Origin of the sequence: Halostella limicola (genome assembly GCF_003675875.1) — an archaeon.
Taxonomy (GTDB): Archaea; Halobacteriota; Halobacteria; order Halobacteriales; family Natronoarchaeaceae; genus Halostella; species Halostella limicola.
This window is the reverse complement of the sequence record NZ_RCDI01000002.1, coordinates 1-108,125: the sequence shown is the minus strand read 5'-3', so window position 1 is coordinate 108,125 and position 108,125 is coordinate 1. Positions and strand designations below refer to the sequence as shown.

Annotated in this window: 120 protein-coding genes, 2 tRNA genes and 1 other RNA gene; 46 read left to right on the top strand and 77 right to left on the bottom strand. The window is 69.4% G+C overall.

Annotated features, from left to right (window positions below; all coding sequences use genetic code 11):
* Window positions 1-13: 13 nt before the first annotated feature.
* From D8670_RS08640 to D8670_RS08605, 8 genes are all read right to left on the bottom strand, one after another.
* Window positions 14-3,070 carry a DUF7286 family protein gene (locus tag D8670_RS08640; protein WP_121817717.1) on the bottom strand — a complete coding sequence of 1,019 codons (3,057 nt, stop codon included), beginning with the start codon at window positions 3,068-3,070 and terminating at the stop codon, window positions 14-16.
* On the bottom strand, window positions 3,067-3,906 hold the full coding sequence (locus D8670_RS08635; RefSeq protein ID WP_162994240.1) for a DUF7284 family protein: 840 nt from the start codon (window positions 3,904-3,906) through the stop codon (window positions 3,067-3,069). Before D8670_RS08635 ends, D8670_RS08640 begins: the two co-directional genes overlap by 4 nt.
* Window positions 3,903-4,292, bottom strand: coding sequence for a DUF7285 family protein (locus tag D8670_RS08630; protein ID WP_121817715.1), 390 nt, complete (start codon window positions 4,290-4,292; stop codon window positions 3,903-3,905). The genes D8670_RS08635 and D8670_RS08630 overlap by 4 nt, the downstream gene beginning before the upstream one ends.
* Window positions 4,270-4,740, bottom strand: a complete 471-nt coding sequence (locus D8670_RS08625) for a DUF7283 family protein (protein ID WP_121817714.1) — start codon at window positions 4,738-4,740, stop codon at window positions 4,270-4,272. The genes D8670_RS08630 and D8670_RS08625 overlap by 23 nt, the downstream gene beginning before the upstream one ends.
* A 26-nt stretch (window positions 4,741-4,766) precedes the next feature.
* Window positions 4,767-6,470 carry a type II secretion system protein gene (locus D8670_RS08620; RefSeq protein WP_121817713.1) on the bottom strand — a complete coding sequence of 568 codons (1,704 nt, stop codon included), beginning with the start codon at window positions 6,468-6,470 and terminating at the stop codon, window positions 4,767-4,769.
* 3 nt (window positions 6,471-6,473) lie between these two features.
* Entirely contained in the window at window positions 6,474-8,363 is a 1,890-nt protein-coding gene (locus tag D8670_RS08615; protein WP_193569341.1) for an ATPase, T2SS/T4P/T4SS family, read from the bottom strand.
* A 67-nt stretch (window positions 8,364-8,430) separates the two neighbouring features.
* On the bottom strand, window positions 8,431-8,889 hold the full coding sequence (locus D8670_RS08610; RefSeq protein ID WP_121817712.1) for a DUF7311 family protein: 459 nt from the start codon (window positions 8,887-8,889) through the stop codon (window positions 8,431-8,433).
* On the bottom strand, window positions 8,886-9,398 hold the full coding sequence (locus D8670_RS08605) for a DUF7310 family coiled-coil domain-containing protein (protein ID WP_121817711.1): 513 nt from the start codon (window positions 9,396-9,398) through the stop codon (window positions 8,886-8,888). The genes D8670_RS08610 and D8670_RS08605 overlap by 4 nt, the downstream gene beginning before the upstream one ends.
* Before the next feature lie 85 nt (window positions 9,399-9,483).
* On the opposite strand from D8670_RS08605, the gene D8670_RS08600 reads away from it, so the two are divergent.
* Both D8670_RS08600 and D8670_RS08595 read left to right on the top strand, forming a co-directional pair.
* A complete protein-coding gene (locus D8670_RS08600; protein WP_121817710.1) occupies window positions 9,484-10,563 on the top strand; it encodes a tubulin/FtsZ family protein in 1,080 nt (359 codons plus the stop codon).
* A 111-nt stretch (window positions 10,564-10,674) separates the two neighbouring features.
* The gene (locus D8670_RS08595; protein ID WP_121817709.1) at window positions 10,675-12,081 is read left to right on the top strand and encodes an HD domain-containing protein; all 1,407 of its coding nucleotides are present in this window, start codon (window positions 10,675-10,677) and stop codon (window positions 12,079-12,081) included.
* Here D8670_RS08595 and D8670_RS08590 read toward each other — a convergent pair.
* Window positions 12,078-13,421 (bottom strand): alkaline phosphatase family protein, encoded by a 1,344-nt coding sequence (locus D8670_RS08590; RefSeq protein ID WP_121817708.1) that lies wholly within the window; start codon window positions 13,419-13,421, stop codon window positions 12,078-12,080. The two genes, D8670_RS08595 and D8670_RS08590, sit on opposite strands and share 4 nt — an antisense overlap.
* A gap of 178 nt (window positions 13,422-13,599) precedes the next feature.
* Between D8670_RS08590 and D8670_RS08585 the strand changes: the two genes are divergently transcribed.
* Window positions 13,600-15,336: a histidine kinase N-terminal 7TM domain-containing protein gene (locus D8670_RS08585; protein ID WP_162994239.1), complete on the top strand. Its 1,737-nt coding sequence runs from the start codon at window positions 13,600-13,602 to the stop codon at window positions 15,334-15,336.
* Between the two features lie 16 nt (window positions 15,337-15,352).
* Here the strand turns inward: D8670_RS08585 and D8670_RS20850 are convergent, their stop codons facing one another.
* Window positions 15,353-15,493 carry a hypothetical protein gene (locus D8670_RS20850; protein WP_162994238.1) on the bottom strand — a complete coding sequence of 47 codons (141 nt, stop codon included), beginning with the start codon at window positions 15,491-15,493 and terminating at the stop codon, window positions 15,353-15,355.
* Window positions 15,494-15,607: 114 nt separating this feature from the next.
* Between D8670_RS20850 and D8670_RS08580 the strand changes: the two genes are divergently transcribed.
* Complete coding sequence (locus D8670_RS08580) at window positions 15,608-15,820, top strand: YgaP family membrane protein (RefSeq protein ID WP_121817706.1); 213 nt, start codon at window positions 15,608-15,610, stop codon at window positions 15,818-15,820.
* 15 nt (window positions 15,821-15,835) lie between these two features.
* Here D8670_RS08580 and D8670_RS08575 read toward each other — a convergent pair whose 3' ends face one another.
* Window positions 15,836-16,369: an inorganic diphosphatase gene (locus tag D8670_RS08575; RefSeq protein ID WP_121817705.1), complete on the bottom strand. Its 534-nt coding sequence runs from the start codon at window positions 16,367-16,369 to the stop codon at window positions 15,836-15,838.
* A 242-nt stretch (window positions 16,370-16,611) separates the two neighbouring features.
* On the opposite strand from D8670_RS08575, the gene D8670_RS08570 reads away from it, so the two are divergent.
* A complete protein-coding gene (locus D8670_RS08570) occupies window positions 16,612-16,968 on the top strand; it encodes a PadR family transcriptional regulator (protein ID WP_121817704.1) in 357 nt (118 codons plus the stop codon).
* Between the two features lies 1 nt (window position 16,969).
* Here the strand turns inward: D8670_RS08570 and D8670_RS08565 are convergent, their stop codons facing one another.
* Complete coding sequence (locus D8670_RS08565) at window positions 16,970-17,524, bottom strand: DUF7108 family protein (protein WP_121817703.1); 555 nt, start codon at window positions 17,522-17,524, stop codon at window positions 16,970-16,972.
* Window positions 17,517-18,110 carry a ribonuclease HI gene (gene rnhA / locus D8670_RS08560; protein ID WP_121817702.1) on the bottom strand — a complete coding sequence of 198 codons (594 nt, stop codon included), beginning with the start codon at window positions 18,108-18,110 and terminating at the stop codon, window positions 17,517-17,519. The genes D8670_RS08565 and rnhA overlap by 8 nt, the downstream gene beginning before the upstream one ends.
* Window positions 18,111-18,283: 173 nt before the next feature.
* Here rnhA and D8670_RS08555 point away from each other — a divergent pair, with 173 nt between their 5' ends.
* From D8670_RS08555 to D8670_RS08545, 3 genes are all read left to right on the top strand, one after another.
* On the top strand, window positions 18,284-19,246 hold the full coding sequence (locus tag D8670_RS08555; RefSeq protein ID WP_121817701.1) for a transcription initiation factor IIB: 963 nt from the start codon (window positions 18,284-18,286) through the stop codon (window positions 19,244-19,246).
* Window positions 19,247-19,549: 303 nt separating this feature from the next.
* Window positions 19,550-20,806, top strand: a complete 1,257-nt coding sequence (gene nreA / locus D8670_RS08550; protein ID WP_121817700.1) for a DNA repair protein NreA — start codon at window positions 19,550-19,552, stop codon at window positions 20,804-20,806.
* A 67-nt stretch (window positions 20,807-20,873) separates the two neighbouring features.
* The gene (locus D8670_RS08545; RefSeq protein WP_121817699.1) at window positions 20,874-22,418 is read left to right on the top strand and encodes an FAD-dependent oxidoreductase; all 1,545 of its coding nucleotides are present in this window, start codon (window positions 20,874-20,876) and stop codon (window positions 22,416-22,418) included.
* Between the two features lie 66 nt (window positions 22,419-22,484).
* Here the strand turns inward: D8670_RS08545 and D8670_RS08540 are convergent, their stop codons facing one another.
* The 3 genes from D8670_RS08540 to D8670_RS08530 all read right to left on the bottom strand — a co-directional run bounded on the left by D8670_RS08540 (window position 22,485) and on the right by D8670_RS08530 (window position 23,972).
* The gene (locus D8670_RS08540) at window positions 22,485-22,934 is read right to left on the bottom strand and encodes a DUF302 domain-containing protein (RefSeq protein ID WP_121817698.1); all 450 of its coding nucleotides are present in this window, start codon (window positions 22,932-22,934) and stop codon (window positions 22,485-22,487) included.
* A gap of 68 nt (window positions 22,935-23,002) precedes the next feature.
* On the bottom strand, window positions 23,003-23,590 hold the full coding sequence (locus D8670_RS08535) for a CPBP family intramembrane glutamic endopeptidase (RefSeq protein WP_121818565.1): 588 nt from the start codon (window positions 23,588-23,590) through the stop codon (window positions 23,003-23,005).
* 91 nt (window positions 23,591-23,681) lie between these two features.
* Window positions 23,682-23,972: a DUF5789 family protein gene (locus D8670_RS08530; RefSeq protein ID WP_121817697.1), complete on the bottom strand. Its 291-nt coding sequence runs from the start codon at window positions 23,970-23,972 to the stop codon at window positions 23,682-23,684.
* 121 nt (window positions 23,973-24,093) lie between these two features.
* Here D8670_RS08530 and D8670_RS08525 point away from each other — a divergent pair, with 121 nt between their 5' ends.
* Window positions 24,094-25,077 (top strand): cell division protein CdpA domain-containing protein, encoded by a 984-nt coding sequence (locus D8670_RS08525; protein ID WP_121817696.1) that lies wholly within the window; start codon window positions 24,094-24,096, stop codon window positions 25,075-25,077.
* Between the two features lie 7 nt (window positions 25,078-25,084).
* Here D8670_RS08525 and D8670_RS08520 read toward each other — a convergent pair whose 3' ends face one another.
* From D8670_RS08520 to D8670_RS08510, 3 genes are read right to left on the bottom strand one after another with little or no spacing between them, the layout of a single operon-like run.
* Window positions 25,085-25,522 (bottom strand): Mut7-C RNAse domain-containing protein, encoded by a 438-nt coding sequence (locus tag D8670_RS08520; RefSeq protein WP_121817695.1) that lies wholly within the window; start codon window positions 25,520-25,522, stop codon window positions 25,085-25,087.
* Window positions 25,522-27,303 carry a DNA polymerase/3'-5' exonuclease PolX gene (gene polX / locus D8670_RS08515; protein ID WP_121817694.1) on the bottom strand — a complete coding sequence of 594 codons (1,782 nt, stop codon included), beginning with the start codon at window positions 27,301-27,303 and terminating at the stop codon, window positions 25,522-25,524. The genes D8670_RS08520 and polX overlap by 1 nt, the downstream gene beginning before the upstream one ends.
* The gene (locus D8670_RS08510; protein WP_121817693.1) at window positions 27,300-27,746 is read right to left on the bottom strand and encodes a DUF5788 family protein; all 447 of its coding nucleotides are present in this window, start codon (window positions 27,744-27,746) and stop codon (window positions 27,300-27,302) included. Before D8670_RS08510 ends, polX begins: the two co-directional genes overlap by 4 nt.
* Window positions 27,747-27,833: 87 nt before the next feature.
* Here D8670_RS08510 and D8670_RS08505 point away from each other — a divergent pair, with 87 nt between their 5' ends.
* The 3 genes from D8670_RS08505 to D8670_RS08495 all read left to right on the top strand — a co-directional run bounded on the left by D8670_RS08505 (window position 27,834) and on the right by D8670_RS08495 (window position 30,570).
* Window positions 27,834-28,802 (top strand): rhomboid family intramembrane serine protease, encoded by a 969-nt coding sequence (locus D8670_RS08505; protein WP_121817692.1) that lies wholly within the window; start codon window positions 27,834-27,836, stop codon window positions 28,800-28,802.
* Between the two features lie 6 nt (window positions 28,803-28,808).
* Complete coding sequence (locus D8670_RS08500) at window positions 28,809-29,576, top strand: endonuclease V (RefSeq protein ID WP_121817691.1); 768 nt, start codon at window positions 28,809-28,811, stop codon at window positions 29,574-29,576.
* An 85-nt stretch (window positions 29,577-29,661) separates the two neighbouring features.
* A complete protein-coding gene (locus D8670_RS08495) occupies window positions 29,662-30,570 on the top strand; it encodes an SDR family oxidoreductase (protein WP_121817690.1) in 909 nt (302 codons plus the stop codon).
* Between the two features lie 33 nt (window positions 30,571-30,603).
* Here D8670_RS08495 and D8670_RS08490 read toward each other — a convergent pair whose 3' ends face one another.
* The 4 genes from D8670_RS08490 to D8670_RS08475 form a co-directional block, all read right to left on the bottom strand.
* Window positions 30,604-31,656 carry a phosphotransferase family protein gene (locus tag D8670_RS08490; protein WP_121817689.1) on the bottom strand — a complete coding sequence of 351 codons (1,053 nt, stop codon included), beginning with the start codon at window positions 31,654-31,656 and terminating at the stop codon, window positions 30,604-30,606.
* A gap of 65 nt (window positions 31,657-31,721) precedes the next feature.
* On the bottom strand, window positions 31,722-32,795 hold the full coding sequence (locus D8670_RS08485; protein ID WP_121817688.1) for an ArsA family ATPase: 1,074 nt from the start codon (window positions 32,793-32,795) through the stop codon (window positions 31,722-31,724).
* A gap of 38 nt (window positions 32,796-32,833) precedes the next feature.
* Window positions 32,834-34,600, bottom strand: coding sequence for a hypothetical protein (locus D8670_RS08480; protein ID WP_121817687.1), 1,767 nt, complete (start codon window positions 34,598-34,600; stop codon window positions 32,834-32,836).
* Window positions 34,601-34,702: 102 nt separating this feature from the next.
* A complete protein-coding gene (locus D8670_RS08475; RefSeq protein ID WP_121817686.1) occupies window positions 34,703-35,845 on the bottom strand; it encodes a pyridoxal phosphate-dependent aminotransferase in 1,143 nt (380 codons plus the stop codon).
* 155 nt (window positions 35,846-36,000) lie between these two features.
* Here D8670_RS08475 and D8670_RS08470 point away from each other — a divergent pair, with 155 nt between their 5' ends.
* From D8670_RS08470 to D8670_RS08455, 4 genes are all read left to right on the top strand, one after another.
* Window positions 36,001-37,059 (top strand): Leu/Phe/Val dehydrogenase, encoded by a 1,059-nt coding sequence (locus D8670_RS08470; RefSeq protein ID WP_121817685.1) that lies wholly within the window; start codon window positions 36,001-36,003, stop codon window positions 37,057-37,059.
* 59 nt (window positions 37,060-37,118) lie between these two features.
* Complete coding sequence (locus D8670_RS08465) at window positions 37,119-37,475, top strand: nuclear transport factor 2 family protein (RefSeq protein WP_121817684.1); 357 nt, start codon at window positions 37,119-37,121, stop codon at window positions 37,473-37,475.
* A gap of 25 nt (window positions 37,476-37,500) precedes the next feature.
* Entirely contained in the window at window positions 37,501-38,001 is a 501-nt protein-coding gene (locus tag D8670_RS08460; protein ID WP_121817683.1) for a CinA family protein, read from the top strand.
* 76 nt (window positions 38,002-38,077) lie between these two features.
* Entirely contained in the window at window positions 38,078-38,560 is a 483-nt protein-coding gene (locus D8670_RS08455) for a metal-dependent hydrolase (RefSeq protein ID WP_121817682.1), read from the top strand.
* Window positions 38,561-38,591: 31 nt separating this feature from the next.
* Here the strand turns inward: D8670_RS08455 and D8670_RS08450 are convergent, their stop codons facing one another.
* The 5 genes from D8670_RS08450 to D8670_RS08430 all read right to left on the bottom strand — a co-directional run bounded on the left by D8670_RS08450 (window position 38,592) and on the right by D8670_RS08430 (window position 40,922).
* On the bottom strand, window positions 38,592-39,353 hold the full coding sequence (locus D8670_RS08450) for a proteasome assembly chaperone family protein (RefSeq protein ID WP_121817681.1): 762 nt from the start codon (window positions 39,351-39,353) through the stop codon (window positions 38,592-38,594).
* Between the two features lie 5 nt (window positions 39,354-39,358).
* The gene (locus tag D8670_RS08445) at window positions 39,359-39,541 is read right to left on the bottom strand and encodes an RNA-protein complex protein Nop10 (protein WP_121817680.1); all 183 of its coding nucleotides are present in this window, start codon (window positions 39,539-39,541) and stop codon (window positions 39,359-39,361) included.
* Between the two features lie 81 nt (window positions 39,542-39,622).
* Window positions 39,623-40,423, bottom strand: coding sequence for a translation initiation factor IF-2 subunit alpha (locus tag D8670_RS08440; RefSeq protein ID WP_121817679.1), 801 nt, complete (start codon window positions 40,421-40,423; stop codon window positions 39,623-39,625).
* Window positions 40,420-40,638 (bottom strand): 30S ribosomal protein S27e, encoded by a 219-nt coding sequence (locus D8670_RS08435; RefSeq protein WP_121817678.1) that lies wholly within the window; start codon window positions 40,636-40,638, stop codon window positions 40,420-40,422. The genes D8670_RS08440 and D8670_RS08435 overlap by 4 nt, the downstream gene beginning before the upstream one ends.
* A 2-nt stretch (window positions 40,639-40,640) precedes the next feature.
* Entirely contained in the window at window positions 40,641-40,922 is a 282-nt protein-coding gene (locus tag D8670_RS08430) for a 50S ribosomal protein L44e (RefSeq protein WP_121817677.1), read from the bottom strand.
* Between the two features lie 170 nt (window positions 40,923-41,092).
* Between D8670_RS08430 and D8670_RS08425 the strand changes: the two genes are divergently transcribed.
* The gene (locus tag D8670_RS08425; RefSeq protein WP_121817676.1) at window positions 41,093-41,359 is read left to right on the top strand and encodes an HAH_0734 family protein; all 267 of its coding nucleotides are present in this window, start codon (window positions 41,093-41,095) and stop codon (window positions 41,357-41,359) included.
* Between the two features lie 31 nt (window positions 41,360-41,390).
* Here D8670_RS08425 and D8670_RS08420 read toward each other — a convergent pair whose 3' ends face one another.
* Together D8670_RS08420 and D8670_RS08415 are read right to left on the bottom strand one after the other, a co-directional pair.
* Window positions 41,391-44,135, bottom strand: coding sequence for a DUF2298 domain-containing protein (locus D8670_RS08420; RefSeq protein WP_121817675.1), 2,745 nt, complete (start codon window positions 44,133-44,135; stop codon window positions 41,391-41,393).
* 40 nt (window positions 44,136-44,175) lie between these two features.
* On the bottom strand, window positions 44,176-44,550 hold the full coding sequence (locus tag D8670_RS08415) for a methylglyoxal synthase (protein WP_121817674.1): 375 nt from the start codon (window positions 44,548-44,550) through the stop codon (window positions 44,176-44,178).
* A gap of 87 nt (window positions 44,551-44,637) precedes the next feature.
* Here D8670_RS08415 and D8670_RS08410 point away from each other — a divergent pair, with 87 nt between their 5' ends.
* From D8670_RS08410 to D8670_RS08395, 4 genes are all read left to right on the top strand, one after another.
* Window positions 44,638-45,408 carry a glycosyltransferase gene (locus D8670_RS08410; RefSeq protein WP_121817673.1) on the top strand — a complete coding sequence of 257 codons (771 nt, stop codon included), beginning with the start codon at window positions 44,638-44,640 and terminating at the stop codon, window positions 45,406-45,408.
* Window positions 45,401-45,877 (top strand): GtrA family protein, encoded by a 477-nt coding sequence (locus tag D8670_RS08405; protein WP_121817672.1) that lies wholly within the window; start codon window positions 45,401-45,403, stop codon window positions 45,875-45,877. The genes D8670_RS08410 and D8670_RS08405 overlap by 8 nt, the downstream gene beginning before the upstream one ends.
* Before the next feature lie 60 nt (window positions 45,878-45,937).
* Window positions 45,938-46,012 (top strand) — tRNA-Met (locus tag D8670_RS08400).
* 547 nt (window positions 46,013-46,559) lie between these two features.
* Window positions 46,560-47,480, top strand: coding sequence for a ring-cleaving dioxygenase (locus D8670_RS08395; protein ID WP_121817671.1), 921 nt, complete (start codon window positions 46,560-46,562; stop codon window positions 47,478-47,480).
* A 67-nt stretch (window positions 47,481-47,547) separates the two neighbouring features.
* Here D8670_RS08395 and D8670_RS08390 read toward each other — a convergent pair whose 3' ends face one another.
* The 13 genes from D8670_RS08390 to D8670_RS08330 all read right to left on the bottom strand — a co-directional run bounded on the left by D8670_RS08390 (window position 47,548) and on the right by D8670_RS08330 (window position 58,364).
* Window positions 47,548-48,234 (bottom strand): type 1 glutamine amidotransferase domain-containing protein, encoded by a 687-nt coding sequence (locus tag D8670_RS08390; protein ID WP_121817670.1) that lies wholly within the window; start codon window positions 48,232-48,234, stop codon window positions 47,548-47,550.
* A 60-nt stretch (window positions 48,235-48,294) separates the two neighbouring features.
* Complete coding sequence (hpt, locus tag D8670_RS08385; protein WP_121817669.1) at window positions 48,295-48,861, bottom strand: hypoxanthine/guanine phosphoribosyltransferase; 567 nt, start codon at window positions 48,859-48,861, stop codon at window positions 48,295-48,297.
* A gap of 107 nt (window positions 48,862-48,968) precedes the next feature.
* Window positions 48,969-49,583, bottom strand: coding sequence for a DUF7344 domain-containing protein (locus D8670_RS08380; RefSeq protein WP_233752212.1), 615 nt, complete (start codon window positions 49,581-49,583; stop codon window positions 48,969-48,971).
* A gap of 209 nt (window positions 49,584-49,792) precedes the next feature.
* Window positions 49,793-50,164, bottom strand: coding sequence for a DUF7322 domain-containing protein (locus D8670_RS08375; RefSeq protein WP_121817667.1), 372 nt, complete (start codon window positions 50,162-50,164; stop codon window positions 49,793-49,795).
* Between the two features lie 82 nt (window positions 50,165-50,246).
* Window positions 50,247-52,010, bottom strand: coding sequence for a Na(+)/H(+) antiporter subunit D (locus tag D8670_RS08370; protein WP_121817666.1), 1,764 nt, complete (start codon window positions 52,008-52,010; stop codon window positions 50,247-50,249).
* Window positions 52,010-53,824 (bottom strand): cation:proton antiporter, encoded by a 1,815-nt coding sequence (locus D8670_RS08365; RefSeq protein ID WP_121817665.1) that lies wholly within the window; start codon window positions 53,822-53,824, stop codon window positions 52,010-52,012. Before D8670_RS08365 ends, D8670_RS08370 begins: the two co-directional genes overlap by 1 nt.
* Window positions 53,821-55,368 (bottom strand): proton-conducting transporter transmembrane domain-containing protein, encoded by a 1,548-nt coding sequence (locus D8670_RS08360; protein WP_121817664.1) that lies wholly within the window; start codon window positions 55,366-55,368, stop codon window positions 53,821-53,823. The genes D8670_RS08365 and D8670_RS08360 overlap by 4 nt, the downstream gene beginning before the upstream one ends.
* Entirely contained in the window at window positions 55,361-55,726 is a 366-nt protein-coding gene (locus D8670_RS08355; protein WP_121817663.1) for a cation:proton antiporter subunit C, read from the bottom strand. Before D8670_RS08355 ends, D8670_RS08360 begins: the two co-directional genes overlap by 8 nt.
* Window positions 55,723-56,193: an MnhB domain-containing protein gene (locus D8670_RS08350; RefSeq protein WP_121817662.1), complete on the bottom strand. Its 471-nt coding sequence runs from the start codon at window positions 56,191-56,193 to the stop codon at window positions 55,723-55,725. Before D8670_RS08350 ends, D8670_RS08355 begins: the two co-directional genes overlap by 4 nt.
* Entirely contained in the window at window positions 56,190-56,729 is a 540-nt protein-coding gene (locus tag D8670_RS08345) for a DUF4040 domain-containing protein (protein WP_121817661.1), read from the bottom strand. The genes D8670_RS08350 and D8670_RS08345 overlap by 4 nt, the downstream gene beginning before the upstream one ends.
* Complete coding sequence (gene mnhG / locus D8670_RS08340) at window positions 56,726-57,043, bottom strand: monovalent cation/H(+) antiporter subunit G (RefSeq protein WP_121817660.1); 318 nt, start codon at window positions 57,041-57,043, stop codon at window positions 56,726-56,728. The genes D8670_RS08345 and mnhG overlap by 4 nt, the downstream gene beginning before the upstream one ends.
* Window positions 57,040-57,327, bottom strand: coding sequence for a cation:proton antiporter (locus D8670_RS08335; protein WP_121817659.1), 288 nt, complete (start codon window positions 57,325-57,327; stop codon window positions 57,040-57,042). Before D8670_RS08335 ends, mnhG begins: the two co-directional genes overlap by 4 nt.
* Window positions 57,324-58,364 carry a monovalent cation/H+ antiporter subunit E gene (locus D8670_RS08330; RefSeq protein WP_121817658.1) on the bottom strand — a complete coding sequence of 347 codons (1,041 nt, stop codon included), beginning with the start codon at window positions 58,362-58,364 and terminating at the stop codon, window positions 57,324-57,326. Before D8670_RS08330 ends, D8670_RS08335 begins: the two co-directional genes overlap by 4 nt.
* Before the next feature lie 281 nt (window positions 58,365-58,645).
* Here D8670_RS08330 and D8670_RS08325 point away from each other — a divergent pair, with 281 nt between their 5' ends.
* Window positions 58,646-59,053, top strand: coding sequence for a hypothetical protein (locus D8670_RS08325; protein WP_121817657.1), 408 nt, complete (start codon window positions 58,646-58,648; stop codon window positions 59,051-59,053).
* A 207-nt stretch (window positions 59,054-59,260) separates the two neighbouring features.
* Here D8670_RS08325 and coaBC read toward each other — a convergent pair whose 3' ends face one another.
* Window positions 59,261-60,454: a bifunctional phosphopantothenoylcysteine decarboxylase/phosphopantothenate--cysteine ligase CoaBC gene (gene coaBC, locus D8670_RS08320; protein WP_121817656.1), complete on the bottom strand. Its 1,194-nt coding sequence runs from the start codon at window positions 60,452-60,454 to the stop codon at window positions 59,261-59,263.
* A gap of 52 nt (window positions 60,455-60,506) precedes the next feature.
* Entirely contained in the window at window positions 60,507-61,241 is a 735-nt protein-coding gene (locus D8670_RS08315) for an NAD(P)/FAD-dependent oxidoreductase (protein WP_121817655.1), read from the bottom strand.
* A gap of 141 nt (window positions 61,242-61,382) precedes the next feature.
* Between D8670_RS08315 and D8670_RS08310 the strand changes: the two genes are divergently transcribed.
* Genes D8670_RS08310 through D8670_RS08300 form a run of 3 tightly spaced genes read left to right on the top strand, consistent with a single transcriptional unit; the run spans window position 61,383 to window position 64,849 of the window.
* Window positions 61,383-61,913: a type II toxin-antitoxin system RatA family toxin gene (locus D8670_RS08310; RefSeq protein WP_121817654.1), complete on the top strand. Its 531-nt coding sequence runs from the start codon at window positions 61,383-61,385 to the stop codon at window positions 61,911-61,913.
* Window positions 61,914-61,967: 54 nt separating this feature from the next.
* Window positions 61,968-63,305 carry a Trk system potassium transporter TrkA gene (trkA, locus tag D8670_RS08305; RefSeq protein WP_121817653.1) on the top strand — a complete coding sequence of 446 codons (1,338 nt, stop codon included), beginning with the start codon at window positions 61,968-61,970 and terminating at the stop codon, window positions 63,303-63,305.
* A complete protein-coding gene (locus D8670_RS08300) occupies window positions 63,302-64,849 on the top strand; it encodes a TrkH family potassium uptake protein (protein WP_121817652.1) in 1,548 nt (515 codons plus the stop codon). The genes trkA and D8670_RS08300 overlap by 4 nt, the downstream gene beginning before the upstream one ends.
* A 41-nt stretch (window positions 64,850-64,890) precedes the next feature.
* Here the strand turns inward: D8670_RS08300 and D8670_RS08295 are convergent, their stop codons facing one another.
* Genes D8670_RS08295 through D8670_RS08285 form a run of 3 tightly spaced genes read right to left on the bottom strand, consistent with a single transcriptional unit; the run spans window position 64,891 to window position 67,812 of the window.
* A complete protein-coding gene (locus D8670_RS08295; RefSeq protein WP_121817651.1) occupies window positions 64,891-66,486 on the bottom strand; it encodes a TrkH family potassium uptake protein in 1,596 nt (531 codons plus the stop codon).
* A complete protein-coding gene (locus tag D8670_RS08290; RefSeq protein ID WP_121817650.1) occupies window positions 66,487-67,176 on the bottom strand; it encodes a potassium channel family protein in 690 nt (229 codons plus the stop codon). It lies immediately after the preceding gene.
* A gap of 42 nt (window positions 67,177-67,218) precedes the next feature.
* Window positions 67,219-67,812: a plastocyanin/azurin family copper-binding protein gene (locus D8670_RS08285; RefSeq protein WP_121817649.1), complete on the bottom strand. Its 594-nt coding sequence runs from the start codon at window positions 67,810-67,812 to the stop codon at window positions 67,219-67,221.
* A gap of 159 nt (window positions 67,813-67,971) precedes the next feature.
* Between D8670_RS08285 and D8670_RS08280 the strand changes: the two genes are divergently transcribed.
* A complete protein-coding gene (locus tag D8670_RS08280; protein ID WP_121817648.1) occupies window positions 67,972-68,229 on the top strand; it encodes an MTH865 family protein in 258 nt (85 codons plus the stop codon).
* Here the strand turns inward: D8670_RS08280 and pdhA are convergent.
* Window positions 68,226-69,278: a pyruvate dehydrogenase (acetyl-transferring) E1 component subunit alpha gene (gene pdhA / locus D8670_RS08275; protein ID WP_121818564.1), complete on the bottom strand. Its 1,053-nt coding sequence runs from the start codon at window positions 69,276-69,278 to the stop codon at window positions 68,226-68,228. The genes D8670_RS08280 and pdhA overlap by 4 nt on opposite strands.
* Before the next feature lie 221 nt (window positions 69,279-69,499).
* On the opposite strand from pdhA, the gene D8670_RS08270 reads away from it, so the two are divergent.
* Complete coding sequence (locus tag D8670_RS08270; protein WP_121817647.1) at window positions 69,500-70,810, top strand: M28 family peptidase; 1,311 nt, start codon at window positions 69,500-69,502, stop codon at window positions 70,808-70,810.
* Between the two features lie 59 nt (window positions 70,811-70,869).
* A complete protein-coding gene (locus tag D8670_RS08265) occupies window positions 70,870-71,613 on the top strand; it encodes an NAD(+)/NADH kinase (protein ID WP_121817646.1) in 744 nt (247 codons plus the stop codon).
* 19 nt (window positions 71,614-71,632) lie between these two features.
* Here the strand turns inward: D8670_RS08265 and D8670_RS08260 are convergent, their stop codons facing one another.
* The 10 genes from D8670_RS08260 to D8670_RS08215 all read right to left on the bottom strand — a co-directional run bounded on the left by D8670_RS08260 (window position 71,633) and on the right by D8670_RS08215 (window position 78,430).
* Entirely contained in the window at window positions 71,633-72,067 is a 435-nt protein-coding gene (locus tag D8670_RS08260; RefSeq protein WP_121817645.1) for a DUF7313 family protein, read from the bottom strand.
* A gap of 84 nt (window positions 72,068-72,151) precedes the next feature.
* A complete protein-coding gene (locus D8670_RS08255; RefSeq protein WP_121817644.1) occupies window positions 72,152-72,412 on the bottom strand; it encodes a DUF7314 family protein in 261 nt (86 codons plus the stop codon).
* Window positions 72,405-72,725, bottom strand: a complete 321-nt coding sequence (locus D8670_RS08250; RefSeq protein ID WP_121817643.1) for a DUF7315 family membrane protein — start codon at window positions 72,723-72,725, stop codon at window positions 72,405-72,407. The genes D8670_RS08255 and D8670_RS08250 overlap by 8 nt, the downstream gene beginning before the upstream one ends.
* A 13-nt stretch (window positions 72,726-72,738) precedes the next feature.
* Window positions 72,739-73,506, bottom strand: a complete 768-nt coding sequence (locus D8670_RS08245) for a cytochrome b family protein (RefSeq protein WP_121817642.1) — start codon at window positions 73,504-73,506, stop codon at window positions 72,739-72,741.
* A 4-nt stretch (window positions 73,507-73,510) separates the two neighbouring features.
* Entirely contained in the window at window positions 73,511-74,305 is a 795-nt protein-coding gene (locus tag D8670_RS08240) for a cytochrome b (RefSeq protein ID WP_121817641.1), read from the bottom strand.
* A 1-nt stretch (window position 74,306) separates the two neighbouring features.
* Window positions 74,307-75,167 (bottom strand): QcrA and Rieske domain-containing protein, encoded by an 861-nt coding sequence (locus tag D8670_RS08235; RefSeq protein ID WP_121817640.1) that lies wholly within the window; start codon window positions 75,165-75,167, stop codon window positions 74,307-74,309.
* A 3-nt stretch (window positions 75,168-75,170) separates the two neighbouring features.
* Window positions 75,171-75,557 (bottom strand): DUF7318 family protein, encoded by a 387-nt coding sequence (locus tag D8670_RS08230; protein WP_121817639.1) that lies wholly within the window; start codon window positions 75,555-75,557, stop codon window positions 75,171-75,173.
* 3 nt (window positions 75,558-75,560) lie between these two features.
* Entirely contained in the window at window positions 75,561-76,217 is a 657-nt protein-coding gene (locus tag D8670_RS08225) for a plastocyanin/azurin family copper-binding protein (RefSeq protein WP_121817638.1), read from the bottom strand.
* Window positions 76,218-76,312: 95 nt separating this feature from the next.
* Complete coding sequence (locus D8670_RS08220) at window positions 76,313-77,104, bottom strand: DUF7319 domain-containing protein (RefSeq protein WP_205254064.1); 792 nt, start codon at window positions 77,102-77,104, stop codon at window positions 76,313-76,315.
* 144 nt (window positions 77,105-77,248) lie between these two features.
* Window positions 77,249-78,430, bottom strand: a complete 1,182-nt coding sequence (locus D8670_RS08215; RefSeq protein WP_121817637.1) for a DUF7344 domain-containing protein — start codon at window positions 78,428-78,430, stop codon at window positions 77,249-77,251.
* A gap of 198 nt (window positions 78,431-78,628) precedes the next feature.
* Between D8670_RS08215 and D8670_RS08210 the strand changes: the two genes are divergently transcribed.
* Window positions 78,629-79,117 carry a DUF7321 family protein gene (locus D8670_RS08210; protein ID WP_121817636.1) on the top strand — a complete coding sequence of 163 codons (489 nt, stop codon included), beginning with the start codon at window positions 78,629-78,631 and terminating at the stop codon, window positions 79,115-79,117.
* A gap of 36 nt (window positions 79,118-79,153) precedes the next feature.
* Here D8670_RS08210 and D8670_RS08205 read toward each other — a convergent pair whose 3' ends face one another.
* Both D8670_RS08205 and nth read right to left on the bottom strand, forming a co-directional pair.
* Window positions 79,154-79,432 (bottom strand): hypothetical protein, encoded by a 279-nt coding sequence (locus D8670_RS08205; protein ID WP_121817635.1) that lies wholly within the window; start codon window positions 79,430-79,432, stop codon window positions 79,154-79,156.
* Between the two features lie 84 nt (window positions 79,433-79,516).
* Window positions 79,517-80,203 (bottom strand): endonuclease III, encoded by a 687-nt coding sequence (nth, locus tag D8670_RS08200; protein WP_121817634.1) that lies wholly within the window; start codon window positions 80,201-80,203, stop codon window positions 79,517-79,519.
* A gap of 98 nt (window positions 80,204-80,301) precedes the next feature.
* Here nth and mvaD point away from each other — a divergent pair, with 98 nt between their 5' ends.
* From mvaD to D8670_RS08185, 3 genes are all read left to right on the top strand, one after another.
* Entirely contained in the window at window positions 80,302-81,285 is a 984-nt protein-coding gene (gene mvaD / locus D8670_RS08195; RefSeq protein WP_121817633.1) for a phosphomevalonate decarboxylase MvaD, read from the top strand.
* Window positions 81,286-81,517: 232 nt separating this feature from the next.
* Window positions 81,518-81,769 carry a HalOD1 output domain-containing protein gene (locus tag D8670_RS08190; protein ID WP_121817632.1) on the top strand — a complete coding sequence of 84 codons (252 nt, stop codon included), beginning with the start codon at window positions 81,518-81,520 and terminating at the stop codon, window positions 81,767-81,769.
* An 86-nt stretch (window positions 81,770-81,855) separates the two neighbouring features.
* A complete protein-coding gene (locus tag D8670_RS08185; protein ID WP_121817631.1) occupies window positions 81,856-82,992 on the top strand; it encodes an NAD(P)/FAD-dependent oxidoreductase in 1,137 nt (378 codons plus the stop codon).
* On the opposite strand, the gene D8670_RS08180 is transcribed toward D8670_RS08185, so the two are convergent.
* Window positions 82,993-83,352 carry a hypothetical protein gene (locus tag D8670_RS08180; protein WP_121817630.1) on the bottom strand — a complete coding sequence of 120 codons (360 nt, stop codon included), beginning with the start codon at window positions 83,350-83,352 and terminating at the stop codon, window positions 82,993-82,995. It lies immediately after the preceding gene.
* Between the two features lie 71 nt (window positions 83,353-83,423).
* Window positions 83,424-84,185, bottom strand: coding sequence for a peptidase M10A and M12B matrixin and adamalysin (locus tag D8670_RS08175; RefSeq protein WP_121817629.1), 762 nt, complete (start codon window positions 84,183-84,185; stop codon window positions 83,424-83,426).
* A 231-nt stretch (window positions 84,186-84,416) separates the two neighbouring features.
* Here D8670_RS08175 and D8670_RS08170 point away from each other — a divergent pair, with 231 nt between their 5' ends.
* Window positions 84,417-84,626, top strand: coding sequence for a DUF8119 family protein (locus D8670_RS08170; RefSeq protein ID WP_121817628.1), 210 nt, complete (start codon window positions 84,417-84,419; stop codon window positions 84,624-84,626).
* 96 nt (window positions 84,627-84,722) lie between these two features.
* Here the strand turns inward: D8670_RS08170 and D8670_RS08165 are convergent, their stop codons facing one another.
* Together D8670_RS08165 and D8670_RS08160 are read right to left on the bottom strand one after the other, a co-directional pair.
* Window positions 84,723-84,977 carry a hypothetical protein gene (locus D8670_RS08165; RefSeq protein ID WP_121817627.1) on the bottom strand — a complete coding sequence of 85 codons (255 nt, stop codon included), beginning with the start codon at window positions 84,975-84,977 and terminating at the stop codon, window positions 84,723-84,725.
* Between the two features lie 135 nt (window positions 84,978-85,112).
* Window positions 85,113-86,114 carry an alcohol dehydrogenase catalytic domain-containing protein gene (locus tag D8670_RS08160; protein WP_121818563.1) on the bottom strand — a complete coding sequence of 334 codons (1,002 nt, stop codon included), beginning with the start codon at window positions 86,112-86,114 and terminating at the stop codon, window positions 85,113-85,115.
* Between the two features lie 132 nt (window positions 86,115-86,246).
* Between D8670_RS08160 and D8670_RS08155 the strand changes: the two genes are divergently transcribed.
* A complete protein-coding gene (locus D8670_RS08155) occupies window positions 86,247-87,752 on the top strand; it encodes a lipase maturation factor family protein (RefSeq protein ID WP_121817626.1) in 1,506 nt (501 codons plus the stop codon).
* A gap of 41 nt (window positions 87,753-87,793) precedes the next feature.
* Here the strand turns inward: D8670_RS08155 and D8670_RS08150 are convergent, their stop codons facing one another.
* Window positions 87,794-88,180 (bottom strand): DCC1-like thiol-disulfide oxidoreductase family protein, encoded by a 387-nt coding sequence (locus tag D8670_RS08150; RefSeq protein WP_121817625.1) that lies wholly within the window; start codon window positions 88,178-88,180, stop codon window positions 87,794-87,796.
* Between the two features lie 113 nt (window positions 88,181-88,293).
* Between D8670_RS08150 and D8670_RS20845 the strand changes: the two genes are divergently transcribed.
* Window positions 88,294-88,464, top strand: coding sequence for a hypothetical protein (locus D8670_RS20845; RefSeq protein ID WP_162994237.1), 171 nt, complete (start codon window positions 88,294-88,296; stop codon window positions 88,462-88,464).
* Here D8670_RS20845 and D8670_RS08145 read toward each other — a convergent pair.
* The 3 genes from D8670_RS08145 to D8670_RS08135 form a co-directional block, all read right to left on the bottom strand.
* Complete coding sequence (locus tag D8670_RS08145; protein ID WP_121817624.1) at window positions 88,461-89,555, bottom strand: YihY/virulence factor BrkB family protein; 1,095 nt, start codon at window positions 89,553-89,555, stop codon at window positions 88,461-88,463. The genes D8670_RS20845 and D8670_RS08145 overlap by 4 nt on opposite strands.
* Before the next feature lie 80 nt (window positions 89,556-89,635).
* A complete protein-coding gene (locus tag D8670_RS08140) occupies window positions 89,636-90,052 on the bottom strand; it encodes a DoxX family protein (RefSeq protein WP_162994236.1) in 417 nt (138 codons plus the stop codon).
* 156 nt (window positions 90,053-90,208) lie between these two features.
* A tRNA-Arg gene (locus tag D8670_RS08135) sits at window positions 90,209-90,283 on the bottom strand.
* Window positions 90,284-90,378: 95 nt separating this feature from the next.
* On the opposite strand from D8670_RS08135, the gene D8670_RS08130 reads away from it, so the two are divergent.
* From D8670_RS08130 to D8670_RS08120, 3 genes are all read left to right on the top strand, one after another.
* Window positions 90,379-91,227, top strand: a complete 849-nt coding sequence (locus D8670_RS08130) for a geranylgeranylglycerol-phosphate geranylgeranyltransferase (protein WP_121817623.1) — start codon at window positions 90,379-90,381, stop codon at window positions 91,225-91,227.
* Window positions 91,228-91,369: 142 nt separating this feature from the next.
* Window positions 91,370-92,011, top strand: coding sequence for an RAD55 family ATPase (locus tag D8670_RS08125; protein WP_121817622.1), 642 nt, complete (start codon window positions 91,370-91,372; stop codon window positions 92,009-92,011).
* A 32-nt stretch (window positions 92,012-92,043) separates the two neighbouring features.
* Window positions 92,044-92,451, top strand: coding sequence for a CoA-binding protein (locus D8670_RS08120; RefSeq protein WP_121817621.1), 408 nt, complete (start codon window positions 92,044-92,046; stop codon window positions 92,449-92,451).
* Here the strand turns inward: D8670_RS08120 and D8670_RS08115 are convergent.
* The gene (locus D8670_RS08115) at window positions 92,448-93,428 is read right to left on the bottom strand and encodes a PLP-dependent cysteine synthase family protein (RefSeq protein WP_121817620.1); all 981 of its coding nucleotides are present in this window, start codon (window positions 93,426-93,428) and stop codon (window positions 92,448-92,450) included. The genes D8670_RS08120 and D8670_RS08115 overlap by 4 nt on opposite strands.
* 33 nt (window positions 93,429-93,461) lie before the next feature.
* A complete protein-coding gene (locus D8670_RS08110; protein WP_121817619.1) occupies window positions 93,462-93,827 on the bottom strand; it encodes a DUF5798 family protein in 366 nt (121 codons plus the stop codon).
* An 82-nt stretch (window positions 93,828-93,909) separates the two neighbouring features.
* Here D8670_RS08110 and D8670_RS08105 point away from each other — a divergent pair, with 82 nt between their 5' ends.
* The gene (locus D8670_RS08105) at window positions 93,910-94,329 is read left to right on the top strand and encodes a DUF7548 family protein (RefSeq protein ID WP_121817618.1); all 420 of its coding nucleotides are present in this window, start codon (window positions 93,910-93,912) and stop codon (window positions 94,327-94,329) included.
* A gap of 96 nt (window positions 94,330-94,425) precedes the next feature.
* Window positions 94,426-94,737: signal recognition particle sRNA (ffs, locus tag D8670_RS08100), an RNA gene on the top strand.
* Window positions 94,738-94,947: 210 nt separating this feature from the next.
* Here the strand turns inward: ffs and D8670_RS08095 are convergent.
* The 3 genes from D8670_RS08095 to D8670_RS08085 all read right to left on the bottom strand — a co-directional run bounded on the left by D8670_RS08095 (window position 94,948) and on the right by D8670_RS08085 (window position 96,424).
* Window positions 94,948-95,826, bottom strand: a complete 879-nt coding sequence (locus D8670_RS08095; RefSeq protein ID WP_121817617.1) for a mechanosensitive ion channel family protein — start codon at window positions 95,824-95,826, stop codon at window positions 94,948-94,950.
* A complete protein-coding gene (locus D8670_RS08090; protein ID WP_121817616.1) occupies window positions 95,826-96,071 on the bottom strand; it encodes a YhbY family RNA-binding protein in 246 nt (81 codons plus the stop codon). Before D8670_RS08090 ends, D8670_RS08095 begins: the two co-directional genes overlap by 1 nt.
* Window positions 96,072-96,151: 80 nt before the next feature.
* Window positions 96,152-96,424 (bottom strand): ribonuclease P protein component 4, encoded by a 273-nt coding sequence (locus tag D8670_RS08085; RefSeq protein ID WP_121817615.1) that lies wholly within the window; start codon window positions 96,422-96,424, stop codon window positions 96,152-96,154.
* 311 nt (window positions 96,425-96,735) lie between these two features.
* Between D8670_RS08085 and D8670_RS08080 the strand changes: the two genes are divergently transcribed.
* Complete coding sequence (locus tag D8670_RS08080; protein WP_121817614.1) at window positions 96,736-97,839, top strand: glycosyltransferase; 1,104 nt, start codon at window positions 96,736-96,738, stop codon at window positions 97,837-97,839.
* Window positions 97,840-97,963: 124 nt separating this feature from the next.
* Here D8670_RS08080 and D8670_RS08075 read toward each other — a convergent pair whose 3' ends face one another.
* Window positions 97,964-98,374: a hypothetical protein gene (locus tag D8670_RS08075; RefSeq protein WP_121817613.1), complete on the bottom strand. Its 411-nt coding sequence runs from the start codon at window positions 98,372-98,374 to the stop codon at window positions 97,964-97,966.
* Window positions 98,375-98,478: 104 nt separating this feature from the next.
* Window positions 98,479-99,255, bottom strand: coding sequence for a DUF2797 domain-containing protein (locus D8670_RS08070; RefSeq protein WP_121817612.1), 777 nt, complete (start codon window positions 99,253-99,255; stop codon window positions 98,479-98,481).
* Window positions 99,256-99,388: 133 nt separating this feature from the next.
* Between D8670_RS08070 and D8670_RS08065 the strand changes: the two genes are divergently transcribed.
* The gene (locus tag D8670_RS08065) at window positions 99,389-100,543 is read left to right on the top strand and encodes a S8 family peptidase (RefSeq protein WP_121817611.1); all 1,155 of its coding nucleotides are present in this window, start codon (window positions 99,389-99,391) and stop codon (window positions 100,541-100,543) included.
* Between the two features lie 105 nt (window positions 100,544-100,648).
* Window positions 100,649-100,978 carry a BsuPI-related putative proteinase inhibitor gene (locus D8670_RS08060; RefSeq protein ID WP_121817610.1) on the top strand — a complete coding sequence of 110 codons (330 nt, stop codon included), beginning with the start codon at window positions 100,649-100,651 and terminating at the stop codon, window positions 100,976-100,978.
* Between the two features lies 1 nt (window position 100,979).
* Here the strand turns inward: D8670_RS08060 and D8670_RS08055 are convergent, their stop codons facing one another.
* On the bottom strand, window positions 100,980-101,909 hold the full coding sequence (locus tag D8670_RS08055) for an NAD-dependent epimerase/dehydratase family protein (RefSeq protein ID WP_121817609.1): 930 nt from the start codon (window positions 101,907-101,909) through the stop codon (window positions 100,980-100,982).
* A 114-nt stretch (window positions 101,910-102,023) separates the two neighbouring features.
* Between D8670_RS08055 and acs the strand changes: the two genes are divergently transcribed.
* The 3 genes from acs to D8670_RS08040 all read left to right on the top strand — a co-directional run.
* A complete protein-coding gene (acs, locus tag D8670_RS08050; RefSeq protein ID WP_121817608.1) occupies window positions 102,024-104,006 on the top strand; it encodes an acetate--CoA ligase in 1,983 nt (660 codons plus the stop codon).
* A 114-nt stretch (window positions 104,007-104,120) separates the two neighbouring features.
* Window positions 104,121-106,313, top strand: a complete 2,193-nt coding sequence (locus tag D8670_RS08045; protein WP_162994235.1) for a bacterio-opsin activator domain-containing protein — start codon at window positions 104,121-104,123, stop codon at window positions 106,311-106,313.
* A gap of 228 nt (window positions 106,314-106,541) precedes the next feature.
* The coding region (locus tag D8670_RS08040; RefSeq protein WP_121817606.1) for an acetate--CoA ligase at window positions 106,542-108,125 on the top strand (1,584 nt) is incomplete at its 3' end.

Sequence of the window (108,125 nt, the reverse complement as noted above, 5' to 3'; positions counted from 1 at the left end):
GTACAAGTGCGCTTCACATCGCGGGCGCGCTCGTCCCCGCATCCGGCCACCCGGGGGACTCCTCGGTGCGCTGGCCGTCCACGTCGCCGACGCCGCTCTTGCCCGGCGGAACGACGACGAGGACGGTCGTCTCCGCGTCGAACGACACCCGCGTCGCGCGGCCGAGGCGGTCCGGGCTCCCGTCGCCGTCCACGTCGAGCGTCACCGTCGACCCGTCGCGCGAGTAGGCGACGGTACCGCCGGGCGCGGTGGGCGCGGCGCGGCCGGTCCTGACGGTGAAGCGCGCGTACTCGCCGGAGACGTTCACCTGCCAGGCGTTGGCCGTGGCGTACCAGTACCCCGGGACGGGCGTCACCGGGACCCCGGCGGGGACGGCGCTCCGTCCTTTCGTCAGGCGCTCCGTCACCCGCTCCGACGCGTTTTCGAGCCCCTGTTCGACCGCGGACTGAATGCGGTCCCGGGCCATCCCGCGGAGGTGGTCCGCCGCGTCCCGGACGGGCCCCTCCGGCGGCCGCACCGCTCGTTTGTCGCTCGCCCTCGTCGTCGCCACGGCGAGGCGCGTCCGGACCCTGTCCCGCCACGCCTCACCGTCCGGCGTGTCGCCCCGGGCGGCCGCGGCGTCGGCGATCGCTCCCGCGGCCGATCCGTTCGCCATCGCCAGCGCCCGGGCCCCGGTCGAGTCCCAGCGGCGAAGGCCCGCCATGGCCGCATCGTGGGCCGCACCCTCTTCGAGCGTCGTGGCCGCGGCCAACTCCGTCGCCGCCTCCGCGGTGACGCTGTCGAGGGCCGGTTCGACCGCCTCGCGCAGTTCGTCGCGCCGGTCCGCCAGTTCCGCGTCGTCGGTCACCGCGAGGATCCGGTTCGTCTCGTGCAGCGTCCGCGCCGCCGTCCGGAGGTCGACCCGGGTGGTGTCGTCGACGAACTTGCCGGTGATGCGGTCGGCGGCGTCGCCGTAGGGGACTGTCACCGCGTTCACGTTGCGGGCGGCGAGCGGGTGGTACGTCTCGCCGGCGGTCACCGCGGGCAGGCGGTCGGCGTCGACGCCCGCGACGGTGAGATACGACGGCGCGCCGTTGACCCGGACCGCCACCGCGCCCCCGTCAGCACGCACGAGGTGCCGGCCGGGGCGGGTGACCGCGTCGCGCGCGTCGACCAGGGCGTCGAGTCGGTCGTCGGTGACCGCGCCGACCCGACCGAGCGCGTCGCCGAACTCCGACTGCGTCTCGTCGACGGCGTCCGCCTGCCGCTCCAGGCGGGCGATAGTCCGGTCGACGTACGCGGCGCGGGCGGCGACGCGGGCCCGGTCTGCGACGCCGTCGTAGCGGTCGGGCGCGTCGACGAGAGCGGCCCGCCGGTCCCGCAGCGTCGCGGCGAGTTCGGCGGGCGGGTTCGCGCTCGTCCCCATCGCGCCGCGCTCGACAGCGACCGAGACGTTGCGCACGCGCTCGCGGAGATCCATCAGATCGCGGTACACCCACCCGCCGAGGGCGTCGGGTTGACGCGCTGCGAGCCTCGTTTCGGCTTCCGCGTCGCCGTCGGCGACTGCTCGCCGCGCCAGGGCGCTCGCTCCGCCGCGGTCAGTCACGAGCTTCCGGGTCGCCCGGGACGCTACCGCTCGGTGGTTCGGACCGTCCAGCGCGCCGCCCTCGCGGTGGACGCCGGCCACGGGGCGGTCGGGGACGAGTTCGCCCGCCGAGTGCGACCCCGCCACGCGGAGGCCGACGCGGTAGCGGGTCGTCCGACGATCGACGGTCGTCGCCGTCTCGTTCTCCCGCACCCACTCGCGGTGGACGACGGTGGTCTCGGCCACGACCCGGCTGTAGGTCGCCAGTTCGTGATACCCCTCCGCGAGGGACGGCGCGACGGCCGACCCCTCCGCGACCTCGTAGGTCCTCCGCCGCTCCGTGTCGTTCAGCACCCACCCCTCGCCGTCGGGCTCGGATGGGGGCTCGACCTCGGAGTACACCGGCCGCACGTTCGTCACGAGCCGAGCGTCGACCGCGTAGGCGTCGTCGAGAACGGTCTCCAGCGTCCGCTCGCCGTCTCCCCCCGCGAGCAGGTCGTACGTCGCGGCGTCCGCGGTGCGGTTCACCCCGACCGTCATCTCGGTCGACGCGGACGGCCGGTCGGCGAGGGCGGCGACTCGCCCGGGGACCGAACCGGTCGGCGGGTCGCCGTTGCCGAGGACGTAGTCCACCCACTCCTGCCCGCCGACGCCGCTCCCCGCCAGCGCGTCGGTGAGTCCGACGCGAGCGGTCCCCCGGGCGAGGCCCGCCCGCCCCGCCGGGTCCGCGCGCCCGAACACGGCCCGCTGGGTCTCCAGCGCCGCCCCGTTGGCGGCCAGTTCGACGTGGCGGTTCCCGACGACGTTCGAGATCGGGCCGCCGCCGTACTGGGCGTAGCCCCGCGCCCAGGCCATCGCGTACAGCCGGGCCGTGAACCGCCGTCCGAAGCCCGCCCCGTCGAGCGCCCCGCGGTTCAGTCGCTCCTCGTACCGCTCGACGCGGTCGTGCAGCAGGAGCGCGGGCGTCGGCACCGTCGCGCGGAGCGAGCGCTCCCCGCTCGCGATCCGCTCGCCGTTCCGCGCAGCGACCAGCGAGACGTTTCGCACCGCGACACGGATGCGGCCCTCCCCGCCGCGCTCGACCGACACGCGCCGCTTCGCCGCTCGGAGGGTGGACTCGTTCGTCACGGGCGGGAGCGACGCCCGAACCCGAACGCTCCTGACGCGCTCGTCGACGGCCGCGAGGCGGTCCCGAACGGCGAGGTAGATCCGTATCCGCAGGTAGTCGCGGAACGGTTCGGTGTCGTTGATCGCTCTGCCGTACGGGGTGTCAGCGGGTTCGAGGACCGGCTCCGCCGCCGCCCGCCTGCTCGCGTCGGCGACCGCGCTCCGGAGCGCCGTCTGCGCGGCGGCGTCGCCGCGGTTCATGGCGGCGTCGGCGTCGAGGTCCGCGCCGCGGCGACCGTCGTCGAGTAACGAGACGCCGAGGGTCGCGCTGCCGACCAGCAGCAGCACGCCGACCAGCGCGAACGGGACCCGCCCGCGGTCGTCGTCGGCCAGCCTCATCGTTCCCACGCCCTGACGGTGATGCGGACCTCGCCAACCGCGACCGCGTCGGCGGCAGCGCGGGGGGTGTCGTACCGTGACGCGAGGTCGCCCGCGAACTCGTCGACGAGGGCGTCGGCGAGGCGGTCGTTCGCGCGGGGGACGTCGTCCGGTCCGTCGACGTCGACCTGGGAACCGAACAGCCCCGCCGCGCGACGGTAGCGGGCGACCGTCGCGGATTCCGTCGCGGGATCCTGCAGCGACAGCGCCGTCTCCTCCGGCGGGAACAGCGTCTCGACGACGCCGTGCGCGGCGACCCGGGCGACGCTTCGGTAGCCATCATCGGCCGCGGATCGGGCGTCCTCGCGGTTCATCGCCGCCCCGCTCGGTACCGTTAGCGTCGCCACGTGGACGTCGGCGCCCGGGGGCGGGGCGACGCCCGCGCTCGCTTCCCCGCCGATCGGCGCGTCGGGGTAGGGTTCCCAGCGGGCGCGGACCGCCACGGAGCCGTTCGGACGGGCCAGCTCCGCCGCGACGAGCGCCGTCGCCGCCCGTTCGAACCCGTCGCTCGCGTTCGAGAGCGGGCGGCCGCGGACCGACGCGTTCGCCACCGCGGCGTCGGCGAGATGCTCGGCCAGCGTGCCGTGGGCCGACCGCTCCAGGTCGCGATCGCCGGCGGCGAGCGTGTAGTTCACCCGCGCCGTGCTCGCGCCGACGGCGTTCGCCGCATCGTCGGCGGCGTCGGCGCGCGACGGCTCCGGCTCCTCGGGGAGCGCGACCAGCGTGGCGACCGCGCCGCTGACGAGCAGCAGGCACAGGGCCGCGTCGACGACCGTGCTGACGGCGCGGTCGGTCACGACCACACCTCCGCGCGGAGCCGCCCGACCCGGACCTTCCCCGGCGCTACGCGGACGCTCACCCGCCGCGACGCCGACCGGGCGTCCGGCGGCGATTCGGGACCGGCGGTCCACTCCCGCCCGTCGGCGCGCAGTTCGATCCGGACGCTGCGGCCGTCGGGACCGACCTCGCTCGCCGCCGAGAGGGCCGTCGGATCGACGACGCCGTTCTCCGAGACCTCGCTCCGCACGCGGTCGACCGTCGGGTCGGCGTCGGGGGCGTCGCGCCCGCCGAGACTCGTGTCGACGACCCCGGCGTACAGGGCGATCCCTGCCCCGACGGCGAACAGCGCGGCGAGGACGGCCAGCGGTTCGGTCTGGCCCCTACGCGTCGACGAGCGTGACACGAGTACCCTCCCAGGTGATCGTTCGGACCACGATACGACCGTCCGCGCGCCGCCACTCGGGGTCGCGCTCCCTCGCGGCCGCCGCGGCGCGGCGGAGCGCGTCGGGCGACGGGAAGACCCGAACCGGGTCCCTGCCGCGGAGAACCGTCGCCAGCGGCCCCCCGTCGGTGACCGGGGTCACGGGGCCGTAAGCGAACGTCTCGCTCGCCGTGCCGCCGCCGTTGCGCAGAGCGACCCGGTGCGGGCCGAGTTTGATCTCCGGCGCGTCGACCGGGTGTTCGGCCGTGCCCGGCCGTTCGCTCGCCGCGACGGCGTCGATCGTCGCGGCCGCCCCAGCCGCGTCGGGCGGCGCGCGGGTCGGCAGGTCGGCGGCGACGCCGGCGAACGCGACGCCCGCGAGCGCCACGCCGACGGCGAGGTACCACGTGTCCACTGGCGCGTCGAACATGGCCCGCCTTCGCCGCGCTCTCCGCCTTAAACGTTCACCAGCGCGCCGCCGGCGGCGAACGCGACCAGGTAGACCAGCGTCGCGGAGCAGAGGGCGCGACCGGCGCGGTAGCCGACGACGGCGCGGTCGAGGCCGTGTTCGAGCCCGGCCGAGAGCGCCGCGAGGACGACCGCGAGCAGGAGGACGTACGCGCCGACGGCCAGTCCGAGCCCGGGGACGGGGAGCGCGCTCCCGCCGAGGTCCGCGCCGCCGATGCCGCCGGCCAGCGCGACCGTCGTGCCGGCCACGAGCGGGCCGAACGCGCTCGCCGTGCTCCGGAGCGTCCCCGTCACGCGGGCCAGTTCGCGCTGGGCCTCCCGTTCGACCGTCTGGAGCTCCTCGACGTGGTCGGCCATCGCGACGACCGCCCGTCCCGCGGGTCGCCCCTCGACCGCGGCGATGGCCAGCAGAGCGGCGGTGCTTCTGGTCCGCGGGCTCGGCACGTCCGCGAGCGCGCCGTACTCGCCGAGGAAGGACTCGCGGACGCCGACGCCGAGCTGGCGCCCCCGGCGGCTCGCGGCGGTCAACACCTCGCCGGTCGCGCCGCCCACCTCCTCCGCGGCCCGCTCGACGGCGGACTCGACCGCCTCCCCCTCGGCGACGCGGCGGCCGACGAGGTAGAGCGCGTCGACGAGGCCCTCCTCGACCGACCGGACGCGCTCGCGCACCTCGACGATGGGGCGGTACCAGCGGACGAGCGTCGCGCCGACCCCGACCCCGACGCCGGCGACCCACGCCGTCCAGACCGGGAGGAGCAGAGCGCTCCCCGCCGCGGCGAGCGCGCCGGCCGCGCCGCCGATAGCGACCGGCGGCCAGCGCCGGTCGGGGACGTCGGGATGGGACCGCGAGACCGCCGGCGGCGGGAAGGCGACGGGCCGCCGGAGGAGGAGCCACGCGCTCCCGGAGACGAGGCCGAGCGGGAGCACCGCGTCGTACGCGAAGACGAACAGCGGGAGCGTCACCGGCGCGCCGGCGACGCCCGCCGCGGGGACGACGGCGACCAGCGCGAGCGGGAGCAAGACGCCGAACGCGTACAGCCCGGTCGCCGGCGCGTGCACGTCGCTCGCGAACGCCGCCATCCGGTCGCGGGTACCGTCGAGCGCGGCGGTCAGGGCCCGGTCGAGCGTCCGACTCCGCTCGCCGGAGGGGGCCGCCGCGGCGGCCGCGATCAGGTGCGTCGCCCGGGTGATCGCCGGGAACCACGCGTCCCACTCGTCGGCGAAGCCCGCGAGCCCCGACCGTGGCGTCCCGTCTGCGCGTCGGACGTGGCCGTCGAGGCTCTCCGCGAGCGGCCCTCTGCCCGTCCGGGCGGCGAAGCCGGCCGCAGTCTCGACCGCGGGTTCGATCTGCATCCGCAACACGGCGCGGGCGACGAGTCCCGGCGCGTCGCCGAGCGCGGCGGTCCGTCGGGCCCGCGCGAGCACGACCGGCCCGCGACGGAGGGCGTGGGCGGCGACGAGCGCGGCTGCGACGGCGGCCAGCAGGGTCGTGCGGAACCAGCGCCCCGGAACCAGAACGATCACGGGGACGGCGAGTGCGGCGACGACCCCCGCCGCGCCGTACCCCGCGGTCGCGACCGTCTCCGGGCTGACCTCAGCGTCGAGAAAGCCCAGCGACCGCCGGAGGTCGGCGTCGGGATCGGCGTCGATCGGGGAGCACCGCGCGAGCGTCCCGAGGATCGCGGTCAGCATTGGCTACCGGCCCTCTCTCGCGTATGCCTCCGTCACGTCGGCGGGGCGCGTGCGGTCCTCGTCCGCGAGTCGGGCGAGCAGTCCCCTGCGCTCGTCGATCCGCATTCGGAGGTCGGCGTACGTCTCGTCGGGGCGAGCGAGCGTCTGGAGCAGGTGACTCTCACCGTGGGCGAGGCGGCCGGTGGGGGCGAGAGCGTCGCCCACGACGGCGAACAGCGGTTCGAAGCGGACGCCGTCGTCGCCGGCGATCACCTCCTCGATCGATCGGACGCGCCGCGCGCGCTCGCCGCCGTCCCGGTGGGCTTCGAGCGTGACGACGACGTCCGTCGCGGTGAACGACGAGACCGGGACCCCGAGGTCGGCGACGACGCGCTCGCGGACGCTCTCGCCGCCCTCGCCGTGGATGGTGCCGAGGACCGCGCTCTCGTTCGCGCCGACGCGCATCGCCTCGTACAACACGCGTGCCTCCTCGCCGCGCACCTCGCCGAGGACGAGCGCCCCCTCCCCGAGCCGGAGCGCGGTGCGGAGCGCTTCGGTCGACGCGATGCCCGGCCCGTCGTCGACCGACGTGCGGATCGTCTGGACGTCGCGCCCAGCCCGTTGGAGCGCGGCGACCGGGATCTCCGGCGTGTCCTCGATGGCGACGACGCGCGTCGCCGCGGCGAGCTCCCAGAGGAGTGCGCCGAGCGTCGTCGTCTTCCCCGCGCCCCGCGCGCCGGCGACCAGACCCGCGGCGCTGCGCTCGACGGCGACCGACAGCAGGGCCGCGGCGTCCGCCGGGACGGTCCCGTTCGCCACGAGGCCCGGGAGCGTCCAGGCGTCCTCGCCGCGGTCGCGGAAAGCGAAGGCGACGCCGTCGCTGATCGGGTCGGTGACTCCCGCAACGCGGATGCGCTGGCCCGCGGTCGTCTCCGCGGCGGCGTCGAGCGTCGGCGCGGCCCGGGAGAACGCCCGGCCGCTCGTCCGCCGGAACCCCGAGGCGAGCGCCGCCGCGCCGTCGGCCGTGAGGCGGACGTTCGTCCGCATCGTCTCGCCGTCCACCGTGACGCGAAGCGCGTTCTCGGTGACCGGCGCGGTGGCGTACACGTCGGAGACGCGGGGGTCGCCGAACAGGTCCTCCAGCACGCCGAAGCCCCGCGCGTGTTTCCGGAGGACAGCGGCAAGAGTCGTCACCGGCGTACTCTCGTCGGCGACCCGGCGAACGGCGCGGCCCGGGGCGCGGTCGCCGCCCTCGACCGCGCCGGTCGCCAGCGCCTCGTACGCCTGTGCCAGCGTCGCGGTCGCGGCAGCGGAGAGGTCGTCCTCGACGGGCGCGACGTGGTACGTCCGGAGCGCGTCGCCCTCGCCTGCGTAGACTCGGACGGTCGCGCCGGTGTCGAGGTCATGCACGTCGACGAGTTCGGCGTCGGCGGGCGGTCGCGACCGGACGCGGGAGCCCGCGACGACCGTGCCGACGGCGGGGCGGAGCGCGTCCTCGTACCCCGCGGCGCGCTCGGCCAGTTCGACGAGGCCCGTCTCCGCGGCCGCGTCGTTCACCGGGGCCGCCCGCCCGGCGGCGTCGCGGGCCGCGCGGAGCGGGTCGCGTCGCGCCCGCGAAGCCAGCGTCTCGTCGCGGAAGGCGATCGTCTCGACGAACCGCCCGGCGGCGACGAGCAGGGCCGCGCTCTCGCCCTCGTAGGCGCGCTCGACGCCGTCCGAGCGGGTGAGCACCGCGTCGGCGTCGCGCTCGGCGAGCGCGTCGATCACCGTCGCCCGACAGTCCGGGGCGTCGGCGAGTCGGCCCTCGCCCTCACAGTCGTCCGCGTCGACGACGAGGCGGTCGTCGTCGAACGACGGGCGGCACCCGCACGGGCCGTCGTCCGCCGCTCCGAACCGGTCGAAGATCCCTCTCATGCGACCGGGTCGCCGCGCTCCGGTACGTAAACCCTCGGCCGGCGACGAGTCCGACCCGCTCCGCGACTTACCGGCCGTGGCGGTCGACGACTACGACGCGCTCCCCGTCTTCACGGACCAGCCGCAGCCGGAGCCGGTGGTCGCCGCTCCCGCGGAGTACGAGCGCGTCGGCCTCGGCAGGACGGAGCGGGACGGCGAGCGTCCGGTTTCTCGCCCGTCTCCCGTCGACGGCGTAGGTGATTCTGGCCCCTCCGTCGGCCGCCGGGCGGATCACGACTCGGTCCACGCTCGCGCGCCGCCAGCTCCGTCCCGGTAACGTGACGCTGACCGCGCGCTGAGGGGCGGCCGTCTCGTCCCACGCCGCCTCCTCGGTCGCGAGCAGCGCCCCGGCCGCGCGTTCGAGGTCGTCGAGTTCGCCGCGCACCTGCCGGTCGGTCGCGCGCTCGCGTCCGGTATCGACGGCCGGCAGCGCTGCCGCGACGACGGCCGCCGCGATCACGGCGGCTATCACGACGCGGACCGTCACAGGGCCTCGCGCAGGCGGGCGACGAGGCCGCGGTCGCCGTCGCGCGGGCGCTCTCCCGACTCGGCGTCCCCGTGGTCGCCCTCCCACTGCTCGCTCTCTCGGTGCGGCGATTCGAGGGGAGGACCGGCCCGGTTGCCGTTCGGGGCGTCGGGATGATCTGTCGGGTGGCGCTCGTTAGTCGGTGGCTCGCGGGACCCGCGCCGATCGGTCTCGCCGTCGGCTTCGAGCTCGTCGACGCGGGCCTCCAGCGCCTCGACGCCTGCGACCGCCGCGTCCGCCCGCCGTTCCACGTCCTCGTTCACCGAGCGGACGTTCCCGACGTAGCCTCGGACCGCCTGCGTCGCGGCGTCGAGTTCCTCGATCCGCTCCTCGACCGCGTCGAGTCGGTCCTCCGCCGCGTCGACCCGGTCGACGAGTTCGGTGCCCTCTGCGAGTGCCGGCAGATCGGCGTCGCTGCCCGTCAGCGCGCGTTCGACCGCGTCCAGTCGTGCTTCCACGTCGTCGGTCATGTGCCGTCGTGGGCGCGCTCTCCGGGATAAACGTTAGCGCGGGGACGGCGGAACGTTCAATTACCGACCACCCAAATGCCCGCGCATGAAAGTCGTCCTGATTGGTGTCGGCCAGGCCGGGGGCAAGATCACGCAGGCCCTGGTCGAGTTCGACCGGCAGATGGAGTTCGGCGCGGTTCGCGGCGTATTGGCAGTCAACTCGGCGAAGACGGACCTTCAGGCGCTCGACCTCGACACGGTCCTGATCGGGCAGGACCGGGTCAAGGGCCACGGCGTCGGCGGCGACAACGAGCTCGGCGCCGAAGTGATGCAGGCGGACGCGGGCGAGGTCATGGACGGCCTCGACGGGCGCATCACGGCCGAGGCCGACGCCATCTTCGTCGTCGCCGGCCTCGGCGGCGGCACGGGCAGCGGCGGCGCGCCCGTGCTCGCGAAGGAACTCAAGCGCGTGTACAGCATCCCGGTCTACGCGCTCGGCGTCCTCCCCGGGCGCGGCGAGGGCGCGATGTACCAGGCCAACGCCGGGCGGTCGCTGAAGACGCTCGTCCGCGAGGCTGACGCGACCCTGCTCGTCGACAACGACGCGTGGCACGGGGCGGGACAGAGCGTCGGGGAGGCGTTCGACGCGATCAACCAGGCCATCGCCCAGCGCATCGGCCTCCTGCTCGCCTCCGGCGAGGCCGTCGAGGGCGTCGCCGAGAGCGTCGTCGACTCCAGCGAAGTCATCAACACCCTCCGGTCGGGCGGCATCGCCGCGCTTGGCTACGCGAGCGCCGAGGCCAGCGAGGACAGCGGCGAGAACGTCAACACCGTCACCAGCGTGACGCGGAAGGCGCTTCTGACCGGAACGAGCCTCCCGAACGCGGTGGCCGCGGACTCCGCGCTACTGGTCGTCGCGGGCGACGCCGACCGTCTCCCTCGGAAGGGCGTCGAGCGCGCCCGCAGCTGGGTCGAAGAGGAGACGGGCAGCATGCAGGTCCGCGGCGGCGACTTCCCGCTCGACAGCGAGAGCATCGCCTCGCTGGTGCTGCTGGGCGGCGTCGAGCGCGGCCAGCGCGTCCAGGAGTTCATGGATCGCGCCCGCGAGGCACAGAAGGAACAGCAGGAGACGACGCTGGACCACGCGGACCAGTTCCAGAACGACGAGCTCGACGACCTGTTCTGAACGCGCAAGATTCAAACCGGCGGACCGCCTGAGCCACAGGAAATAGCCGGCCGGACGCGGCGCGCGGTCGAACCGCTCTTTCGCCGCTGCCCGGGCCGGACGGGCCGCCACATGTCGAGCAAACAGATCAAGGACCCGGTACACGGGTACGTCGAGGTCGCCGAACCGATAGTGGAACGCATCGTCGACACCCCGCAGTTCCAGCGGCAGCGACACGTCAGGCAGCTGTCGGCGACGTATCTCGTGTACCCGTCCGCGAACCACACCCGGTTCGAGCACGCGCTGGGCGTGTTCCACCTCGCGAAGCGGGTGTTCCGGAGCCTCCGGTCCCAGCGCCGGTTCGCGAGGGACGCCTCCGACGCCCACCTCGACACCGTCGAGGAGACGCTCAAGTGCGCGGCGCTGCTCCACGACGTGGGCCACCCGCCGCTGTCGCACCTCGGCGAGCACCACCTCGACGCCGCCGACCTCCGGAGCCGGCTCGCCGACGCCGGACTCGTCGGCGCGTTCGAGGAAGCGGGGATCGACGTCGGCGAGCCAGACGGGCCGTTCCGGCGCGCCAGCCCGCACGAACTGCTGAGCTGCGTCGTGATCCTGTCCGCGTACGCCGACGACCTCCGGGAACTCGGCGTGGACCCGTTCGAGGTGTGCGCGTACGTCCTGGGGTACAGCCTGACCTACGAGCGCGAGGGCGACCGTCACTTCGGGGTCGCCGCCGAGGTGTTGCACTCCCCGATCGACGTCGACAGGCTGGATTACATCATCCGCGACAGTCGAATGACCGGGGCGGAGGTGCTGAGCGTCGACACCGACCGCATGATCGACGCGTACACGGCCGTCCCGGACGACGGCCTCGCCCTCCGGGACAAGGCGCTGTCGACGGTCGGCAACTACCTGGAGGGCCGCGTGGCGCTGTACATGTGGGTCACACAGCACCACAAGTCGGTGTACGCCAACGTCCTGCTCCGGGCGATGCTCGACGAGTTCGCGTCGCTGGCCGACGAGCGGCCCATCACCGCCGAGAAGGTGCTCGACGAGCAGATAGACGACTACTACGCGATGGAGCGGATCCGCGCGGCGGCCCGCGGGCATCCGGACTCGGTCCTCGCGGACCTGCACGACCGGTTCCGGTCGCGGCGGTTCCCGGAGTCGTGCTGGAAACACGGCGTCGGGTTCACCGAGTCGGTCGACGTCACCGACGACACGGACGCGTTCTCCGGGTGGTTGCTGCGCAACGCCGACGCGCTGGAAAGCGATCTGGCGGCGACGCTCGACCTGCCGGTCCACGAGGTGTGGATCGAGCAGTCGTACGTGCCGGAGTACGAGCCGGCGGAGCTGATGGACGTCCCCATCGCCCACCGGAACTCGACCCGGTCGGTCGCCGAGACGGGACTGTACGGCGACCGGGCGTTCGAGGGGGCGATCCCGTTCGTGTTCGTCCCGGAGGGACACAAGTGGACGGCGATCGACCACCTGAACGCCGAGTTCGCCCGGTCGCGGGCGGCGGAACCGCGCTAGATCAGGCTCGCGCCGTCGAACTCGCCGCGCTCGTAGTCGATGTCCATCAGGTCGAGGATGGTCGGCGTGAGGTCGAAGAGGTCGACCTCGCTGATGTTCGCCTCGGGGTCGTCGACGAACAGCGTGGCGTTGTCGAAGCTGTGCATCCCGTTGCGCGGGCCGGTGTCGAACACCGACTCGTGGCCCTTGAAGCCGGCCTTCAGGTCGAAGCCGTAGTTGGGAACGACGGTGAGGTCGGGGGCGATGTCGTCGTGGTCGCCGCGGAAGGCGCGCTCCTTCTCGACGACGCGGTCACAGACCGGGTTGCCGTTCGGCCCTTCGAGCGATTCGAGCTTCTCCTTCAGCTCCTGTCGCACGTCCTCGTACTCCTCCTCGGGGACGCTCCCGCGCGGTTCGCGGCCCTCGAGGTTGACGTAGAAGCGGCCGGGGATGAGCGAGTACGCCTTCGTGTCGTCGGCGATGTCGTCGAGGCCCTCGTGGTCGTCGTCCTCGTACTCCAGCCACCCCTCCTGGCGGAGCCACTCGTTGAAGTGGACCTCGTAGTCGAGGCTGGTGAAGCCGTGGTCGCTGGCGACCATCATCGTCACGTCGTCGGCGAGCATGTCGCGGAGCCGGCCGAGGTAGTCGTCGAGCTTCCGGTAGAAGTCGAGGAACTCCTCCTTGTACTCGCCGTCACGCTCGTAGTCCTTGTAGAGGAAGTGGTTGACGCGGTCGGTCGTCATGAAGACGCCGAAAAACAGGTCCCAGTCGTCCTGTTCGACGTACTTCTTGAACGCCTCGAAGCGCGCGTCGAGCGTCGCGTGCGCGTTCTCGATGAACTCGGACTTGTCCTCCTTGTGCCCGAGCTTCGCGTTCGTGTCGATCTTGTAGTCGATGCTCTGGAGGTAGTCCGCGAGCTCCTCGGGGTAGGCGGCCTTGTCGATGCCCGGCGAGAGGAAGCCCGAGACCATCCGCTGGACGTTGCGCTGGGGCGGGAACGTGACGGGGACGTTCATGACCGTCGCGTCGCGGCCCTCGGACTGCACGCGGTCCCAGACGCGGTCGGCCTGCACGTCCCGGCCCATCGGAACGTACGTGTCGTACGAACCGACTTCGCGGTCCTGAAAGCCGTACACGCCCGTCTCGCCGGGGTTCTTCCCGGTGGTCAGGCTCGGCCAGCAGGCGCTCGACTCGGGCGGGACGATGCTGTCGATCGCCCCCGCGCTCCCCTCCTCGGCGATCGCGGCGAGGTTCTCGAACTCGTCGAAGTGGTCCGAGAGCATGCTGTACGGCACGCCGTCGATGCCGAAGAAGGCGACACGCGGATCGTCGTCTCCACGAAGTCTGTCGAAGAGGCCCATACTCCTTCTACCAATGCACGGCCATAAGAACCTTCTTTTCAAGGGCGATTTCCGCCGGGCGTCGCGGGTAGCGACCGATGTTGCCGGTGGGTGCGGGAGTCCGCGGGTTCGCACACCGGGAAGCGCTCCGGAGGTCTACGGCCAAGACCTTTATCAGCGTCTGTATGTATTCGCGAGCATGGAACTGGACGCGGCGTACGTGCGGGCGCTCTACGCCGTCGCGACGGCGCTGACCGTCGTCCTCGGGTACGTCGTCTGGCGACACCGCGAGAAGGCGGGCGCGCTCCCGCTGTTCGGGAGCATCGCCGGTGCGGCGTGGTGGTCCGCGGGGCTCTTTCTCGCGTCCGTGATCCCGGATCCCGGCGTCTCCGTCCTGTTGAATCGGCTCATCTTCGTCGGCGTCGTCACCGTCGTCGCCTCCATCGCTCTGTTCGCGCTGGAGTACACCGGGCGCGAGCACCTCGTCACGCGCCGGACCGTCGCCCTCCTCTCGATCCATCCGGTGGTCGTGGTCGCACTCGCCCTGACGAACCCTGGCGACGTGTTCTACGCGTCGATGACCGTCGACCCCTCCGCGGTGACCGGCGTCGCCGTGGTGTGGGGGACCGCTTTCTGGGTCCACGCGGCGTACTCCTACGCGGTCACGATGGTCGTCGCCGCGCTCGTCATCGAGATGCTCTACCGGTCCCGCGCGCTCTACCGGGGGCAGATAGTGGCACTCGTCGCAGCGGTGCTCTCTCCCTCCCTTGCCAACCTTCCGTCGCTTCTCAACGTCGTCTCGTTCGACAGCACGCCGCTCGGGTTCGTCGTCGCGAACGCGCTGTTCACGCTAGCGATCACGCGGTACAGGCTGATAGACCTCGCGCCGATCGCGCGGGACCGCGTACTCGACACTGTCGAAGACGCCGTGTACGTCGTCGACCGCGAGCACCGCATCGTCGACGTGAACCCCGCTGCGGAGGCGCTCGCGGAACAGACGATGGGCGACGTAGACGTCGTGGGTCGGGACGTGCGAGACTTCCTGAAGCCGCTCCCGGAGACGTACGAACTGTACCGCGACATCGTCGAGTCGGGCGAGGAGCGGAGCACCGAGTTCCCGCTCGACGGCCGTCACTACGACGTCGAGGCGACCACGATCGACGACGGGCGCGGCCGCCACGTCGGCTGGCTCTTTCTCGTTCGCGACATCACGGAACGCAAGCGGCGCGAACAGGAACTCCAGCGGCGCAACGAGCAGTTAGACGAGTTCGCGAACGTCGTCTCCCACGACCTCCGAAACCCGCTGAACGTCGCGAACGGCTACGTCGACCTCGCGCGCGAGACCGGCGACACGTCCCACCTCGACGAGGTCGACGCGACGCTCGATCGGATGGAGGCGATCATCGACGACGTGCTGGCCCTGGCCCGCGAGGGCGAGGACGTCACGGACCCGGCACCGGTCGACCTCGGTTCCGCGGCCGAGGCGGCGTGGGGGAACGTCGACACCGGCGACGCGTCCCTCCGGGTCGCGGACGCCGCGACGGTCGACGCCGACCGCGACCGCCTCGTTCGCCTCCTCGAAAACCTGTTCCGGAACTCGGTCGAGCACGGGACGAGGGGTTGCGACGGCGAGGGCTCCGCCGTCGGCGTCGAAGTCGGTGCGATCGGAGATAACGGGGCCGCGGCCGGGTTCTACGTCGCCGACGACGGGCGAGGGATCCCGCCGGACGAACGCGGTCAGGTGTTCGACAGCGGCTACACGACCGACGAGGGCGGCACCGGGTTCGGGCTCGCCATCGTCGAACAGATCGCCGACGCGCACGGCTGGCGCGCAGAAGTGACGGACAGCGAGGCGGGCGGCGCGCGCTTCGAGTTCCGGGGGGTCCCCGTCGAGTCGAGCGACCGCGCCGACCGGGTCAGAGCGGGTGGCACCTGACCGGTGAGCGACCGACTCAGTCGTGGTCCGCGAGCGTCTGGCCGCACCGCGGACACGTCGTCTCCTCGGGGTCGAAGTTCTCGGGGACGACGGTCGTGTGGTCGATGCCGGCGTTCCGCTCGGTCGCGTCGGAGACGTCGGCGTTACTGGTAACCATCGTGTGCTATGCTTGCGCACCCACACTCAAAAGATTACTCATAATTATAATACATGGCCGGTCGGCGGGGGATAACTCGAACGTATTTTGTCGCGGCCGTTCGAATGGCCGGCCATGCTCGAACGGAACGTGGGCGGAACGGACCGGCTCGCGCGGCTGGGGTTCGGGTCCGTGCTGGTGTTTATCGGGACGGTCGTCGCGCTGGCGGTCGAGTGGCCGCTGGTCGGCGCCCTGACCGGGCTGTTCGGCGGGGGACTTGTCGCGTCCGCGCTCGCGCGCCGGTGTCTCGTGAACGAGATCGTCGGCGTCGACACGTCCGAAAAGTAGAAGCCGCCGGGCGGATTACGAGAAGTTCTCCTCGTAGAGGTCCATCGCGTGCTCGATGGCGTCTTTCGCGGCCTGCTTGTCCTCCCAGCCCTGCGTCTCGACTTCCTTGCCCTCTTCGAGGTTCTTGTAGGTCGCGAAGAACTCGTCGATCTCGTCGAGCTGCTGCTGCGGGATGTCGTCGAGGTCCTGAATGTGGTCGAAGCGGGGGTCCTCGGTCGGGACGGCGATGACCTTGTCGTCTTGCTCGCCGTCGTCGTCCATCTTCATCAGGGCGACCGGGCGGGCCTCGATGACGCAACCGGGGAACGTCTGGTCCTCGACGAGGACGAGGACGTCGAAGGGGTCCTCGTCGTCGTAGTACGACTGCGGGATGAAGCCGTAGTCGGAGGGGTAGTGGACGTTGCTGTGGAGGACGCGGTCGAGCACGACGCCGGGGACGTCCTTGTCGTACTCGTACTTGTTGCGCTCGCCTTTCAGGCACTCGACGACGGCGTAGATCTCTTCCGGCGGATTCGGTCCGGTTTCCAGATCTTCCCAGAGGTTCGTCATGCACCCGCGAATCGGTCAGGCGACCAAAAAGTACTTTCGACCTCACGCCGTGCGTCTCCATGGACTGTTCGGGGAGGTTCCGGACGATATCCCCGAACTGCCAGAGCGACGCGAGTCACACGCGTTCGTCGGCGCCGGTTACGGCGAGGTTAGCGCGGTCAACGCGGGCGTCGTCCCGGACGTAAGTGTAAGCTCGCAAATAGTTAAGAAGCGTTAAATAGCTGTGTGACATTTGCCGAACCATGTCAGAGGCACAAACGATCACCGGCGATTCGGGCACCGCACGCGACCTCACCGCGTTCCAGCAGAACATCCTCGTGATCCTCGCTGAGGAGCCACGGTACGGACTCGCGATCAAACGCGAACTCGAGGACTACTACGGGACGGAAGTGAACCACGGGCGCCTGTACCCCAACCTCGACGAGCTGGTCGAGATGGGGTTCGTCGAGAAGAGCGAACTCGACAAGCGCACGAACCAGTACGAGCTGACCGACGCCGGGCACGACGTCGTCCTCGACCAGATCAACTGGGTCCTGTCGAAGTACGTCACCGGCGGCGAGCGCGCCGACACCGTCGACGAACTCGTCGAGCAGCAGTAACTCAGTACCCGGGCACCCTTTCTTCGGCCGCGTCGAAGGCGAGCCGGAGCGACTGCTCTACCACGTCAGCCTGCTCGTCGGTCGGCCACGCGTTGCGCCGGTAGTAGTCGTCCAGGAACTCTCGGATCTCCTCGCCCGTCGCCGACTCCAGGGGCCGCGCGTAGTGATTCCCCATGAAGTCGGCGAACGCGCGGACGTTCGCGGCGTGGTCCGGGCCGTGTTCCTCGCGAACCGTCGCGACGATGTCGGCGTTGTGCTCCTCCACCGTCTCCCAGTCGTCGGGGTCGCCCGGCCCACCGAGCGGGATCTCGACCGCGCGGTCGGTGTCCTCGATCCGGTCGGGGAGGATCGTCCCGTCCTCGACCCACTCGTCGGGGTGGAGGACGAGCACGTCGCGGGCGTCCTCCTCGCGGACGCGTGCGCGGAAGTCGTGTTCGGCGACCCGTTCGTCGCGGTCGGCGCGGTACGCGGCCGCCTCGTCCTCGTCGACAGCCTCGCGCGCGAGCTTGGTGAGCCGTTCGGCCTCGTCGATAACGTCGTCGGGGAGTTCAGGCATCGTCCAGCGCCTCGTTCGCTAGTCGATCGGCGCGCTCGTTTACCTCCCGCGGAACGTGCTGGAGCGACCAGTCGTCGAACGACTCCAGCAGTTCCCGGACGGTCACCCGCCGCTCGCGGAGGTCGGGATCGTTCGTGTCCCACTCGCCGCGAACCTGCTTGACGGCGAGTTGCGAGTCGATGCGCACGTCGACCACGTCGAACCCGTAGTCCCGAGCCGCCTCGAGCGCGCGGATCAGCCCCTCGTACTCCGCGCGGTTGTTCGTCGTCTCGCCGATGCGATCGTTCCCCTCCGCGACGATGCCGTCGCTCGTGACGATGACCCAGCCGATGGCCGCGGGACCCGGGTTCCCCCGACTCGCGCCGTCCGAGTACACGTGTGCGCGCCCGCCTTCCTCCCGCAGGACGGTCTCGATGTCCTGCGGGTCCGAGCCCTGGATGACGACCTTCCCGTCGTACGCCACGGCGGTCGCGCCGCCGCGCTCCGCGCGCCAGCGCTCGTGGTCCGTGTTCCCGTCCTCGACGGCCGCACCCGCCGCTTCCAGTTTCTCCCGGGCGTCCGCGACGTCGCACTCGATGACCGGCATTGCCCGTAGGTGAAGCGATCCCGAAGTTAACGATTCCGGTCTGCCCGGTCGCCGACGGCATGCGGATCCCGTCGCGGCCCATCGTCCGGACCCGACCGATTTCTGACCTCTCGGATCCGATACGATGTTCACCGAGGGTTTAAGTTGATTGGTCATACTACTATAAAAGTGCGATGACACGGTCCACCCGCCAGCGGGAGCGCGAGCTTGAGACGGAGGAGTCCGAGGAGCAGGAGGGAGTACGGGAGTGCCCCGAATGCGAGTCCGAGAACCTCGTCAAAAGCTCTGATAGGGGAGAGCTCGTCTGCGAGGACTGCGGCCTCGTCGTCGAGGAAGAGAAAATCGATCCTGGTCCGGAGTGGCGGGCGTTCAACCACCAGGAGCGTCAGGAGAAGTCCCGCGTCGGCGCGCCCACGACGCAGACGATGCACGACAAGGGACTGACGACGACGATCGACTGGAAAGACAAGGACGCGTACGGGCGTTCCATCTCGTCGAAGAAGCGCAGTCAGATGCACCGACTGCGAAAGTGGCAGGAACGCATCCGGACCAAGGACGCCGGCGAACGCAACCTGCAGTTCGCACTGAGCGAGATCGACCGCATGGCGAGCGCACTCGGTGTGCCGCGCTCCGTTCGGGAGGTCGCAAGCGTCATCTACCGGCGCGCGCTCAAGGAGGACCTCATCCGCGGCCGCTCCATCGAGGGCGTCGCGACGAGCGCCCTCTACGCGGCGTGCCGGAAGGAGGGCATCCCCCGAAGCCTCGAAGAGATCTCCGAGGTGTCCCGCGTCGAACGGAAGGAGATCGGTCGTACGTATCGCTACATCTCCCAGGAACTCGGTCTGGAGATGAAACCCGTCGACCCGAAGAAGTACGTTCCTCGTTTCTGTTCCGAACTCGAACTCAGCGAAGAAGTCCAGACGAAAGCGAACGAGATCATCGAGACGACCGCCGAAGAAGGACTCCTCTCGGGCAAGTCCCCGACGGGATACGCCGCCGCCGCCATCTACGCCGCGTCGCTGCTCTGTAACGAGAAGAAGACCCAGCGCGAGGTCGCGGACGTCGCGCAGGTGACCGAGGTCACCATCCGCAACCGGTATCAGGAGCAGATCGAGGCGATGGGAATCCACAGCTAACGCGGCGAACGCTCCCTTTTTCGGCTTTTTCGGCCCCGAGCGACCGCGTCGTCGCGCCGTCGGCGGGGCGACGGTGGACCGGACGTTTATATCGGAAGCCGCGGCCACGCCCGCCGTGACCTGACCATCGCGGCGGGGCGGTACGCGGTCGCGCGACACGGCCGCCTCGCACGCGCCAGTACGATGCGGGGAGCCGCCGCGACGCCGAGAACGTCACCTCCGCCGCGACGCCGCCTCCCGGTCCACCGTGTCGCCTGCTCGCCAAACGAAGATTCATGGTGGCCAGTCCCCTACCACCGGTGAATGCGGCTCGACGACTTCATCGAGGACCTGGAACCGGACGAGGGCGTCCGTAAGCGCCGGCTGGCGGAGGAGAAGTCCTACGAGATCACCGACTACCTGGAGGACTTCGAGAGCCAGTTCGAGGAAACGGTGCAGGGCGACGCGCTGTTCGGGAGCACCGCACCCTCCATCTTCGTCGGCCGCTCGAACTACCCCAGCGTCTCGACCGGCCTGCTCTCGCCCGTCGATCACGAGACCGACGCCGACGAGTTCGTCACCGACGCCGCGTGGTATCAGGACCGCTACGGCATCGACGACGTGTTCCAGCGTCGCACTAACCTCCTCAACTCCCGCCGGCGCTCGAAGGTCGACGTCGAGGACGTGTGGGACGGCTTCGTCGGCACCCAGCGCGAGGTCGCCATCGCCGACCGCCCGGTCGACGTGGAGATCGGCCTCGACGACCGCCCCGAGATCGACTTCGACCTCGGCGAAGGCGTGGCGACGCCGACGGGGCCGAACGCCAGCGCGGAGTCCGTCGACCTCGCGGAGAACCCCCACGTCCCCCGACCCGTCGAGAAGACGCTGGAGGACGACGACTGGCAAGCCCAGGGGGCGATGACCTACCTCTACCGCCGCGGCTTCGACGTCTACGAGATCAATAAGATCCTCTCGGCCGGTGCGCTCGGCCGCGGCGAGAACCGGCGGCTCGTCCCGACGCGGTGGTCGATCACCGCCGTCGACGACACCGTCGGCCAGTACCTGCGCGGGCGGATCCGCGACGCGCCGAGCATCGACAAGCCGCAGGTCTGGGAGAACGAGTACATGGGCAACCGCTACTGGGTCGTCCTCGCGCCCGGGCAGTGGGAGTTCGAACTCGTCGAGATGAAGGCGCCGGGCAGCATCTGGAACCCCGACCCGGAGGGCGACGTGTGGATGGCCAGCGCCTCGGAGGGGTTCGAGGGCCGCACCGGCTACGTCGACGAGACGGCCGGCGCGTACTACGCCTCGCGGCTCGGCGTTCTCGAACACCTGGAGTCGATCGGTCGGCAGGCGAAGTGTCTCGTCCTCCGGGAGGTGTCCGACGACTACTGGGCGCCCGTCGGCGTCTGGCAGATCCGCGAGAGCGTCCGCAACGCCTTCTACGGCGAGTTCGGCGAGGCCGAGACCTTCCACGGCGCTGTGTCGGCCGTCGCGTCGCAGCTGCCCGTCTCCCTGGGCGCGCTGCGCCGCAAGTCCGAGATGGTCGCCGGTCTGCAGGCGACGCTGTCGGACTTCTGAGACCGACCCTTATCCGCGCTCCCGTGGACTAGTCCGGACGGCGGTCGGGACCGCCTCGGGGCTTGCCATGGGAACGACAGACAACGCGGACGAGCACGAATCGCTACCCGGAGAACCGCGGTCGCTGTGGCTCGACACGACGCCGGAGACCGACTTCGATCCGCTTTCGGGCGACCTCCGGGTCGACGCCGCGGTCGTCGGCGGCGGCATCGCCGGGATCACCACGGCGACGCACTTACAGGAAGCGGGACTGGACGTCGCCGTCCTCGAAGCCGACCGCGTGCTGGAGGCGGTCACGGGCCACACCACGGCCAAGGTCACGTCCCAGCACGGCCTGATCTACGACCACGTCCGGTCTGCCTTCGACGTCGAGACGGCCCGCGCCTACGCCGCGGCGAACGAGGCGGCGATCGAGGACATCGCGGACCGCATCGAGGATCGCGGTATCGACTGCGACTTCCGGCGACAGTCCGCGTACACGTACGTCACGTCGCGGGAGAACCGTCGGGCGGTGCGGGAGGAGGTCTCCGCGGCGAGGCAGGCCGGCATCGACGCCGCGTTCGTCGAGGAGACGCCGCTCCCCTACGACGTCGAGTGCGCGGTCCGCTTCGACGACCAGGCGCAGTTCCACCCGCGGAAGTACCTGCTCGACCTCGTCGAGGCCATCCCGGTCGACGGGAGCGGCGTCTACGAGGAGACGCGCGTCACCGACGTCGAGAGCGGCGACCCCTGTCGCGTCGAGACGGAGCGCGGCACGGTGTACGCCGACTCGGTCGTCGTCGCGACGCACTTCCCGGTGTTCGATCACGGGTTCTACTTCGCGCGGGAGTACCCCAAGCGGTCGTACGTGCTCGCCGCGCGCCTGAACGAGACGCCGCCGGACGGGATGCACTACCGCGACGAGGAGCCGTACTTCTCCGTGCGCACGCAACCGGGCGACGGCGGCGAGTTCGTGTTCATCGGCGGGCAAAACCACAAGACAGGGCAGGGCGGTAGCACGGCGAAGCGCTACCGGAAGCTGGCCGAGGAGGCGCGCGAGCGGTTCGACGTCGCGTCGATCGAGTACCGGTGGTCGACGCAGGACTACCGGACCGCGGATCGGATCCCCTTCGTCGGACGGCTCGGCCCGTCGACCGACGACGTGTACGTCGCGACGGGCTTCGGCGGGTGGGGGATGACCGGCGGCACGGTCGCCGGGATGATCCTCTCCGACCTGATCGCCGGCGAGCCGAACCCGTGGGCGGACGTCTACTCCCCTACCCGCGTCGAACTGCGGTCGACCGGGGCGGAGATGCTCAAGGAGAACGCCGAGGTCGCGAGGGAGTTCGTCGGCGACTGGGCGACCAAGCCGCTGACTAGCGTCGTCACGCTCTCGCCGGGGGACGCGACGGTGACCCGCGAGGGCGGCAGCGTCGTCGGCACGTACCGCGACGCGGACGGCAAGGAGTACAAGGTGTCGGCGGTCTGCCCGCACATGGGCTGTCTCCTGGAGTGGAACGACGGCGAGAAGTCCTGGGACTGCCCGTGTCACGGCTCCCGATTCACGTACGAGGGCGAGGTGCTGGACGGGCCGGCGAACGCGGACCTGTCCAGACTCGACCTCGACGACTAAAGCAGAAATTGAACGCAATGACTCACTCGAACGGCAACCGACGTGCCGTTCGATGTGTGAATAGTTTCAGTTTCTGCTTGAGAGGTTCGCGAACGCCTCGTCGACCATCTCGCCCGTCGCCGCGACGATGTCGGCCCACGCCTCGTCGTCCGGCGCCATCCCGACGAGGCGGGCGATCTTCATGATGCTGACGTGGTACACCTGCTGGACGCCGGGTTCCTCCTCCCAGACGATGACGTTACAGGGGAACAGCCCGCCGATCTCCAGCGTCTCGTCCAGCGCGCGGTCGGCCATCTCCGGGTTGCAGGCCCCGAGCACGTAGTAGGGGTCGCGGTCCGCATCGACTTTCTCGTTGAGCAGTTCCGACGGCGAGAACTCCACGGGGACCCCGAAGCCGGCGTCGGTGAACGTCTCGCGGACGTGCTCGACGGCCTCCTCGTGGTCCATCTCCAGCGTCGCGCGCTTGCGGCCGATGTCGTCGTCGGTCAGCGTCTCGGGATCGTACGGAAGCGTCATGGGCGAGCGTTGGCGGGCCACGGTCAAAACGGCGGCGGGAGCGACCCGCCGACCTCCGCCGCGGCAGGCTACAGCGGCAGCGGTAGCCACCGGAGCCACCGCACGACCGTCTCGGGCGGCAGCAGCGGCGGGTGGAGCACCAGCCAGTCCAGCAGGACTAGGCCGGCCCCGTGGGCCACCACCGAGGGCAGGATGGAGTTGCTCTCGTAGTCGACCGCGCCGAACAGCACGTCGGTCGGGCCGGAGAGCAGGAACTCGATCGGGGGTTTGTGGAAGTGATGAATCGCGTAGAGAACGGGGCTGATGAACACGCTCTTGAACCCGATCTCCCGGACGCCGACGCAGAGCAGGCCGCGGTAGTACGTCTCGGCGGCCAGCGCCAGCACGAACAGTTTGATCGCGTGCGGTACGAACTCGCCCGGCGCGGCGGTCGTCGACCACATCGGGTAGAACGCCCGGATCGAGGGAAGCGACGACCCGACCAGGTAGAACGGGAGGACGAACAGCGCGAGGAGGACGGTGTTACGGAGAGCGGTGCGGTCGACGCGCCAGCCGATCCGTCGGCCGTGCGAGAGGCCGAGCGCGAGCGGGCCGACGATGAAGATGAGGCCGTCGCGCACGACGCGCTGGTCGAGGCCATGCTCCACCGTCGACATCCACACGACGGTGAGGGCGGCGCCGAACAGCAGCGACTTCTGCACCCAGGAGAGATCGACCGCGTAGCGGCGAACGGCGTCGACGTTCACGTCACTCGTCGGCGGTGGGGATGGGGCCGGTGCCGACGACGCTTTCGACCTCGTCGATGAACTGCTGCCGGCGGTCGAAGTACGTCGTCGAGGTCTCGGGGAGCACGTCCGCGAGCGTCGTCGGACCGTCCGGCGTCCGGATCGTCGCGTCCCCCTCGAGTCGTTCGATCTCGCTGCGCTCTTTCGGCCAGGTCAGCCGGGAGGCGACGCGGGCCAGCGGCGCGCCCTCGACGGCGTCGCCATCGCCGAGTTCGACGGCAGGTGCGTCCTCTTCTTCGTCGTCGTCAGCCATGGGCGGGGGTTCGGTAGCGCCGCGATTAGTCCTTTCGCTTCCACGATCCGTTCGAGGACCACCCGGTATCCCGATAGATGTCTGACGTAGTGTTTTGTGTGAGGCCTGTAAACGGGACGGTATGGCAAGCCTGGCTGAAGCGTACGAGGGACGCGTGGGGGAGGTGCAGAACGTCAAGCGTCTGTATCTGGGGACGGCGCTGTTTCTCGTCGGCGCGGTGCTGGCCGTCGTCGGCACGGTCGTCGCCGCGACGGACCTGCTGGCCGGGTTCGGAGCCTCGGAGTTCGACAGCCGGCTGCTCGCCGGCGTCCTCGGCGGCGTCGGCGTTCCGACGGTGGTGCTGGGTGTGTTCACCGTCCTCCCCGCCGAAACGCGCATCCGGGCGGCGGCGGCCATCGGGGCGAGCATCACCGCGCTCGGCGTCGCCCTGTTCTGGTACGCCTACCCCGCACACTGGGCAGGCTACGGCAAGGACCTGACGCTGACCGTCACCGCGGTGTATCTCCTCGGGTCGCTGACGCTCATCGGCTGCCTGTTCGCGGGGATTGCGACGTTCAAGCGGCGCAACGATCCCGGCGGCACCGTCCGCATGGAAGTGACCAAGCAGGGCGAGACGAAGGTCGTCGAGGTCGACCGCTCCGAACTGCGAAACGGGTTCGGGAGCGTCGGCATGTTCGGCGAGACGCCCGACGGCGAGGTCGAGACGCAGACGAACCGCCCCGAGAGCGGCACGGCCGGAACCGGTGCTTCGGCGAGCGGACGGTCGCAGTCGTCCGGTAGTCGCTCGTCGGGCGGATCGCGGCAGTCCGCGAACTCGTCGTCGACCACGCGCGACCGCGCTATCTCGCGGGCGCGGAGCGCGGCGAGCGACGGCGGGTCGACGACGCGGGACATCACGTCCCTGATGGACGACCGCTCGTCGGGCGGCGAGCGGGCGCGGACCGCGGGCGGATCCGGGCAGGCGTCCGTCGCCGACACGTACTGCGGCAACTGCGAGCACTTTGAGTACGTCCGCACCGGTCAGGGGATGCAGCCGTACTGCGGCTACTACGGCGAGCGGATGGACGACATGGAGGCCTGCGACCAGTGGGAGCCGAACTCGTAGGGCGACCTCACAGCGACGCCAGCGTCTCCGCGACCCGCCCCCAGTGGTTCCCCTTCCAGAAACACTGCCCACAGTCCGCACACTGCCAGGTTCGTTCTTCCTCGGGGTCCGGCGCGTAGTCCGGCGTCGGCGGTTCCGCACGTTTCAGCCGTCCGTTACACGCCCCGCACCGCTCTGGTTCGTCGGCGAGCGACAGGTGGATTCCGGCGTCCGCGAGTTCCCCCAGCTGGTCCGCGGGGTCTGTCGCTTCGAGTAAGACTGCGTCGTCGGCCCGGCGCGCGAGCGCGGCGTCCCGCGTGACGAGCGTCCGGCCCTCCTCACCGGCGACTGCGAGCAGGCGGTCGTCGTCCTCGACGCCGCGGTCGAGCGCGTACGCCGCGTCGTGGCCGCACATCCGAAGCTGCGAGCGGATCCCCCCGCACATCACGTCGAGGAGGAGGTCCATCAGTGGAGGAACTCGCGCAGCTCCGCGGGGCCGCGGGCGTTGAGCACGTCGGCGGTCTCGGCCCAGCCGCGGCGCGCCGTGTGGACCCCGTAGCGAATCAGCGCGAACTCCGCGGGGACGTGCGCGTCAGTGTTGACGGCGATGGTCGCGCCCGCGTCCACGGCGGCTTTCACCGCGCCGTCCCGGAGGTCGAGGCGCGCGGGGTTGCTGTTTATCTCCAGCGCGACGCCCTCCGCGGCAGCGGCCTCGACGACGGTCGGCACGTCGAAGTCGATGCCCGGCCGCTTGTTTATCATGCGGCCGCTCGGGTGGCCAAGCACGTCGACGGAGGGGTGTTCGATCGCGGTCACGAGGCGCTCCGTGGCGGCCTCCGTCCCCTGGTCGAGCGCGCTGTGGGGCGAGGCGACGACGAGGTCGAGGTCGGCGAGCACGTCGTCGTCGACGCTGATCCCGCCCTCGGCGTCGATGTTCGCCTCGACGCCCGCGAACAGGTCGACTGCGACCTCGTCCGCGATTTCGCGGATCTCGGCCATCTGCTCGCGCAGTTCCTCGTCGGAGACGCCGACGCCGCCGACCATCCCCGGGCCGGTGGCGTGGTCAGTGACGCAGTGGTAGTCGTACCCCATCTCGGCGGCCGCCGCGGCCATCTCGCGGATCGTGTTGCCGCCGTCGGACCAGTTCGTGTGGGTGTGCAGGTCGCCGCGGACGTCGCCTCGCTCGACGAGGTCGGGCAGGTCGCCCTCGGCGGCGGCCCGGATCTCGCCGCGGTCCTCGCGGAGCTCCGGCGGGATGAGCGGCAGGCCGAGCGCCTCGTACATCCCCGCCTCCGTCTCGCCCGCGACGCGGTCGCCGGCGCGCTGGTCGGCGTCGTCCTCTGTGCCGTCGGACTCCGTCCGACTCTCCGAGGCGCTGCGCACCTCGCTCACGTCGAACGCGCCGTACTCGTTCAGCTTCATGTCGCGCTCGATGGCGTAGTTGCGCAGGCGGACGTTGTGCTCCTTGCTCCCAGTGAAGTACTGGAGCGCGCTCCCGAACTCCTCGGGGACGACGACCCGGAGGTCGACCCGGACGCCCTCGGTGCGGACGCTCGCCTTGATCGACCCGGCTTCGATCACCTCGTCGGCGCGCGACCAGTCAACGAACGCGTCGACGACCGCCTCGGAGTCATCGCTCGCGACGAGGACGTCCACGTCGCCGATGGTCTCGCGCCAGCGGCGGAGCGACCCCGCGACCTCGCACCGCTGAGTGGCCTCGTGGTCCCGGAGCAGCGAGAGCACGTCGTCGGCGAGCGGCCGGGCGTCGCCGATCCGCTGGCGCTCGGTCGCCTGCCGGGCGAAGTCGATCTTGTCGAGGATGTTCTGCTCGGTCTTCTCGCCGAACCCGCTCACCTCGCGGATCTCGCCGTTCTCCGCGGCGGTTTCCAGGTCGTCGAGGGTACGGATCCCGAGCGCCTCGTACAGCGTCCCGACGGTCTTCGGGCCGACGCCCTCGACGCGGGTCAGCGCCGACATCTCGACCGGCAGCTCCTCGCGCAGGTCCTCCAGTTCCGCGATGGACCCCGTCTCGACGTACTCGACGACCTTGTCGGCGATCGCTTCGCCGACACCCTCGACGGTCTGGACGGCCTCGGCGCCCTCGGCGGCTTGCTCTTCGACGGGCGTCGGGTGTCCGCGGAGGTTCTCCGCGGCGCGGCGGTACGCGCGGGGCTTGTACTCCACGTCCTTCGCTTCGAGGAGGTCGGCCATCTCCTCCAGGCGGGCCGCGACCTCGGCGTTCTTCATAGGTTGCTCCTCCCGCCGGAGGCGTCTTTCTGGCCGAGCGCCTTCTTCAGGAAGTTCATCCAGCGCTTGCGGTCCTGCATCTCCTGGACCTCCTCCTCGCGTTCGAGGTCGGTCGGCGAGAGGTTCTCCAGCGCGTTCAGCGCCCGGTCGATCCCGACGATAGCCTCGACGATCCGCTCGCCCTCCTCGAAGCTGAGGTCGGCGTCCTCGTCCTCCAGTCGCTGCTTGCGCTGGAGGCGCTCGCGCCGGAGGTTCTTCTTCGCGCGCTCGACGCGGTCGCGCTCGCCGGGCGGGATCGTCTCCCGGCGCTTTATCTCGAAGACGAACTCCTGGAGGTCTATCTCCTCGCCCTGAACGTCGATGCGGTCCGGGATGTCCGCACCGACGGTCGCCCCCTCGCGTTCGACCCTCGCGAGGAGCTGTTTGCGCTCGTACTCTTGCACGCCGGGTACTACGGCCCCGAGTCGGCAAAAACCTACGTTTCCCCCGTACCCAAATCCCTTTTGTCGGGCCGCTCCAAGCGCAAGCAAATGGCGACGTGTGACCAGTGTGGTAAGGACGAGAACATGCCGTACAACTGCCGGCACTGCGGCGGCACCTACTGCGCCGACCACCGCCTGCCGGAGAACCACGGCTGTCCGGGCCTCGACCAGTGGGGCGACCCGGACGGCGTGTTCGACAGCGGGTTCGACGACAGCGTCGAGACCGACAGCGGTCGGTCGAAGGGACTGACCGACCGCCTCGGCCTGAACACCGGCGTCGGCGGCCCGATGGGGTACTTCCGGGGGAACATGACGTTCGTCTTCCTCGGGCTGATGTGGATCACGTTCGCGGCGCAGATGGTCGCGCGGTTCCTCCTCGCCCCCGTCGGGTCGGCCGACATGAACCTCGACTCGTTTCTCCTGTACCGCTCCATCTTCGTCCTGACCCCGCAGCACCCCGAATACGTCTGGACGTGGTTCACGTCGGTGTTCTCCCACGGCGGCCTCGGCCACATCGCGATGAACAGCATCGTGATCTACTTCTTCGGCCAGCACGTCGAGCGCTACGTCGGGTCCCGGAACTTCACCCTCCTGTTCCTCGTGAGCGGCATCCTCGCCGGCATGAGTCAGGTGCTGCTCCAGTTGATGCAGGGCGGACTCGCGCCGTGGCAGGGCGGCGTCCTCGGGGCGAGCGGCGCGGGCCTCGCCATCATGGGCGTGCTGACGATCCTGAACCCCGACATGCGCGTCCTGCTGTACTTCCTCGTTCCCGTGCCGATCTGGGTCATCACCGGCGGCTACGCGCTCATCAGCGTCCTCGGCATCATCGGCCCGAGCGTCGCCGGCCCGAACGTCGCGAACGCGGCCCACCTCGTCGGCCTGGTGATCGGGCTGACGTACGGGCAGCGCGTCAAGAGCAGGGGCGTCAGCGCGCCGAGCAGGATGCGGTTCGGGGGCGGCGGCGGTCCGGGCGGCCCCGGAGGCCCCGGCCGCGGCGGTGGCCGGGGGCCGTTCTGACCGGCCATGACGCCGGTCCGTCCCGAGTACGTCCCCGACGCGTCGCTCTCCCGGGAGGAGATGGAGCGGCTCCAGCGCGACCTCGCCGCCGACGCCGTCTTCGCTGACGACCTCCCCTTCGACCCGGCGACGGTAACGGAGGGGCCGCTGTCGACCCCCGGGCAGGAGCCGCCGGTCGTCGCCGGCGTCGACCAGGCGTTCCTTGACGAGCGCGCGGTCAGCGCCATCGTCGCGACGAGGGGCGGCGAGGTCATAGAGCGCGCTTACGCGGTGACGCCGCTCGAGATCCCGTACGTTCCCGGGCTGCTCTCCTTCCGCGAGGGGCGCTCGATCCTCGCCGCGTTCGAGGAGCTGTCGGTGACGCCCGACCTCGCGCTGTTCGACGGGAGCGGCCGGATCCACTTCCGACAGGCCGGCCTCGCGACGCACATGGGCGTCTGCCTCGACCTGCCCAGCGTCGGGGTCGCCAAGAGCCTGCTATGCGGGACGCCCGTGGACTCGGTCGACGGCCTGCCGGAGGGCGCGAGGGTGGCGATAGCGGCGGACGGGAACGTCGACGCGCCCGAGGGCACCGTCATCGGCTACGCCCTCCAGTCGCGCCAGTACGACTCCGGAAGCACGTCGATCAACCCGCTGTACGTCAGCCCCGGTCATCGCGTCGGCGCGGAGACGGCCGCCGACCTCGTGGAGGGCCTCGGCGGCGAGTACAAGCTGCCGGAGCCGACGCGGCTGGCCGACAAGTACGCCGACGAGGTCAAAGGCGAGGTCCGCTGAGAGGGCCGCCGGAGGTACGGAACCGTCGGCGGGAGAGGCGGACTGAACCGCCCGTTTTTACTGCTTTCCCATAGACACTCCGTCCATGGCAAGCGAGGACGCAGACGAGACCGTCACGGCCGTCGACGAGTCTTCCGCGGTCGCGGACGAGTCCATCACGCGCGAGGAGACCGTACTCATCACCGGCTGTTCGTCCGGCATCGGCCGGGCCACGGCGATGGAGTTCCTGAACGAGGGGTGGCGCGTGTTCGCCACGTCCCGGGACGTGACCGACATCGAGGACCTGGCCGAGGCGGGCTGCGAGACGGCCGCGCTGGACGTGACCGACGACGACCAGGTCGAGGCCGTCGTCGAGGAGATCGTCGACGACTGGGGGCGGATCGACTGCCTCGTCAACAACGCCGGCTACGCGCAGATGGGGCCGGTCGAGGACGTCCCCGTCGAGGAGGTCCACGCCCAGTTCGACGTGAACGTGTACGGCCCGCACCGGCTCGCACGGCAGGTCCTCCCGCACATGCGCGAGCAGGGCGACGGCACCATCGTCAACGTCTCCAGCATCTCCGGCCGGGTGTCGGTCCCGGGCAGCGGCATCTACTCCGGGTCGAAGTTCGCGCTGGAGGGGATCAGCGACGCGCTCCGCGCCGAGGTTTCGGACTTCGACGTCGACGTGGTGCTGGTCGAACCCGGCCCCGTCGAGACGAACTTCTCGAACCGCGTCGAGGAGGAGGTCGACGGGCTCCCCCGATCGGAGGCGTACTCCTCGCTGTACAAGATCCTCGACGACACGGCGGCCATCGGCGGGGGCGGCCCGGGGTCGGTGTCGCCGCGCCGCGTCGGCGAGGTGATCCTGAACGCCGCGAGTTCGACTGAACCGGAGGCGCGCTACCCCGTCGGGCCGTTCTCGGGGTTCCTGAGCTACGCCGGCGTCCTGCCGGCGAAGTGGCGCGACGCGGCCTACCGGCTCGTGTCGAAACTCGCCGGCGTGCGGTCGTAACCGACGAGGCGCCCCTCGCGGCGCGTGCCGCGGTCAGGCCATCGACTCGACCCGTTCCCGCATCCCCGACGCGACGCACCCCCGGTCCGCCGCGCTAGGGTTCCGGAGCGCGTCGTCGAGCAGGAACATCGACCGGGTGAGCGCGAGCAGTCGGTAGAGCCGACCGTGTTCCCGGTACCGCTCGACCGCGCGCTCGTCGCCGCGCTCGCGGTAGCCCGCGAGCAGCGCCTCCCGGACGAGGTTCCGTTGGTCGCGCGTCTCCGGGTGGAACCGCCAGGGCCCGCCGGCGAGCGCCGGTTCGACGTGAGCGAGGTCGTACGCCGGCGTCGCGGCCATCGTGAATCCCCAGTCGACGACCGACCGGATCCGGCCGACGTCCGGGTCGAAGAGGAGGTTGTGCGTGCCGTGGTCGATCCGTGCTAGCACCGGCCGGGAGTCGCCGTCGAGGTCGGCGAGTTCTCTCTCGACCTCCTCGCGCAGTATCGGCGTCAGGTCGCCGAACTCGCTGTCGGCGTGCGCGTCGAGCGCGTCAGCGACCCACGAGCGTACCGTCTCCGGCCAGTTCTCGCTCGGGTCGGCTACCGCGACGGAGAAGTCCGACGGCGGCCGATCGCCGCAAAGCGTCTCGCCCGCGGGTTCTAGGAAGCCGTACGCGTCGACCGCGTCGAAGGAGTGGATCGCTGCGAGGTAGCGCCCCGACTCCCTGGCGACCGTGCGGACCGCCTCCCGGTCGAGGATTCCGACGCGGCGACGCGGGACGCTGGTGCCCGGCTCCGCCGAGGCGACGAAGAACGGGGCCGGGAGGTCGTCGTGTCCGTCGACCGCGCCGTACACCGTCGGGACCGGGACGTCGCTGTGTTCGCCGACGGCCGCGAGCAGACGCGCCTCCGACGGCAGGCCCTGCGTGGTCCCGTCAGAGGTGACCTTCAGAAATCGCTCGGTCCCGCCCGACCCGCCGTCGACCGTCACCCGGTAGGCGGCGCTCGCGTGCTCGGCGACGAACGTCGCGTCTCGGAGCGTCGCGGCCGGGTCGACCGTCCGCACCATCGCGGCGAGCGTGGACTCGGCGATCCCGCCGTCAGGCATACGCCGGACTCTCGGGCGGAGCGAGAAAACGACACCGGTGGTGTGCGAAGGAGTACCGCGGCGATTTAGTTCAGGCAGGCTGCGACGATCCGCAGCATCCGCTCGCCGCGCACCTCGTCGGCGAACAGCGGCACGCGCTTGATGTCGTGGCCGCGGAACACGTCCTGGGCCGACGCGAGCGCGTCCTGCTGGACGTCCCAGCGGCGCTGGCAGAACTCGCAGGTGTCGAGGTTCGGCGAGACGAACTGCGAGGCGTCCACGTCGTCGGTCACGTCGGCGAGGTTCTCCATCACCTTGTTGACAACGACGGTGCCGACCGGGATCTCGAACTCGTCTAACTGGGTGAGCAGGCGCTCGGACTCGAAGACGCTCATCTCCTCCGGCACCATCACGACGCGGAAGTCCGTGCGCTCGGGGTCCCGGAGGGTCGCGCGCAGGCGCTCGATGCGGTCGCTCAGTTCGCGGAGGTCGTCGACGCTCTGGTCGACGTCGTCCTCCTCGACGTTTCCGCCGAACATGCCCTTCACGCCGTCCATCATCCCGCCGAGGCGCTCGCGGAGGCTGAGCATCCGGCCGACCATCGTGTCCATCACCTCGGGCAGTTCCAGCAGCCGCAGGGTGTGGCCCGTCGGCGCCGTGTCGACGACGACGCGGTCGAAGCGCTCGTCGTCCATGTACTCGAGCAGCGTCTGCATCGCCGCGGCCTCGTCGGCCCCGGGCATCGCGCCGCCCATCAGCGACTCCATCGGGCCGCCCTCGCCGCCGAGCATCTCGCCGAGGCCCCCCAGCCCTCCCTCGTTCTCCGCCATGAACGCCGCCGTCCCGTCCTCGATGGCGGCGTCCGGGTCGATCTCGGCGGCGTAGAGCGGCACCTCGTCGCGGATGCGCGACGGGCGGGGCGGCACGTCGGTCTCGAACGTGTCCGACAGCGAGTGCGCGGGGTCCGTGGAGACGACGAGCGTCGTCGCCCCGCTCTCGGCGCTCGCCAGCCCCGTCGCGGCGGCCATCGTCGTCTTGCCGACGCCGCCTTTCCCGCCGTAGAGAACGTAGTCGGCGCTCGGGTCGAGCGAGCGGGACGCCGCGTCGACGGCGTCCTCCTCCTCGACATCGTCGACGGCTTCGACGTCGATCGAACTCATACGCCCCGATACCCGTCGGACGCTTGTGTACTTCCCGGTTACTCGTCGAGGTTCAGGTCCAGGTCCTCCTCGCGGGTCACCTTCGGGCCGCCCTGTCCGTCTAACGGGTCCTCGCCCTCCTCGGTGTCCTCGAAGATCGCCTCGAACTGCTCCTCCAGCTCGTCGGGGTCGCCGGCGTCTTCGCGGATCTCCGCCTTTCCGTCGTCTTCCAGTTCGGCCTCGATATCGCCGACGCGGTTCTCCAGCGCCGACACCTTAGTTTTCAGTTCCAGCGCGGTCTTCTCGATACGTTCGAGCGCCTCGCCGTCGCCGCCGGCCTCGCCCAGCCGTTCCTCGACGCGCTCGACGCTCTCGCGGAGGTCCGCGACGTCGTCGGTAACGTCGCCGTCTCCCCCCGACTCGACGGTGTCGAGTCGCTTTTCGACCTCCGAGAGCCGTTCGCTGACCGCGTCGACCGTCGATGAGAGCGAGTCCACCTGCCCGGCGTCGCGCTCCGCGGCGGCGGCCCGCTCGTTCACGCTCTCGATACGGTCCGCGATCTCCTCGACGCCGTCCCGCAGCGTCGCCGTCTTCTCGTCGACTGAGTCCGTCACCTCGTCGACGGCGCGCTCGACGTCGTCGACGCGGTCGGCGAGGGAGCCCATCTCGTCGGCGTCAGCCGCGCTCGACGCGTCCTCCGCGACGGCGTCGACCCGGTCCTCGACCGCGGCGACCTGCCCGTCCACCGCGTCGACGCGGTCCCGAACGTTCTCGACCGCGGCCCGCACCTCCCCGAGTTCGTCGTCTGCGCGCTCGTCGACGGCCGCTACCTCGTCGGTCAACTTGGCGAACCGCTCCTCCATCGCGTCGATCCGGTCCTCGACTGCGGCCGGATCGGCGCCGGACCACGCTTCGTCGAGCGCGTTCACGTCGTCGGCCAACGCGTCGACCTCCGACTCGACCGAGTCGATGCGCGACTCGTCCACGGCGTCGACCGCCGCGACCTCCGATTCGAGGTCGTCGAGCCTGTCACGAACGTCGCCGAGCGAAGCTTCGTCGTCGCCCTCCGGGAGCGACGCGAGTTCTGCCTCGGCGTCGGCCAGCCGGTCGGACAGTGCGTCGAGGGACTCCTCGGCGGCGACGCCGTCCAACCGCTCCTCGATCGCGTCGACTCGGCTCGCGAGGTCGTCGACCGCGGCGGCCCGATCGCCGGCGTCTTCGCCCGCCTCGACCCGGTCGCGGACGTCCTCGACCGCGGTCCGCAGGTCGTCGAGTTCGTCGCCGACGGTGGCGGCGGCGTCAGCCGCGCCCGTCGTCTCCCGCTCGGCGTCGTCCAAGCGCGCCTCGAACTCGCCGAGGCGCGATTCGAGGTCGTCTACGCGCCCCCCGTCCGCGGCGTCGGCGACGGCGGACTCGACGGACGCGAGCCGGTCGTTCGCGTCGTCCAGCGCGGCGACGCGGCGCTCGAACTCGTCGAGGCGCTCGATCTCCGTTTCGAGGTCGTCGACGCGCGCGACCTCGGCTTCGAGGCCGTCGAGTCTGTCCGGCGCGTCGGCCACGCGGTCGACGGTCGCCGAGAGTTCATCGACGTCGGAGCGCAGCGCCGCCAGATCGTCGGCGTCAGCGGCGTTCTCGGGGGGTTGCGAGCCTCGCTCGGCGTCGGCCGCGCGGGCCTCCGCGTCGGCGATCCGCGATTCCACCTCGTCGACGCGCTCGGCGTCCGCGAGCGTCGCAAGCCGGCGGCGGGTTCGGTACGCAAGCCCGAGGCCGCCGAGGGAGAGGACGAACGCGAGCGCCAGCAGCGCCAGCACGATAGGGTCAGGCATCGGATATAACAGCCGCTTGAGAAAGTATAAGCGTTGTCACGCGCGCACCGCGGACGGCGACCGTCGTCGCGACCGCCGTCCCGCCGGACCGGTTTCGATCTGTCAGTCGAAGTAGTCCGCGAGCCGCTCCGCGGCCGCCTCGACGTGCGGCGTCACCAGCGCGAAGCGGATCCACTCCTCGCGGCGGGAGCCGAACGTCTCGCCGGGCATGCCTGCCACGCCCGCCTCGTCTATCAGTTCCTTCACGTTGTCGACGGTGCCGGGGAAGCCGTCGAAGCGGGCCATGACGTAGAACGCGCCGTCCGGGCGGGTGTACTCCGCGCCGGCGTCGTCCAGCGCCGCGGTGAACGTCTCGACGCGCTCGGCGAGCATCCGGCGGTTCTCCGCGTAGTACTCAGGCGGCGTCTCGCGGAGCGCGCGCAGGACGGCGTACTGCGCGGGGCGGGAGCCGGCGACGTTGACCAGCATGTGCCGGCCGCGCGCCCGGTCGGCGAGGTCGTGCGGGAACACGCCGTAGCCGACGCGGAAGCCCGTTATCGCCATCGACTTCGAGAAGGCGTTGGTGACGATCCGGTGCTCGGAGTCGAACGCGAGCGCCGTCTCGAACTCGCCGCCGTAGTCGAAGTGGTCGTACACCTCGTCGCTGACGAGGACCGCGTCGTTGTCCTCGGCGACGGCGACGAGTTCGCGCATCGTCCCCTCGCCGTACACCGCGCCGGTCGGGTTGTTCGGCGTGTTGACCAGGATCAGCGCGGTGTCGTCGCCGGCGCGCTCGCGGACCGCCGCGGGGTCTACCGTCCCGTCATCGTCGGCCGGGACGTACGTCGCATCGCCGCCGAGCATCGTCGTCTTGCCCGGGTAGTAGGGGTAGACTGGGTCCGTCAGCAGGACCTCGTTCCCCTCGGCCCGCTCCAGCGCGGCGGCCATCGCGAGGTAGTTCGCCTCGCCCGCGCCGTTGGTGACGACGACCTGGTCGGCGTCGACGTTCCGGCGCTCGGCGATCTCCTCCCGGAGTTCCGTCAGCCCGTCGCTCGGCGGGTACTGGAACGCGTCGGCGTCCATGTCCGCGTACTCGCGCAGACCCTCGCGGAGCGCGGCCGGCGGGTCCCAGTCGGGGTTCCCGCTCACCATGTCGATCACGTCGCCCGCGGCCGCGTCGCCGGCCGGGAGCCACTTGGCGTCGCTCTCGTCGGCCTCCTCCGCGTACGCCATGACGTGGAAGAACAGGGGCGTCTCGTACTCCATTCAGACCACCTCCGTCGAGTGCATACCCGTAGCAAGGCCCAGAAACGCCAAACCGCTTGCGGAACCGTAGTCCTCGTCGCCCCGTCGCCTGGGGGCGACGGAGCGGGTCGCGACGAGCCGACGAATATTTACGGGGAACCAAAGAGTTATTGAGTATGGTATTCGCCGACATCGGCGACGCCGGACACGAACAGGTGTCGTACTTCTCCGACCCGGAGACCGGACTGCAGGCGATCATCGCCGTCCACGACACGACGCTGGGGCCTGGCCTCGGCGGGACGCGGATCCTCGACTACGACACCGAGGACGACGCGCTGGAGGACGTCCTCCGCCTCTCGCGGGCGATGACGTACAAGGCGGCCGCCGCCGACCTCCCGCTGGGCGGGGCCAAGGCCGTGGTCCTCGGCGACCCGGACGAGGTCAAAAGCGAGGCGCTGCTCGAAGCGTACGGCCGCGCCGTCGACTGCATGGCGGGCCGGTACGTCACGTCCGTCGACGTCAACACCACCGTGGCGGACATGGACGTGGTGAAGCGGGCGACCGACCGCGTCGTCGGCACGAGCGACGGCCTCGGGGCGGCCTCGCCAATCACGGCCCACGGCGTGTTCCACGGCATCCGCGCCTGCGCGGAGCACGTCTACGGCGAGGACTCGCCGGGCGACCTCGACGTCGTGATCCAGGGCCTCGGGAAGGTCGGCCGGGCGCTGGCCGAGGAGCTGCTCGACCACGGCGCGTCGGTGACCGTCAGCGACGTGGACGAGGCGGCCGTCGAGGCGTTCGCGGCGGAGCACGACGTCGAGACGGTCGCCCCCGACGAGGTGTACGGGCGCTCATGCGACGTGTTCGCGCCGTGCGCGATCGGCGGCGTTATAAACGACGAGACGGTGCCGGAACTCGACTGCGACGTCGTCGCCGGCGGCGCGAACAACGTGCTCGCCGAGCGCCGGCACGCGAACGCCCTCCGCGACCGGGGCATCCTGTACGCGCCGGACTACGTGATCAACGCGGGCGGCCTCATTACGGTCGCGAAGGAGTACCTCGGCGGCACCCGCGAGGAGGCCTACGAGGAGTCGGAGGCCGTCGGCGACCGCCTCACGGAGATGATCGAGCGCGCCGAAGCGCGGGACACGACCGTCCTGGCCGCCGCCGAGGAGTACGCGGAGGAACGGATCGACGCCGTCGAGGCGGGCACGCCGGCGACGCCCGAGCCGTAAGCCCGCGACGGCTGGCCGGTAGCCCGAGAACTTTACCGCCGGCCGTCGACGGTTCGTCCATGGGAAACGCCGACCCCGAGCGCGTTCGCGACTACTACCGGTACGTCGACGAGGAGCGCTACGAGGACCTCCTCTCGCTGTTCGCGGACGACGTCACCTACGAGCGGCCCGGCCAGGGAACCATCGAGGGGATCGACGAACTGGAGCGCTTCTACCGCGAGGAGCGACCGCTGGAGAACGGGAGCCACGAGGTCCGCGCCGTGGTCCCCGACGGCGACACCGTCGCGGTCCGCGGCCGGTTCACGGGCGACCAGGGCGGCGTCGCCGTCGACCTCGGGTTCGCGGACTTCCACCGCTTCGACGGCGACGGAAACATCGTCGAGCGCTGGTCCTACACCGACCGGGACACCGTTTAACTCCCCGCCGGCCGTCGCCTCGCCCATGACCGACGACCCTATCGAGGAGCGACTGGGCGACCGCCTCCGCGAGGCTGACCACGCGGTCGCCACCGCCGAGTCGTGCACCGGCGGCCTGATCGGCGCGCGACTGACCGCGGTCCCCGGTGCGAGCGACTACTTCGACAGCAGCGTCGCCGCGTACTCCTACGACGCGAAGCGCCGCCTGCTCGGCGTCTCCCGCGAGGCGCTCGACGAGGACGGCGCGGTGAGCGGTCGGGTCGCCCGGGAGATGGCCCGCGGCGTCCGCGACCGGGCGGACGTCACCTGGGGCGTCTCGGCGACCGGCGTCGCGGGGCCGTCCGGCGGCACCGAGGAGACGCCCGTCGGCACCGTCTACGTCGGCGTCGCCTACGCCGGCGAGTGGGGCACCGAGTCCTCCTACGCCGTCGCGACGCGTTACGAGTTCGACGGCGACCGCGCGGCCGTCCGCGAGAAGACGGTCGACCGGGCGCTCGCGGACCTGCTCGACGCGCTGGAGCCGTAACCGCTCTCGCCGTCCCGTCGCCCGCTCGCAAGGGAAAGTATTGTGTCGGCACGGCCGAGAGTACCTCATAGACGACATGAACAAGCGAGGACACGTCCTGAACGCGATACTGCTCAGCATCGGCCTCGGCTACCTCCTCGAACCGGTCGGCGACGAGCGGACGTTCGTCACCATCGTCGAGGTCGGGATCCCGGTCGTGCTCGGGGCGCTGTTCCCCGACGTCGACACCGCCTTCGGCAAGCACCGCAAGACGCTCCACAACCTCCTGGTGCTCGGGGGCTTCGTCGCCTTCCCGTACTTCTTCGGCAACCTGGAGTACGTCTGGATCGGCATCCTGACCCACTACGTGCTCGACATCGCGGGGAGCAAGCGCGGCCTCGCGCTGTTTTACCCCTACTCGAAGGAGTACGGCCTCCCGACGGGCGTGACCGTCAGCAGCGACCGCGCCGAACTGGCGACGGTGATCGTCACCGGCGTCGAACTGGTCGCGGCCGGCCTGATCATCTACCGCGTGCCGCAGTACGGGCTGGAACTCGGCCGGCAGGCGCTCGGGATCTGAGAAGAGACGCTCGGGGAGCGTTCGGCCGGTTTCAGCCGATGTACCGCAGGTCCTCGTCCGTGGGGACGTCCATCTGCTGTTGCTGTTCCATCTCCTGGATCTTGTTGATGACCTCCTCCATCTCGTCGGCGCGCTCCTCGAGGCTCTCGTAGTCGAGTTCGAATCCGAGAAGCTCCTCCAGCGCTTCGAGGACCGCCCGCGCGCTCTTGGGGTCGACGAGGTAGCCGCTGGTCTCGCCCATCAGGCAGGCGGCGTCGAACTCCCGGCGTCGGCCGAGGCCGAGCAGGAGGCCGCTGACGCCGACGATGCCGCCCGCCGGTTCGTCCTCGCGGAACTCGACGCCGGCGCCTTCGAGCTTCTCGATCAGGTCCTCGTTGGCGGCCGCGCCCAGCACGTCGTACTCCTCGATGAGTTCGCCGGTCGGGACGCCCCCGAGCGCGTACGCCTCCGAGACGCCGAACTCCTCGGCGACGTCGAGGAAGGCCGACGCGAGGCGGTAGTGGCCCGCGTTGTCCTGGGCCTGGTGGTCGCCGGTGAGGACGAGCAGGTCCCGCCCTTCGGTTTCGATGGCGTGGAACTCCGCGCCCGTCAGCTCAGCGAGCCCCTCGTCGTCGATATCGACCTGCGGCGGGAAGTGCTCGGAGTACACGCGCCGAACGAGCGTGCTGTCGAGTTCCTCCAGCAGGTGCTCGGCCGCGAGCTTGCCGACGTGGCCGACGCCGGGGAGCCCTTCGACGAGCACCGGGTCAGACAGTTCGACCTCGGCGACCGTCTCGATGTCGAGTTCGTCCATACGGCTTACTCGCGGGCGCGCCGCTTAAGAGCGCGTCGGTACTCGCCGTACGGGTCCTCGGGGCTGAACGGCGCGGGCGCGGAGTTGACCGCCTCGGCGCCGCACTCCGGGCAGGCGTCGGAGAGGGTGTACACCGGACGGTCGTGCTCGCTCTCCCAGGCCGAACAGACGCGGATATCGGATTTCACGGTCGCTTCTCGCGCCCGCGCGGACGTAAAGCCGTCGCTGGCGGGTCGTCGGAGAACCGGAAAACGTCCGCGGCGTCCGACCTACTCGTCGTCGGAGCGGCGGTCGCGGTGGAACTCGCCCGTGCCGCCGAACTCGGCGATGCGGTCCGCGGCGCGGCGGGCGCTCTCCTCCAGCTGGTCCTCGGCCGTCTTGTAGTTGGGCGCCTGCACGCGGATGCGGTACTCCGGCGCGCCGACGTAGGTGACGTCGAGGTCGACCTCGTCAGGCACCTCGCCGTTCCCCTCGGCGGCCTGCAGGGCCTCCTTGATGGCGTCGACCCCGTCGCCGTCGGGACACTCCAGGTCGACGTAGCCCGTCACCTTCACGTAGGGGACGGAGACGTTCTCCCGGGCCGTCTCGACGATGGCGTCGCGCTCGTCGTCGTCGAGGTCGGTGTCCTCGAGGGCCTCCTCGCCGTGGATGGCGGCCTGCTCGAAGCCCTCGTAGAGGCTACCGTGGGCGGCGAGCAGCTCGTTCGCGATGGACCCGTAGGTCTCGTCCCCGATGTCCTCGCCGAAGGCCAGCTCCATCCAGTTGTCGGCCTTCTGCTCGTTTTTCCACTCCTGGATCTTGTCGGAGCGCTGGTGGTCGTTGACGTCCTTCAGCGAGAGGTCGATCTGCTGTGACTCCGTGTCGACGTCGAGCACCTTGCAGACGACGGTCTGGCCCTCGCGGACGTGGTCGCGGACGTTCTTGATCCACCCGCTCGCGACTTCGCTGATGTGGATGAGGCCGCGCTTGTCCTCGTACTCCTCGAGGTCGACGAACACGCCGAAATCCTCGATCTCGTCGATCTTGCCGACGACGAGTTCGCCGTTCTCGGGCCAGCCGCTGAACTTCATCGTGCTTCGACAGTGTCGCCGGACTCGTTCTGGCTGCCCGTCGAGCGACGCTCGACTGTCTCGACGACTTCACCCTCGTACGCGGCCTTCCCGCCCGTCGGGCGGGCGAGCGTGTGACCGCAGACGGCACACGAGACCTCGGTCGACGCTTTCTCGAAGACGGTCTGTTCGTTCTCGCAGTCCGGACAGCGGACGGTGTGGAAGTTACCTGCCATTGTTAGTCGGTGAGTTCGAGTCGGCCGGCGCGCCATCCCTCGCGGAGGTGGGCCTTGCCGCAGTCGCCGCAGCGGTACTTCAGGTCGGTCTTCTTCGTGGGCTTGTCCCCGCCGGGGACCTTCGAGAACCGACCGCGGTTCCCGATACCCTTCGAACCGGCCTTCTGCTTGCGGTCGTCCCACTTCATCCCGGTGGAGCGGCCGCCGCGGACCTTCTCGACTTCGTGTTCGTTGTGCTCGTTACAGTGCGGACAGTACGTGTTGAACCGTCGAGGCATCTCCATAGATATCTACCTTACGGGCAGTTGTTCGCCGTCGTTTAAAACCCGTTTGGTTCGCGCCGACGGCGTCGCCCCCGTCCGCCGGTTCGGACCGGCGGCGTCCGGATCACCGCGACCGGCCTCCGACGCGACCCTTCGAAGCGCTTAATTGGGCATCTTCCGAAGTCCCGGGCATGAAGCGACTCATCATCTCGGGCGACCCGGACATCCGCAAGGACGCCATCATCGAGTACGATGGGGAGGAGAAGTCCGTCTTCCAGATCAACCGGCAGGGCGAGTGGCACGGTCCCGAGGAGGTGCAGCTCTGGTGTATCATCGGGAACGAGGCCGAGCGCGAGGACTACGAGAAGCGCAACTACATCCCCCACTGGCTCGACGTCGACCGGACCGACGCCGAGGCGCTCGACGTCGTGAAGGCGAAAGGCGACCTCTCCGTCTGAGGCCGCTCCGGCGTCCGGTCCCCGCGCCCGCCTAGCGCAGTTCCGACCGGTCCACGCGGTATATCGTGACGAACGCGTACTCCTTCTCCACCGAGATGCCAGGGTCGTCCGCGAGATCGCGGGTCCCGTAGCGCTTGCGCTCCTCCGGACCCATGTAGACGTAGGTGACGCCGTACTCTCGGAGGAGTTCGGCGCGCTCCGCGGGCGTCCCGGTGTAGATGGTCTCCACGTCCGCCACCCGCTGCCGGTACGGCTCCTCGCCGCGGTAGCCGACCTCGTGTGACCACCCCGCGACGGTCGGAAGCCCGGTGAGGCTGGAGGGGGCGTTCACCCACTGGTAGATCGACTCACCGGGGGCCGAGACGATGCGGGGCTGGCCCTCCCGCTCGTTCAGCCAGGCGATCGCCGCCGCCTCCTTCGGGTGCTGGTCGGCGACGTACGCGGTGCCGTTCAGCGTAGGGTCGCCGGTCCCGTCTTCGAACTGGTTCGCGCCGACGAACCCGCCGTACAGCGACAGCGACGCCAGCAGTCCGACGGCGAGCACCGTCGCCGCCCCGCCCCGGGCCGACACGTCGACGGTCCGACGCCCGCCGTCCGGCGAGCGTCCCCGAACCGGGTCCCGGTCGCTGCCCGTCGACCCGACGCCGATCGCGCGTTCCAGGCGCTCGACGCCGGCCTCGGCCCGCGCGACCAGCGCGCGGAGGGTCTCGGGGAAGCGCGTCCGGTCGGCGAGCATCGCGCCCGCGGCGGTCCCCCAGAGTACCCACACCTGCATGTAGGTCTTGAACAAGGTGTTCATCCTGCCGGGGCCGGCCTGCTCCTCGACGTAGACGAACTCGACCAGCGTGACGAGCCCGAGCGCGCCGACCAGCAGGGCGGTCTCGTACCCCGCGTCGTCCCCGGTGCGGAGCAGGATCCACGCGACCAGGAGCGCGGGGACGAACAGCGCCACGGCGGTCATCTCGTACGGCAGCGTCAGCAGGAGCGACACCGCGACCGTCACCGCGAGGAGCCGCCGGACGCGGTCGGTGACGCCCTCCCGGGCGAGGAGGAACGCGACCGACACCGCGAGGAACGCGCCGTGGACCAGCAGGAGGCCCGCCGCGTCGCTCCGGTACTCGGGGAGGACCCCGACGCTCCGGCCGCTCGCGGTGCCCGTGAAAAACGGGAGCGCGAACAGGACGCTCAGGGCGGCGACGGCGGCGGCCGCGCCGAACGCCGTCGACGTGCGCGCCGCCTCGGCGTGGAGCCGCGAGCGCTCGCGGACTCCCGAGAGCGCCGCGTCGATCCGGCGGAGAAGCAGCGTTCCGGGATCGGCGGGAGCGAACGTCAGCACGACGAACGTCAGCCCCGCGACCGTCGGGAAGCTCCAGGTGTTGACGACGGCGATCAGCCCGCCGAGCGCCGGCACGGCGAGAAACACCAGCGCGCGGCGGCGACGGCACGCTGCGGCCGGCGTCAGCCAGTACTGGAACAGAAGCGCCGCGACGAGCAGGAGGAAGGGCGTGCTCGTCATGTGGGCGTGCAGGTCGCCGTTGCGGAACGCGAAGAGCGGGAACTCGTCGATGTAGTGCCACTGCTCGCCGTCGACGACCCGCCAGTCGATGGTCCGGCTGGCCGTCCAGTAGTTGAACCCGTCCGGCCCCGCCGCGACGCTGGGCCGCTGGTCGACTTCGAGGCTGGCGACCGACGCGAGGGCGTCGCCCGCCGCGCCCGGGAGGAGCCACACCAGCAGACGGAGCGGGGTCGAGAGGTTGCTCGCGAGCGCCACGAAGACGGCGGCGGCCGCGCCGGCGGTCCGCTTCGCGCGGCCGCGCTCGGCCGCCACGGCGCGGGCGAGGCCGTACGCCGTCGCCGCGAGGGTGCCGTACGCGCCCGCCAGCGCGAGGTTGTACGCGTACCGCGCGGGGGTCCCGGTCAGCTCGGTCAGCAGCGCGGCGATCATGTGGCCGCCGTAGTAGTACTTCACCGGCTCGCCCGCGAACCACATGTCCTCGGGCGGGAGCGCGTCGGCCCGCAGGAGCGACTGGAGCAGACCGAAGTCGAGGAACTTCTCGCCGCCGCCGGGCCAGATGCCGGGATTCACCGCGCGGAGCGCGACGAGAAAGCCGAACGCGACCGCGAACACGGTCGCCACCTCGGCGTAGGCCCGCCAGTCGACCGCGACGCCGCGCCGGAGCGCGACCGCCGACCCGAGCGCGAGCACGCCGAGTCCCGCACCCAGCGCGACCGGGCCGAACGAGACGTGGCCGACCCAGTAGCCGACGACCCCCAGAACGCCGAGCGCGAGGGGGACGGCGACGCCCGCGCCGTCGTCGTCGAACCGGTCGAACAGCAGGGCGGCGGCCGGGAGCGCGAGCGCGCCGAGGCCGAGGTAGGCGGCGAGCCAGGTGACGGCGTACGCCGTCTCCAGTCGCAGGAAGAACCGCGCCGCGCGAACGTCCGGCCACGCTCCCTGCAGCCCGGCGAGGACGGCGACGAACGCCACCCCGACGAGCGTCCGGCGGGCGTATCGCTCCCAGTCGTACTGCGTGTCGGTGACGGCGGCGACGCCGACGCAGAGCGCGACGACGCTCGCGGCCGCGACGAACACCGGCCACGCGAGCGCGGTCAGCCCGACCCAGTAGCCGAGCGCGGCGACCGGGACCGCGGCGAGAAGCAGCGCCGCTGCCTCGTCGTCCGCGAGTCGCCGGCGGAGCGCGGCCAGTGGCCGGGCGACCGCGACGGCGAGGACGAGGTACGCGACTACCCATGCTGCGACGGCGACGAACTGCATCACGCGGGAAAGGCGCGTCCGGGGCTATACGCTTTCTCCTTCAGGCCTCGCCGGCCAGCCCTTCGAGCACGTACTCCGCCGACGTCCGGGTGGTCGCGAGCGGCACGTCGTGGACGTCGCAGATCCGCAACAGCGCGGTGATGTCCGGCTCGTGGGGCTGGGCCGTCAGCGGGTCCCGGAGGAAGACGATGCCGTCGACGCGGTCCTCCGCGACCTCGGCCCCGATCTGCATGTCACCGCCCATCGGACCGGAGGCCTTCCGCTCGATGTCTAGTTCCGTCTCCTCGACCAACCGCTTGCCCGTCGTCCCGGTCGCCAGCAGGTCGAACTCCGCCAGCGTGTCGCGGTAGTCCGTCGCGAGGTCGATGAGCGCCGGCTTCTCGTCGTCGTGCGCGATGAGCGCAACGCGTGTCATACGCCCACTGTCGCCCGCGCACCGCATAGGTGTTCGGTCGGCGCGTTCCGAACCATTTTACTCGTCCGGGGCTCCTGACGTAGATAGATGCCCCCCTCGATCGGCGTCGTCGTCCCGGCGTTCCGTCCCGACGTCGACGTCCTCTCGTCGTACGTCCGGGCGCTCGACGAGCGACTCGATCCGGCCGCGATCCGCGTCGAACTCGACGACCCCGCTCCCGGCGTCCGCTCGGCGCTGTCCGACCTCCCCGCGACGGTCCACGCCGCGAGCGCTCGCCGGGGGAAAGGCGGCGCGATCACGTTCGGCTTCGAGCGCCTCGACACGGACGTGCTCGCGTTCGCCGACGCGGACGGCAGCACGCCCGCCGAGTCCATCGCGGCCGTCGTCGACCCGGTCCGCAACGGCGACGCGGACCTGAGCGTCGGCTCCCGCCGGCACCCTGACGCGGACGTGCGCTCCCACCAGACGCTCGCCCGGCGGCGGCTCGGCGACGCGTTCGCCTGGACCGCCCGCCGGCTGCTCGACGCCGACCTCCACGACTTCCAGTGCGGCGCGAAAGCGCTCACCCGGGACGCGTGGGAGACGGTCCGCCGGCACCTGTACGAACCCGGCTTCGCCTGGGACGTCGAACTGGTCGCCATCGCCGGCGCGCTGGACCAGCGCATCGTCGAGGTGCCCGTCGTCTGGGAAGACATGCCCGACTCCACCGTCGCGCCGGTCCGCACCGCTCTGGAACTCGGCTGGGCGCTCCTGCGCTCGCGCCACCGCGCCCGCCGGCTCCGCGGGCACCGCGTCCACCGGGCCCTCGCTCGCGACGGCACGATCGCACTCGTCGACCGCTTCGCCGACAATGAGTGACCGCTCCGTCCTCGACGGCCTCCGACTGCGGCTCCGCGCGCTCGTCTCCGGCGTCCGCTTCGGGCAGTTCGCCTCGGTCGGCGCGCTCGGCGCGGTCATCGACAACGCGGTGCTCGGCGGGCTCCTCCACGCCGGCGTCGCGCCGGAACCCGCGAAGCTCGCCGGGGCGGAGGCGGCCATCGTCGTCATGTTCCTGATCAACGAGCACTGGACCTTCGCCGACCAGGGAACGACGGGGGTGGTACCGTTCCTCCGCCGTCTCCTCACCTCGAATCTGGTCCGCGCCGGCGGCGTCCTCGTCGCGACCGTCGTCTTCTCGGTCGTGTACCGGTCCTTCGACGTCTCTATCGCCGTCGCCGGCGTGGACTTCTGGTTCCTCGCCGCCAACCTGACCGGCATCGGCGTCGGCCTCGTCGTCAACTACGTCGCCGAGAGCCTCTTTACGTGGCGCGTCGCCGGGGAACGGTAGAACCCCGCACACGGCGACGGAATCACAACCCTTAATTGGCAAACCGCGTTACGAAGATGTAGCGGGATGGGATAGCCAGGAGATTCCGGCGGGCTCATAACCCGCAGACCGGTAGTTCAAATCTACCTCCCGCTACTTTTCCAGAATTCAACTTCTCAGCGAGGCGTCTCGTCGCCGAACGACGACCGAGTTCTGTAAAACAGAACTGTCGATGTGAACGAGAGAGATGCGAGCGGAGCGAGCGTTTCGCGTGGTTCATATCTACCTCCCGCGTACGGTGAACCTCTCGGGAACCGTGCTACACATACTTGCGTGGACACGACGATCCGAATCGTCGAATCCGGGTACTACGGACGGAACGGCGTTATTTCAACGAGTTTCTAATTACTAGAATTACATAACTACCAGCAAGCTTATATAATTTCGGGAGAATGGAAACACCGCAGTCCGAACGACGCCATGAGCGCGAAGAGTATCAGACAGTACGTAGAACGGATCCTGGGAATCGAACGGAAGCGGTCGGTGTTCAAGTGCGACGTCTGCGGCTGTACGTACGGGTCAAGGGTGGAGGGGTGTTCCGAGTGCTGGAACAGTCGCCTCGTTCGGGTCGAGTGATCCGGAGCGTCAGCCCGCTTCCCCTCTCGTCCCTACCGTTATCATCGTCGCTCCGGTAGACGTTGGTATGCCCACGGACATTCCCGGCATCCACCACGTGACGGCCATCGGGAGCGACCCCGGCGAGAACCTCGCGTTCTACACGGAGACACTGGGACTCCGCTTCGTCAAGCGGAGCGTGAACCAGGACGACGTGTCCGTCTACCACCTGTTCTACGCCGACCACGAGGGGACGCCCGGCACGAGCATGACGTTCTTCCCGTACACGAACGCCCGACAGGGGCGCGTCGGAACGGGGCAGGCGAGCACCGTCTCGTTTCTGGTGCCGGAGGGGTCGCTCGACTACTGGGCGGACCGCCTCGCCGACGAGGCGGTGGACGTCGACGGCCCGACCGAGCGGTTCGGCGACGCCGTGCTCTCGTTCGAGGACCCCGACGGGCTCCCGCTGGAACTCGTCGCGCGCGCTGACGCGCCGGAGCCGAACCTCCCCGAGAGCCCCGTACCGGCCGAGCACGCTATCTGCGGGTTCTTCGGGGTGACGTTGTCGCTGTCGACGGTCGGCCCGACGGCCGACCTGCTGGAAACGATGGGGTACAGCGAGACCGAGTCCGAGCGGGACCGCCACCGCTACGAGTCCAGCGGCGACCTCGGTTACGTCGTCGACCTCTGCGAGGACCCGCAGATGCCCCAGGGGCAACCGGGTGCGGGGACGGTCCACCACGTCGCGTTCCGCGTGGAGGGAGACGAGCAGGAGGAGTGGCGCGACGTGCTGATGGAGCAGGGGCTTCGCCCCACGGAGATCATCGACCGGAAGTGGTTCCGATCAGTGTACGCGCGCGAGAGCGGCGGCGTCCTCTTCGAGTTCGCGACGAAAGAGCCCGGGTACACGGTCGACGAGGACCTCGACGAACTGGGCGAGCGTCTCGTGCTGCCCGAGTGGCTGGAGGACCGCCGCGACGAGATCGAGGCCGGCCTCCCGCCGCTGTGACCGGACGGTCGACTGACGGGCGTCGCGCGAGCCGCGGAAAACGAGTGTTCGTGGTCCCGACCGCCGTTCAGTTCGCCTCGACGCCGAGGCGCTCCAGCAGTGCCGTGCCGGCGGCGTGAGAGGACCCGGGGCCGCGGCCGGTGATCAGGTCGCCGTCGTGGGTGACGCTCTCGTCGGCGTCGAGCTCGGCGTCCCAGTTCGCGCCGACGGCCTTGACCTCGTCCTCGACCCAGTAGGGCATCTTGCGCCCGTCGGGCATCAGGTCGTTCTCGTCGACGATGTCCTCCTCCCACTCGTTGGGGAAGCCGGTGACGTCCCGGCCCTCCGCGAGGAAGTCACCGTCGCTGTCGCGGGTAAACGCGAGGATGCCGACGGCGTGACAGACGACGAGCGCGACGCCGTCGTCGCCCTCGACGGTCTCGCGCAGGAGCTGTCGCGCCTGCGTGTCCTGGTTCACGTCCCACTCGGTGCCGTGACCGCCGGGGAACACGACGGCGTCGTACATGTCGGCGTCGGCCTTCGCCACGGGCATCGGGTTGACCATCCGGTCGTCGTCGTGGACGTCCATGACCTCCTCGACGGTGTCCTCGCCGACCGTTTCCGGGTCGACGGACCGGTCGTCGACGACCGGCTTGTTGCCGCTCGGCGTCGCGACGTCGATGTCCACGTCCCGGTCCGACAGCATCTGGAACGGCGTGGCACACTCCTCTCCCCAGTACCCCTCTTCGCTGACGACGAACAGTACGGATGTCATCGAGAGGGTGTACGGGAGTGAGGCGAATAAGTGCCAGCCCCGGAGCGTGGCTTGCCGACTCTACCCGTCGCCGTTCTCGTCGACGATGACGACCTCGCCGTCCTGCACGTCGACGTTGATCAGGGTCTTCACGTCGTACTCCGTGTCGTCGAGCTCGTTGGGGCCGGCCTTCTTGATCACGGCGACGGTGTCGACGACGTCCGCGCCGATGTCCTCCAGCGAGGTGAGGATCGCCTTGAGCGTGCCGCCCGTCGAGAGCACGTCGTCGAGCACCAGCACGCGGTCGCCCTGGTCGACGTCGTTGATGTACATCTCGCTCTCGCTGTAGCCGGTCTCCTGGAACAGCGCGACCTCGCCGTCCAGCCCGTACTGGCGCTTGCGGATGACCACGAGCGGGATGTCGGTCATCAGCGAGACGGCGGTGCTGATGTGGATGCCCATCGCCGCCGGCGTGACGATCTTGTCAACGTCCTCCAGGTCTGCCTTCCGGATGAGTTTGATGACGATCTCCCGGAGCAGTCCGGGTTCGAGCATCGGGACACCGTCGCTGATCGGGTGTACGAAGTAGTGATAGCCGTCCTTCTCGATGATCGGAGCGTCCAACAGGGACCGCCGTAACTGATCCATATCGGGGCTACTCGGCCACTCAGTAAAAGATACTGGATGTCGTTCCGATACGTCCCGCCACTCGAAGCCGAAATCGGGTTGCGACCGTCGGTCGCCGAGGTCGTCGCTCAGTCGTCGGCGTCGTAGCCGAGTTCCGGCGGCACTTCCTGCTGGCCGAGGCGCATGTTGCGCTCGTGGTAGACGTGCGCGACCGCGGAGAGGGTGACGACGACCGCGATGACCGTGGCCCAGACGAGATCGGAGACGAGCGTGAACGGGTAGACGTGGCCCCACAGGGCTGCGACGAGGGCGCAACTGACCGCGCCGAGCGAGAGGTAGTACTCGCGCCACGCGAACTCGTTGCCCGGGACGATCTCCAGGTACACCGAGAGGTCCTCCGTGGCGTCCGTGCCTCGGATGGTGCCGCGAGAGGAGTCGTACTCGACGATGCCCGCCTCGTCCATCTTGGGCAGGTGGGTCTGCTGGAGCGTGGTGTACACCCGCTTTCGCTGCGCGGAGGTGACGTCGTCGACGCTCGCGTCGTACTCCCAGGCGGCGACCTGGGTCGCGAGGTCGCCGAGTTCGACGGGCGTCTCGTTGCGCTTGAGATATTGCAGCACGAAACGGCGGCGCTGGTTGCGGAGTACGTCGAATATCTCGGTCTTCGAGAGTACGCTGTCCTCGTCGTCGGTCGAATCGGTAGTCTGGGCATCCGGGCTGGTACTCATCGGTACGCTTGCCATGTGTGGGGGAGGGACCGTCGCGTACGACCGGCGTGGGGGCGGCCGGTCTGGCGACGTTCCATACCTTCGCCCAATCCTTCCTCACATATAAGCTATTCCCGATTCGTGTCACGTAGTAGTCATTACTGAAATGCCGCACGATACGGCCGCTCAACCGGTCAGCAGGGCTTCTCGCGGATAATCAGATCGAATTCCGACAGCCGGCGCGACTACTCGTCACGGCGCTCGTACCGCCGGTGCACGCGCCACCCGAGAAACGCGAGGAGACCGGCCGCGATCAGCAGGCGGCCGCCCAGTTCCCAGTTCCCCCGGAAGCCGATGAACATGAGGCCGAGGCTGAACGCCAGGACGACGCCGTTGGCGATGATCACGAGCGTCCAGAACGCCGCTTTGAGGTCGCCGGGAACGTCGTCCGACGGCATCTCCACCGACGGAACGTCCGTTGAGGGCGCGTCGGTACTGTCGACCGACGGCGCTTCCGGCGGGTCGACGGAGGGGACGTCCGGCCCGAGATCCGACTCCTCGGAGGTCGTCCCCCCCTCCATCCCGAACAGACCGTCGTCGTCGGAGTCGCCCAGCATGGCTCACTGTCGGAGCCCCACGCGTAAAAACTGCACCGAAACCGCCGGTCGCGAGGCGGGGTCGGCCCGCGCGGCGGAGCAGTCAGGCGAGCAGCACCACCAGCGCGAGCGTCAGCACGACCGTCAGGATCAGGATACTGGTGCCGACGGTGGTGTCCATCGGGGCGTGGCCCTGCTCGGGGTCCATCCCGATCTCCTCCCGACCGCCGGGGACGTATCGCTTCACCCGTGCCGGGTCGCGGGCGGCCGCCATCGCCGACTCGGCGACCGCGACGGCGGCGCGGTCGACGGCGGCGTACGCCTCCGTGACGCCGCGGACGACGCCCCGCGTCCCGTAGAACGTGAGCGGCTCGTACACCGCGTCGACGTCCGGGACGCCGGCGAGCTTCTTCAGCGGCTTCTTCAGGAGGAAGAAGCCGACGAGGGCGATCGCGGCGAGCACGAGCACCTCCTGGATGTGCGGGATCGTGTAGGGGTGGGCCTCCTCGGCGCCCTGGCCGGGGAGGATGGCGAACAGCGCGTCGGGGACGAGCCCGTAGACCACACAGAGCGCGGCGATAGACAGCATCGCGACCTGCTGGCCGCGGTTCGCGTCCGGGACGCTGTGGCTCCGGTCGCCGTGGTAGAAGACGTAGTAGCCGAGCTTGATGAACGACATGAACGTGCCGACGCCACCGGCGAGCAGGAGGTACCACAGCGCGTCCCAGTGCTTCTTGTGGGCCGCCGTCACGACCATCCCCTTGCTGACGAAGCCGTTGAAGCCGGGGAACCCGGCGATGGAGAGCGCCGCGACGGTGAACGCGAGCGCCGTCACCGGCATCTCGCGGGCGAGGCCGCCGACCTTCTTCAGGCTCTCCTCGCCGGTGCGGTAGATGACCGCGCCGACGGTCATGAACAGCAGGCTCTTGTAGAGGATGTGGTTGAACACGTGGCCGAACGCGCCGGAGGTCGCGAGCGCGGCGGGGATGCCGACGCCGGCGACCATGTAGCCGACCTGCGACTGGATGTGGTAGGAGAGCAGGCGGCGCATGTCGTTCTGGAGCAGCGCCATCGACGCGCCGAAGACGGCCATCGCCCCGCCCATGTACGCGATCCAGACGTGGCCGTCGGGGAACGCGCGGAACATGCCGTAGACGCCGGTCTTCGTGGTGAACACGCAGAGGAACACGCTCGCGGCGATGTGGGGCCGCGGGTACGTGTCCGGGAGCCAGGCGTGCAGGCCGACGAAGCCCACGTTGACGCCGATGCCGAGCGCGGCGAGCACCTGCGGGACGGTGCCGGCCATCCCGGGCGCGTGAGCGACCCCCTCAAGCGAGCCGAACAGGAACGTGCCCACCTCGGCGTAGTGCCAGACGATGCCGGCCATCAGCAGGCTGCCGCCGATGCCGTGCAGCAGGGCGTACCGGAAGCCCGCGCGCACGGCGGGGCCGCCGTAGTCCCACACCAGCAGCGTGCTGGTGATAGCCATCAGCTCCCAGAAGAAGATCAGGGTGAGCCAGTCGCCGGCGAAGACGGCCCCGAGGCTCGTCCCGACGTACGACAGCGCGTACGCGGTCTGGACGTTCCGCGCGTCGCTGTAGTAGGAGTAGACCACCGCGGTCGCGCCGATGAGGCCGAAGATGATCCCCATGATGCGCGAGAACTGGTCGACGTTGAACAGCACGGCGTCGAAGCCGAGGAAGGCGACGTCGAGGTACGCCCCCTCGGGGACGAGGTACGACCAGGCCAGCACGGCCGCGGTGACCAGCACGCCGAGGGCGTGGCCGACCCGACGCGACAGGAGCGGCAGGAGGAGCGCGACGACCAGCACGGGCAGGGCCGGCGGGACGGCCGTGAACTCCACCATCAGCCCATCACCCCCGTGACGACGTGGTCGACGATGCGCAGGAACACGGCCGAGTGGGGGACGACGCCCAGCGCGATGGCCCCGAGCGCGGCCGTCGAGATGGGGCCGAGCATGAACCACGTGCTCTCGTCGCCGAACCCGCGCCGTTCCCACCCGCCAGCGGGCGGCCCGGCGTGGTGGTCGTGGTGGTGCTCGGGGTCCTTGTCCTCGTACTCGTCGTAGCCGTGGTGTTCGTGATCACCGTCGCGTTCCACGTCTCCGTCCGCCGACTCCCCGTCGTCGGCGAGGTGGTCGCTCGGGTACTGGTCGACGGCGTACGTCTCTTCATCGTCGCGGACGCGGTCGTTGCGGTCGTCGCGGTCGCCGCCGTCCGGGCGGAGCGGGTTGGCGGCGTCGTCGCGGGCCGCCACCGCCGAGGGCGTCGCCTTGCCGCCGAACGGGTTCTCGATGAGCGGCTTGGTGTCGGCGTCGGCGGCGGTCTGGAAGAACGCCTGATAGACGATCGGCCAGAAGTACGCGATGTTCAGCACGCCGGAGAGCAGGAGCGCGACGGCGAAGACGGCGTAGCCCGCGGAGACGCTGCCGAGGAGCAGGTACCACTTGCTGACGAACCCGGCCAGCAGCGGGATGCCGGCCATGCCGAGGCTGGCGACGCCGAACGCCGCCATCGTCAGCGGCATCCGCCGGCCGATGCCCGCCATGTTGCTGATGTCGTCGGTGTGGGTCTCGACGTGGATCGCGCCCGCGCAGAAGAACAGGGTGAGCTTCATGAACGCGTGGGCGGGGATGTGCAGCAGGCCGCCGGTCATCGCCAGTCCGGTGGCGTCGTACGCGCCGACGCCGAGGCCGAGCACGATGTACGACAGCTGGCTCACCGTCGAGTACGCGAGGCGGCGCTTCAGGTTGTCCTGCCGCAGGGCGATGACGCTCGCGGTCAGCAGCGTGAACGCGGCGACCGCGGCGAGCGCGACGCCGACGCCCAGGTCCGCGACCGCCTCCGGGCCGAACACGTCGAGGACGACGCGGGCGACGCCGAAGACGCCGCTCTTGACGACCGCGACGGCGTGCAGCAGGCCGGAGACGGGCGTCGGCGCTACCATCGCGTCCGGGAGCCAGGAGTGCATCGGCATCAGGGCGGCCTTGACGCCGAAGCCGCCCGCGAGCAACGCGAAGGCCGCGCGGGCCAGTGTCGGGTCGGCGGTTCCGAGCCCCTCGATGCCGCCGGCGGCGAACGCGACGGTGCCGGTGAGCCAGTAGACGAGCACGATGCCGGCGAGGACGGCGACGCCGCCCCCGAACGTGTAGGTGAGGTACTTCCGGCCGGCCGCGCGGGCCTCGGCGTCCTCGTCGTGGGTGACCAGCGGGTACGTCGCGACGGTCAGCAGCTCGTAGAAGACGAACAGCACGAGCAGGTTCGATCCGAACGCGACGCCGACCGCGGCGGCGACGCTGGCGGCGAACGACGCGAAGTAGCGCGTCTGGTCGTGCTCGTCGAGCCCGCGCATGTAGCCGATGCTGTAGAACGTCGTGATGATCCAGAGGAAGCTCGCGAGCAGGGCGAACAGCGTCCCGAGCCCGTCGGCCCGGAGCGCGAACTCCACGCCGAAGACGAAGGTTCCCAGGTCGGTCACGTAGACATCGCCGCCGAGCACGCCGGGGACCATGCTCGCGACGACGGCGAAGGTCCCGAGCGCGGACGCGACGGACCACCCCTCGCGGACGTTCGGTCGGCGGTGCGACGCGAGTATCGCGACGATGGGGAGCGCGGCCGCGAGAACCGCGGCGAGCGGTCGGAGTGAATCTATCTCTGTCATGGTGAGAGGAGTTCCGGAAGCGTCTGTTGGAGCAGCTGTGCGAACTCGGTGGCGACGAAGCCGAGCGCCACGGCGAGGACGGCGACGCCGATAACCAGCGTCACGACGCCGGGGGTGACGCGGTCGGGCGTCCCCGGCCTCTCTGACGCGGCCGCCTCGCCGGAGCCGTCGGCCACCGCGGCGTCGGGCACCGGCCCCGTCGGTTCGGCGGGCTCCGCGGCCGCCGTCGGCGCGGACGCGAAGTACATCCGCTCGACGAGGCGCGCGAAGTACGCGAGCGTCAGCAGCGTGCTGGAGAGGATGACGACGGCGATGAACCACGACTCGGACTCGACCGCCGCCAGCGCGATGTACCACTTGCCGACGAAGCCGACCGCCGGCGGGACGCCGACCATCGCCAGCGCGAGGACGGCGACCGCCCCCGCGAGGAACGGCCGGCGCGAGGCGAGGCCGCGGTACTCCGAGACGTACCGCGCGCCGGTCGCCGCCGCGACGGCGCCGACCGCCAGGAACAGCCCGCCTTTCATGACTGCGTGGCCGATCAGGTGGATGGTCCCGCCCGTCACCGCGGTCTCCGTAGCGATGGCGAACGCGGCGACGACGAGGCCGAACTGCGACACCGACGAGTACGCCAGCATCCGCTTGACCTCGGTCTGGGTCACCGCCAGGACGCTCCCGGCGACGACGCTGAGCCCAGCGATGCCGACGACCAGGTCCTGCGCGACCGGGTTCGCACGGAAGAACTCCACGGTGAACACGGAGACTATCATCCGCGCGATGGCGTAGGCCGACACCGTCGACACCAGCGCGGAGATGAAGGCGCTGACGCTGTCGGGCGCGCTCGCGTACGCCTCGGGCTGCCACGTGTGCAGCGGGAACACCGCCGACTTGACGGCCAGCCCCGTCACGATGAGCGCGAAGGCGGTCAGCACGGCGGGGTGGGTGTACGCGACCTCCGCGCCGAGCTTCGCCGCCATGTCGGCCATGTTCAGCGTCCCCGTGACGATGAAGGCGTAGCCGACGCCGAGCAGGTACAGCGACGCGCCGACGGTGCCGACGAGCAGGTACTTCAGCGCGCCGACGGCCGCGCGCCCGGACTCGCCGCTGGCGACCAGCGCGTACGCCGCCAGCCCCGTGATCTCGAGGAAGACGTACAGGTTGAACACGTCGCCGGTGACGCTCATCCCGGAGAGCCCGGCGACGAGCAGCAGGTACTGCGCGTGGAACGACGGCTCGCGCGGCCCGGCGACCCGCGAGTACAGCAGGACCCCGAACGCGACGACGGCGACGAGCAGGACCACCGACGCAGACAGCCCGTCGACGACGAGTTCGATGCCGTACGGGGCCGGGAAGTTCCCGACCTCGTAGCTCACGGTCTCGCCGCCGAGGACGCGAGCGGCGAGCAGGCCGGCCATACCGACCTGAACGGCGGACGCGAGCGCGGCGACGGCCCACGCGGCGCGCGCCCGCCACTGGCCCACCAGCAGCGCGACGACGCCGGCGAGGATCGGCACCGCGACGAGCAGGGCCGGGACGTCACTCATCGGCGCGCACCTCCCGGAGCACGTCCTCGTCCAGCGTCCCGTACTCCGCGTAGATCCGGACGACCAGCGCCAGCGCTACCGCGGTGAGGCTCACGCCCACGACGATCGCCGTGAGGATGAGCACGTGCGGCAGCGGGCTGACGTACGGCCCGCCGTGGCCGCCGTGGCCGACGATGGGCGGGTTCGCCCCCTCGACGTACGCCGCCGTGATGAAAAACAGGAAGATGCCCGTCTGGAAGACGTTCATCCCGATGACCTTCTTCACGAGGTTCGAGTTCTCTATCAGCATGTACGTCCCGATACCGAGCAGCAGCACGACCGCGACGTAGTTGTAGCGCGTTAACAGCAGGTCGATCATAGCAGATCCTCCTCCTCGCCGTCTTCGACGTCGAACCCGGCGGCGATGACGAAGAACAGGCCGACGATGACGCCCGTGACGATGGCGCCGATGCCGAGTTCGACCAGTTCGATCGCGTAGCCGACCACGTGGTAGATCCCCAGCGGTTCGAAGGCGTGGTACTCGAGGAACGCCCCGCCGAGGGCGAGCGCCCCGAACCCGACGCCGAGGAACGTGAACAGCCCCAGAGCGATGACGCCGAGGATCGCGGTCGGGTCCAGCCACTCCCGGACGGCGTCGATGCCGAACGCGAACGCCAGCATGAGGATGACGGTGCCGACGACGACGCCGCCCTGGAAGCCGCCGCCCGCGGACCCGGCCCCGTGGAACATGATGAACAGGCCGAGCGTCAGCACGAACGGCGCGACGACGCGAACGGTGGTCATGATGATCGTGCTCTCGACGTAGGGGATGTCACGCGAACTCATACGAACTCCTCCTGTCGAAGGACGACGAGCATTGCGACGCCGGCCGCGAACACGACGACGGCCTCGCCCAGCGTGTCGAACCCGCGGTACGCGGCGAGCACGGCCGTCACGGCGTTCTCGACCTCGGTGTCGTGGTAGGCGTTTTCGAGGTAGTACTGCGTCACCTCGCCGCCGGTGACCGGCGCGGTCGGGTCGCCGATCTCCGGGAGCGCGGAGACGGTCGTCAGCATCACTGCCACGAACGCGCCGGCAGCGGTGACGCCGCGCCAGCCGATCCGCTCCAGCAGGCGGTCGCTCGGCGGCCGTACCGTTCGGACGATCGTGAGCAGGAACAGCACCGTCATCACGCCCGCGCCGACCGCCGCCTCGGTCAGCGCGACGTCGGGTGCCTGCAGGTACACCCACAGGATCGCGATCCCGAGGCTGTAGCCGGCGAACGCGATGATCGATCCCAGCACGTCCCGCAGGAGCGCGGCGGTCACCGCGCTGCCGAGGACGAACACGAGGAGCGCGACTTCGAGCACCGTCGCCGTCATGCGTCTCCCTCCTCGTCGGTCGTCCACGGCTCTATCTCCTGGTCGTACGCCGCCCGCGTGATCGCGTGGGCGGCCGTCGGGTTCGTGAGGAACATGAACAACAGCAACAGGACGGTCTTCGCGGTCGGCACGTCGGCCCCGAACGTGAGCGCCGCCGCGCCGAGCGTCAGGACCGCCCCGAGCGTGTCGCTCTTCGATGCCGCGTGCGACCGCGTATACAGGTCCGGCAGGCGGAGCACGCCGACCGCCGCGACGACGCCGAAGAAGACGCCCCCGGCGGCGAGGGCGACGATCGCGATCTCGACCGGCGTCATATGATACCACCCCGCTCGACCGTGAACTTGGAGATGGCGATGCTCATCAGGAAGTTGAGCAGGGCGTAGATGAGCGCCACGTCGAGGAACCCGGGCTCGCCGAACGCCGCGGCCAGCAGGGCGATGATGACGACCGTGTTCGACCCGATGATGTTCACCGCGATCACCCGGTCCTGCATTGTCGGCCCGCTGGCGACGCGGTAGAGGACGACGACCGCGAGCACCGCGAACGCGCCGGCCGCGCCGATGAGGACGTCGGAGACCAGCGGCGTGAGCTCGCTCATTCCTCGTCCACCTCCGCGCGACGTTCCTCGGGGCTCGCGATCGACGCGGCGTCGCGGCCGTAGTAGACGAACCGGACCGCCCGCTCCAGCGCGCCGCCGAGCAGGTCTTCGCGGGACGACTTCGTGAGCGAGTGGACGTGGAACTCCCGGTCGATCACGTCAACGGTCAGCGTCCCCGGCGTCAGCGTGATGCTGTTCGCGAGCGTCGTCACGGGGAGGTCGCCCCAGACGGCCGCCTCGAACCGCTCCATCTTCGGATCGATCGGCAGGCTCGGGTGCAACACCACGTACGCCATGGTGACGTTCGCCTTCGCGATCTCCCAGAGCAGGTACGGCGCGTAGACCAGAAAGCGCAGTAGCCGCACCGGCGTCCGGGCGTCGGGGGCGTCGGACAGCGAGATCTGCGAGAGCAGCGCCGCCGTCACCGCGGCACTGAACGCCCCCGTCACGTAGTCGAACGCCCCGGCGAACCCGCCGATGACGAGATAGAAGAGGTACGACGCGCCGAAGACGGTGACGAACTTCGCGAGGCCGCCGCCCCGCACCAGCCGCGCGCGCCGCGTCGGTCGCTCGACCGGAGCTTCCTCGATCGCCAGGTCGGACTGCTCCAGTTCGTACTCCAGCGGCTGCACCATCGGCGCGCTCCCGGCGGGCGTGTACTCGGGGTCGACGATGACGCGGTCAAGGCCCTGTTCCTCCGCGTACTCGGTCAGCGTCCGGGCGTAGTCGGCGGGGCTGAAGAGGTACTCGTTCGCCGCGCGTATCGCGGTCTCGAACGCGACGTCCGGCGCGTCCTCCTCCTCGGCGCCGAGGTCGTCGCGCGCCCACACCTCGACGCGTTCGAGGAGCGCGCGCGGTTCCTCCAGCCCTTCCGCGTCGGCGACGCGTCCGGTCACGGGATAGACGAAATGCACCGTCGCCGATGCTCCCTCCTCGGCCCGGGCCGCCGCCTCCCGGACCGCGTAGGCGACCGTGTTCCGGAGCGTGATAGACTCGCCGACCGGCACCAGGATCCGAGCGCTGGGGGTGGCGCTCATCCTCCTCCCCCCTCCGCCGACGCCCAGCTGTGTCTCGATTGCATAGTCGCTACTCGGTGTACCCTTAGCCACCCGATGGAAAACTATTTTTATATTCGTCCGACGCTCCAGCGGGGCTTCGTATCACCTCTTCCCGCGAGGCGTCCGGTAACTACCACTTACCGAAATTACCGCCGGTGACGAACCGGTGTTACTAACTGGTACGCAACTGGTAACTATTCGGCCGGCACTTGGCAGAATGGTATAAACGCACCCGTCAGTAACCCGTGCTTATCGAACACATGGTCGACGTAACGATCGCCGAACCACGCGATGCAACGCTCGCGGACGACTTCGGACTCGCCACCGCCGTCTCCCTCCGCTACGACCCGCCCCTCCCCGACGCTCGCGCCCGACAGGCGTTCCGAGTCGAGGAAGGCGACTTCTGGTTCTGGGACGACCCCTCCGGCCGCGAGTTCGAGGGGTTCGAGGTGCTCGAAGTGACGCCCCACGGCGTCGTGGTCCGCTGGGTCCGCGAGATGCTCACCGACCGTGGCGAGCAGGAACGGCTCCCCACCCACAAGCTCGACTACGACCACCTCGCCTACGAGTGGTTCGCCGACATCGTCGCGGACGGTACCCTCCGCGTGTTCGGCCGCGACACCGGGTTCGAGCACAACTCCCCGGTACCGCACTCTCACTACGTCTGAAACGACGACCTTTTTCTCGTCGGGTTCGCTCGCGGAGCGAGCGAACCGCTCCTCGAAAAAATGTCGATCAAAAAAGGCCGCGCTCGCCTGTTCGCGGCGCGCAGCGCCGCTCACCGCTCGCGCGGTGAAACGACGGCTCCGCCGTCGTATGCTTACACCACCCGCTTCGCGGATGCTTTTCGCTACCGGTACTGCCTCCCGGCCGCGTCACTCCAGTTCGGCCGCCAGTTCGTCCGCAACACGGGCGCCTAAGCCGGCCTTACTGCCCGTGAACTCACCGGTCTCGTCACCGCGGACGACGAGCGCGCGGGTGTCTTCCTCGCCCATCACGCTCGCGTCGTTGGCGACGACGAACGCGAGGCCCACGCGGTCGAGGGTCTCGCGCGCGGCGGCGACCATCGCGTCGTCGTCGCCGCTCGTTTCGGCCTTGAAGCCCACCACGGGGAGGTCGGGGTGTTCGTCGCGCACCTCGTCGATTATCTTCGGCGTCGGTCGGAGGTCGAGCGTGCGGGGCTCGCCTGAGCGGATCTTCTCCTCGCGCGCGTCGACCGTGTAGTCGGACACCGCCGCGGCGCCGACCAGCGCGTCCGCGTCGGTCGCGGCGTCCTGCACGGCGTCGAGCATCTCGCCCGCGCTCTCGACCTCGCGCAGGTCGGCGTAGGGGATACCGTCGCCCTCGACGCCCGGGTCGGCGACGCCGCGCGGGCCGACCGTCGCGTGGACGAGCGTCACGTCCGCGCCGCGGACGTAGCAGGCGCGGGCGACCGCCCGGCCCGTTCGCCCCGACGAGCGGTTGGTGAGGACGCGGACGGGGTCGACGGTCTCCGCGGTCGCGCCGCTGGTGACGACCACGCGCTCGCCCGCGAGGGGGTCCGGCGTCGCGGCGCGGGCGACGCCGAGGGCGATGGCGTCCTCCGTCGCTATCTTCGCCTTCCCCTCCTCGACGCGGGGGTCGACGAAGTCGACGCCCCACGACTCCACGCGCTCGATGGCGTCGAGGACGCCGGGGTGGTCGTACATCGGCTCGTGCATCGCCGGCGCGATCACGACGGGGACGCCCGCGCCGAGCGCCGTCGTCGCGCAGGTCGTCACGGGCGTGTCGTCTATCGCCGCCGCGATCTTGCCGACGGTGTTCGCCGTCGCGGGGGCGACGAGGAAGACGTCGGCCCATCCCTCGCGGCCGCACAGTTCGACGTGCTCGACGTCGCCGGTGATCTCCGTCACGACGTCGTTGCCGGTGGCGAACTCGACGGCCCACGGGTGGACGATCCCCCCGGCGCTGTCGGTCATCACGCCGCGGACGCTGGCGCCGCGCCGGCGGAGTTCGTGGGCGAGTTCGACGGTCTTGACCGCCGCGATAGAGCCCGTGACGCCGAGCGCGACGTTGACTCCCGAGAGCATCGACTCCCGATTGGTGGCGCCCGGGGTTAAAATGTCAGGGCTCGGCGGCGCGCTACTCGTCGTCGACGACGCTGGGGTGCATCGTCGGCTTCTCGTCGAGCGGCTCCTCGACGTACTCGCGCAGGACCTCGCGACTCTCCTCGTCGCGCTCGCGGCGCTCCGCCTCGTCTATCTCCTCGGTCGCCGGCGGGAGGTCGATGCCGCGCTCGGTGAAGTAGCCGTCCGGCGCGACCCAGTCGTGGTAGTAGTTCGCGTCCGAGTCGTGGATGACGGCGAGGCCGACCTTCGAGCCGTGGCCCGCGCAGACGACCGTCTGGTGGGGCTCGTCCGCGATGCGGCCCGCCGCGTACACGCCGTCGACGTCCGTCCGCCCGCCCTCCTCCACGTCGACGAACGCCTTGCTCCCGCGGTCGATGACGCCCACGTCGATCTCCCGGAGGTAGGACGCGTCCTTCCACGAGGCGGCGACGACGCGGTCCGCGACGTAGCTGTCGCCGCCCTCGGTCGTCACCTCGAACCGGTCGGTCCCCTCGTGCCCCTCGAGATCCGTCACGCGGCCCTCCTCGAACTCGACGCCGGCGCGCTCGGCCTGGTCGCGGGTCATCCGGAGGAACAGGCGGGCGTCGATGCCGGCGGGGAAGCCGGGGTAGTTCTCCAGGTGCGCGTTGCGTTCGAGGATCGACTCGCCCTCGGAGACGACGAGCGTGTCGAGGCCGGCGCGGGCGGTGAAGATGCCCGCCGAGAGGCCGGCGACGCCGCCGCCGACGATCAGGACGTCTGCGTGCATGGGTGTCCCTGCGACGGGGACGGACAAGTAGGGACCGGATCGCGGGACCGCCGGCGGCCGACGCGTCGCCGTTCGCGGCGTGGAGCGCCTACGGTCGGCCGCGTCGCAAACTTTACCTGCCGCTCCGGGGTACCACGTGGCGTGGAGACAGTCGAAGTCAGCACGGTGATCTACCTGCCGCCCGAGGACGTGTTCGACTTCCTCACGGACTTCCCGCGGTACGCGAACTACTCGGAGTACCTTCGGGAGGTCCGCCAGCACGGCGACGGGTCGCCGGGAACGGAGTACGACCTCGTGTTCGCCTGGTGGAAGCTCGACTACACCGCGCGCTCGAAGGTCGTCGGGACGGACCCCCCGTCGAGGATCGACTGGACTATCGTGAAAGACCTCGACGCCAGCGGCGAGTGGCGGGTCGAGGAGGTCCCCGACGAAGCGCCGCCGGACGAGGAGACCGCCTCCCGGGTGGTCCTGCGGATCGACTTCGACCCCGACTCGGCGCGCGGCGGCGTCCTCGACCTGCCGATGTTCGTCTCGTTCGACTGGCTGGTCGAGAAGGTCACGCCGAAGATCGAAACGGAGGCCGAGCGCATCGTCGAGCGGATCGTGGCCGACCTGGAGGGCGCGCGTCGGCCCGTAGAGCTGCAGATCCGGGACGGACCTGCCGACGGATAGTAAACCACTTGCGGCGCCCGCTGGTACGTGCGTAGCAATGAGGAGGGCCTATCCGTGCGCGTGATCGTCATCGGTGCGGGCGAAGTGGGGTCGAACATCGCCGAGAGCCTCGCGCCGGAGCACGAAGTCGTCGTGATCGACATCGACGGGGAGCGGGTCGAATCGCTGACGTACGACCTTGACGTCCTCGCGCTGGAGGGTGACGGGACTTCCCTCGGAACGCTCAAGGAGGCGAGAGTGAAGGACGCCGACATGCTCATCGCGAGCACCGACAACGACGAGACGAACGTCGTCGCCTGCTCGACGGCCAAAACCATCTCCGACGCGTTCACCATCGCCCGTGTGAAGAAGACCTCGCTGCTCGAGACGTGGGAGGGGTCGCGAGGGGCCTTCGGCGTCGACTTCATGGTGAGCGTCAACCTGCTCACCGCCCGGGCGATCGTCAGCATCGCGGGGCTTCCCGGGGCGCAGGACGTGGACACGTTCGCCGGCGGCGCGGTCAGGATGGCCGAGTTCGAGATCGTTGAGGGCAGTCCCGTGGCCGACCAGACCGTGCAGGAGGCCGACCGCTTCGAGTCGCTGACCTTCGCGGCGATCCTTCGGGACGGCGAGGTGACCATCCCCCGCGGCGACACGGTGATCGTGGAGGGCGATCAGGTCGTCGTCATCGGCAGCCCCGAGAGCGTCCGCGCGTTCGCCGGGGAGCTGATGCCGGACCCCGACGTCGACGAGGCGGCCGAGGTCGTCATCGTCGGCGGGGGCGGCATCGGCTACCAGACCGCCCGCCTGTTCGAGGAACGCGGGATGCGGCCGCGGCTCATCGAGCACGACCCGGACCGGGCCCGTCAGCTCGCGGAGGAACTCCCGAAGACGGTCGTCCTTGAGAGCGACGCCACCGATCTGGAGTTCCTGAGCCGCGAACACGTCGACGAGGCAGACTTCGTCGTCGCGGCGCTCGACAGCGACGAGAAGAACCTCCTCGTTTCGCTGCTGGCGAAGCGGGTCGGCGCCGACCGCACGGTCGCCGTCGTCGAGACGGCGGACTACGTCGACCTGTTCGAGACCGTCGGCGTCGACGTGGCGGTCAACCCGCGCGAGGTGACCGCGGAGGAGATCACGCGGTTCACCCGCGAAGACCGGACGGAAAACGTCGCGCTCATCGAGGACGACCGGGCCGAAGTGCTGGAGATCGAGGTCGACGGCGACAGCGTCCTCGCGGACGCGACGATAGAGGAGTCGGCAGCGGAGTTCCCCGAGGGTGTCGTCGTCGGAGCGATCACCCGTCGCGGTGAGCTCATCACGCCCCGTGGCGATACGGTGGTCGAAGTCGGCGATCACGTGGTCCTCTTCGTCGACACCGACGTCCTCGACGAGGTATCGCCGCTGCTATGAACCGTCGGATCGATCTCGACGTCCGGGTCGACTGGCGCGCGAGCGTGAGTCTGGTCGGGACGGTCGTGAAGTACCTCTCCGTCGCCCTCCTCCTGCCGCTTTCGACCGCGCTGTACTACGGGAACGGGATCATCACGTTCGGCTTCGCCATCCTGTTCGCCGTCACCGTCGGATCGCTTCTGGAACGACTCGACCCGGATCCGGACCTCGGCGCTCGGGAGGGGTTCCTGATGGTGGGGCTGACCTGGCTCGCCGTCGCGCTGGTCGGTGCGGTCCCGTACCTCGTCGCCGGCAACGGCACCGTGGCCGAGCCCGCAAATGCCCTGTTCGAGAGTATGAGCGGGTTCACGACGACCGGGGCGACCGTGATGGGCGACATCTCCTTCGGCACGCACTCCCGCGCGCTGATGATCTGGCGGCAGCAGACCCAGTGGCTCGGCGGCATGGGCATCGTCGTCCTCGCCGTCGCCATCCTCCCCGAGCTCTCCGTCGGCGGTGCGCAGCTGATGGACGCGGAGGCGCCGGGTCCCGGCATCGAGAAGCTCACGCCGCGGATCGCCGAGACGGCGCGCGTGCTGTGGCTCGTCTACCTCGCGTTCACCGTCGTCGAGTTCGTCCTCCTGTACACCCTCCACCTCGGCGGCTTCGCGCCGAACATGACGCTGTACAACGCCGTCGCGCACCCGCTGACCACGATGCCGACGGGCGGGTTCTCCCCCGAGGCCCGGAGCATCGAGGCGTTCTCGGCCGTCGTCCAGTGGGTCATCATCCCCTTCATGGTCGCGGCGGGGACCAACTTCGCGCTGTTCTGGCACGTCATCCGCCGCGAGCCGTCGAACCTGTTCGCTGACAACGAGTTCCGCCTGTACGCCGGCGTGATGGGCGCGCTCTCGGCCGTCGTGGCGGTGATTCTGTTCACCGGGCCGGCACTCGGCGGCCCCGGCACGCCGGTCGAAGTGGCCGGCGAGACCGAGTCGTCGCTGCGACACGCCGCCTTCCAGGTGGTCTCTATCGTCACGACGACCGGATACGCGAGCATGGACTTCGAACTGTGGAACGGCCCGGCGAAGTACGCCCTGCTGTTCGCCATGTTCATCGGGGGGAGCGCCGGCTCCACCGGCGGCGGCATCAAGATCATCCGCTGGCTCGTGATCCTCAAGTCGATCCGGCGGGAGCTGTTCACGACGGTCCACCCCGAGGCGGTCCGCCCGGTCCGTCTCGCCGGGCGGGCGCTCGACGAGCGCGCGCTCCGCGGGATCTACGCGTTCACGCTGCTGTACGTGGTGCTGTTTTTCGTCGGCGCGTTCCTCATCGCGGTCGACGCCTCGCGCGTCGGCCTCGACATCACGGAGATCGAGGCGGTCACGGCGTCGGCGGCGACGCTCGGGAACATCGGTCCGGGGCTGGGCATGGTCGGCCCGATGGGGAGCTACCTCGACTTCCCGTCGTCGTCGAAGCTGCTAATGGTCGGCCTGATGTGGATCGGTCGGCTCGAGATCATCCCCGTGCTCGTGCTGCTGACGTCGGGGTACTGGCGGAGCTGAGTTCCCGCACCGGGCCTCTCGGGGAGGAAAGGAGTCCGTGACTACGGCTCCAGCCCGTACAGGATCGACCGGGCGAACACCAGCACCGGGATGATCTCCAGGCGGCCGACCCACATGTTCAGGAGGAACATCGCCTCCGTGACGGCGGGCATGTCGGGACCGGTGATCCCCGCGGAGAGTCCGACGTTCCCCTGCGCGCTCGCCACCTCGAACAGCGCGCTGGCGTAGGTAGCGCCCGTGGCGTTCACCATCACGAGACTGCTCGCGATCAGCAGGATGACCCAGAGGATGGTGACGATGGCCGCCTCGCTGAACTCGCGTTCCATCTCGCCGCGGTCCAGGACGCGGTCACCGATGTGCGCGTGGACGACCGCCGACGACGGCAGGAACACGCGCGAGAACTGCCACTTGATGCCGCGCGCGACGGTGTAGCCGCGGACGATCTTGATCCCGCCGACCGTCGACCCGGCCGCGCCGCCGATGACCATCGCGACGCTGACGACGAGTTTGCCGCCGGGGCTCCACTCGCCGATGGGCGAGGACTGGAACCCGGTGCAGGTCAGCGCGCTGATCCACTGGAACGTCGAGTCGCGGACGGCGTCCGACGAGCCGTCGAACGCGGCGGACGAGACGGGTTCGACGCCGAGGTTCTGGATCGAGAGGACGACGACGCCGGCGCCGAGCAGGACCAGCAGCCACCGCGTCTGCAGGTCAGAGGTCAGCAGGCGCGGGTTCCGGCCGTTCAACACGCCGTAGTGGATCGGGAAGGCGATCGCGCCGAGCGTCATGATCGGCAGGAAGACGCCCTCGATCAGCGGCGAGTCGTAGGTGGCGATGGAGTTGTCCGTCACGCTGAACCCGCCGGTCGCGAGGCCGGTCATCGCGTGGTTGAGCCCCTGCCAGAACGCGGTGAACACCGTGTAGTCCTGCGTCCAGTAGATCGCGAGAAAGAGCGCGACGACCGAGAACAGCGTGTAGATGAGGAATATCGCCCAGACGGTCCGCACCGTCGAGACGACGCTCGGGTGGATCTTCTCCTCGCGGGTCTCGCTCTTGTACAGCGCGTAGCTCCCGCTGCCCGGCCGAGAGAGGATGGAGACGGTGAGGACGATGACGCCCACGCCGCCGACCCACTGGATGAGCGAGCGCCACCACTGGAGCGCGTAGGGGAGCGAGGGCTCGTGTACCGCCATCGTGAGTCCGCTCCCCGTCCACCCGCTCATGCTCTCGAACGTGGCGTGGAGCGGGTTCTCGAAGTACCGGAGGCTCGACTCCGAGTACTCCGCGCCCGCCGGCACGTAGCCCGCGGCGACGCTCTCGGGCGTCAGGTGCGCGGTGAGGAAGAAGCCGAGCGCGCCGAACAGCGCGGTGGCGAGCCAGCCGCTCGCGGCGATCACCATCCCGTGTTTCATCCGCGGATCGGGGGCGTCCGCGAAGCCGAACCGGGCCGCGCCGCCGACGCCGGCGGTGACCCCGCCGGCGATCAGGAACGCGAGCGCAGAATAGTACTCGCGGAAGGCGAGCGCCACCCCGACGGTCACGGTCATCAGCAGTGCCTCGATCAGCAGCAGCGACCCGACGTCGCGGCTAATCGTGGCTATCGGGGCCGGTACCCGTCGGGAATCGTCGCGGACCATCTATGCGAAGTCGTGGTCCTCGTAGTGACCGAAGATGTTCGTCACGTCCGGCGTCGCGCCGTCCTGCGAGTACACCGTCAGCAGGTCGTCGACGTGTATCTCGGTGTCGCCGCGGGGCGTGATCGGGTCTCCCTTGCCGTTTCGCTCAATCGCGACGATGAGCACGCCCTGCGGCAGGAGGCCCGCCTCGTCGGCCTCGATGAGCGTCTTGTTCGCGATCGGCGCGTCGTCGTCGACCGTGATCTCGAACACCTCGGCGGTGTCGCCGACGCGCATGTAGTCCTTGATCGAGGGGCGCTTGACAGCCCGGTAGAGGTACCCGGCGATGAGGCTCTGGGGATGTTCGATCGTGTTGACGCCGATCCGCCGGAAGAGGTTCATGTGTTCGGGGTTGTGCACCACCGAGACGATCGCCGGCACCTCGCGCTCCGTGGCCAGCAGACAGACCATGATGTTCGCCGCGTCCTGGTCGGTCGTGCTTATGAGCGCGTCGGCGCGGTCGACGCCGGCGTCCTCCAGGGTCTCCATCTCCGTCGCGTCGTCGTTGAGAACCAGGCAGTCGTACTCCCGCGCGGCCGCGTCGGCCTTCGCCCCGTCTTTCTCGATCACGACGACCTCGTTCTCGTCGCGTGTTGCCATATCGATAAGCGGGGTGCCGATATTCCCCGCACCGACGACGATGATGTACATTCGATGCTGGCGTACTCGTCGTCCCGGTGAAAAGGTACCGCTCTACTGCTCCGGCGTGTCGTAGTCGCCGCCGTACTTGATGAAGAAGAACGCGAGCCCCAGCGTCGACACGAGCGCGGCCATCGTCGCGATGCCCATGGTCAGCGCGCTGTCCGGGAGCGACGGGCCGCCGCCACCGCCGCCGCCGGGTTCCTGACCCTGCTCGTTGACGATGATGGTGCCCTCCATACCGAGAGACTGGTGGGGTGAGCAGTAGTAGGCGTACTCGCCGAGCGTCTCGAAGGTGTGCTCGTAGGTGAACCCGGAGTTCTCGATGGGTTCGTGGCCCTCCCAGTTCGCGTCGTCGGGCTGGCTGTCGACGACGACGTTGTGGCCGTCGCCCTCCCACTCCCACACGACGGTCGTCCCGGGCGCGACGTACAGTTCGGCGGGATCGAACTCGTTGTCGATGACGGCGACGGTCTCGGTGCCGCCGCCACCGCCGCCACCGCCTTCGGACTGATTACCGCCGTCGGACTCGTTCCCCTCCTCCTGCGCCGCCGCTGTCCCGGTCCCGGCCGCGGCCGCGGTTGCTCCCGCGCCAGCCTTGAGGAACCCCCGACGGGACACCGCCGCGTTCGTCTCGTCAGTTGACATACCCGCCACTAGGGGGCGACCCGTACTGAATACTTTGGTTTTTGCCGGGAGGTTCGTCGCGGTGTCGCCGTCGCGTGCGCGGGGTAGCGAAAACCGTACGCAGTGAGGGCGACGCGGGACGCCCGAAACCTTATGCAGGCGTGTGTGAATGTATCGCACATGGCGGATCCAGAATCGGAACTGCGTGAACAGCTCACCGACGCGCTGAAGGACGCCGACTACCCGGTCGCCAACCAGATGGACCTCGTTCCGGCCCTCCCGAACGGTCCGAGTACTCGGTTCGAGGCCGACGGGGTGAGCTTTACCGCGATGGAACTGTCGACGAAGCTCTCCGGTATCAGGGACTTCCCCTACGCCACCGCCGACGAACTCGTCGACGACATCGTCAACGGACTGAAGACGAACGGTACGATCTAGCGGTCGACCTCCGGGCTCTCGACGACCCGGTCGCGCTGGCGGTCGAACCGCGCCGGCGGGTCGGCGAACACGTTGTCGAACATCTCGTCGACGTCCGGCGCCGGCCGCTCCTCCGCGGTTTCCACCGCTCGCTGTACCTCTCGCTCGGCGGCCTCGCGGAGCGCCGTCTCGTCCGCCTCGCTCCAGCCGTGGGTCTCTTCGAGGTACTCCCGCGTGCGGTCGAGGGGGTCTTTCTCCGCGCAGGCCGGGACGTCGCCGCCGTCGTCGTCGCGGTACTTCGAGGGGTCGTCGGTCGTCGTGTGCGGACCGCGGCGGTACGTGACCGCCTCGACGAGCGTCGGCCCGCCCCCGTTCCGAGCGCGCTCCAGCGCTTCGCTCACCACCTCGTAGACGGCGACGACGTCGTTACCGTCGACGCGAACGCCGTCGAACCCGTAGGCGTCGGCCTTCTGGGCGATGGTCGCCGAGGCCGTCTGGCGCTCGGTCGGGACGCTGATGGCGTAGCCGTTGTTCTGACAGAAGAAGACCGCCGGCGCGTCGAACACGCCGGCGAAGTTCAGCGCCTCGTGGAAGTCGCCCTCGCTGGTCGCGCCGTCGCCGAAGCTCGCCAGCGCGGCGACGTCGTCGCCGCGGTAGTCGGCCGCCATCCCGACGCCGACGGCGTGGGGCAGCTGCGTGGCGATAGGGATGGTCGGCGGGAACGTCCGGACGTCGTCGTCCCGGTGGTCGACGTAGTTGCCCTGGCCGAGCAGGTGCCGGAGCACGTCTGCCAGGTCCGTGCCGCGCTGGAGGTACATGGCGTGGTCGCGGTACGTCGGGAAGCAGTAGTCCGTCTCGGCGAGCGCGGCCGCCGCGCCGACCTGGGACGCCTCCTGGCCGCGCATCGGCGCGTACGTCCCGATCCGTCCCTGCCGGTGGAGGCTGATCGCCTTCTCGTCGAAGGTCCGGGCGAGCACCTGCGTCCGGTAGAGCTCCCGCGCCGTGTCGGCCGACAGGTCCGCCCCCGTCGCGCCCGTATCGTCAGCGTCGGTGCCCAGCACGCGTACCATGTCGTCGGTCCCTATCGCCATATCTATCACTAACGTTCTATCGGAAACACGCCGCGCCCGGTAATAAATGATCGCAAAATTTGCCTTGAGACTACGATCTCTTCTCTCATTTTAGTATCTACACTACGATCCTTCGATCAGTTTCCCCAACAGCACCGCGTTCCTGACGGATCGTCGTTCGAGACGAAACGCTTAGGCGTAATCCCCGTGCAGGAACGGCCATGACCGAGTGGATCGGTGACACGTTCACCAGCGACTTCGGATGGGGCCACCTCGAAACGCTCGTCGACGTCGGGAACCGGATGGCCGGGAGCGAGGGCGAGCGCCGGGCCGCCGAGGCGACCCGCGACGCCCTGGAGCGCGCGGGCGCTCGCGACGCCCGTCTGGACGAGTACGACATCCAGGGGTGGACCCGCGGCGACAGCGCCGTCCGAGCGGCGGGGACGGGACAGGAGTGCATCGCCCTGCCGCGCAGCCCCGCGGGCGAGGCGACGGCCGAACTGGTCGACCTGGGCCACGGGCTCCCGGAGGACTTCGAGGAGCGCGACGTCGAGGGGAAGGTCGTGATGGCCCGCAGCGACGCCCCCGACTACTACGAGCGCTACGTCCACCGCCGTGAGAAGTACTACCATGCGGTCGAGGGCGGCGCGGCGGCGTTCGTCTACCGCAACCACGTCGAGGGGTGTCTCCCGCCGACCGGAAGCGTCGGCACGGCTGACGACCCCATCGGCGAGATCCCGGCGGTCGGCGTCTCGAAGGAGGTCGGCGCGCGCCTCGCCCGCCGCTTCGACGGCGACGAGGTGACCGTCGAGGTCGAGGCCGACCTCCACGAGGCGACGAGTCAGAACGTCCGCGCGGAACTCGGTCCTGACACCGACGACGCCGTGCTCGTCACGAGCCACGTCGACGCACACGACATCGCCGAGGGAGCTATGGACAACGGTGCGGGAACAGCCATGGTCGTCGAGGTGGCCCGCGCGCTCGCCGAGCGCGAGGACGAACTCGACACGCGCGTGCGCTTCGTCGCGTTCGGCGCGGAGGAGGTGGGCCTCGTCGGCTCCGAGCACGCGGCTGAGGGCGCCGACCTCGACCGGGTCCGCACGGTCCTGAACTTCGACGGCGTCGTCCGCGGGCGGACGCTCTCGTTCTACACGCACGGCTTCGACGCGCTGACCGACGCGGCCGAGTCGGTCGCCGACCGGTACGGCCACCCCGTCGAGACCATCCCGGAACTCGGCCCTCACAGCGACCACTGGCCGTACGTCAAGTGGGGCGTCCCCGGCTATCACGTCATGAGCAAGACCGGAGACGAGGGCCGCGGCTGGGGCCACACCTACGCCGACACGCTCGACAAGCTCGAACGCCGCGACCTTCGCGAGCAGGCCGTCCTGCTCACCGACCTCGCGGTCGAACTCGCCGACGAGTCGTTCGACGCCGAGCCGAAGACCCCCGATCAGATCGCGAGCGCGCTGGAGGAGCAGGACCTCGCGGAGGGGATGAAGATCACCGGCGACTGGCCGTACGACGACTGACCGAAACCTGCAGCCTTTTGCCCTCCGGGACGCAACGGCCGGTATGGTGCGGGTATCCTATGGCCGTTGAGACCGTCGTCGCCGTCGTCGGCGCGACCGCGGACCGTATCGCCGACGCTGTCTCGGCCGCCGGCGGCGAGCCCGTCGTCGGCGAGGACGCCGTCAGACACGCATCGACGAGCGAAGTCGACCTCGCCGTCGCCGACGGCGGGGACGCGCTCGTCGACCTCGTGCGAGCGGGCGTCGACGTCCCCGTCCTCCCGGTCGAGGCGGGACGCGGCGTCCGCTCCGTCCCGCAAGCGGCCGTCGACGACGCCGTCGCCGACGCCGTCGCGGGCGAGTACCGAGAAGCGGTTCGGCCGGTCCTCTCCGTGTCCGTCGACGGCGATACCGCCGTCCGCGCCGCCTTCGACGTGACACTCGTCACGACGGAGCCGGCCCGCATCTCGGAGTACGCCGTCCGGACCGCGGACCGCCGCGTGGCCGAGTTCCGGGCGGACGGCGTCGTCGTCGCGACGCCGGCCGGAAGCAGGGGGTACGCGAACGACGCCGGCGGCCCCGTTCTCGACCCGACGACCTCCGTCCTCGCCGCGACGCCCATCGCGCCGTTCGTCACGGACGCGGACGACTGGGTGCTCCCCGAGACGGACCTGACGCTCTCGGTCGAGCGCAACGAGGGCGACGTGTCGCTGGTCGTCGACGGCCGCGACGAGGGGCAGGTGCCGCATCACACGCCCGTCGACGTGTCGCGCACCGCCGACCTGCGGCTGGCGGTCGTCGACGACAGTCGATCGCTTTACTGAAAACGGCGTTCCGGCGGCCTCAGACGATGCCGTTCCAGAGCGGCTCCACGACGAAAAACAGGCTCTGGTAAGCCGCGTACATGAGAACGAAGACCGAGCCGATGACCGCAGCTTTCGGCCGGTCGAGCGGCTCGTCGCGCCGCGCTTCCACCTTTCGGGCCTCGAACTCGAAGAAGTCCGTGATGACCGTTCCGACCACGAGCATCGAGAGGATCATCCCGCCGTGGTGGGCGATCGTGAGGTAGTAAAACGACGCGAGAACGAGCACGACGTTCGCCGCTTCGTGGGGCACGTACCGGCTGATCGCCTCCGCGCCGTCCTCCGCCTGCTGAACGTGCGTGCGATGTGCCAGTATCCGCGTGACCATGTTGAGAATCACCAGCCCCAGGAGGAGAAACTCCACCTGCGTCTGGGTGAGAGCGTCGATGGGGCCGAACATCGATGACGGATCCATACGTCAAACTGTGTATTTGGCCCATTAGTGTTTTTCCAATCTCCCGTCGCGGACCGCCGGCGACGGGAGGGACCGATGGCGCCGTTACTCGGCCTCGTAGGCGGCGTACAGCTCGCGCGCGGCCGGGATGACGACCCAGAACGTCAGCGCGCCGAGAACGGCGAACCAGAACATGCCGTCTTTCAAGGCGATCGCGATCGCCTCGTACGTGCCCGGATCCGAAGGGTTCGGAGCAGTGAGCTGCTGGCCCTCGAACGACGGCGTGTTGTACCACCCCGCGAGCACCATCCAGACGAGTCCCGCGCCCGTGAAGATGCCGAGCCCTTTCGCGAATTCGTCAGCCATTGTGTGATCCTTCGTCGTCGCCGTCTTTAGCGTTTCCCATTCCTTCCGCTCGGAACCGCGTGGCGAAGGCGTACACGCCCGCGCCGAGCAGTATCGACGCCAGTCCGGCAACCGCGAGGGCGACGTTCACCTCCGACAGCTCCGCCGTCGCCCGGTTGGTCGCCGAGTCAAGGAGCGCGAACCCGAGGATGGCGCCCACCATGGCGAGGAGCGTCGAGAACACGGTGACCGTCTTGTACACCCGCATCGGCACGACGATCTCGCGGCTCCCGCGGTCGTCGGCCTCCGACTCCCTCGATTCGGACGAAACCATCGAAAAAAGTGGGTTACTTCGGCGGGCGAAGCCGGTAGTACCGGCGGTTGAGGTCGAACATGTACCCCTCGCGCATCGACTTCAGCACCGCGTAGCTGATCGTCCCCGCCATGATGGGCAGGAGGAACGTCAGGTCGAACAGCAGGTGTGAGTCGATGGGGACGAGGTTCTTGACGGCGAGCGTGCTGATGGTCAGCGCGAAGACGACGCCGCCCACGCCGACGGCCGCCCAGAAGGGCTGCTCGACGGGACGCCGCGCGCTTCCCTTGTTCAGGAACGGTACCATCGCGATGGCGCCGACCACGACGATGTTGGCGACGACGCCGTATGTGCGGTCGGCCATCATCTTCTGGCCGCCGAGCAGCGACAGCTCAGGGTTGAGCGGCCCGAGCTTCAGCAGGCCGAACGACCAGTACAGGTACCAGTCGGGCAGGATGATCGCCGGCGTCGTGCTCGGGTCGGCGACCTCCAGCATCTCCGGCGGGAGCGTCGCCGACAGGAACAGGATCATGCCGACGAAGAAGCTCGTCAGCGCCAGATTCCGGATCAGTTCGTGCGGCCACGTCGGGAAGCCGAGCACGTCGCGTTCGACGTAACTGGACTCCTGGCGAAGGTCCTGGTCCTCGCGGCGCGCGCGCTCGAAGTACTCGTACGTGAGGCGGGACAGGCCCTGCGTGCGCTCCTTGCGCTCTCGCCACGACGGCACCTCGTCGTCGGGGGCGACGATGCCCGGCCCGCTGCCGTCCGTTCGCGTCTCGGTGGTGTCGTTGTCGTCGGTCATTGTGTTAGTGGGGTTCCGCGATGCCCTGCATCCAGACGATGCCGATGTGGATGGCGATCAGTGCGGTCACGACGAAGGGCAGGAAGAACACGTGCAAGATGTACATCCGTTGCAACGTTGGCTGCCCGAGCGTGAAGCCGCCGAACAGCAACTGCGCGGCCCACTCGCCAATGAGCGGGACCGACAGCGCCATCTCGACGCCGATCTGGCCGGCCCAGAAGCTCAGCTGGTTCCACGGGAGCAGGTAGCCCGTGTACCCGAACACCATCGTCAGGCTGATGAGGACGATGCCGATGAGCCAGTTCAGCTCGCGGGGCTCCTTGTACGCGCCGGTGAAGTAGACGCGGAGCATGTGCAGGAACACCGCCGCCGTCATCACCTGCGCGGACCAGCGGTGGATGCTCCGGAGCATGTACCCGAAGTTCAGGTCGGTCATGATGTAGACGACTTGCTCGTACGCCGCGGCGGTCTCGCCGGCCGTCGCCGGGGAGTAGTAAAAGCCCAGCAACGCCCCGCTCACTGCGGCGACGACGTACGCGATCGTCGAGAAGAACCCGAGCGAGTACAGCGGGTACCAGTACCAGAACTTGTTGTCGAGGTTGTACTGCTCCGTGTGGCTCTTCGGCATCTGGAGGTTCGACTTGTAGTACAGGTTCTCCAGCAGTTCGAGGTAGTCGACGATGCGGAACCGCTGGTCGAGCCACATCAGCGACACGAGGAACGTCTTCTCGACGGGCGTCAGGTCCCGCTCCTCCATCCAGGCTCTGTGGTCGTGTTCGTCTTTCTTCTCAAGACTCATGCTAGTTGTCCTCCGGACGCGGGAGTGCCGTGAACGTCGTCTCGACGATGCTGAACGGGTCGTAGACCGACTGGTGGCACTGGCAGTACACGTCGTCTTCCGCGTTGAACTTCGCCGCGCCCTCCGAGGCCTTCCAGCCGGGGACACAGCAGAAGTGCGTGCACTTGTTCAGCCAGGCCATGAAGCCCTGGTCCGTCGAGGCGGCCAGCCACTCGTCGTCCTGCGCCATCTCCTCGATGATCGGGCTCCGAACGACGATAACCGGTATCGTGTCGACGTCGTCGCCCTGCGACCGCCACGTGGCCGCCGCCGGCTTCCCGAGGCCACCCTGCCCGATGTCGTTCCCCCAGCTCTCGTAGTCCTGGAAGTCGCTGACCTGGACGATGTCACCGCCGGAGGTCTCCTCGCCCTGCCACCCGTACGACGGGGGCGGGGACGGGGAGTACCGGAAGAAGTTGTCCATGTCGGCCTCGGGGTCCAGCCCGGCGTAGGACTGGATCCCGCAGTACTGGAACCAGCGGTTCGAGTAGCTGCGGCCGGTGTCTTTGAAGTTGTCCGTCTCGGCGATGATCTGTGTCTGGCCCTGCACCTCTATCTCTTTGACTTCCGGCCAGACGCCTTTCAGCTCCCCGTTCTCGACCTCGACGGGGATCTGCGGCATCCCGCGCGGCGCGGGGCCGTCGGTGTTCTCGATCGCCATCGCCTTCGTCGAGCCGCCGCCGGCACCGCTTTGCTCGGTGGCGGAGTCGATCGCGCCTGCGGTGGCGGTGCCGACGCCGGCGAGCGCCGCGCTTCCCACGACGCCTTTCACGAAACGACGGCGGTCGGATTCGACCGGATACTTGTCTTCGTCTTCTGGCATTGTTTATTTCTTGTAGTACGGGTAGACTGCTCGTTTCACGTGTTCCCAGGCGTTACCTCCGAGTTCGCGTCCGTCGGCGTCCTCCTCGCGGACGTAGAGGTCCTCCCACTTGCGCCGTCGCTTCTTCACGATCATCACGTCGGGCAGGAACTCCTTGCGGTACAGCGCGAGGATGAACGCCAGGTCGACGAAGATGACGGCGAGGGTGAAGCCGAGGAACATGTTCCCGGTCTCGACGTACCCCCAGCCGTTGACCAGGCCGTAGGTGAAGAGGCCGACGAACACGATCTCGATGACCGTCAGCAACACGATAGCTATCGCGGCCGCAGTGCTCTCGCGAGCCGGTTCGTAGCGGTGAATATCGCCGTACGTGCTTCCTTCTGATGACATGGTTTACTTCCTGTTGGGGCTGCTCGCGTTGGGCGATTCGCCGTATTTCAGCACGTAGAACGTGAACACCAGCGAGACGAGGATCATCAGGATCGTCGCGAGCCCGACGAAGTGCGCCTGGATGGGGACGCCGAGTTGGTGGATGTCGACCTCGCCGCCGCCCCCGCCGCCTCCGCCGGCGGACGGGTCCTGACCCTGCTCGTTGACGATCACGGTGCCTTCCATGCCGAGGGACTGGTGGGGGGAGCAGTAGTAGGCGTACTCGCCGGTCGTCTCGAAGGTGTGTTCGTAGGTGAACCCGGAGTTCTCGATGGGTTCGTGGCCCTCCCAGTTCGCGTCGTCGGGCTGGCTGTCGACGACGACGTTGTGCCCGTCGCCCTCCCACTCCCACACGACGGTCGTCCCGGGCTTTACGTACACTTCGGCCGGTTGGAACTCGTTGTCGACGACTGCGACCGTCTTCGTGCCGCCCCCGCCGCCGCCACCGCCGGTCTCGTTGCCGTCGGTCTCGTTCCCTCCGGACTCGTTGCCGACAGTTTCGTTGCCGGAGGACGTCTCGTTCCCGTCGTCCTCCTGGGCGACGGCCGGAGGCGCCGCGCCGGCGACGGCGGCGGTTCCCGTCACGCCGCTGGCCGTCTTCAGAAAGTCCCGCCTGTTCATACACGTGGAACTGAGGATTGTGTTCGCTTAAAGCCACCGATGCCGACCACGCCGCAGGCTACCGGTTCGACCGCGAGAAGGTGTCCCGCGGTGGTTTAGGGGTCCGCGGATCGCTCCGCGGCGTCACCGTCGTCGTCTCCTTCCAGCGGGAGGAAATCCGGCCGCTCCCCGGCCTCCAGCCCGGTGGCCCGGAGGCGGTCGCGGTACTCCTCCGCGCGGAACTTGTCTGACAGGCGCGCGTTGGCGACCGTCACGAACAACACGAGACCGATGACGATGAACCCGGCGGCGACGACGGCCGCGATGCCGCTGACGTCGGCGAACAGCCACGCCCCGAGCAGCACGAGGCCGGCGAGGACCTGGATGGCCGCGATGGCCTGCAGCATCAGGTTGCCGAGTTCGCCGCTCCCCTCGGGGACGGACTCGGGGTCGGGGAGGAACACGTCCCCCTCCGGCGGGGCCGGGGGGTCGTACGACTCCATCGAGCACAGCGCCACCGTCGGCTTCACGTCGCGCATCACGGTGCCGAACCCCTCGACGGTACCGTCGGGGTACACCATGGCGTACCCCTCGTCGGAGTACGCGAGCAGGCGCATCTCGCCGTCCCGTCGGATCCGCTCCAAGACGGCGAACACCTGCCGGTCCGCGATCTGGTTCGCGAGGTCGGCCTCGACGCGGTCGAGCAGGTCCCGGCCCGTGATCCACGTGTCGTCGTCGAAGGCGGCGTCCCACTCCTCGGCGGTCATCTCCGCCATCTGCTCGGGACCGAAGTCGTCGAAGTCGTACTTCTCCTCGACCCTCTGGCGCAGCGTTTCGACGTCCTCGGACTCTTCGCCCGCGGCGTCGGGCGGCTGCTCGCCGGTGCCGTCGTCCGAGGTTTCGCTCATCGAGACGGAGTTGGAGCGCGCGGGCGTTAAGTCCACCGGGACCGCCGCGCCCGGCGAGGCGTCTCGCGGACGCGATCACAGGAATAGAGAGAGTCGAAGCGTCGCCGAACGTCGCGCTTACGGCGGCGTCACTCAACGTCGCGCTTACAGCGGAAGCTGCGAGCGGAAGTCCTCGCTCTGGGCGTCGAGGTGGTCGAGGCGGGAGCCGAGCAGTTCCCGCACCAGCATGACGACGCCGTTGTCCGTCCCCGCGCCGGTGAGGGCCGTCTCCTCGTAGACGCCCGTCTCGATCTCGTCGCCGAGCGTCCCGAGCATGATCGCCTCGCGGTCGGCGAAGACGAGTCGCCCCACCCGCCGCTCGCTCGGGGCCATGTTCAGCCAGTCCATCTGCGGCTCCCAGATGACGGCCTCGGGGAGTCGCTCGCGGACGAGGTCGCGCACCTCGGGGGTCTGCGAACCGACGTAGACGTCGACGCCGCGGTCGAGCGCCGCCTGCAGGCGGCGGATGCATCCCTCCTGGATGAGGCCGGTGGTCGTCGCCATGATGAACAGCTCGTCGTCGGCCCGGTCGAACAGCGTGTGCGCACGCGCGACGACGTCTTCCGTCCCGTGCACGGTCCAGACGTCGTCGGACCGCTCGGCGTCGGCGAGTATCGGCCGCGGCGTCTCGCCCGTCTCGAACAGCAGCCACTCCTCGTCCAGGTCGGGATGGCCGGCGTAGGCGACCTCGTCGGCGTCGCGGTCGTACTCGACGAGCCCGGCGTCGTCGAGCATCGGGAGGTGGACGTGGTGGAGCGTCACCAGGACGTCCTCGGCGTCCCGGGGCGGCACCTCGATCTCGTCGACGCCCTGCTCGCGGGCGACGACCGCTCTGGCGAGTCGGTCGCGGTCGACGGGACCGTCCGCGGCGCTGAGGACCGTCAGGGCGACTCGCCGCCGACCCTCGGCGAGGGATTCGAGGACGGCGTCCCAGTCGTCGGCCTCGACGCTCACGATCTGGTCCAACTTCGGGTCGTCGTGGACAGGGTGGTCCGAGACCGCGACCGCGCCGCTCTCCTCGTCTCGCTCGATCAGGTTCGCGTCAGCCAGAGCGGGCAGGTGGTTGTGGCGAAGCGCGACCAGCGTCTCGCGGAACTCGTCTTCGGTGACCTCGAAGAGGCGTTTTTCGTTCTCCACAGCCGCGAGGTGCGTCGCGAGCCCCTCCGCGTCGAGGGCTCCGCCGCACTCGCGGAGGAGTTCGAGCGTCCGCCGCCGCCGGCCGTGAGTCACCGCGTTAATGATAGAATTCCCGTCGGACTCGGGCTCTTGGAGGAGCTTACTTTGCATACATCTCCCTTACTCCCTAAGGGGGATGAACTTCGCGCCAAACTCATTAGGTACGGACGATCCGTAAATTCCACATAAACACACTATTACTCGTAACCCTCCCGACCGCCGACAGGTGTGACGACCCCGACGCGCCGGCCCCGATCCACTCGCGCGCGGATCACGCCCTTTAACGCCGGTCCGTCCTAATCACCGGCAATGGCGTCGGAGACCGTCCTCGCGACTACGGCGGCCGCCCTCGTGACGTTGAGTTTCCCCTTCTATCTGTACGGCGCGTGGGTGATGATCGACGCGGAGGAAGAGGAGGTGACCTGGGACCTCCTCGTGTACCACCTCAAGTTCATCGTCGTCGGCCTCCTGCTGACTACGGTACCGGTCGCCGTCTGGATGTTCCCGCGCCTCTGGGACCAGCTCGGCGGGTTCGCCGCCGCGCACGCCTTCTTCGGCCTGCAGGCGTACGCGATGCTGACGTTCGCGCTCACCGGCATCGTCCGCATCCTGCAGGCGAAGCGGAAGCACGACCTCTACTCGGACCCCGACCAGGACGTCTCGCTGTCGGACCTGCACGAGAACGCCGACGCCTGGCGCCGACGCCTCCGCGTCGGCGTGTTCGGCTACGTCGCGTTCTGGGTCCTGGCGTACGCGCTCGGCATCGCTCGGTACGTCATTAAGTATCAAATATTCTGACGGTCCGCGAACGGGCGCCGAAAAGAGTCGGCGGTGCTAGCTCTGGAACGGTTCCTCGTCGCGGTGGTTGTCGGGGTTCTCCTGCTCGCGCGCTTCGTCCTCCCGGACCGTCGAGCCCTCGTCGATGTCCCGCTCGTCGGCCTCCTCCTTGGCGCGTTCGCGGGCCTCCTCCTGTCTGGCCTCGGCTTCCTCCTCGGCCTCTCGCTCTTCCTCGGACTTCTCCTCCTCGTCTTTCTCCTGCGCCAGCGTCACGTCGCGCTCGTGCGGGTTCCCTTCGTCTCGCTCGACCGGACTCTCCTCGTCTTCGTTAGCCATTGTCGTTCCCCCGGCCGGGCGTTCGCCGGTCCCGTGTTTATGACTTTGGTCGGGTTCGGTGAGGCGACGATCGCCCGACAGCGGTCAGTTCCAGGGCTCGCCACTGGCGAGGTCTATCTCGCTGTCCGTCTTCGATGACGGGCAGATATCTGCGAGGACGCAGTCCGCGCAATCGGGGTTGCGCGCCGTGCACGTCGCGCGCCCGTGATCGATGAGTAAGTGGGTGAACTGCTGCCACTCGCGCTCGGGGACGACGTCGAGCAGGTCCCGCTCGATGCTCTCGGGGCGCTCCTCTTCGGTCAGTCCCAGCCGCCGACTGATCCGCTGGACGTGCGTGTCGACGACGATGCCCTCGACCACGTCGTGGCCGTGCTGGAGGACGACGTTCGCCGTCTTGCGGCCAACGCCGGGGAGTTCGGTCAGGTCGCCCATCGTATCTGGCACCTCCCCGTCGTGTTCCTCGACGATCGCCTCGCCGATGCCCTTCAGGTAGCCGCCCTTGTTGTTGTGGAAGGTGATGCCGTAGATGTCCTCGGCCAGTTGCTCCTCGCTGGCCTCGGCGTAGTCCTCCGGCGTCCGGTACTTCTCGAACAGCTCCTCGGTCACTTCGTTCACTCGCTCGTCGGTGCACTGCGCGGAGAGGACGACCGCGACGAGCAGTTCCAGCCGGCTCGAGTAGTTCAGCGAGATGGTGCTGTCGGGGAACTCCTCCTCCAGTCGCTCGATGACTTCCTCGGCCTGCGCCTCGCGCGGCTCCAGCGGCGTACCCATAGACGCCCCTCGCGGCGCGCGGCTACTAAGCGATCCGAAATCGGCCCCGTGTTTCGTATCCGGGAGGTTTAAGCGGCGGCAATACAGGGAGTGGTAGTATGAAAGCCACCGCGAAAGCGCATCCGATCCAGGGCATCGTGAAGTATCACGGGATGCGCGACGAGCGCCTCCGCCTGCCGTACCACGACAGCATCAGCGTCTGCACCGCGCCGAGCCACACGAAGACGACCGTCGAGTTCGACATCGACTACGACGAGGACACGTTCGTCGTCGACGGCGAGGAGCTCACCGGCAACGGCTACGAACGCCTCGAACGCGTCGTCGAACACGTCCGCGACCTCTCCGACGCCTCCCACACCGTCTACCCGGTCCGCATCGAGAGCGAGAACTCCTTCCCCTCGAACGTCGGTCTCGGATCCTCTTCCTCCGGTTTCGCCGCCGCCGCGATGGCGCTGGCCGAGGCGGCTCACCTCGACATGACGCTCCCCGAGATCTCCACCATCGCCCGCCGCGGCTCCTCCTCTGCCGCCCGCGCGGTCACCGGCGGCTTCTCCCACCTCTACGCCGGCCTGAACGACGAGGACTGCCGCTCCGAGCGCATCGAGACGCCGCTCGACGACGAACTGAAGACCGTCATCGGCCTCGTCCCCTCGTACAAAGAGACCGAGGAGGCCCACCGCGAGGCCGCCGACAGCCACATGTTCGAGTCCCGCCTCGCACACATCCACGAGCAGATCGGCGAGGCCCGCGACGCCCTCCGCGAGGGCGACTTCGAGCGCACTTTCGAACTCGCCGAGCACGACTCGCTCTCGCTGGCCGCGACGACGATGACCGGACCCGCCGGCTGGGTGTACTGGCAGCCCGCCACCCTTCAGGTGTTCAACGCCGTCCGCGAGCTCCGCGAGGAGGAGGACGTGCCCGTCTACTTCTCGACCGACACCGGCGCGACCGTCTACGTCAACACCACCGACGAGTACGCCGAGCAGGTCCAGGAGGTCCTCAACGACGTCGGCGTCCAGACCACTATCTGGGAGGTCGGCGGCCCGGCGGAAGTGCTCGACGAGAGCGAAGCGCTCTTCTAGCCCGACGGCTCGTCGCGCCCCCTCCGTACCGCGCTCGACCGACGGCGGCGTTCGCCCGTCTCCCGTTTTCACCGACCTGTCACGATCCCGACCAGTAAGTGTCGCTTGTCCGCGTCCGCGACGTGATTAATATCGCCGCCGAGCGCCCCGGATCGTAAACCTCCATCCTAAATGATTGTTCCGTAGCAACGACCCTCCGGTGTTTTTGTATCGACTGTCGTGGTACCCGCCAATGTACGAGTACGAGTTAGACGACGACGAACCGCCGAGCGAAGGCATTCCGATGGTCGTCGCGGCCGTGGAGGACTGCTCTCTGACGGAGATGACGCAACTCGGAAAGCGGATCGACCCGGACGCGCTGAACCGACTGCTGGAGGAAGCCCCCGACGACGAGATGCGCGTTCGGTTCCGGTACTCGGGGTACGGCGTGAGCGTGACGTGCGACGAGGTCCGGGTCGACGAGGCGCCCGCCGACTTCCCGTAGGGAGCGCCCGCCGTCCGTTCGTCGTCGGCGGCGTCGCGGGCCGCAGACCCCCGAACCCATAACGGTTCGGTCCGAAGTCACCGGCGATGAAGGTCGCTGTGTTCGGAGGCGGCTACGCCGGCGTAACGCTCGTTCGACGGCTGGAGGACGCGCTTCCGGAGGACGCGGAGATCCTGCTCGTGGACGACTCCGGCGACCACCTGGTCCAGCACGAACTCCACCGGGTCGTTCGCCGGCCGTCCGTCGCCGACGACATCCTCGTGCCGCTGACGGAGGTGGTGGACCGCGCGACCGTCCGCCGCGGGCGCGTGACCGACGTCGACCCGGACGCGAACGAGGCGGCGCTCGACGACGGGTCGACCGTCACGTACGACGTGGGCGCGGTCTGTGTCGGCGCGGAGACGGCGTTCTACGGCCTGCCGGGCGTCGAGGAGCACGCCACGCCGCTGAAGCGCCTGCGGGACGCCGAGGCCATCCGGGAAGACTTCCTCGACGCGCTGGACCGCGGCGGGCGGGCGGTCGTCGGCGGCGCCGGGCTCTCGGGCGTCCAGTTGGCGGGCGAACTCGCGGCCCTCGCCCGCGAGGAAAACGCGCCGGACGCGACCGTGACGCTGCTAGAGCGATTCGACGACGTCGCGCCGTCGTTCCCGCCGGCGTTTCAGCGCGCGGTCCACCGAGAACTCGAAGCGCGCGGAGTGGATGTCCGGACCGGCGCGACCGTCGACGGTGCGGACGCCGATGCCGTCGCGCTGGCCGACGGGTCGTCGATATCCTACGATGCCTTCGCGTGGACGGGCGGCATCCGCGGCGCTGACGCACTGGGCGGCGAACGCCCTCAGGTCGACGGCTCGCTCCGACTCGGTGACTCGACGTTCGTCCTCGGCGACGCGGCCAGCGTCGTCGACGCCGACGGCGAAGCGGTGCCGGCGAGCGCGCAGTCGGCCATCCGCGAGGCCCGCGTCGTCGCGGAGAACGTCCGCCGTCTCGTCGAGGACGACGGCGGCGTCTTCGCGCCGCGGCTCGACCAGTTCAGGTTCGACTCGCCGGGGTGGATCGTCAGCGTCGGCGACGGGGCCGTGGCGAAGGTCGGTCCCTCCGTCGTGACCGGCGCGGCGGCGAACGCGCTCAAGGCCAGCGTCGGCGCGGGCTACCTGAGCTCCGTCGGCGCGGTCAGGAACGCGGTCGACCTCGTCAACGAGGAACTCGACCTCGCGGTCGAGTGATCAGGCGCCGGGGACGCCGACCGCGCCGAACGTCGTGAGCCCGATGGCGGCGAGGATGTACACCACGACGAGCACGGCGATCCACGCGATGAGCGCGATGAGTATCGCGTCGACCCATCCGCCGGGGTACCGCCAGTTGATGATCGCGACATACGCGAGCAGCACCAGGATCGGACCGAGCAGCGGTATCCAGCCGACGAAGAGGCTCACGAGCGCCCACACTATCGCCCCGATCAACGCCGTTATGATCGCGTACGTGTAGTCGTCGTAGTCCGATATCACCCGGGCCCCGACGTAGATGCCGAGCGCCCCGATGAGCAGGTTCACGACGAACACGATGATGGAGTCTATGACTGCCATGTTCGTCCGGACGACCGCGACCCGGTTTAGAATTCGTCGCCTAGGACGCGAACGGTCCGGAAAACGTCACGTTACTCGCCGCGGTGGCGCTCGAACGGTGTCTGGACGCCGAGTTCGCCGTCGTAATCGGCGATGGCCTCGGCCGCACAGTCGGAGAACAGGAACGACAGCCGCCGATGCTCGGCGTCGAGGTCGCCGACGGCGCCGCACGCGCCGCTTCCGGGGTCGTACCCCTCGCTCCAGGCGTAGCTGCTTATCATCGGCGTCGCGATAGCGGCGTCGCCGCGGGTGTAGACGCTCCCGTCGTCGTGGCTCAGACCGACCGCGTGACCGCACTCGTGGAGGAGCACCTGCATCACGCGGGCCGGCTCGGAGTACGGCACGACGGGCGCGGTCTCGGCGACGCGCGGAAGCGCTGCCAGATAGCGCGCCCCGCCGACCGCGGCGACGTGAGCGGCCCCCACGCCGGTCGGGGCGGTGTCCATCGGGCCGTCGGTGAGGAGCACGTTCACGTCGTCCACCGGGTCCACGTCGCTACCGCCGGCCGCTCCCTCCGCGAGTAGTCCGGGCCACTCGCCGCTGCGCATCACCCGGTAGCCGTGTTCTCTGTCGACGCTGACAGTGCCACCCAGCGAGACTGTCAGGTCGTCACGGACGGTCCCGAACGCGAGTTCCACGTACTCCTTCGCCCGAGAGGCGACGCCGTATCGAGCGGCGTCCTTGGTGACCCACAGCCGGACGTCGAACGAGTCGTCGCCCGTCCGGTGTCGGTTCGCCAGCGCGCCAAGCGACCCGGCGTGGACGCACGCCTTCAGGAACGACCGCCGGTTCACCTGATCACCTCCAGTATCAAATCTGGTAACCGTTCACCATTCGGGTAGTATAAGCATTCTGGCCAGCGGCCGCCGCGGTACGAAAGCGTCTGCGCGGATGACGCCCGTACTCTTGATTCGAAGGGGAGGCGGTCGCGCGTTCGACCCTGCGACGCGGGCGACCTGTCGCTTCGAGGCGGTCGTTGACGCGACCGGGCGTATTATGCCGGCGCTCGCCCAACCGTCACGGGAATGAGTCGACTCGACGACATTCAGGACCGCGTCCGGGAGCAGAAGTGGGGAATGCTCACGGACCTCGCCTTCGCCGTCGTCTGGGTGACGGTAGTCACTGTGTTTTTCGACCTCGTCGACGGCCCCCAGTGGGCCTACTACATGTTCATGCTCGCGGGCGTCATCGCGTACTACGGGTTCATGGGAGGCCTCGAACCTGGCGACGGCTGACGGGAGCGGTCCCGGAAACCAGATGGGGCCTTCTCCCAGGCCCCGCGCTCAGTCGAAGCAGCCGACACGAGTCGCGTGAACCAGTCCGGCGGCGGGTCACCGCGGCCGTTCGGCGTCGGCGTGGACCACGTCGTCGAGGACGACCCGAAGGCGCCCGGACTCGAGGAGTTCGTCCGCCTGGTCGAGGTCGAACTTCGCGTGACAGCCCTCGCCGTCGATGACGACGTGTCGGTCGGTCTTCCTGACCACCGTTGCGAGGCAACTCCCCGTCCGGTAGTCGTACCGGACGGTGGTCCCGGGGTGAACGGCGTCTGCGGTGATCCGGAGGTGCTCTCGACCGAAGAGTGACATACCGTCACACGGTTCGGCGCAACCATATATTTTGTGGAAGTTGGAAGTGGGAAACGGACCCCGACGGTTTCTCCCGCATACAGCGTGGGTTCGGGCGGGAGACCGGACTAAAGTTAAGAAAAGTTATATTTTCGATCAGGGGACGAGTACCGCCCGGAACCGCACCTCGCCCTCGCTCATCTGGCGGTAGGCCTCGGCGGCGTCCGCCAGATCGAACGTCTCGACTGCGGGTACGACATCCCGGAGGTCGCTGAACGCCAGCGCGTCCTCGGCTTCGCTCGGGGTCCCCGACGCCCAGCCGGCGACGCGGCCGCGTGTGCCGACGAGCTGCGTCGCGTCGACCGGGACTGGATCTTCGGGCGATCCGACGACGAGCACCTCGCCGTCCGCTCCGAGTCCGTCCACGACTGATGCGACGGCGTCGCTCGACGGCGCGGTCACGAGAGCGACGCGCGCGCCGCCGAGGTCACGCAGCGCCGCCCCCGGGTCGACGGCCTCGCTGTCGACGTAGTGGTCCGCGCCGAGGTCGAGCGCGGCGGCGCGTTTCTCCGCGCCCCGCGAGACGGCGACCGTCTCGAAGCCCGCCCGGTGCGCGTACTGGACGCCGAGGTGGCCGAGGCCGCCTATCCCGACGACGGCGACGAGGTCACCGGGGCAAGCGTCGGAGTGTCTGAGGGCGTTGAACGTCGTGAGCCCGGCGCAGAGCAGCGGGGCCGCCGCCGCGTCGTCCAGTTCGTCGGGGACGGCGGCGAGGGCCTCCCGGCGGGCGAGCGCGTACTCGGCGTACCCGCCGTCGCGGTGGAGCCCGGTGACGACCCCGTTCTCGCAGTGGACGAACTCCCCGCGGCGGCAGGCGTCGCAGTCGAAGCAGTGCCCGCCGTGCCACCCGACGCCGACGCGGTCGCCCTCGTCCCACTCGGTGACGTCGCCTCCGACGGCGTCGACCGTGCCGACGATCTCGTGCCCCGGAACCCGCGGGTACTCGACGGGCGGCGCGCCCTCGCGCGCGACGTCGTCGCCGCCGCAGATTCCGCAGGCCGCGACGGCGATCCGGACCTCGCCCGGCTCCGGTTGGGGGATCGCTCGCTCCCTGACCTCGAGATCGCCGTCCGGTTCCGGGACCACCGCCGCGCGCATCGTCTCGTTCGCCATGGCGGCGCTTCGGCGGCGACCCCCGTATCGGTTTCCGGAAGCGAGATTTTGTATCCGAGTCGACACGTCTGCGCGCTCCCGTTACGCCTTTGATCGCCGCCGCGGTTACGCCCCGGTATGGCGCTACCGGGATCGGAGGACTACTGGCTGGTCCGCTTTCTCTTCCAGCGCGCCCTCGCCGTGATCTACCTCGCGGCGTTCCTCGTCGCGGCGAACCAGTTCCGGGCGCTCGCCGGCGAGGACGGCCTCCTGCCGATCGGGGAGTACGTCGAGGCCGCGTCGTTCCGCGAGCGGCCGAGCCTCTTCTATCTCTACCCGGACGACCGGGTAATCGGGGCGGCCGCGTGGACCGGCGTCGCGCTCTCGGTCGCCGCGCTCGTCGGCCTGCCGTACTGGCTCCCGGAGCCGTACCCGATCGTCGCGTCGATGTTGATCTGGGCGGCGCTGTGGGCGCTGTACCAGTCGTTCGTCAACGCCGGGCGGGTCTTCTACGGCTACGGCTGGGAGTCGATGCTGCTGGAGACGGGCTTTCTGGCGATATTTCTCGGTGCCGGCGCGAGCGGCCCACCGGTCGTCGTGGTCTGGCTGATCAAGTGGGTGCTCTTTCGCAACATGTTCGGCGCGGGGCTGATCAAGATCCGCGGCGACGACTGCTGGCGCGACCTCACCTGCCTCGACTACCACTACGAGACCCAGCCGATGCCGAACCCACTCTCGTGGTACGCCCACCACCTCCCCGACCGGTTCCACCGCGTCGAGGTGTTCGGGAACCACGTCGTCGAACTCGCCGTCCCCTTCCTCTACTTCGCGCCGCAGCCGTACGCCGCGGTCGGCGGCGTCGCGACGGTCGGCTTCCAGGCGTGGCTCATGCTGACCGGCAACTTCTCGTGGCTCAACGCGCTGACGATCGTGCAGGCGATCGCGACGTTCAGCGACGGCGTCCTCGGGGCGATGGTACCGGACTCCGCGCTGTCCGCCGTCGGCGCGACGCCCGCTGCGACCGCCGCCACACCCCCGCCGCTCCCTCTGCAGGCGGTCGCACTCGCCGTCTCGGTCCTCGTCCTCACGATGAGCGCGCGGCCGGTCAGGAATATCCTCTCCACATCGCAGGTGATGAACACCGCGTACGACCCGCTCCACCTCGTCAACACCTACGGCGCGTTCGGGTCGATAACGCGCGACCGCTATCAGCTGGTGATCGAGGGGACGCGGGAGGAGTACCCCGACGAAGCGGACTGGGAAGCGTACGAGTTCCGGGGACAGCCGGTTCGGACGGACGAGCGGCCGCCGCAGTGGGCGCCGTACCACTTGCGCCTGGACTGGCAACTGTGGTTCGCCGCGATGCGTCCCCGCCCGACGCGGCGGCAGCGCTGGCTCTTCCGGCTGCTGGAGTCCCTGCTGGACGGCGACGACGCCACGCTCGACCTGCTGTCGGACGCCCCGTTCGACGGCCCACCGGAGATGGTCCGCGTGACCCGCTATCGGTACCGGTTCACGACGCCCGAGGAGCGCGCGGAGACGGGCGAGTGGTGGCGCCGCGAGCGCGTCGGCACGTACGTCGCCCCCGTCACGCTCGACGACCTCCGCTCGGGCGGTGCGACGCCCCGACGGAGCGTCTTCTGAACGGTCGCGAGCGGTGTCCGACCGACCCGACTCACCCCGGATCAGTCGCGGTCGTCCGCCGACCGCGCCGGCGGCGTCTTCGACAGCACCTTCCCCCAGAGGCTCCGGTTGTCCGCGACGAGGCGATAGCCGCCCTCGCGGACGGAGCCGTAGCCGTCGAAGCGCCGGAGGGACTCCACCAGCGGTCTGGCGGACTCGCCGAGGTCCGACCGGACGAACGCCTCCTCGATCGACGCCCCGCAGGAGTACACCTCGTCGTCGGTCACCAGGTGCGAGCACTCCTCGTAGTTCTCCGGCAATCGGTCGCGAAGCTCCGGCGTCAGCTCCGCGAAGCCGACGATCCGGAGGTCGGAGCGGCGGGCGAGGAAGTCGGCCCACCAGGTGCAGAAGCCGCAGTCGTCGTCGTAGACGAGCACGGGTTCGGCCATGCGCGATCGTTCGGGCGGCAGTCACTAACGCTTGCCGCCCGGAGCGACGCCGTCACGCGCCGCCCCCCGTCCGGACCGTCGGAGCCTTGCCGCTCGGCGCGGAACGCGGATCCATGGAGCGGTTCGTTCAGTTCGTGGTCGCGGGCGGGGTCGCGCTGGTCGCCGGCCTCTGGGCCGTCAGCCTGTCCGCGTGGCCGGCGACTCCGTCGATCGCCGGCGCGGTTCTCGTCCTCCTCGGTGCGGGGGCCCTCGCGGTCGGCATCGCCGCCGAGATCGAGTACTAGTCCTCCGTCGCGGCGGCGCGTTCGTCCGCGGGATCGGTCTCGCCCTCCGGCGGCTCGTCGGTCCGCCAGCGGAACGCCACCTCCCACTTCGTCCCGTCGTCTTCCCCCTTCGACTGCTCGATCACCTCGACGTCGCCGTCGGGATGGCGGTACCGGCCCGTCCCGTCCGGAGTGCCGGCCCGCCCCGCGTCCCCGGTGGGAGTGATCTCCTCCCGGAGGTTCCAGAGGTACTGGCCGAACTCGTCCGGCGAGAGCGACTGCTCGCGGTCCGTCTCGTACCCCGTCGCCCCTTCGCCGACGCCGCCGGCCTTCTCGGAGGCGTGGTCGCCGATCACGGCGTTTATCACCGCGCCGAGCAGGAGGACGAGCCCGGAGAAGTACAGCCACGTGATGATCACGATGACGCTCCCGAAGAAATCCCCCGACCCGCCGCCCGTGAAGGAGAGGTACACCTGAAACACCGCCTGGAACGCCGCCCAGCCGACCGCCGCGAACGCCGCGCCCGGCCACACGTGGTCCCAGTCGACGTCGGTGTCCGGGAACCGGTAGTACATCGGCAGGAACGCCAGCACCAGACCGACGACGAGCACCAGCGGCGTCAGGTAGCCCACGAACGGGATGACCGACGAGAACCGCGAGAAGGCGGCCGTGACGCCGACCGTCGCCAGGATGGCGACCACCATCGCGACGAACACCACGATCCCGTCGACCAGTTTGTCGACGAAGGAGTTCTTCGTCTTCGTCTCGTAGATCTCCGAGAACGCCGTGTCGAGCCCCCGGAAGATCTTCAGCGTCCCCCAGATGAGCACGAGAAGGCCGACGGCCGACGCGCCGCCGCCGGAGTTGTCCCGCAGTATCCCCGAGACGGCGTCGGCTATCGGTCCGGGCAGCGACTGCTGGGAGAGTTCGATGATCCGGTCTTCGAGGCCCGTCCCCGACACCGAGACGACGAACAGGACCACGAGCAGCAGGGGCGCGAGCGAGATGAACGCGTTGTACGCGATCCCCGCCGCCATGAAGGTCACGTTCTTCTGGGAGAACTCGTTGAACACCTGCTTCCCAGTCGCCGTGGCGCCCGAGAGGCTGACCATACCGTACGATCGACGGAAAGACGGAAAACGGGCAGTGTGGGCGCGCAGAGATGTCGGGTGGGCGGTGATGATCGTCGGTATCAGCTTCGGTCCGCCTCGGCCGGGGGTCGCGTGTACCAGAGCGCCCAGAGGATCAACACGCCCTGCAGCGGGAGTCGTCCCCAGCGGACGAGGTCGGAGGGGTCGCCGCCGCCCGGCATCCCCTCGACGACGACCCCGTGGGTCGCCATGTAGACGTTCGCCGGAAAGACCGCGACGAGTAATGCGACCGTCGCCCACGCCGCGTGCCGTCGAGTTCGGGGGACCAACAGCCCGACCCCGACGGCTATTTCGGCGAGGCCGGACAAGTAAACGAGCGCGAGCGCCGCCGGGAAAACTGGCGGGACGATCTGGACGTACAACTCCGGCACGACGAAATGCAGAACGCCAGCGACGACGTACGCGGGGGCCATCACGTACAGTAGCGGGCGTTTGAGCCGGTACAGAACCTCCTTCATCGCCAGAAGATACTTCTCAGAGGGGCGAAACAGTTTCGCTCTCCGTCAGACAGTCCGAGTGGTGTTCGACGACGCACGCCGGTCAGTTTCGACATCGGTCGGGGAAGTAGTCAATTCAATAACTGTATGGTAAATGCTCTCCGAGAAGTAACGTGATGGGCGCTGCAGGATTTGAACCCGCGACAGCTTGGTCCGAAGCCAAGTACTCTGTCCAGACTGAGCTAAGCGCCCTCGGGCGAAAGTTGGGCGACGGCACCGTTTAAACCCACTGATTTCTCGCGACCCGTTCCGCGCCCTTTATCAGGGAGCCGTCGGGACTGAGCCCTATGAGTGCCGGAGAGCGGGTCCGCGGGCTGCTCGAGTTGACGCGGCCGGTCAACGCGGTCGCCGCGGGTGCGCTGACGTTCATCGGCGCGTTCGTCGCCGTCGGGACGGACGTCCCCGCGGTGCCGGCGGCCGCCGCCGTCGTCGCCACGGTCGCCGCCACCGCGGCCGGCAACGCCGTCAACGACTACTTCGACCGGGAGATCGACGCTATCAACGAACCGGACAGGCCGATCCCGCGGGGGGCGGTCAGTCCTCGCGGCGCGCTGGCGTTCAGTGCAGGGATGTTCGTCACGGCCGCGGCGGCCGCGTTGCTCCTGCCGCCGCTGGCGATCGGCATCGCGGCCGTGAATCTCGTCGCTCTGATCGTCTACACGGAGTGGCTGAAGGGGTTGCCCGGAGTGGGGAACTTCGTCGTCGCGGTCCTCGGGGGGAGCACGTTCCTCTTCGGCGGCGCGGCGGTCGGCCGGCCCGCACCGACAGTAGTGCTGTTCCTGCTCGCGGCGCTGTCGACGCTGACGCGGGAGATCATCAAGGATGTCGAGGACGTGGCGGGGGACCGCGAGGAGGGACTGCGCACGCTCCCGATCGCCGTCGGCGAGCGACGGGCGCTGTACGCGGCGGCCGCGGCCCTCGCGGTCGCGCTTCTGGCGAGTCCGGTCCCGTACGTCCGGGGGACGTTCGGCGTGCCGTACCTCCTCGTCGTCGTGCCCGCCGACGCGATCATGCTGTACGCGACCGTCGAGAGCTTCGACGACCCGACGGCCGGGCAGTCCCACATCAAATACGGGATGTTTCTGGCGGCGGCCGCCTTCGTCGTCGGTCGCGCGACGGCGGTGCCGTCGCTGTGATGAGCGGGTTTCCTTCGGTTCGTTTAACATACAATCAAAAACTCTATAAGTTCGATTCGTACACCTTTATGGTACGCGAAGGCGTTGAACGAGACAAGTAACAGTACGGGAGTCCCGGCTGTTCTCCCCACGAGGATCCGTCATGTATGATCTGGCTGCAGTCCAACCGGACGTCGAACTCGACCCGGGTACGAACCTGCTCGTAACGGGGCCCCCGCTTACGGGGAAGCGGCGGATAGCCCTGCAGATCCTCGCGAGCGGGACGGAGCGGGGGGACGGCGCCATCGTCGTCTCGACGAAGGACAGCGCGGACAAGTTGATCGACGAGTACGAGGACCTCGTCGGATCCGTGGAGGGGAAACCGGTCGGCGTGGTCGACTGCGTGACGAAACAGCGCGGCGTCGGCAACGCCGAGAACACCTCGCAGGTCAAGTACGCGTCGTCGCCGGTGGACATGACCGGCATCGGGATCCAGCTATCGGAGTTCCTCCAGGAGTTCTACGAGACGCGAAACGTCAAGCGAAACCGGGTCCTTCTCCACTCGGTGTCGACGCTGCTGATGTACTCGAACCTCCAGACCGTGTTCCGGTTCCTCCACGTGTTCACGGGGCGCGTCCAGAGCGCGGACGGACTGGGTCTGTACGTCATCGACTCGACCGCCCACGAACAGCAGACCCTGAACACGCTCAAACAGCTGTTCGACGGCGTCATCGAGGTCGAGGACGACGGCGGCGAGCCGTCGGTCCGAACCGTTGGTCTGTCGACGGCGTCGAACGACCAGTAGGCTTTAGCGGAGGGGGACCCCATCCTCGGGTGATGCCCGTCGAGAGCGACGCGGAGATACGAGAACTGCTCGGCCTGCGACGGATCGCGGTCGTCGGCTGTTCGTCTACGCCGGGGAAGGACGCACACGAGATCCCGAAGTACCTCGCGGACAACGGCTACGACGTGGTCCCGGTCAACCCGCACGCCGAGGAGGTCCTCGGGCGGCCGGCCTACGACTCGCTACGCGACGTAGAGGAGGAGATAGACATCGTCAACGTGTTCCGGCCGAGCGACGAGGTGAGCGACATCGTCGACGAGGCGCTGGAACGCGACGACGTCAAGGTGATCTGGACGCAGCTCGGGATCCGCGACGACGAGGCCGCGGAGCGCGCCGAGGCCGACGGTCGCCACGTCGTTCAGGACCGGTGCATGAAGGTCGAACACCAGCGGCTCTGCTAGCCTTCCCACTCCTCGAAGGACCGGTAGATCCCCTTCGAGAGGTACCGCTCGCTGGAGTCGGGAAAGAGGGTCACGACGGTGTCGTGGGGCGCGTCGATAGCGCCGTCTCGGATGTCCGCCGCCACGCGCCGGGCCGCGACGCTGGCCGCGCCGGCGCTCGACGCCACGAGGTGGCCCTCCTCCCGCGCTAGCCGCTTGAGTTCATCCTGTGCCTCGCGGTCGGCGACGTCGATCACGTCGTCGACGAGTTCGGGGTCGAACAGCTCGTTCGTCGACGGGTCGTGCGTGCCGATCCCCTCGGTCTTGTACTCCGCTTCCTGCTCGTCTCTGCCGAGCACCTCGCCGTACAGTGACCCCTCCGGTTCGACGGCAGCGACGTACGTCTCCGGGTTCTGTTCGCGGGCGTATCTGGCGATCCCCATGAGCGTCCCGGCGGTGCCGCAGCCGGCGACGACCGCGCCGACCTCGCCGTCGAGGGCCTCGTAGATCTCCGGCCCGGTCGTCTCGTAGTGGGCTTCGGCGTTGAGCGGGTTGGCGAACTGCTGGGGGACCACCGCGTCGTCCAGTTCGGCAGCGAGCTCGTGGGCGCGGGCGATGGCGCCGTCCATCCCGTCTTCGGTGGGCGTGTTGATGATCTCGGCCCCGAGCGCCCGCATGAGCTGCTGTTTCTCGATGCTGAACCGCTCGGGGACGACGAAGATGGCCGTCAGGCCGAGCTGTTCGGCGGCGATGGCGAAGCCGATGCCGGTGTTGCCGGCGGTCGGTTCGATCACCGTGCCGCCCTCCGGTACCTCCCCGCGCTCGACCATCCGTTCGAGCATGTACTTCCCGATGCGGTCTTTCACGCTCGCACCGGGGTTGAACGTCTCCAGTTTGGCGAACACGGGCACCGTGTCGGGCGACGCCTGCACGCGGACGAGCGGCGTCTCACCGACGGCGTCGAGTACGGAGTCGAAAGGCTCCCGATGGGTGGTCATCGGGTAGGCAATAGTTGCCGGGCCCGTTATACTTTATTGGTTCTCTTCGGCGGATGACTCGGCCATCGTCTCGACGGTAGCGTCGCCGGAGGCCGCGGTCGCGTCAGCGTCGGCGGCACTCTGATCCGTCGCCCCGTCGTCGGCGCTCTCGTCGAGGTCTTCGATGGCGGCGTCGGCGAGCACTTGCTCCACGTCGATCCCCTGTTGCTCGGCCATAGCGTCGAGGACCGCGCGCTGTTTCTCCTGCTCGGTCTCGATGGTCTCGACGCGGTCGCCGGTTTCGGCGGCCGTCTCCTCCAGCTTCATCACGCGCTCGCGCACGTCGACGAGTTGCTTGTACAGCTGTTCCGCCCGGTCCGCGACTGTCTGAATCTTCTTGGCGGTGCTGCCGAGTCCCATGTCCCGGCGTTCGGCCGGCGCCGTGATGGGCTTTCCGACTCGAACGCCGCGCTTATGCTCCGGGCGCTGCCAGTCTCCCGACATGGTCGACGAGACAGTTCCGCCGTCGGTCGGGTTGCTCGGAGCGCTCGCGGTCGTCGCCGCCGCCGTCCTACCGTACGTCGCGCTGCCGTCTGCCGACGTCTCCGGTCTGCAGGTGTACTACGGCTACGGCCTCGTCGGTCCGTGGGGCGTCACCCTGCTCGCTGTGGTCGTCGGGGTGGCGTTCGCCGCGGGGCGACAGGACCGGACGCCCCCCGAGGTCGCGGCCGGCGCGACGGTCGGGCTGGGCGTCGTCATGGTCCTTCTCGCCCTCCAGTGGGCCTTCGCCGTCGACGAAACGGTCGTCTTCCAGCTGTCGACCGCGGAGTGGATCGAGTACCACCGGTGGGCGTTCGCCGCCGTCACGCTGCTCGTCCCGGCGAGCGGCGGGTGGTACGCCCGGGCGCTCCGCCTCATCTGAGTGAGTGTCGCCCGGTCCGCGACCGGGACGCCTCCGATAGCGCGTCGCCGTCCCCGATCGATGCGAAAGGTCCTTAAGACAGGGTCCGTTACGTTGAGGTGGACTAGGTCGGGCAGTTAGGCCCTGCTCGTCACCCGCACTATGGTCTTTAGCGGGGACCGAACCCCGGGCACGTCCGGTCAGACCGGTCGGGGCCCCGGGAGCCAACGTGGAAGCCTCGTCCATCGGGGGCAGCGGTCCGCGACGGCCATCCGCAGGGATGTCCCGTCGCGGTTCGTCGGTGGCAATCCGTCAGGCGCGGAAGCGAGCAGCGGACCGCCGGACACCTGTCGCTCGATGGGTCGCGGGGTGGAGGAGGCAACCGGGATTCCCCCGTCCGGAACGCCGGGCAACCTCGGGCGTCCGCCATTCATAATCCGTTATAACACCGCCGAGCGGTGCCTCCGCGACGTGTGTAGCAGAAGGAGCGGCCGCCCGGTCTCGTAGTACCGAGTCGATACCGTTCAGTCGTCGGCTTTCACCGGCGGAGACCGCGGTCTCGGGACGAGACCCTCGGCCGCTCAGTCGTCCGCCTTTTACCAGCCGAAACTGCAGCGTCGAGATGAAACTCGACGCCGATCAGTCGTCGGCTGGTTCCACCACGTCCGTGGCGTTCGTCAGCTCCAGCCCGCCTTCGAGGGTACGGTTCGGGTACGGGATGTCGATCCCTTCCTCGTCGAAGCGGCGCTTGACGTTCGTGACGTACTCGCCGCGGGTCTTCACGTAGTCGGCGCGGCTCGGGTTGGCGATCCAGATGCGGGACTGGAGGCCGACCGAGGAGTCGCCGAGTTCCGTGAGGCGCACGGACGGCGCGGGGTCGTCGAGGATGTCCGGGTGCTTTTCGGCCTCCTCGACGATGATGTCGGTCGCGCGCTCGATGTCGTCGTCGTAGCCGATGCCGAACACGAACTTCAGGCGGAGCTGATCCTTGGCGACCGGGTTCTTGATCACGTCGTCGGTCAAGTTGGAGTTCGGTACCGTCAGCAGCTCGTTGTCGAACGTCCGGATGCGGGTCACGCGCAGGCTGATGTCCTCCACGACGCCGGAGTTGCCGTCCCACTCGATCCAGTCGCCGATACGGAACGGCTTGTCGGTGAAGATGAAGATGCCCGCGACGAAGTTCTTCAGGACGTCCTGCATCGCGAGACCGATAGCCAGCGTCGCGGCCGCAGCGATGGTCGCGAGCGACGTCAGCAGGTTGCCGAACCCGGCGAACGCGAAGGCGATCGCCACCGCCGCGAACACGACGACGATCTGGCTCACCTTCATCAGTGGCTTGCGCGCGTGCGCGTCGAGGTCGCGCCGGTTCAGCAGGCGTTGCACCAGCGGGTAGACCACCGTCTTCCCGAGGAGGTAGACGACGACGAACGCGCCGACGAACTCGACGGTGGCCCCGAGGGGATCCGCGTACGCGTTCGACAGGCCGGCGTCGCGGAGCAGTTCGTCGACGAACGCCATCAGTGCAGCACCGCCGTGTTCCCGCGGGTCTCTATCAGCTCCGCGTCGACCTCGTCTGCCAGGTCGACGGCGAGTTCCTCGGTGCTACTGCCGCCCCGCGCCGCGCGGAGGAACTTCACCTTCACCAGGTCGCGGTCCCGGAGCTGGTCCGAGAGTTCGTCGGTCACCGCGCCGATACCGCTTTTCCCCACCCAGAGGGTCACGTCGAGGTCGTGGGCTCGTTTCCGCAGGTCCTCGTCAGTCATTCTGATTACCGGTTACGGACGGCAGCCGTTTCAACTTTATTGCACTGGCGCCTGTCACGCGGCGCGCCGAGAAGGTACTGTCAGTACGGGTACCGCGCCTGCTCCCCGCAGTCGCAGGTAATGACGACGTGGCCGTCTCGGAGGCGGACGCGAGCGTTGACGCCCGGCCGGAGATACCTGTCGCACCGATCGCAGGTGAACCGTTTGAACCGCCGGGGCAGGTTGACGCGGTTGCGCTCGGCGACGCGTCTGGCCAGACGGACGTACTCCATCGCCCGGTCCTGCTGGGACTCCGACGCGGCCTCCCGCGCCAGCGACTCCAGACGCTCGATGCGCTCTTCGGGTACTGTCATCGGAAATGGGGGGTGGGGGGATTCCGGGGCCAAGCAGGACAAGAGAGAGTGTTATCCTGAATTGCCCCACTAGACCCTACTGGAGGAGTGATGGATATATTTTTTGTTTCTAATCGTAGCTGTTTCTTTATCAACAAAATTTCGCTCGCCCGCGAGACGCCGGCGACTGGCGCCGCGTCGCCCGCCGCTGTGCGATTCGAGGACGGTACGCCGAGCGCCGGGAGCGCTGTTTAGCGCCGGACTAACGATGGACCGTCGGATGATCGTTGAATGACGAGTTTTTTAACTGCTCCCCTACGAATGGGCCGATAATGGACCATCAGGTCGTCGCCTTTACCGATACGTATCTCCCGACGGTAAACGGCGTGACCTACACTATCGACACGTGGCGGGACCGCTGGAACCGGAACGGCGGACGCATGGACGTCGTGTACCCGCACTCCGAAGGTCACGCTCCGGGGCCGAACGAGCATCCGGTGCGTAGCGTCCCCTTCCCCTGGTACGAGGGGTACCGACTCGGCGCGCCGAAAGTACCCGACACCGTCGCGGACGTCGACGTCGTTCACGCGCACACGCCCTACACGCTCGGCCTCGGCGCGATGCGGCTCGCGCGCCGCGCCGACGCGCCGCTCGTCGCCTCCTATCACACGCCCGGCGGCGAGTACACGGACTACCTCGCGCCGACGGACGGCATCGCGTCCGGGCTCCGCGGGTTCGTGGAGGGCTACGAGCGCTGGTTCTTCGACCGCGCGGACGCGGTGCTCGTGCCCACCGACCCCGTCCGCCGGTACCTGAACGACGAGGTGGGCATCGACGCGCCGGTGAAGGTCGTCTCGAACGGCATCGACACCGAGCGCTTCCGCCCGGTCGACGGGACCGCGTTCCGCGAGCGCCACGACCTGGTCGGCGAGACGCTGATCGGGTACACCGGGCGCCACGGCTACGAGAAGCGCCTCTCCGACCTGATCGAGGCGGCCGACGGCCTCGACGCCACGGTGGTGCTCGGCGGCGACGGCCCGGCCCGCGAGGACCTCGAACGACAGGCGGCCGCGGCCGACGTCGACGCCCGCTTCCTCGGGTTCCTCGACCGCGACGAGATGGCGGCGTTTTACTCGTCGCTCGACGTCTTCGCGTTCCCGAGCCCCGTCGAGACCCAGGGGCTCGTCGCGCTGGAGGCGAACGCCTGCGGAACGCCGGTCGTCGGCGTCGACAGCGGCGCGCTGTCGGAGACCGTCGAGGACGGCGTCACCGGCTACCACTACCCGGAAGACGACGTGGACGCGTTCCGCGCCCGGATCGAGGACGCGCTCGCCGACCGGGAGCGACTCGTCGAGAACTGCCTCGAAAGTCGCGACGACTTCAGCGTCGACCGGACCGTGGAGCGGCTGGCGACGATCTACGACGGGGTCCGGTAGCGGACACCGTCGCGCCGCGCACCGCCGGCGCGGCCGTCGAGGTCGTCGCTCGAAACGACTGGAGCAGTCGCTACGCTCGGCTGCGCTCTGTCGCTACGGACGCGAAAAGGACGCAGAAGGGTACTTAGTCGTCTTCGATGGCGTCGGCGATGCGCTGGAGCTGGCGGGTCGCGTCGCGGACCTCGTCGCGGAGCTGTCGCACCTCGCGGACGAGCTCCTCGTTACCGGCTTCCTGCCCGCCCGCGCCGCCGGGGCCGCCCGGACCGCGCCCGCCGGGGCCGCCCGGGCCGCCGCCCATCATGCCGCTCATCATCTGCGCGAAGGGGTTGCCGCCGCCCCCGCCCATGCCGCCGGGGCCGCCGCCCATCATCTCTTCCATGCGCTCTTCGCGGGACTCGCCTTCGCCCTCGCCCTCCTCGGCTCGCTTCTCGCGGATCTCCTCGACGCGTTCCCGGAAGGACTTCTCCTCGCTCTCGCCCTCGCCGTTGTCCTCTGCACCCGATTCCTCGCCGTCGGTGGGTTCGTCGTCCGACATACCTCCCCGTTCCGTCCGCGCCCCGAAAAGGGTTAGGTATACTGCCGGCCGTCGGTCGTCGGGGAGTTCTGCGGGTCGCTTCTCCGCACGAAACGGGACTTCCGTCAGTAAAACGCGCCGAGATCGGACTGGAGGTTTCGGTCGGCCGCTTCCTCGGCGACCTCGTGCCCGACGAGGTCCCGGAGGTCGACCGCGTACGTCGTGCCGGCGTTCGACAGGACCAGGATCCGTCCCTTCACGCCCACGACCTCCCCCGAGGCGAGCGTTTCGACCACCGGCCGCGAGTCGAGGTCGATCCCGTAGTCGAAGGCGGTGCGGTCGATCACGTCGAAGTCGTCGAGAACGACCTCCCAGACGTCCTCGTCCACGGCGCTGTGAAGCCCCGCGATCTTCTCGGGGACGCGCACCCGGTCGGTCAGGTCCGTCGCGATCTCGGCTTCGAGTTCGCGGGCGATCCGCCCGTTCGACACGGTGTGGACGTGGGCGGCGCGGTCGGCGCCCTGCTCGCGGAGGCGCGTCTCCAGCCGCCAGAGCCGGGTGACGCCCACCTTCACCGTCGCCGGGGCGAACGCGGCGAGGTACACCGCGTGCTCCTCGTAGCAGTCCATCTCGTCCTTGAGGCAGGTCCCGGTGCACCGCGCGCACACCCAGGTGCTCGCGTGCTGGTCGCAGTAGGGAGCGCCCTCGTTCCCGCAGGCGTAGTGGGTTGTCCCGTCGACCGCGCCCGCGCAGCGGCGCTCCCCGAGGGAGTACGCGAGCCTCGTCCCGGGCGTCAGTTCCGCCCGCTCTACGACGCCGTCCGCGGCGACCAGCAGCGCCGGCGCGCGGCCGTCCCCGCCCTCGTCGTCCGGCGCACCCGTGTCGTACCCGACGATCTGCACGCGTCGGCGTTGGCGGTCGCCGGATAAAGGCGTACTGCTTGGGAACCCGCCGCTGTTTTCCAGATAGTGTTAATAACCTAACTGAAACTACCACAACAATTAATAATATATGATGTAGTCACGGTCGGTTGCCATGTCAGATGGCAGCACACACGTCAGCCGTCGTAACGTTCTCAAGAAAACCAGCGGTGCGCTCGCCGTGGTCGGCGCGGGCGGGCTCGCGAGCGCGGAGCCGGAGGACCTCGTGGAGGTGAACGTCGGGTACGGCGCGGACAGCGGCCGCCGGGCAGCGAGCGACGCCGCGGCGGCCGTGGTACGGGAGTTCTCGTTCGACGCGATGACGATACGGGTGCCCGCGCGGGCGGCAGAAGCGCTTCGCAACCGGCCCGACGTCCGCTACGTCGAAGTGAACGGCGAGTGGGAGGCCCTCGCCCAGACGACGCCGTGGGGCATCGACCGCACGGACGCCGAGGTCGCCCACGCGAACGGCGAGACGGGCGCCGGTGCCGACATCTCGATCATCGACACCGGGATCGACTCGGACCACCCGGACCTGCAGGCGAACCTCGGCGAGGGCCGCGCGTTCGTCTCCTGTCGCGGCGGCCCGAACGTCTGTCGGTACGACTGGGACGACGACAACGACCACGGCACCCACTGTGCCGGCACGGCCGACGCAGTGAACAACTCCGAGGGCGTCGTCGGCGTCAGTACGGAGGCCACGCTCCACGCCGCGAAGGTGCTGGACAAGAACGGCAGCGGCTCGTGGTCGGACATCGCCGCCGGCATCGAGTGGACCGCCGACCAGGGGTACGACGTCGGCAGCATGAGCCTCGGCGGGAGCAGCGGCTCCCAGACCGTCAAGGACGCGTGCCAGTACGCCTACAACAACGGGGTCCTGCTCGTCGCGGCGGCGGGCAACGACGGCCCCTGTAGCGACTGCGTCGGCTACCCCGCCGCGTACGAGGAGTGCATCGCCGTCAGCGCGACCTCGGAGGACGATTCGCTGGCGAACTTCTCCAGCACCGGCCCCGAGGTCGAACTCGCCGCGCCGGGCGAAGACGTCTACTCGACGATCCCGGGCGGCTACGACACGTTCTCGGGCACGTCGATGGCCTGTCCCCACGTCGCCGGCGCCGGCGCGCAGCTGATGGCGAACGGCTACACGAACGTCGAGGCGCGCGACCGCCTGAAGTCCACTGCCGAGGACGTCGGGCTGTCCAGCAACGAGCAGGGCAGCGGGCTGCTCGACGTCGCCGCGGCGCTGGGGCTCGACTCCAGCGACGACTGAGCAGCGTTTCGGCGACCTCCCGCGACACCACCCCACACCTGCCTCTTCGGCCCCGTTCCGTTTTTCTGCAGAAGAGATATAATCGACCGCTCGGTAGCCCGCGCCATGTCACTTCACGGCACCCTCGACGCGACCGTCGACGACGGCGTTCAGTTCACCTTCACCGTCGCTAACGACGGCGACGAACCGGTCGACCTGTCGTTCTCCGACACGCTCGAAGCCGACTTCGCCGTCCGCGACGACGGCGGGGAAGTGTGGCGCTTCAGCGAGGGGCGGATGTTCGCCCAGATGCTCGGCTCGGAGACGATAGACCCGGGCGGGACCGCGACGTACGAGGCAACCTGGGAGGACCCCGCCCCCGGCGAGTACGCCGTCGTCGCGACGCTCGAAGCGCGGGAGAAGGACTGCGAGGCGGAGACGGCGTTCTCGGTGTAGCTCACTCCAACTGCTCGACCAACTGCCGCGCCGCCTTCCGCACCGACTCGTCGCTGGACAGCGGCGGCTCCCAGCCGAGCGCCGAGAGCTTCTCGACCGAGAGGCGCATCTTCGGCACGTCGCCGGTCCACCCGCGGTCGCCGCCGGTGTACTCGCGGTCGGGGTCGACGCCCATCTCGTCGGCGACGATGTCGGCGATGCGGTTCACGGAGGTCGTGGTGCGCGTGCCGAGGTTGTACACGTTGTGGGCGTCGTCGGCGTGCTCGACGACGTGGCGGATGGCGTCGACGCACTCCTCGACGTGGAGGTAGGACTTCTCCTGTCGACCGTCGCCGAGGATAGTGAGCGTCTCGGGGTTCTCGTCCAGTTTCTCGACGAAGTCGGGGATGACGGAGCCGTCGAACGCGGGGCCGGGGATGTTCGCGAACCGGAACGTCCAGACGGTGAAGTCGTGGGCGTGGGCGTACGTCGAGAGCAGCCCCTCCTCGGCCAGTTTGCTCGCGCCGTAGATGCTGATCGGTTCGAGGGGGGCGTAGTCCTCGGGAGTGGGACGGGGAGCCTCGCCGTACACTGTGGAGGAGGAGGTGAAGGCGATCCGCGAGACGCCGACCTCGTCCATCCGCTCGAGGAGGTTGTACGTCATCGCGTTGTTCTCGTCGAACTGTCCGCGGGGGCGGTCGGTGTTGACGTTCTTCGACGCCGCGAAGTGGAAGACGACGTCGACCTCGGGGGTGACGACCTCGCGGACGCCGGCCGGGTCCGTGAGGTCGACCTCGGCGAACTCGGCGTCGTCGGGGACCCAGTCGCGGCGGCCGTTCGAGAGGTCGTCCGCCACGAGGACGTCGTTGTCGGCGGCGAGCAGGTCGGCCATGTGCGATCCGACCAGGCCCGCGCCGCCCGTGACCAGCACTCGCTTCCCGGAGAGGTTCATGAGGTCCCGTTCGCTCCCTCCGGGGATTAGTTTACTGTTCCTACTCGCCGGTCGGGCGGGCCCTACTCTCGTTAGCAAGAACGTTTATGCCGCTCACGTCCTTGGATTCAGGTGATGAGCGACGGGACGGGGGTCGACCTCGAAGCGCGGCTGGCCGACGCGACGACGTTCGACCCTCCGGAATCGTTCGTGGAGCAGGCGAACGTCTCGGACCCGGACATCTACGAGTCGTTCGAGGAGAACTGGCCGGAGTGCTGGGAGCGGGCCGCAGACCTGCTCGACTGGGACGAGGAGTACGACCGGGTGCTCGACGACTCCGACGCGCCCTTCTACGAGTGGTTCGCCGGCGGGTCGTTAAACGCCGCCTACAACTGCATCGACCGCCACGTCGAGAGCGGTCGGAAGAACCACGCGGCGATCAAGTGGGTCGGCAAGCGCCGCGAGACGCTGACCTACACGTACCAGGACCTCTACCGCGAGGTCAACGAGTTCGCGGCGGCGCTGCTGGATCTCGGCGTCGAGGAGGACGACGTCGTCACCCTCTACATGCCGATGGTGCCGGAGCTGCCGATCGCGATGCTCGCTTGCGCCCGTATCGGCGCACCGCACAGCGTGGTGTTCGCGGGGTTCTCGGCGGACGCGCTCGCGACGCGCATGCGGCGCGCGGACTCGGAGTACCTGGTCACCGCCGACGGCTACTACCGCCGCGGGAACGCGTTCAACCTGAAGAGCAAGGCTGACAACGCCCTGCTCGACCTCGACCGCGGGGTGAGCGACGTGGTGGTCGTCGACCGCCTCGGCGACGAGCTCTCGCACTACCTCGGGGAGGACCAGCACGACTACACGACCCTGATCGACGAGCGGGCCGGCGAGACGGTCGAGCCGGTGTCGCGGGACGCGGAGGACATGCTGTTTCTGATGTACACGTCGGGGACGACCGGCGAGCCGAAAGGAGTGAAACACACCACCGGCGGCTACCTCGCCCACGTCGCCTGGACCGGCTACGCCGCGCTCGACCTGAAGCCGACGGACACCCACTGGTGCTCGGCGGACATCGGCTGGATCACGGGGCACTCCTACAGCGTCTACGCCCCGCTCGCGCTCGGCACCACAACGATGATGTACGAGGGGACGCCGGACTACCCCGACCGCGACCGCATCTGGGAGATCGTCGACACGCACGCGGTCGACGTGTTCTACACCGCGCCGACGGCGATCCGGGCGTTCATGAAGTGGGGCGAGGAGTACCCGAACGACCACGACCTCTCCAGCCTCCGGCTACTCGGTACCGTCGGGGAGCCGATCAACCCGCAGGCGTGGAAGTGGTACTACAAGCACATCGGCGGCGAGGAGTGTCCGGTCGTCGACACCTGGTGGCAGACCGAGACCGGCGGCATGATGGTCACCACGCTGCCCGGCGTCGACGAGATGAAGCCCGGCTCCGCCGGGCCGCCCCTGCCCGGCATCGACGTTCGGGTCGTGGACCGGGACGGCGACGACGTCGCGGCGGGCGACGCTGGCTACCTCACCGTGCAGCGGCCGTGGCCGGGGATGTTCCGGACGCTGTACGGCGACGACGACCGGTACGTCGAGGAGTTCTGGCGAGAGTTCTCCGACGACTCCGGGGAGGACTGCGTCTACTTCGCCGGCGACGGCGCGACGATCGACGAGGACGGCTACGTCACCGTGCTCGGCCGGATCGACGACGTGATCAACGTCTCCGGGCGCCGGATCGGCACAATGGAGATCGAGTCCGCCATCGTCGGCGTCGAGGGCGTCGCCGAGGCCGCCGTCGTCGCGACGGACGCCGACGGGGTCGACGACGCCTGCATCTACGCCTACGTCAGCACCGAGAGCGGCTACGGCGTCGACGACGCGCTCCGCGAGCGGATCGTCGACCGCGTCGGCGACCGGATCGCCACGTTCGCCCGCCCGGAGACGGTCGTGTTCACCCCGGAACTGCCGAAGACGCGCTCGGGCAAGATAATGCGGCGGCTGCTCAAGGACATCGCGAACGGCGACGACCTCGGGGACACCAGCGCGCTCCGCAACCCGGAGATCGTCGGCGAGATCGAGTCGGCGGTCGACGAGCGGTAGCGTTTCGCCTGTTCTGAAACAGCGAAACGGTAGTTGAGGGTTCCTCTACTATCCTCCGCAGATACCCGTTCTACCCCGAACATTTACCTTCGCGTTTCCCGAAAGAGCGAAACAGTGACGACGACCGCGGCGGACGACCGGGCGGGCCACTGGTTCGGCGAGGCGGAGTACGACCGCCTCACGGCGGCGGCGGAGACGTACCGCGAGGCGCTTTTGGTCCGTCTCGCCGGCGAGGCCGGCCTCCGCGCGGCCGAGATGGTCCGGGTGCGACCCGGGGACCTCCGACGGGCGCGGGCCGACCCCGACCGGCACCTCCTGGCGGTGAGAGACGGTGACGGCGAGGTCGACCGCGAGACGGTCGTCCCGCCGGGGCTGGAGCGCGAGATCCGGCGCTACGCGTCCGACCTCGCCGGCGACGAGACGCTCGTGGACGTGAGCCCCCGCCGCGTCCAGATGCTCGTCGCGGACGTGACGAGCCGCGCGGCGGACCGGACCGGCGACGGCCGATACGCCGACCTCGCCGTCCGGGACCTCCGGCAGTACTTCGCCCGGCGGTTGCTGCTCGACGCCGAGGTCAGCCCGCGGGTCGCGAAAGCGGTCGGCGGATGGGGGAGCTTCGCGGCGCTCGAACCGTACCTCGACCCGCCCGACGAGGAGCGCGTCGTCGGGGCCATCGACGCGCTCGTCGGCCGGGAGGCGTCCGACGCTGTGGGAGCGGACGACCGCCGGCCGGCCGGCGGCCTCGCGGCGGCGCTCGAAGCCGCCGAGGACTGCTGCGCGTTCCGACTCGACGCCGAGGGGTGCGTCGAGTCGTGGCCCGAGAGCGCCGAGCGGGTGCTCGGCCGCGACGCGGCGGACGTGCTCGACCGGCACGTGTCGGTCCTGTACACCGACGAGGCGGTCGAGGAGGGCCGCCCCGAACACCACCTCACGACCGCCGCCGAGGAGGGGCGGTACGAGGGCGCCGGCTACCGCGTCCGCGGCGACGGGAGCCGGGCGTGGTGCCACGCCGTCGTCGCACCGGTCGGGGACGGGGGTGACGGGTTCGCCGCCCTCGTCGTCGATCTCACGGCTCGGAAGCGCCAGCTGGACTCGGTCCGCGACGAGCGGGACCGCCTCCGGCGGCTCGGAACCGTCGCCGAGGCCGTCCGGTCCGCGGCGGCGGGCGCGCTGGACGCGACCGACCGGTCCGGGATCGAGCGAGCGGTCTGTGCGAGTCTGACCGACGACGCGTACGCGGGCGCATGGATCGGGGTACCGGGACACGCGTCGAACGCTCTCTCGCCGGAGACGGCGGCCGGCGTCGACCGGGACGCCGCCGGACGGATAGCCGACGCCCTGGCGGCGGCGGGCGACGTCGAGCGCGCGGTCGAGTCCGGCGATCCGGTCGTGCGGTCCGACGCCGGGCCGGAGCCGCTCCCCGACGCCGCGAGCGAGGCATTCCGGCGGCACGGGATCCGCTCGCTCGCGCTCGTGCCGCTCCCGGCGGCGGAGTCCTCCCACGGGGTCCTCTGCGTGCTGTCCGAGCGCGCCGACGCGTTCGGCGCGGACGAGCGGGCCCACCTCGACACCCTCGGGCGGCGGGTCGGCCACGCCGTCACCGCGCTTCGTCGGCGGCAGCTGCTCCTGTCGGACGCAGTCGTCGAACTCGCGTTCCGGGTCGACGGCGACCGCTCCTTCTTCAACCGCGTCACGGGGGCCTTCGACTGCCGGCTGGCGCTCGAATCGCTCGTCTCGGGGAGCGACGGGGCGCTCGTCTACTACGTCACCCTCTCCAGAGCGACGCCGCCGGAGGCGTTCGAGTTCGCGGCGGACGACGACGGGGTCGCGGACTTCCGCCTCGTGGAGACCCGCGGCGACGAGTTCCTGCTGGAGTTCGTGCTGTCGGGGTCCGCGCCGTCGGTCGCGCTGACCCGGGCCGGGGCGACGGTCCGCCGGCTCGACGTCGACGGCGGGGAGAGTACCCTCGTGGCCGAGCTCGCGCCCGACACCGACGTCCGGTCGGTCATCGACGAACTCGTCGACGCGTTCCCGAGCGTGGAGCTCCTCGGCAAGCGAAGCGTCGAGGGGGCCGACCCGACCGTCGGCGAGTTCCGGCGGGGGGTCGACGACCGGCTCACCGACCGCCAGGAGTCGGCGCTCCGGGCGGCGTACTTCGGGGGCTACTTCGACTGGCCGCGCGAGAGCACCGCCGAGGAGATCGCCGACGCGATGGGCGTCTCCTCCCCGACGCTTCACAACCACCTCCGGAAGGGGCAGCGCGAGCTCCTCCGGACAGTGTTCGACGCGGCCGACGGCGGAGATTAAACACCTAGATACCGGCGGCCGGTTGTCGACCGCGCGGTCGGCCCGCCGCCCGCGTATCGTTCACGGTCGCTCTCGGGCGGTTTCGTCCGCCGCGCTCTGACGGCGCGGCGGCCCAGCGCGTACTTCCGGTCGCTCGTACCCCGATTCGATCGTTTCTGTCTCGGATTACAGGTTTGAACACCTAGATACGGGATTTATTGTGGAAGTTTGTTATTGATTATCTGTACCATGGGAGACAGTGAGAACCCGGAGGACGTACAGCTCGAGGCGCGGCTCGAGGAACAGGAGGCGTTCGATCCGCCCGAGTCGTTCGTCGAGCAGGCGAACGTCTCGGACCCGGACATCTACGAGGAGTTCGAGGAGAACTGGCCGGAGTGCTGGGAGCGAGCGGCCGACCTGCTCGACTGGGACGAGGAGTACGACCAGGTGCTCGACGACTCCGACGCGCCGTTCTACGAGTGGTTCACCGGCGGGTCCCTGAACGCGTCGGCGAACTGCCTCGACCGCCACGTCGAGGACGGGCGCGGCGACGAGGCCGCGATCGAGTGGGTCGGCGAACTGGGCGAGATGCGAACCTACACGTACGAGGACCTCCTGCAGGAGGTCAACGAGTTCGCGGCGGCGCTGCGGGACATGGGCGTCGAGGAGGACGACGTGGTGACGCTGTACATGCCGATGGTGCCGGAACTCCCCATCGCGATGCTGGCGTGCGCCCGTATCGGCGCACCGCACAGCGTGGTGTTCGCGGGGTTCTCGGCGGACGCGCTCGCGACGCGGATGAACAGCGCCGACTCGGAGTACCTGGTCACCTGCGACGGCTACTACCGCCGCGGCGACGCCCTCAACCACAAGCAGAAGGCCGACGAGGGACTCTCGGGGGTCGACCACGAGGTGAGCGACGTGGTGGTCGTCGACCGCCTCGGCGACGAGCTCACCCACTTCCTCGGCGACAGCGCGCACGACTACGACGACCTCGTCGCCGACTACCAGGGCGAGCGCGTCGAGCCGGTGTCGCGGGACGCGGAGGACATGCTGTTCCTGATGTACACGTCGGGGACGACTGGCGAGCCGAAGGGCGTGAAACACACCACCGGCGGCTACCTCTCGTACGTCAGCTGGACCAGTCAGGCCGTCCTCGACATCGAGGCGGACGACACCTACTGGTGCTCGGCGGACATCGGCTGGATCACGGGCCACTCCTACATCGTGTACGGTCCGCTCGCGCTCGGCACCACGACGGTGATGTACGAGGGCACCCCCGACTACCCCGAGAAAGACCGCCTCTGGGAGATCGTCGAGGACTACAGCGTCGACATCTTCTACACCGCCCCCACGGCCATTCGAGCCTTCATGAAGTGGGGCGAGAAGTACCCCAACGACCACGACCTGTCGAGCCTGCGCTTGCTCGGCACCGTCGGAGAACCGATCAACCCGCGGGCGTGGAAGTGGTACTACAAGCACATCGGCGGCGAGGAGTGCCCCGTCGTCGACACCTGGTGGCAGACCGAGACCGGCGGCATGATGGTCACCACGCTTCCGGGCGTCAACACCATGAAGCCCGGCAGCGCCGGACCTGCCCTGCCCGGCGTCGACGCGCGCGTCATCCACCCCGACAAGAGCGAGGTCGATCCGGGACAGGCCGGCCACCTCACGGTACAGAAGCCGTGGCCGGGGATGCTGCGGACGCTGTACAAGAACGACGAGCGGTTCGTCTCGGAGTACTGGGCGGAGTACTCCGACGAGGAGGCCGATGAGTGGGTGTACTTCCCGGAGGACGGGGCGAAGATCGACGAGGACGGCTACATCACGGTG

Coding starts and splice junctions, on each gene's coding strand:
- D8670_RS08640 (WP_121817717.1), bottom strand. CDS start 3,070: ATGAGGCTGGCCGACGACGACCGCGGGCGGGTCCCGTTCGCGCTGGTC.
- D8670_RS08625 (WP_121817714.1), bottom strand. CDS start 4,740: ATGTTCGACGCGCCAGTGGACACGTGGTACCTCGCCGTCGGCGTGGCG.
- D8670_RS08620 (WP_121817713.1), bottom strand. CDS start 6,470: ATGCTGACCGCGATCCTCGGGACGCTCGCGCGGTGCTCCCCGATCGAC.
- D8670_RS08615 (WP_193569341.1), bottom strand. CDS start 8,363: ATGAGAGGGATCTTCGACCGGTTCGGAGCGGCGGACGACGGCCCGTGC.
- D8670_RS08605 (WP_121817711.1), bottom strand. CDS start 9,398: ATGACCGACGACGTGGAAGCACGACTGGACGCGGTCGAACGCGCGCTG.
- D8670_RS08600 (WP_121817710.1), top strand. CDS start 9,484: ATGAAAGTCGTCCTGATTGGTGTCGGCCAGGCCGGGGGCAAGATCACG.
- D8670_RS08595 (WP_121817709.1), top strand. CDS start 10,675: ATGTCGAGCAAACAGATCAAGGACCCGGTACACGGGTACGTCGAGGTC.
- D8670_RS08590 (WP_121817708.1), bottom strand. CDS start 13,421: ATGGGCCTCTTCGACAGACTTCGTGGAGACGACGATCCGCGTGTCGCC.
- D8670_RS08585 (WP_162994239.1), top strand. CDS start 13,600: ATGGAACTGGACGCGGCGTACGTGCGGGCGCTCTACGCCGTCGCGACG.
- D8670_RS20850 (WP_162994238.1), bottom strand. CDS start 15,493: ATGGTTACCAGTAACGCCGACGTCTCCGACGCGACCGAGCGGAACGCC.
- D8670_RS08580 (WP_121817706.1), top strand. CDS start 15,608: ATGCTCGAACGGAACGTGGGCGGAACGGACCGGCTCGCGCGGCTGGGG.
- D8670_RS08575 (WP_121817705.1), bottom strand. CDS start 16,369: ATGACGAACCTCTGGGAAGATCTGGAAACCGGACCGAATCCGCCGGAA.
- D8670_RS08570 (WP_121817704.1), top strand. CDS start 16,612: ATGTCAGAGGCACAAACGATCACCGGCGATTCGGGCACCGCACGCGAC.
- D8670_RS08565 (WP_121817703.1), bottom strand. CDS start 17,524: ATGCCTGAACTCCCCGACGACGTTATCGACGAGGCCGAACGGCTCACC.
- rnhA (WP_121817702.1), bottom strand. CDS start 18,110: ATGCCGGTCATCGAGTGCGACGTCGCGGACGCCCGGGAGAAACTGGAA.
- D8670_RS08555 (WP_121817701.1), top strand. CDS start 18,284: ATGACACGGTCCACCCGCCAGCGGGAGCGCGAGCTTGAGACGGAGGAG.
- nreA (WP_121817700.1), top strand. CDS start 19,550: ATGCGGCTCGACGACTTCATCGAGGACCTGGAACCGGACGAGGGCGTC.
- D8670_RS08545 (WP_121817699.1), top strand. CDS start 20,874: ATGGGAACGACAGACAACGCGGACGAGCACGAATCGCTACCCGGAGAA.
- D8670_RS08540 (WP_121817698.1), bottom strand. CDS start 22,934: ATGACGCTTCCGTACGATCCCGAGACGCTGACCGACGACGACATCGGC.
- D8670_RS08535 (WP_121818565.1), bottom strand. CDS start 23,590: ATGTCGACGGTGGAGCATGGCCTCGACCAGCGCGTCGTGCGCGACGGC.
- D8670_RS08530 (WP_121817697.1), bottom strand. CDS start 23,972: ATGGCTGACGACGACGAAGAAGAGGACGCACCTGCCGTCGAACTCGGC.
- D8670_RS08525 (WP_121817696.1), top strand. CDS start 24,094: ATGGCAAGCCTGGCTGAAGCGTACGAGGGACGCGTGGGGGAGGTGCAG.
- D8670_RS08520 (WP_121817695.1), bottom strand. CDS start 25,522: ATGGACCTCCTCCTCGACGTGATGTGCGGGGGGATCCGCTCGCAGCTT.
- polX (WP_121817694.1), bottom strand. CDS start 27,303: ATGAAGAACGCCGAGGTCGCGGCCCGCCTGGAGGAGATGGCCGACCTC.
- D8670_RS08505 (WP_121817692.1), top strand. CDS start 27,834: ATGGCGACGTGTGACCAGTGTGGTAAGGACGAGAACATGCCGTACAAC.
- D8670_RS08500 (WP_121817691.1), top strand. CDS start 28,809: ATGACGCCGGTCCGTCCCGAGTACGTCCCCGACGCGTCGCTCTCCCGG.
- D8670_RS08495 (WP_121817690.1), top strand. CDS start 29,662: ATGGCAAGCGAGGACGCAGACGAGACCGTCACGGCCGTCGACGAGTCT.
- D8670_RS08490 (WP_121817689.1), bottom strand. CDS start 31,656: ATGCCTGACGGCGGGATCGCCGAGTCCACGCTCGCCGCGATGGTGCGG.
- D8670_RS08485 (WP_121817688.1), bottom strand. CDS start 32,795: ATGAGTTCGATCGACGTCGAAGCCGTCGACGATGTCGAGGAGGAGGAC.
- D8670_RS08480 (WP_121817687.1), bottom strand. CDS start 34,600: ATGCCTGACCCTATCGTGCTGGCGCTGCTGGCGCTCGCGTTCGTCCTC.
- D8670_RS08475 (WP_121817686.1), bottom strand. CDS start 35,845: ATGGAGTACGAGACGCCCCTGTTCTTCCACGTCATGGCGTACGCGGAG.
- D8670_RS08470 (WP_121817685.1), top strand. CDS start 36,001: ATGGTATTCGCCGACATCGGCGACGCCGGACACGAACAGGTGTCGTAC.
- D8670_RS08465 (WP_121817684.1), top strand. CDS start 37,119: ATGGGAAACGCCGACCCCGAGCGCGTTCGCGACTACTACCGGTACGTC.
- D8670_RS08460 (WP_121817683.1), top strand. CDS start 37,501: ATGACCGACGACCCTATCGAGGAGCGACTGGGCGACCGCCTCCGCGAG.
- D8670_RS08455 (WP_121817682.1), top strand. CDS start 38,078: ATGAACAAGCGAGGACACGTCCTGAACGCGATACTGCTCAGCATCGGC.
- D8670_RS08450 (WP_121817681.1), bottom strand. CDS start 39,353: ATGGACGAACTCGACATCGAGACGGTCGCCGAGGTCGAACTGTCTGAC.
- D8670_RS08440 (WP_121817679.1), bottom strand. CDS start 40,423: ATGAAGTTCAGCGGCTGGCCCGAGAACGGCGAACTCGTCGTCGGCAAG.
- D8670_RS08435 (WP_121817678.1), bottom strand. CDS start 40,638: ATGGCAGGTAACTTCCACACCGTCCGCTGTCCGGACTGCGAGAACGAA.
- D8670_RS08430 (WP_121817677.1), bottom strand. CDS start 40,922: ATGGAGATGCCTCGACGGTTCAACACGTACTGTCCGCACTGTAACGAG.
- D8670_RS08425 (WP_121817676.1), top strand. CDS start 41,093: ATGAAGCGACTCATCATCTCGGGCGACCCGGACATCCGCAAGGACGCC.
- D8670_RS08420 (WP_121817675.1), bottom strand. CDS start 44,135: ATGCAGTTCGTCGCCGTCGCAGCATGGGTAGTCGCGTACCTCGTCCTC.
- D8670_RS08415 (WP_121817674.1), bottom strand. CDS start 44,550: ATGACACGCGTTGCGCTCATCGCGCACGACGACGAGAAGCCGGCGCTC.
- D8670_RS08410 (WP_121817673.1), top strand. CDS start 44,638: ATGCCCCCCTCGATCGGCGTCGTCGTCCCGGCGTTCCGTCCCGACGTC.
- D8670_RS08405 (WP_121817672.1), top strand. CDS start 45,401: ATGAGTGACCGCTCCGTCCTCGACGGCCTCCGACTGCGGCTCCGCGCG.
- D8670_RS08395 (WP_121817671.1), top strand. CDS start 46,560: ATGCCCACGGACATTCCCGGCATCCACCACGTGACGGCCATCGGGAGC.
- D8670_RS08390 (WP_121817670.1), bottom strand. CDS start 48,234: ATGACATCCGTACTGTTCGTCGTCAGCGAAGAGGGGTACTGGGGAGAG.
- hpt (WP_121817669.1), bottom strand. CDS start 48,861: ATGGATCAGTTACGGCGGTCCCTGTTGGACGCTCCGATCATCGAGAAG.
- D8670_RS08380 (WP_233752212.1), bottom strand. CDS start 49,583: ATGGCAAGCGTACCGATGAGTACCAGCCCGGATGCCCAGACTACCGAT.
- D8670_RS08375 (WP_121817667.1), bottom strand. CDS start 50,164: ATGCTGGGCGACTCCGACGACGACGGTCTGTTCGGGATGGAGGGGGGG.
- D8670_RS08370 (WP_121817666.1), bottom strand. CDS start 52,010: ATGGTGGAGTTCACGGCCGTCCCGCCGGCCCTGCCCGTGCTGGTCGTC.
- D8670_RS08365 (WP_121817665.1), bottom strand. CDS start 53,824: ATGACAGAGATAGATTCACTCCGACCGCTCGCCGCGGTTCTCGCGGCC.
- D8670_RS08360 (WP_121817664.1), bottom strand. CDS start 55,368: ATGAGTGACGTCCCGGCCCTGCTCGTCGCGGTGCCGATCCTCGCCGGC.
- D8670_RS08355 (WP_121817663.1), bottom strand. CDS start 55,726: ATGATCGACCTGCTGTTAACGCGCTACAACTACGTCGCGGTCGTGCTG.
- D8670_RS08350 (WP_121817662.1), bottom strand. CDS start 56,193: ATGAGTTCGCGTGACATCCCCTACGTCGAGAGCACGATCATCATGACC.
- D8670_RS08345 (WP_121817661.1), bottom strand. CDS start 56,729: ATGACGGCGACGGTGCTCGAAGTCGCGCTCCTCGTGTTCGTCCTCGGC.
- mnhG (WP_121817660.1), bottom strand. CDS start 57,043: ATGACGCCGGTCGAGATCGCGATCGTCGCCCTCGCCGCCGGGGGCGTC.
- D8670_RS08335 (WP_121817659.1), bottom strand. CDS start 57,327: ATGAGCGAGCTCACGCCGCTGGTCTCCGACGTCCTCATCGGCGCGGCC.
- D8670_RS08330 (WP_121817658.1), bottom strand. CDS start 58,364: ATGAGCGCCACCCCCAGCGCTCGGATCCTGGTGCCGGTCGGCGAGTCT.
- D8670_RS08325 (WP_121817657.1), top strand. CDS start 58,646: ATGGTCGACGTAACGATCGCCGAACCACGCGATGCAACGCTCGCGGAC.
- coaBC (WP_121817656.1), bottom strand. CDS start 60,454: ATGCTCTCGGGAGTCAACGTCGCGCTCGGCGTCACGGGCTCTATCGCG.
- D8670_RS08315 (WP_121817655.1), bottom strand. CDS start 61,241: ATGCACGCAGACGTCCTGATCGTCGGCGGCGGCGTCGCCGGCCTCTCG.
- D8670_RS08300 (WP_121817652.1), top strand. CDS start 63,302: ATGAACCGTCGGATCGATCTCGACGTCCGGGTCGACTGGCGCGCGAGC.
- D8670_RS08295 (WP_121817651.1), bottom strand. CDS start 66,486: ATGGTCCGCGACGATTCCCGACGGGTACCGGCCCCGATAGCCACGATT.
- D8670_RS08290 (WP_121817650.1), bottom strand. CDS start 67,176: ATGTACATCATCGTCGTCGGTGCGGGGAATATCGGCACCCCGCTTATC.
- D8670_RS08285 (WP_121817649.1), bottom strand. CDS start 67,812: ATGTCAACTGACGAGACGAACGCGGCGGTGTCCCGTCGGGGGTTCCTC.
- D8670_RS08280 (WP_121817648.1), top strand. CDS start 67,972: ATGGCGGATCCAGAATCGGAACTGCGTGAACAGCTCACCGACGCGCTG.
- pdhA (WP_121818564.1), bottom strand. CDS start 69,278: ATGGTACGCGTGCTGGGCACCGACGCTGACGATACGGGCGCGACGGGG.
- D8670_RS08270 (WP_121817647.1), top strand. CDS start 69,500: ATGACCGAGTGGATCGGTGACACGTTCACCAGCGACTTCGGATGGGGC.
- D8670_RS08265 (WP_121817646.1), top strand. CDS start 70,870: ATGGCCGTTGAGACCGTCGTCGCCGTCGTCGGCGCGACCGCGGACCGT.
- D8670_RS08260 (WP_121817645.1), bottom strand. CDS start 72,067: ATGGATCCGTCATCGATGTTCGGCCCCATCGACGCTCTCACCCAGACG.
- D8670_RS08255 (WP_121817644.1), bottom strand. CDS start 72,412: ATGGCTGACGAATTCGCGAAAGGGCTCGGCATCTTCACGGGCGCGGGA.
- D8670_RS08250 (WP_121817643.1), bottom strand. CDS start 72,725: ATGGTTTCGTCCGAATCGAGGGAGTCGGAGGCCGACGACCGCGGGAGC.
- D8670_RS08245 (WP_121817642.1), bottom strand. CDS start 73,506: ATGACCGACGACAACGACACCACCGAGACGCGAACGGACGGCAGCGGG.
- D8670_RS08240 (WP_121817641.1), bottom strand. CDS start 74,305: ATGAGTCTTGAGAAGAAAGACGAACACGACCACAGAGCCTGGATGGAG.
- D8670_RS08235 (WP_121817640.1), bottom strand. CDS start 75,167: ATGCCAGAAGACGAAGACAAGTATCCGGTCGAATCCGACCGCCGTCGT.
- D8670_RS08230 (WP_121817639.1), bottom strand. CDS start 75,557: ATGTCATCAGAAGGAAGCACGTACGGCGATATTCACCGCTACGAACCG.
- D8670_RS08225 (WP_121817638.1), bottom strand. CDS start 76,217: ATGAACAGGCGGGACTTTCTGAAGACGGCCAGCGGCGTGACGGGAACC.
- D8670_RS08220 (WP_205254064.1), bottom strand. CDS start 77,104: ATGAGCGAAACCTCGGACGACGGCACCGGCGAGCAGCCGCCCGACGCC.
- D8670_RS08215 (WP_121817637.1), bottom strand. CDS start 78,430: ATGCAAAGTAAGCTCCTCCAAGAGCCCGAGTCCGACGGGAATTCTATC.
- D8670_RS08210 (WP_121817636.1), top strand. CDS start 78,629: ATGGCGTCGGAGACCGTCCTCGCGACTACGGCGGCCGCCCTCGTGACG.
- D8670_RS08205 (WP_121817635.1), bottom strand. CDS start 79,432: ATGGCTAACGAAGACGAGGAGAGTCCGGTCGAGCGAGACGAAGGGAAC.
- nth (WP_121817634.1), bottom strand. CDS start 80,203: ATGGGTACGCCGCTGGAGCCGCGCGAGGCGCAGGCCGAGGAAGTCATC.
- mvaD (WP_121817633.1), top strand. CDS start 80,302: ATGAAAGCCACCGCGAAAGCGCATCCGATCCAGGGCATCGTGAAGTAT.
- D8670_RS08190 (WP_121817632.1), top strand. CDS start 81,518: ATGTACGAGTACGAGTTAGACGACGACGAACCGCCGAGCGAAGGCATT.
- D8670_RS08185 (WP_121817631.1), top strand. CDS start 81,856: ATGAAGGTCGCTGTGTTCGGAGGCGGCTACGCCGGCGTAACGCTCGTT.
- D8670_RS08180 (WP_121817630.1), bottom strand. CDS start 83,352: ATGGCAGTCATAGACTCCATCATCGTGTTCGTCGTGAACCTGCTCATC.
- D8670_RS08170 (WP_121817628.1), top strand. CDS start 84,417: ATGAGTCGACTCGACGACATTCAGGACCGCGTCCGGGAGCAGAAGTGG.
- D8670_RS08165 (WP_121817627.1), bottom strand. CDS start 84,977: ATGTCACTCTTCGGTCGAGAGCACCTCCGGATCACCGCAGACGCCGTT.
- D8670_RS08160 (WP_121818563.1), bottom strand. CDS start 86,114: ATGCGCGCGGCGGTGGTCCCGGAACCGGACGGCGATCTCGAGGTCAGG.
- D8670_RS08155 (WP_121817626.1), top strand. CDS start 86,247: ATGGCGCTACCGGGATCGGAGGACTACTGGCTGGTCCGCTTTCTCTTC.
- D8670_RS08150 (WP_121817625.1), bottom strand. CDS start 88,180: ATGGCCGAACCCGTGCTCGTCTACGACGACGACTGCGGCTTCTGCACC.
- D8670_RS20845 (WP_162994237.1), top strand. CDS start 88,294: ATGGAGCGGTTCGTTCAGTTCGTGGTCGCGGGCGGGGTCGCGCTGGTC.
- D8670_RS08145 (WP_121817624.1), bottom strand. CDS start 89,555: ATGGTCAGCCTCTCGGGCGCCACGGCGACTGGGAAGCAGGTGTTCAAC.
- D8670_RS08140 (WP_162994236.1), bottom strand. CDS start 90,052: ATGAAGGAGGTTCTGTACCGGCTCAAACGCCCGCTACTGTACGTGATG.
- D8670_RS08130 (WP_121817623.1), top strand. CDS start 90,379: ATGAGTGCCGGAGAGCGGGTCCGCGGGCTGCTCGAGTTGACGCGGCCG.
- D8670_RS08125 (WP_121817622.1), top strand. CDS start 91,370: ATGTATGATCTGGCTGCAGTCCAACCGGACGTCGAACTCGACCCGGGT.
- D8670_RS08120 (WP_121817621.1), top strand. CDS start 92,044: ATGCCCGTCGAGAGCGACGCGGAGATACGAGAACTGCTCGGCCTGCGA.
- D8670_RS08115 (WP_121817620.1), bottom strand. CDS start 93,428: ATGACCACCCATCGGGAGCCTTTCGACTCCGTACTCGACGCCGTCGGT.
- D8670_RS08110 (WP_121817619.1), bottom strand. CDS start 93,827: ATGGGACTCGGCAGCACCGCCAAGAAGATTCAGACAGTCGCGGACCGG.
- D8670_RS08105 (WP_121817618.1), top strand. CDS start 93,910: ATGGTCGACGAGACAGTTCCGCCGTCGGTCGGGTTGCTCGGAGCGCTC.
- D8670_RS08095 (WP_121817617.1), bottom strand. CDS start 95,826: ATGGCGTTCGTCGACGAACTGCTCCGCGACGCCGGCCTGTCGAACGCG.
- D8670_RS08090 (WP_121817616.1), bottom strand. CDS start 96,071: ATGACTGACGAGGACCTGCGGAAACGAGCCCACGACCTCGACGTGACC.
- D8670_RS08085 (WP_121817615.1), bottom strand. CDS start 96,424: ATGACAGTACCCGAAGAGCGCATCGAGCGTCTGGAGTCGCTGGCGCGG.
- D8670_RS08080 (WP_121817614.1), top strand. CDS start 96,736: ATGGACCATCAGGTCGTCGCCTTTACCGATACGTATCTCCCGACGGTA.
- D8670_RS08075 (WP_121817613.1), bottom strand. CDS start 98,374: ATGTCGGACGACGAACCCACCGACGGCGAGGAATCGGGTGCAGAGGAC.
- D8670_RS08065 (WP_121817611.1), top strand. CDS start 99,389: ATGTCAGATGGCAGCACACACGTCAGCCGTCGTAACGTTCTCAAGAAA.
- D8670_RS08060 (WP_121817610.1), top strand. CDS start 100,649: ATGTCACTTCACGGCACCCTCGACGCGACCGTCGACGACGGCGTTCAG.
- D8670_RS08055 (WP_121817609.1), bottom strand. CDS start 101,909: ATGAACCTCTCCGGGAAGCGAGTGCTGGTCACGGGCGGCGCGGGCCTG.
- acs (WP_121817608.1), top strand. CDS start 102,024: ATGAGCGACGGGACGGGGGTCGACCTCGAAGCGCGGCTGGCCGACGCG.